The 115343-nt window shown below is 61.8% G+C and carries 96 protein-coding genes and 1 pseudogene (2 of these 97 running past the window's edge); 54 read left to right on the top strand and 43 right to left on the bottom strand.

What is annotated here, in order from left to right; translation table 11 throughout:
* The 18 genes from ACIOMR_RS01050 to ACIOMR_RS00965 all read left to right on the top strand — a co-directional run.
* Nucleotides 1-1749, top strand: the 3' portion of a protein-coding gene (locus ACIOMR_RS01050) for a methyl-accepting chemotaxis protein (protein ID WP_401191714.1). 246 nt of this gene lie to the left of the window's left edge; the window shows 1749 of its 1995 coding nt (coding positions 247-1995); its start codon lies off the left edge, out of view; the stop codon is at nt 1747-1749.
* 81 nt (nt 1750-1830) lie between these two features.
* Complete coding sequence (locus ACIOMR_RS01045) at nt 1831-2286, top strand: SRPBCC family protein (RefSeq protein WP_003207553.1); 456 nt, start codon at nt 1831-1833, stop codon at nt 2284-2286.
* 154 nt (nt 2287-2440) lie between these two features.
* A complete protein-coding gene (locus tag ACIOMR_RS01040; protein WP_003207550.1) occupies nt 2441-2887 on the top strand; it encodes a DUF411 domain-containing protein in 447 nt (148 codons plus the stop codon).
* 3 nt (nt 2888-2890) lie between these two features.
* A complete protein-coding gene (locus tag ACIOMR_RS01035) occupies nt 2891-3322 on the top strand; it encodes a YqaA family protein (protein ID WP_401191710.1) in 432 nt (143 codons plus the stop codon).
* 55 nt (nt 3323-3377) lie between these two features.
* Nucleotides 3378-4391, top strand: a complete 1014-nt coding sequence (locus tag ACIOMR_RS01030) for an alpha/beta fold hydrolase (RefSeq protein WP_087692370.1) — start codon at nt 3378-3380, stop codon at nt 4389-4391.
* A gap of 26 nt (nt 4392-4417) precedes the next feature.
* Nucleotides 4418-5371: a D-2-hydroxyacid dehydrogenase family protein gene (locus tag ACIOMR_RS01025; protein WP_401191707.1), complete on the top strand. Its 954-nt coding sequence runs from the start codon at nt 4418-4420 to the stop codon at nt 5369-5371.
* A 438-nt stretch (nt 5372-5809) separates the two neighbouring features.
* Nucleotides 5810-7369 (top strand): glycogen synthase GlgA, encoded by a 1560-nt coding sequence (gene glgA, locus ACIOMR_RS01020; protein ID WP_087692372.1) that lies wholly within the window; start codon nt 5810-5812, stop codon nt 7367-7369.
* Nucleotides 7370-7385: 16 nt separating this feature from the next.
* On the top strand, nt 7386-9137 hold the full coding sequence (gene treZ / locus ACIOMR_RS01015) for a malto-oligosyltrehalose trehalohydrolase (protein ID WP_401191704.1): 1752 nt from the start codon (nt 7386-7388) through the stop codon (nt 9135-9137).
* Entirely contained in the window at nt 9134-11218 is a 2085-nt protein-coding gene (gene malQ / locus ACIOMR_RS01010; RefSeq protein WP_401191701.1) for a 4-alpha-glucanotransferase, read from the top strand. Before treZ ends, malQ begins: the two co-directional genes overlap by 4 nt.
* Entirely contained in the window at nt 11215-13971 is a 2757-nt protein-coding gene (locus ACIOMR_RS01005) for a malto-oligosyltrehalose synthase (protein ID WP_401191698.1), read from the top strand. Before malQ ends, ACIOMR_RS01005 begins: the two co-directional genes overlap by 4 nt.
* Nucleotides 13972-13994: 23 nt before the next feature.
* Nucleotides 13995-14261: a DUF2934 domain-containing protein gene (locus ACIOMR_RS01000; protein ID WP_003207537.1), complete on the top strand. Its 267-nt coding sequence runs from the start codon at nt 13995-13997 to the stop codon at nt 14259-14261.
* A 123-nt stretch (nt 14262-14384) separates the two neighbouring features.
* Nucleotides 14385-16544, top strand: a complete 2160-nt coding sequence (gene glgX / locus ACIOMR_RS00995; RefSeq protein WP_003207536.1) for a glycogen debranching protein GlgX — start codon at nt 14385-14387, stop codon at nt 16542-16544.
* A gap of 1 nt (nt 16545) precedes the next feature.
* Nucleotides 16546-17544 (top strand): acyl-CoA dehydrogenase family protein, encoded by a 999-nt coding sequence (locus tag ACIOMR_RS00990; RefSeq protein WP_134326429.1) that lies wholly within the window; start codon nt 16546-16548, stop codon nt 17542-17544.
* On the top strand, nt 17541-18299 hold the full coding sequence (locus ACIOMR_RS00985; RefSeq protein ID WP_177028191.1) for a PIG-L deacetylase family protein: 759 nt from the start codon (nt 17541-17543) through the stop codon (nt 18297-18299). The genes ACIOMR_RS00990 and ACIOMR_RS00985 overlap by 4 nt, the downstream gene beginning before the upstream one ends.
* Nucleotides 18296-18895 carry an SAM-dependent methyltransferase gene (locus ACIOMR_RS00980; protein ID WP_003207530.1) on the top strand — a complete coding sequence of 200 codons (600 nt, stop codon included), beginning with the start codon at nt 18296-18298 and terminating at the stop codon, nt 18893-18895. Before ACIOMR_RS00985 ends, ACIOMR_RS00980 begins: the two co-directional genes overlap by 4 nt.
* Entirely contained in the window at nt 18892-19551 is a 660-nt protein-coding gene (locus ACIOMR_RS00975) for a glycosyltransferase family 2 protein (protein WP_003207526.1), read from the top strand. Before ACIOMR_RS00980 ends, ACIOMR_RS00975 begins: the two co-directional genes overlap by 4 nt.
* A 187-nt stretch (nt 19552-19738) precedes the next feature.
* Nucleotides 19739-20500 carry a PIG-L deacetylase family protein gene (locus tag ACIOMR_RS00970; RefSeq protein ID WP_087692380.1) on the top strand — a complete coding sequence of 254 codons (762 nt, stop codon included), beginning with the start codon at nt 19739-19741 and terminating at the stop codon, nt 20498-20500.
* 95 nt (nt 20501-20595) lie between these two features.
* Nucleotides 20596-23181, top strand: a complete 2586-nt coding sequence (locus tag ACIOMR_RS00965; protein ID WP_401191691.1) for an autotransporter outer membrane beta-barrel domain-containing protein — start codon at nt 20596-20598, stop codon at nt 23179-23181.
* 129 nt (nt 23182-23310) lie between these two features.
* Here ACIOMR_RS00965 and glgB read toward each other — a convergent pair whose 3' ends face one another.
* The 3 genes from glgB to ACIOMR_RS00950 all read right to left on the bottom strand — a co-directional run bounded on the left by glgB (nt 23311) and on the right by ACIOMR_RS00950 (nt 31027).
* Nucleotides 23311-25545: a 1,4-alpha-glucan branching protein GlgB gene (gene glgB / locus ACIOMR_RS00960; protein WP_003207521.1), complete on the bottom strand. Its 2235-nt coding sequence runs from the start codon at nt 25543-25545 to the stop codon at nt 23311-23313.
* Entirely contained in the window at nt 25542-28889 is a 3348-nt protein-coding gene (gene treS, locus ACIOMR_RS00955; RefSeq protein WP_008435160.1) for a maltose alpha-D-glucosyltransferase, read from the bottom strand. Before treS ends, glgB begins: the two co-directional genes overlap by 4 nt.
* Nucleotides 28890-29029: 140 nt before the next feature.
* Entirely contained in the window at nt 29030-31027 is a 1998-nt protein-coding gene (locus ACIOMR_RS00950) for an alpha-1,4-glucan--maltose-1-phosphate maltosyltransferase (RefSeq protein ID WP_401191687.1), read from the bottom strand.
* A gap of 559 nt (nt 31028-31586) precedes the next feature.
* On the opposite strand from ACIOMR_RS00950, the gene ACIOMR_RS00945 reads away from it, so the two are divergent.
* Nucleotides 31587-32423 (top strand): hypothetical protein, encoded by an 837-nt coding sequence (locus ACIOMR_RS00945; protein ID WP_102368884.1) that lies wholly within the window; start codon nt 31587-31589, stop codon nt 32421-32423.
* Between the two features lie 86 nt (nt 32424-32509).
* Here ACIOMR_RS00945 and ACIOMR_RS00940 read toward each other — a convergent pair whose 3' ends face one another.
* Nucleotides 32510-33004: an MgtC/SapB family protein gene (locus ACIOMR_RS00940; protein ID WP_087692384.1), complete on the bottom strand. Its 495-nt coding sequence runs from the start codon at nt 33002-33004 to the stop codon at nt 32510-32512.
* A gap of 120 nt (nt 33005-33124) precedes the next feature.
* Between ACIOMR_RS00940 and ACIOMR_RS00935 the strand changes: the two genes are divergently transcribed.
* The 4 genes from ACIOMR_RS00935 to ACIOMR_RS00920 all read left to right on the top strand — a co-directional run bounded on the left by ACIOMR_RS00935 (nt 33125) and on the right by ACIOMR_RS00920 (nt 37104).
* The gene (locus ACIOMR_RS00935) at nt 33125-33364 is read left to right on the top strand and encodes a DUF3203 family protein (RefSeq protein ID WP_003207514.1); all 240 of its coding nucleotides are present in this window, start codon (nt 33125-33127) and stop codon (nt 33362-33364) included.
* Between the two features lie 184 nt (nt 33365-33548).
* Entirely contained in the window at nt 33549-34964 is a 1416-nt protein-coding gene (gene ccoG, locus ACIOMR_RS00930; protein ID WP_177021961.1) for a cytochrome c oxidase accessory protein CcoG, read from the top strand.
* A gap of 170 nt (nt 34965-35134) precedes the next feature.
* Nucleotides 35135-36544 (top strand): GntR family transcriptional regulator MpaR, encoded by a 1410-nt coding sequence (mapR, locus tag ACIOMR_RS00925; protein WP_003207510.1) that lies wholly within the window; start codon nt 35135-35137, stop codon nt 36542-36544.
* Nucleotides 36545-36732: 188 nt separating this feature from the next.
* Nucleotides 36733-37104, top strand: coding sequence for a hypothetical protein (locus tag ACIOMR_RS00920; RefSeq protein ID WP_043224475.1), 372 nt, complete (start codon nt 36733-36735; stop codon nt 37102-37104).
* Nucleotides 37105-37153: 49 nt separating this feature from the next.
* Here the strand turns inward: ACIOMR_RS00920 and ACIOMR_RS00915 are convergent, their stop codons facing one another.
* From ACIOMR_RS00915 to ACIOMR_RS00835, 17 genes are all read right to left on the bottom strand, one after another.
* The gene (locus ACIOMR_RS00915) at nt 37154-37900 is read right to left on the bottom strand and encodes an SDR family oxidoreductase (RefSeq protein ID WP_003207506.1); all 747 of its coding nucleotides are present in this window, start codon (nt 37898-37900) and stop codon (nt 37154-37156) included.
* A 72-nt stretch (nt 37901-37972) separates the two neighbouring features.
* The gene (locus ACIOMR_RS00910) at nt 37973-40066 is read right to left on the bottom strand and encodes a bifunctional diguanylate cyclase/phosphodiesterase (RefSeq protein WP_003207505.1); all 2094 of its coding nucleotides are present in this window, start codon (nt 40064-40066) and stop codon (nt 37973-37975) included.
* 274 nt (nt 40067-40340) lie between these two features.
* Nucleotides 40341-41819 (bottom strand): efflux transporter outer membrane subunit, encoded by a 1479-nt coding sequence (locus ACIOMR_RS00905; protein WP_003207503.1) that lies wholly within the window; start codon nt 41817-41819, stop codon nt 40341-40343.
* On the bottom strand, nt 41816-44923 hold the full coding sequence (locus tag ACIOMR_RS00900; protein ID WP_102605669.1) for an efflux RND transporter permease subunit: 3108 nt from the start codon (nt 44921-44923) through the stop codon (nt 41816-41818). Before ACIOMR_RS00900 ends, ACIOMR_RS00905 begins: the two co-directional genes overlap by 4 nt.
* The gene (locus ACIOMR_RS00895) at nt 44920-48021 is read right to left on the bottom strand and encodes an MdtB/MuxB family multidrug efflux RND transporter permease subunit (protein ID WP_087692387.1); all 3102 of its coding nucleotides are present in this window, start codon (nt 48019-48021) and stop codon (nt 44920-44922) included. The genes ACIOMR_RS00900 and ACIOMR_RS00895 overlap by 4 nt, the downstream gene beginning before the upstream one ends.
* Complete coding sequence (locus ACIOMR_RS00890) at nt 48018-49328, bottom strand: MdtA/MuxA family multidrug efflux RND transporter periplasmic adaptor subunit (protein ID WP_178911521.1); 1311 nt, start codon at nt 49326-49328, stop codon at nt 48018-48020. The genes ACIOMR_RS00895 and ACIOMR_RS00890 overlap by 4 nt, the downstream gene beginning before the upstream one ends.
* Nucleotides 49329-49558: 230 nt before the next feature.
* Nucleotides 49559-50059, bottom strand: coding sequence for a thiol peroxidase (tpx, locus tag ACIOMR_RS00885; RefSeq protein ID WP_003207496.1), 501 nt, complete (start codon nt 50057-50059; stop codon nt 49559-49561).
* A 108-nt stretch (nt 50060-50167) separates the two neighbouring features.
* On the bottom strand, nt 50168-52882 hold the full coding sequence (gene metC / locus ACIOMR_RS00880; protein WP_401191680.1) for a cystathionine beta-lyase: 2715 nt from the start codon (nt 52880-52882) through the stop codon (nt 50168-50170).
* A gap of 25 nt (nt 52883-52907) precedes the next feature.
* A complete protein-coding gene (locus ACIOMR_RS00875) occupies nt 52908-53555 on the bottom strand; it encodes a glutathione S-transferase family protein (protein ID WP_177122924.1) in 648 nt (215 codons plus the stop codon).
* A gap of 135 nt (nt 53556-53690) precedes the next feature.
* Nucleotides 53691-54287 (bottom strand): cysteine dioxygenase, encoded by a 597-nt coding sequence (locus tag ACIOMR_RS00870; RefSeq protein WP_008435185.1) that lies wholly within the window; start codon nt 54285-54287, stop codon nt 53691-53693.
* Between the two features lie 16 nt (nt 54288-54303).
* Nucleotides 54304-55128 carry an amino acid ABC transporter ATP-binding protein gene (locus tag ACIOMR_RS00865; protein ID WP_401191676.1) on the bottom strand — a complete coding sequence of 275 codons (825 nt, stop codon included), beginning with the start codon at nt 55126-55128 and terminating at the stop codon, nt 54304-54306.
* A complete protein-coding gene (locus ACIOMR_RS00860; protein WP_003207487.1) occupies nt 55115-55807 on the bottom strand; it encodes an amino acid ABC transporter permease in 693 nt (230 codons plus the stop codon). The genes ACIOMR_RS00865 and ACIOMR_RS00860 overlap by 14 nt, the downstream gene beginning before the upstream one ends.
* Nucleotides 55797-56531 (bottom strand): amino acid ABC transporter permease, encoded by a 735-nt coding sequence (locus tag ACIOMR_RS00855; RefSeq protein ID WP_178902782.1) that lies wholly within the window; start codon nt 56529-56531, stop codon nt 55797-55799. Before ACIOMR_RS00855 ends, ACIOMR_RS00860 begins: the two co-directional genes overlap by 11 nt.
* Complete coding sequence (locus ACIOMR_RS00850) at nt 56528-57739, bottom strand: aminotransferase class I/II-fold pyridoxal phosphate-dependent enzyme (protein WP_003207484.1); 1212 nt, start codon at nt 57737-57739, stop codon at nt 56528-56530. The genes ACIOMR_RS00855 and ACIOMR_RS00850 overlap by 4 nt, the downstream gene beginning before the upstream one ends.
* The gene (locus tag ACIOMR_RS00845; RefSeq protein WP_401191672.1) at nt 57736-59157 is read right to left on the bottom strand and encodes an FAD-binding oxidoreductase; all 1422 of its coding nucleotides are present in this window, start codon (nt 59155-59157) and stop codon (nt 57736-57738) included. The genes ACIOMR_RS00850 and ACIOMR_RS00845 overlap by 4 nt, the downstream gene beginning before the upstream one ends.
* Complete coding sequence (locus ACIOMR_RS00840; RefSeq protein WP_178902780.1) at nt 59150-59956, bottom strand: transporter substrate-binding domain-containing protein; 807 nt, start codon at nt 59954-59956, stop codon at nt 59150-59152. The genes ACIOMR_RS00845 and ACIOMR_RS00840 overlap by 8 nt, the downstream gene beginning before the upstream one ends.
* Nucleotides 59957-59959: 3 nt before the next feature.
* Entirely contained in the window at nt 59960-60796 is an 837-nt protein-coding gene (locus ACIOMR_RS00835; protein ID WP_401191669.1) for a transporter substrate-binding domain-containing protein, read from the bottom strand.
* Between the two features lie 239 nt (nt 60797-61035).
* On the opposite strand from ACIOMR_RS00835, the gene ACIOMR_RS00830 reads away from it, so the two are divergent.
* Nucleotides 61036-61896, top strand: a complete 861-nt coding sequence (locus ACIOMR_RS00830) for a LysR substrate-binding domain-containing protein (RefSeq protein ID WP_003207477.1) — start codon at nt 61036-61038, stop codon at nt 61894-61896.
* A gap of 3 nt (nt 61897-61899) precedes the next feature.
* On the opposite strand, the gene dnaQ is transcribed toward ACIOMR_RS00830, so the two are convergent.
* The 3 genes from dnaQ to ACIOMR_RS00815 form a co-directional block, all read right to left on the bottom strand.
* Nucleotides 61900-62640, bottom strand: coding sequence for a DNA polymerase III subunit epsilon (dnaQ, locus tag ACIOMR_RS00825; protein WP_162835175.1), 741 nt, complete (start codon nt 62638-62640; stop codon nt 61900-61902).
* Nucleotides 62641-62710: 70 nt separating this feature from the next.
* The gene (gene rnhA, locus ACIOMR_RS00820) at nt 62711-63163 is read right to left on the bottom strand and encodes a ribonuclease HI (RefSeq protein WP_003207474.1); all 453 of its coding nucleotides are present in this window, start codon (nt 63161-63163) and stop codon (nt 62711-62713) included.
* A gap of 101 nt (nt 63164-63264) precedes the next feature.
* Nucleotides 63265-64023, bottom strand: a complete 759-nt coding sequence (locus tag ACIOMR_RS00815) for a class I SAM-dependent methyltransferase (protein WP_003207473.1) — start codon at nt 64021-64023, stop codon at nt 63265-63267.
* Between the two features lie 65 nt (nt 64024-64088).
* Here ACIOMR_RS00815 and gloB point away from each other — a divergent pair, with 65 nt between their 5' ends.
* The 7 genes from gloB (at nt 64089) to ACIOMR_RS00780 (ending at nt 73902) form a co-directional block, all read left to right on the top strand.
* Nucleotides 64089-64856, top strand: a complete 768-nt coding sequence (gloB, locus tag ACIOMR_RS00810; RefSeq protein ID WP_003207471.1) for a hydroxyacylglutathione hydrolase — start codon at nt 64089-64091, stop codon at nt 64854-64856.
* 98 nt (nt 64857-64954) lie between these two features.
* Nucleotides 64955-66367 (top strand): lytic transglycosylase domain-containing protein, encoded by a 1413-nt coding sequence (locus ACIOMR_RS00805; RefSeq protein ID WP_008435202.1) that lies wholly within the window; start codon nt 64955-64957, stop codon nt 66365-66367.
* Between the two features lie 168 nt (nt 66368-66535).
* Nucleotides 66536-68365, top strand: a complete 1830-nt coding sequence (locus ACIOMR_RS00800; RefSeq protein WP_008435204.1) for an extracellular solute-binding protein — start codon at nt 66536-66538, stop codon at nt 68363-68365.
* Nucleotides 68362-70200 carry an extracellular solute-binding protein gene (locus tag ACIOMR_RS00795; RefSeq protein ID WP_102605660.1) on the top strand — a complete coding sequence of 613 codons (1839 nt, stop codon included), beginning with the start codon at nt 68362-68364 and terminating at the stop codon, nt 70198-70200. Before ACIOMR_RS00800 ends, ACIOMR_RS00795 begins: the two co-directional genes overlap by 4 nt.
* A gap of 1 nt (nt 70201) precedes the next feature.
* Nucleotides 70202-71275: a microcin C ABC transporter permease YejB gene (locus tag ACIOMR_RS00790; RefSeq protein ID WP_003207463.1), complete on the top strand. Its 1074-nt coding sequence runs from the start codon at nt 70202-70204 to the stop codon at nt 71273-71275.
* Nucleotide 71276: 1 nt separating this feature from the next.
* Nucleotides 71277-72296, top strand: coding sequence for an ABC transporter permease (locus tag ACIOMR_RS00785; protein WP_008435209.1), 1020 nt, complete (start codon nt 71277-71279; stop codon nt 72294-72296).
* Nucleotide 72297: 1 nt separating this feature from the next.
* A complete protein-coding gene (locus ACIOMR_RS00780) occupies nt 72298-73902 on the top strand; it encodes an ABC transporter ATP-binding protein (protein WP_003207458.1) in 1605 nt (534 codons plus the stop codon).
* Nucleotides 73903-73973: 71 nt separating this feature from the next.
* Here ACIOMR_RS00780 and ACIOMR_RS00775 read toward each other — a convergent pair whose 3' ends face one another.
* Nucleotides 73974-74819: an oxidoreductase gene (locus ACIOMR_RS00775; RefSeq protein WP_008435212.1), complete on the bottom strand. Its 846-nt coding sequence runs from the start codon at nt 74817-74819 to the stop codon at nt 73974-73976.
* A 110-nt stretch (nt 74820-74929) separates the two neighbouring features.
* Here ACIOMR_RS00775 and ACIOMR_RS00770 point away from each other — a divergent pair, with 110 nt between their 5' ends.
* From ACIOMR_RS00770 to ACIOMR_RS00745, 6 genes are all read left to right on the top strand, one after another.
* Nucleotides 74930-75841 carry a LysR family transcriptional regulator gene (locus tag ACIOMR_RS00770; protein ID WP_134326410.1) on the top strand — a complete coding sequence of 304 codons (912 nt, stop codon included), beginning with the start codon at nt 74930-74932 and terminating at the stop codon, nt 75839-75841.
* A gap of 96 nt (nt 75842-75937) precedes the next feature.
* Nucleotides 75938-76468, top strand: coding sequence for a sigma-70 family RNA polymerase sigma factor (locus ACIOMR_RS00765; RefSeq protein WP_177019984.1), 531 nt, complete (start codon nt 75938-75940; stop codon nt 76466-76468).
* Entirely contained in the window at nt 76465-77424 is a 960-nt protein-coding gene (locus tag ACIOMR_RS00760; protein WP_401191659.1) for a FecR domain-containing protein, read from the top strand. Before ACIOMR_RS00765 ends, ACIOMR_RS00760 begins: the two co-directional genes overlap by 4 nt.
* A 96-nt stretch (nt 77425-77520) precedes the next feature.
* Nucleotides 77521-79989: a TonB-dependent siderophore receptor gene (locus tag ACIOMR_RS00755; protein WP_401191656.1), complete on the top strand. Its 2469-nt coding sequence runs from the start codon at nt 77521-77523 to the stop codon at nt 79987-79989.
* Nucleotides 79990-80145: 156 nt separating this feature from the next.
* A complete protein-coding gene (locus ACIOMR_RS00750) occupies nt 80146-83589 on the top strand; it encodes a hypothetical protein (protein WP_214498876.1) in 3444 nt (1147 codons plus the stop codon).
* 63 nt (nt 83590-83652) lie between these two features.
* Nucleotides 83653-84477 carry an AraC family transcriptional regulator gene (locus ACIOMR_RS00745; RefSeq protein WP_003207444.1) on the top strand — a complete coding sequence of 275 codons (825 nt, stop codon included), beginning with the start codon at nt 83653-83655 and terminating at the stop codon, nt 84475-84477.
* A 1-nt stretch (nt 84478) separates the two neighbouring features.
* On the opposite strand, the gene ACIOMR_RS00740 is transcribed toward ACIOMR_RS00745, so the two are convergent.
* Nucleotides 84479-85066 carry a LysE family translocator gene (locus tag ACIOMR_RS00740; protein ID WP_003207442.1) on the bottom strand — a complete coding sequence of 196 codons (588 nt, stop codon included), beginning with the start codon at nt 85064-85066 and terminating at the stop codon, nt 84479-84481.
* A 288-nt stretch (nt 85067-85354) separates the two neighbouring features.
* Here ACIOMR_RS00740 and ACIOMR_RS00735 point away from each other — a divergent pair, with 288 nt between their 5' ends.
* The gene (locus ACIOMR_RS00735; protein WP_134326405.1) at nt 85355-86197 is read left to right on the top strand and encodes an alpha/beta fold hydrolase; all 843 of its coding nucleotides are present in this window, start codon (nt 85355-85357) and stop codon (nt 86195-86197) included.
* Between the two features lie 6 nt (nt 86198-86203).
* Here ACIOMR_RS00735 and ACIOMR_RS00730 read toward each other — a convergent pair whose 3' ends face one another.
* On the bottom strand, nt 86204-86914 hold the full coding sequence (locus ACIOMR_RS00730) for a FadR/GntR family transcriptional regulator (RefSeq protein WP_003207438.1): 711 nt from the start codon (nt 86912-86914) through the stop codon (nt 86204-86206).
* Nucleotides 86915-87201: 287 nt separating this feature from the next.
* Here ACIOMR_RS00730 and ACIOMR_RS00725 point away from each other — a divergent pair, with 287 nt between their 5' ends.
* Nucleotides 87202-88551 (top strand): MFS transporter, encoded by a 1350-nt coding sequence (locus ACIOMR_RS00725; protein WP_008435222.1) that lies wholly within the window; start codon nt 87202-87204, stop codon nt 88549-88551.
* A gap of 10 nt (nt 88552-88561) precedes the next feature.
* Nucleotides 88562-89911, top strand: coding sequence for a glucarate dehydratase (gene gudD, locus ACIOMR_RS00720; RefSeq protein ID WP_003207434.1), 1350 nt, complete (start codon nt 88562-88564; stop codon nt 89909-89911).
* Between the two features lie 2 nt (nt 89912-89913).
* Here gudD and ACIOMR_RS00715 read toward each other — a convergent pair whose 3' ends face one another.
* Nucleotides 89914-90801, bottom strand: a complete 888-nt coding sequence (locus ACIOMR_RS00715; protein ID WP_401191649.1) for an NAD(P)/FAD-dependent oxidoreductase — start codon at nt 90799-90801, stop codon at nt 89914-89916.
* Between the two features lie 144 nt (nt 90802-90945).
* On the opposite strand from ACIOMR_RS00715, the gene ACIOMR_RS00710 reads away from it, so the two are divergent.
* Nucleotides 90946-91395, top strand: coding sequence for an Rrf2 family transcriptional regulator (locus ACIOMR_RS00710; RefSeq protein WP_008435227.1), 450 nt, complete (start codon nt 90946-90948; stop codon nt 91393-91395).
* A gap of 13 nt (nt 91396-91408) precedes the next feature.
* On the opposite strand, the gene ACIOMR_RS00705 is transcribed toward ACIOMR_RS00710, so the two are convergent.
* Entirely contained in the window at nt 91409-92026 is a 618-nt protein-coding gene (locus ACIOMR_RS00705; RefSeq protein WP_032899370.1) for a TetR/AcrR family transcriptional regulator, read from the bottom strand.
* 145 nt (nt 92027-92171) lie between these two features.
* On the opposite strand from ACIOMR_RS00705, the gene ACIOMR_RS00700 reads away from it, so the two are divergent.
* A complete protein-coding gene (locus ACIOMR_RS00700; RefSeq protein ID WP_008435232.1) occupies nt 92172-92612 on the top strand; it encodes a hotdog fold domain-containing protein in 441 nt (146 codons plus the stop codon).
* 356 nt (nt 92613-92968) lie between these two features.
* Here the strand turns inward: ACIOMR_RS00700 and ACIOMR_RS00695 are convergent, their stop codons facing one another.
* Both ACIOMR_RS00695 and nudK read right to left on the bottom strand, forming a co-directional pair.
* Entirely contained in the window at nt 92969-94171 is a 1203-nt protein-coding gene (locus tag ACIOMR_RS00695; protein WP_173883053.1) for a lipase family protein, read from the bottom strand.
* Entirely contained in the window at nt 94171-94758 is a 588-nt protein-coding gene (nudK, locus tag ACIOMR_RS00690; RefSeq protein WP_087692406.1) for a GDP-mannose pyrophosphatase NudK, read from the bottom strand. The genes ACIOMR_RS00695 and nudK overlap by 1 nt, the downstream gene beginning before the upstream one ends.
* A gap of 82 nt (nt 94759-94840) precedes the next feature.
* Between nudK and ACIOMR_RS00685 the strand changes: the two genes are divergently transcribed.
* Nucleotides 94841-95596 (top strand): DeoR/GlpR family DNA-binding transcription regulator, encoded by a 756-nt coding sequence (locus tag ACIOMR_RS00685; RefSeq protein ID WP_102606259.1) that lies wholly within the window; start codon nt 94841-94843, stop codon nt 95594-95596.
* Between the two features lie 3 nt (nt 95597-95599).
* Here the strand turns inward: ACIOMR_RS00685 and ACIOMR_RS00680 are convergent, their stop codons facing one another.
* Entirely contained in the window at nt 95600-96445 is an 846-nt protein-coding gene (locus ACIOMR_RS00680; protein ID WP_401191643.1) for an SDR family NAD(P)-dependent oxidoreductase, read from the bottom strand.
* 131 nt (nt 96446-96576) lie between these two features.
* Between ACIOMR_RS00680 and ACIOMR_RS00675 the strand changes: the two genes are divergently transcribed.
* The 3 genes from ACIOMR_RS00675 (at nt 96577) to ACIOMR_RS00665 (ending at nt 99691) form a co-directional block, all read left to right on the top strand.
* Nucleotides 96577-97464 carry a LysR family transcriptional regulator gene (locus ACIOMR_RS00675; protein ID WP_401191640.1) on the top strand — a complete coding sequence of 296 codons (888 nt, stop codon included), beginning with the start codon at nt 96577-96579 and terminating at the stop codon, nt 97462-97464.
* A 98-nt stretch (nt 97465-97562) separates the two neighbouring features.
* Entirely contained in the window at nt 97563-98504 is a 942-nt protein-coding gene (locus tag ACIOMR_RS00670) for an alpha/beta hydrolase (RefSeq protein ID WP_003207412.1), read from the top strand.
* Between the two features lie 398 nt (nt 98505-98902).
* A complete protein-coding gene (locus tag ACIOMR_RS00665) occupies nt 98903-99691 on the top strand; it encodes a DeoR/GlpR family DNA-binding transcription regulator (RefSeq protein WP_003207411.1) in 789 nt (262 codons plus the stop codon).
* On the opposite strand, the gene ACIOMR_RS00660 is transcribed toward ACIOMR_RS00665, so the two are convergent.
* Genes ACIOMR_RS00660 through ACIOMR_RS00650 form a run of 3 tightly spaced genes read right to left on the bottom strand, consistent with a single transcriptional unit; the run spans nt 99649 to nt 101078 of the window.
* The gene (locus ACIOMR_RS00660) at nt 99649-100407 is read right to left on the bottom strand and encodes a DUF72 domain-containing protein (protein ID WP_401191636.1); all 759 of its coding nucleotides are present in this window, start codon (nt 100405-100407) and stop codon (nt 99649-99651) included. The two genes, ACIOMR_RS00665 and ACIOMR_RS00660, sit on opposite strands and share 43 nt — an antisense overlap.
* Nucleotides 100407-100838 carry a hypothetical protein gene (locus ACIOMR_RS00655; RefSeq protein WP_003207407.1) on the bottom strand — a complete coding sequence of 144 codons (432 nt, stop codon included), beginning with the start codon at nt 100836-100838 and terminating at the stop codon, nt 100407-100409. Before ACIOMR_RS00655 ends, ACIOMR_RS00660 begins: the two co-directional genes overlap by 1 nt.
* Nucleotides 100839-100853: 15 nt before the next feature.
* Nucleotides 100854-101078, bottom strand: coding sequence for a hypothetical protein (locus tag ACIOMR_RS00650; protein ID WP_177019971.1), 225 nt, complete (start codon nt 101076-101078; stop codon nt 100854-100856).
* Between the two features lie 197 nt (nt 101079-101275).
* Here ACIOMR_RS00650 and ACIOMR_RS00645 point away from each other — a divergent pair, with 197 nt between their 5' ends.
* Both ACIOMR_RS00645 and ACIOMR_RS00640 read left to right on the top strand, forming a co-directional pair.
* On the top strand, nt 101276-101779 hold the full coding sequence (locus ACIOMR_RS00645) for a DUF4142 domain-containing protein (RefSeq protein WP_003207404.1): 504 nt from the start codon (nt 101276-101278) through the stop codon (nt 101777-101779).
* A gap of 29 nt (nt 101780-101808) precedes the next feature.
* Nucleotides 101809-102369, top strand: a complete 561-nt coding sequence (locus ACIOMR_RS00640; protein WP_003207402.1) for a type 1 glutamine amidotransferase domain-containing protein — start codon at nt 101809-101811, stop codon at nt 102367-102369.
* Nucleotides 102370-102423: 54 nt separating this feature from the next.
* Here the strand turns inward: ACIOMR_RS00640 and ACIOMR_RS00635 are convergent, their stop codons facing one another.
* Nucleotides 102424-102645, bottom strand: a complete 222-nt coding sequence (locus tag ACIOMR_RS00635; RefSeq protein ID WP_003207401.1) for a PLD nuclease N-terminal domain-containing protein — start codon at nt 102643-102645, stop codon at nt 102424-102426.
* Between the two features lie 156 nt (nt 102646-102801).
* Here ACIOMR_RS00635 and ACIOMR_RS00630 point away from each other — a divergent pair, with 156 nt between their 5' ends.
* From ACIOMR_RS00630 to ACIOMR_RS00615, 4 genes and pseudogenes are all read left to right on the top strand, one after another.
* On the top strand, nt 102802-103359 hold the full coding sequence (locus ACIOMR_RS00630; protein ID WP_008435011.1) for an ATP-dependent Clp protease proteolytic subunit: 558 nt from the start codon (nt 102802-102804) through the stop codon (nt 103357-103359).
* A gap of 190 nt (nt 103360-103549) precedes the next feature.
* Nucleotides 103550-104026 (top strand): hemerythrin domain-containing protein, encoded by a 477-nt coding sequence (locus ACIOMR_RS00625; RefSeq protein ID WP_401191629.1) that lies wholly within the window; start codon nt 103550-103552, stop codon nt 104024-104026.
* A gap of 167 nt (nt 104027-104193) precedes the next feature.
* A pseudogene (locus tag ACIOMR_RS00620) lies at nt 104194-104307 on the top strand (general stress protein); the annotation flags it as partial.
* Nucleotides 104308-104373: 66 nt separating this feature from the next.
* On the top strand, nt 104374-104694 hold the full coding sequence (locus ACIOMR_RS00615) for a hypothetical protein (RefSeq protein WP_401191626.1): 321 nt from the start codon (nt 104374-104376) through the stop codon (nt 104692-104694).
* 4 nt (nt 104695-104698) lie between these two features.
* Here the strand turns inward: ACIOMR_RS00615 and ACIOMR_RS00610 are convergent, their stop codons facing one another.
* Both ACIOMR_RS00610 and ACIOMR_RS00605 read right to left on the bottom strand, forming a co-directional pair.
* Nucleotides 104699-105898: a lysozyme inhibitor LprI family protein gene (locus ACIOMR_RS00610; protein WP_401191902.1), complete on the bottom strand. Its 1200-nt coding sequence runs from the start codon at nt 105896-105898 to the stop codon at nt 104699-104701.
* Between the two features lie 78 nt (nt 105899-105976).
* Nucleotides 105977-107035, bottom strand: a complete 1059-nt coding sequence (locus tag ACIOMR_RS00605; RefSeq protein ID WP_087692415.1) for a YhcG family protein — start codon at nt 107033-107035, stop codon at nt 105977-105979.
* 180 nt (nt 107036-107215) lie between these two features.
* Here ACIOMR_RS00605 and ACIOMR_RS00600 point away from each other — a divergent pair, with 180 nt between their 5' ends.
* Nucleotides 107216-107872, top strand: coding sequence for a metalloregulator ArsR/SmtB family transcription factor (locus ACIOMR_RS00600; protein WP_003207391.1), 657 nt, complete (start codon nt 107216-107218; stop codon nt 107870-107872).
* Between the two features lie 261 nt (nt 107873-108133).
* Here the strand turns inward: ACIOMR_RS00600 and ACIOMR_RS00595 are convergent, their stop codons facing one another.
* Complete coding sequence (locus ACIOMR_RS00595) at nt 108134-109150, bottom strand: hypothetical protein (protein WP_087692417.1); 1017 nt, start codon at nt 109148-109150, stop codon at nt 108134-108136.
* Nucleotides 109151-109244: 94 nt separating this feature from the next.
* A complete protein-coding gene (locus ACIOMR_RS00590; protein WP_003207388.1) occupies nt 109245-110150 on the bottom strand; it encodes a LysR family transcriptional regulator in 906 nt (301 codons plus the stop codon).
* Nucleotides 110151-110358: 208 nt separating this feature from the next.
* On the opposite strand from ACIOMR_RS00590, the gene ACIOMR_RS00585 reads away from it, so the two are divergent.
* Complete coding sequence (locus tag ACIOMR_RS00585; protein WP_158213527.1) at nt 110359-111087, top strand: helix-turn-helix transcriptional regulator; 729 nt, start codon at nt 110359-110361, stop codon at nt 111085-111087.
* A gap of 6 nt (nt 111088-111093) precedes the next feature.
* On the opposite strand, the gene ACIOMR_RS00580 is transcribed toward ACIOMR_RS00585, so the two are convergent.
* The 3 genes from ACIOMR_RS00580 to ACIOMR_RS00570 all read right to left on the bottom strand — a co-directional run.
* Nucleotides 111094-112410, bottom strand: a complete 1317-nt coding sequence (locus ACIOMR_RS00580; RefSeq protein ID WP_003207383.1) for an OprD family outer membrane porin — start codon at nt 112408-112410, stop codon at nt 111094-111096.
* A gap of 238 nt (nt 112411-112648) precedes the next feature.
* Complete coding sequence (locus tag ACIOMR_RS00575; RefSeq protein ID WP_003207381.1) at nt 112649-113152, bottom strand: FadR/GntR family transcriptional regulator; 504 nt, start codon at nt 113150-113152, stop codon at nt 112649-112651.
* Nucleotides 113153-113225: 73 nt separating this feature from the next.
* Nucleotides 113226-115343, bottom strand: partial view of an FUSC family protein gene (locus ACIOMR_RS00570; RefSeq protein ID WP_401191900.1) — the 3' portion only. The gene runs 15 nt beyond the window's last position; only the last 2118 of its 2133 coding nucleotides appear in the window; its start codon lies off the right edge, out of view; its stop codon occupies nt 113226-113228.

Below are 115343 nucleotides of genomic sequence, written 5' to 3'. Positions count from 1 at the left end.
ATCGACAAGGTGCTGCCAGGCCTGGTGGACCAGTACGGCGAATTGAAAGTGTTTGGCGGCGGCATCTGGCCCCTGCCCAACCAGCGCACGCCGGGGCGCAACAAGCACAGCACCTTCTGGCACCGCGATGCCTCGGGCAAGCTGGCGGTGAACACCTTCTGGAACAGCGACGCGGCCCCCAACTACTACGACCAGAGCTGGTACAAGGGCGGCCTCGCTTCGCCCCGCGGCCAGTGCGCCTGGGCGGCGGCCTACAAGGATGACGCCAGCCAGGAGCCACGCACCAACTGCGCGATGGCGATCCAGCGTGACGGCGCAGCCTATGGCGTCGCCACCATCGACGTGACCCTGGGCTTCTTCAACGACCTGGTGGCCAGCAAGGAAAAAGACCTCGGCGGGCAAATGCTGATCGTCGAAGGCGACGGCAAGATCATCAGCAACAGCACGCGCATCAGCGGCCCCGTGGTGTTGAAGAACATCAGCGATTTGGCCGGCACCTCGGCCTTTGCCGCCCAGGTCAGCGCCGGCCTGGCTCATCGTGATCAAACCCTGCAACGCAGCGAGTTCGACAACCAGGGCGTGGCCAGCACGTTCTTCATGCGCCCGATCGAGGGCACGCCGTGGTTCCTCGCTACTGCGCTGCCGACCTCGCTGATCACCGCCCAACGTGATGACGTACTGGGCACATTGGCGATGCTGCAAATCCCGATGATCCTGCTGTTGGTGCTGTTGGCGGTGTACGCCATCCGCCAGCTGGTGCACCGGATGACCGCGCTGAAGACCAATATCGACGCACTGTCCAACGGCGATGCCGACCTGACCCGGCGCATCACCATTCGCGCCGAGGATGAACTGGGGGCGATTGGCCATTCGGTGAACCGCTTTATCGTCTACCTGCAAAACATGATTGGAGAAGTGACCCTGGCCACCGGCGCCATGTCGTCGAGCCTGGCGCAATTGCAGCAGACGTCGGCCCAGACCAACCAGATCCTGGTCCGCCATGCCTCGGAAACCGACCAGACCGTCACGGCCATCACCGAGATGAGTTCCACCGCCGACACCGTGGCCGAGAACGCCGCCGAAACGGCTGCGTTCACCCAGCGCGCCAACGAGCACGCCGACCGTTCGCGGGTGGTGGTCGGGGAAGCTTCCCGCAGCGTCAGCGCGTTGATCGGCGAGGTCTCCAGCGCCACCCACACCGTGGAAAACATGCGCCAGGATGCCGCCCGCATCACCGAAACCCTCGGCGTGATCGGCGCCATCGCCGGCCAGACCAACCTGCTGGCACTCAACGCGGCCATCGAAGCCGCCCGGGCCGGCGAACAAGGCCGGGGTTTTGCGGTGGTGGCCGACGAAGTCCGCGCCCTCGCCGCCCGCACCCAGGCCAGCACCTCGCAGATCAATGAGATGCTGGCGCGCCTGACCACGGGCGTGAGTTCCTCGGTGACGGCCATGGAAGCCACCCAGGCCAGCTGCCAGTCTGCGGCTGACGCCACGGCCCGGGTGAACACAGGATTGGACGAGATGGCCGGCTCCGTCAGCCATATCAACAACCTCAGCACTCAGATCGCCACCGCCGCCGAACAGCAAAGCGCGGTGACCGAGGAAATCAACCGCAGCATGGTGCACATTCGCCACATGGTCGAAGAGCTGGTGCAAAGCGGCCACGCCACGGAGCACAACACCCAGAGCCTGCTGGATGCCAATGGCCGGGTTATTGCATTGATGGGTCGCTTCAAGGTGCGTTGAAAAAATAGCCTGAAAGCTCCCGTGCAATGCGCGGGAGCCGGACTATTCTGACAGTTCGCTCCGCCACACAGGAGGTGTGTCATGCACGCAGTTGAGCACCCGATCCGTCTGGAGCGGATCAGTCAGGAACGCTATATACAAGCCTCTATCGACGATGTTTACGACTACGTTACCCAACCGGATCGCTGGCATGAATGGCATCCGACATCCCTGGGCGCCGACACCGGTATCGCCGGCTCATTGCCTGCCGGTCATCGTTTCACTGAAACCATCGACCTGCTGGGTGTGCGGGTTCCCATGAGCTATCGCGTGCAGATTGCGCAGCGACCGCGGGAGTTCAAGACCGCGTTCACCTCATTGGCGGTCGATGGCTGTATTCATTATCTGCTGCAAGTACAGGGCAACGGCACGCTGTTCAAGCGCATCCTGACCTATGAAACCGAACTGCAACTGACCACCCTGCATGAGCGCATGATCGCACTGTCCAACCAGGCCCTTGATCAGCTCAAGCAGCGCCTGGAATCCCCGCCAGCCTGACAAAACCGTCATATCCCTCTCAGTTTTCCGACAGCACCAGGCGGTTATTCTGGTGCTGTCGGTTTTTCGTAAAACCTCGTAACAATCCCGGGAAACCCTTTTCCAAAAAGCAGGGAGAATGCCCCGCTGTTGCCCTTTATCCGATGAGATGACGATGAAAACCACCCTGCGACTGGCCGCACTGTCGGCCCTGCTCATGAGCACCCTGGCCCAGGCTGCCGAGCTGATCCCGATTGACGTGCACCGTGATGCCAACTGCGGTTGCTGCAAAAAGTGGATTGCCCACCTGGAGAGCAACGGGTTCAAGGTCAACGACCATGTGGAAAGCAACATGAGCGAGGTCAAGCAGCGCCTGGGCGTGGCGCCACGCCTGGCGTCTTGCCATACCGGCGTGATCGACGGCAAGTTCGTCGAAGGCCATGTGCCAGCCGACCAGGTCTTGGCCCTGCGCAAGCGCGACGACTTGCTGGGCATTGCGGCGCCAGGCATGCCCATGGGCTCGCCTGGCATGGAGATGGACGGCAGCAGCGATGCCTATCAGGTCATCGGCCTGACTCGCGATGGCAAAGACGTGGTAGTGGCTGACTATCCGGCACGCTGATTGATGCTTGCCGGTTACCTGGGACTGTTTTTCGCCGCCTTCGGCGCCGCCACGCTGTTGCCGATGCAATCGGAGGCGGTGCTGGTGGGACTGTTGATCAGCGGGCATTACAGCCTGTGGCTGCTGCTCGGGGTTGCAACGGCCGGCAACGTATTGGGCTCGGTGGTGAACTGGCTGCTGGGCCGCTCGGTCGAGCGCTTCAAGGATCGACGCTGGTTTCCGGTCAGCCCCAGGCACCTGGAAAAGACCCGTACCCACTACCAGCGCTGGGGCCATTGGTCGTTGCTGCTCAGTTGGGTGCCGATCATTGGTGACCCGCTGACCCTGGTGGCCGGGGTCATGCGCGAACCGTTCTGGCGGTTCCTGGTGCTGGTGACCCTTGCAAAAGGGGCGCGCTACGGGGTACTGGCCATGCTCACCCTGCACTGGATTTAATCTCCCGTTAATCCCCTCGCCACAGCATCCGGGCACTGTTCCCGGAGCTCTAACCATGTCCAAGATCCGCTCTCTGTGCGTCGCCAGCCTGTTGCTCGGCAGCGCCCTGCCCGCCTTCGCCGCCGAAGAAGGTCCGACCTACGGCCCCGAGCTGCAAGGCTTCCAATACCCGTACCCGGTAGAGCACTTCACCTTCCAGTCCCAGGGCAAATCCCTGCAGATGGGCTACATGGACGTGCCGGCCAAGGGCAAGGCCAACGGGCGCAGCATCGTGCTGATGCACGGCAAGAACTTCTGCGGCGCCACCTGGGATGAATCGATCAAGGCCCTGAGCGACGCCGGCTACCGGGTGATCGCTCCCGACCAGATCGGTTTCTGCACCTCCAGCAAACCGGACAATTACCAGTACAGCTTCCAGCAACTGGCGATCAACACCCATCAACTCCTGGAAAAACTCGGTATTCAGAAGGCTACCCTGCTCGGCCACTCCACCGGCGGCATGCTTGCCACACGCTACGCCCTGCTCTATCCGCAGCAAACCGAACAACTTGCACTGGTAAACCCTATTGGCCTGGAAGACTGGAAGGCCATCGGCGTGCCCTACCGCAGCGTTGACCAATGGTACGAGCGCGAGTTGAAACTGACCGCCGAAGGCATCCGCAAATACGAGCTCGACACCTACTACGTCGGCCGCTGGAAGCCTGAATACGACCGCTGGGTCGATATGCTCGCCGGCATGAACAAAGGCCCCGGCCACACCCAGGTGGCGTGGAACTCGGCGCTGATTTACGACATGATCTTCACCCAGCCGGTGTACTACGAGTTCAAGGACCTGCAGATGCCCACCCTGCTGCTGATCGGCACCTCCGACAACACCGCCATTGGCAAGGACCTGGCGCCACCGGCGGTCAAGGCGAAGCTCGGCAACTACGCGGTGCTGGGCAAGCAAGTGGCCAAGCTGATTCCCCACGCCACCCTGGTGGAATTCCCGGGCCTGGGCCATGCACCGCAAATGGAAGAGCCGGCACAGTTTCACAAGGCACTGTTGCAAGGGCTGAACGCCCTTTAATCCAACCTTTTTCGAGGCATGCGTGAATGTCGGTACAGATCGCAGTGATTGATGATTGGCAGAATGTGGCCAGTGGCGTGGTGGACTGGTCAGTCCTGGCGTCGGTCGGCCAGGTGCACTTCCTCCACGATTACCCGGCGGACACCGCCACGTTGATCGAGCGTTTGCAGGGGTTCGAGGTGATCTGCGTGATGCGCGAACGCACCACCTTCGACCAGTCTCTGTTGCAAGGCTTGCCCAGGCTCAAGTTGCTGGTGACCGGCGGCATGCGCAACGCCGCCATCGACATTCCTGCGGCCAAGGCCCTGGGTATCCAGGTAGGCGGCACTGACAGTTACAAGCACGCGGCCCCGGAACTGACCTGGGCACTGATCATGGCGTCTACCCGCAACCTGCTGGCCGAAGCCAATTCCCTGCGCGCCGGGGGTTGGCAAGTGGGCCTGGGCGGCGATTTGTACGGCAAGACCCTGGGGATTCTCGGGCTGGGCAGCATTGGCCAGAAGGTCGCCAAATTTGGCCAGGCCTTCGGCATGCGCGTGATTGCCTGGAGCGAAAACCTTACCCCAGAGCGCGCTGCCGAAAGCGGCGTGACCTGGGTCAGCAAGCGCGAGTTGTTTGAACAGGCGGACGTGTTGTCGATTCACCTGGTGCTCAGCGACCGCAGCCGCGGGCTGGTGGACGCCGAAGCGTTGGGCTGGATGAAACCTACGGCGCATCTGGTGAATACGGCACGCGGGCCGATTGTCGATGAGGCCGCCTTGATTGACGCCCTGGCCAATGGCCGGCTGGCGGGCGCGGCACTGGACGTGTACGCCCAGGAGCCGCTGCCAGCCGGGCATCCATTCCGCCAGTTGCCCAACGTATTGGCCACCCCTCATGTGGGGTACGTCAGCGAGCAGAACTACCGCCAGTTCTACCAGCAAATGATCGAAGACATCCAAGCCTGGGCCAAAGGAGTGCCCCTTCGCGCACTAAGCTAGTGCACACATTTCACCTCCCACTCCCCCCGTAGCAGCTGTCGAGCCCCAGCGAGGCTGCGTCGGGCGCACTGCCGATCCTGAACCGGAGCGCGCTCGACAGCTGCTACCGGGCTCATGAAAAAAATTTGTCCTACAAAAATACCCCACAGACCCCACAGGCTCTGGGATCTGTCCTAGACTCATGACCGATGGGTCCGATCCAAAACAAAAACCCCGCAAAAAATCGAAACTTTCCAACTCTGCCACAGGTCAGGTTTAAGGTAAGGCGAGTGCTGACGGTTCCCACCGAACGCCCGTCCATCCACTCTATTTAAGACTCCAGCACAACTGGCATAAGGCTTGCCAGTCTGTGTAGCGCTTGTGCGCCTGGCCGCAGGACGCGGTCAACCTTCGCTGATTGCCATATGCCATCAGCCGACCAGAACTCGGGAGAGAACTATGATCAGTGCCGCTGTAGATACTCAGGGAGAGCGTTTTAGTCAGCCGGTTGGCGGGCCGACCTCATTGGCCGACCTTCCCAACACGGTGCGGCCGGTCCCACGTGTGAATCCCAATCGCAAAAAAGTGCTGTTTGTCACTTCCGAACTGGCCGACCTGGTGAAAACCGGCGGCCTGGGCGACGTTTCCGCCGCACTGCCCCGCGCCATGGCGCACCTGCACGATGTGCGCGTGCTGATCCCCGGCTACCCGCAGGTGCTGGACAGCGACAACCCGATTCATATCATCGGTGAGCTGGGGGGCCACGCCGCGCTGCCACCGTGCAAGATCGGGCGCATGGACCTCAAGGACGGCCTGGTTATCTACGTGCTGATCTGCCCCGAGCTTTACGAGCGCGAAGGTACGCCCTACGGCGCCAACAACGGCCGCGACTGGCCCGACAACCATATCCGCTTCGCCCGCCTGGGCCTGGCCGCCGCCGATATTGCCGCCAACCTGGCGCAGATCCACTGGTGCCCGGACCTGGTGCACGCCCATGACTGGCCAGCAGGCCTGGCGCCAGCCTATATGCACTGGCGTGGGTCACGCACTCCAACGCTGTTCACCATTCATAACCTCGCCTACCAGGGCGTGGTCAGCCTGGCCTCGTGCCCGGAGCTGGGCATTCCCGAACACGCCTTGCAGCAAGAAGGCATGGAGTTCTACGGCAAGCTGTCATTCCTGAAGGCCGGAATGGCGTATTCCAGCCATATCACCACGGTCAGCGCCACCTACGCCCAGGAAATCACCACCCCCGAATTTGGCTGCGGTCTGGATGGCTTTCTCGCCAGCAAGACCCAGCAAGGCTTGCTCAGCGGCATTCCCAACGGCATTGATGAAAGCTGGGAGTCGTCCACCGACCCGCACCTGACCCACCCTTTCAACATTGGTGACTGGGAAGGCAAGGCACAGAACGCCGCCCATGTGCGCAACCTGTTTGGCTTGCACGACTCCACCGGCCCGCTGTTCGCCGTGGTATCGCGCCTGGTCTACCAGAAAGGCCTGGACCTGACCGAGGCGGTCGCCAGTTTCATCGTCGAAAATGGCGGCCAGATCGCGATCATCGGCCGTGGTGAGCCGGAAGAAGAACAAGCCATGCGTGCCCTGGCCCTGCGCTTTCCCGGCCAGATCGGCGTGCGCATCGGCTTCAACGAGACCGACGCGCGCCGCATGTTCGCCGGCAGCGACTTCCTGCTGATGCCGTCCCGTTATGAACCGTGCGGCCTGAGCCAGATGTATGCCCAGCGCTTCGGCTCGTTGCCGGTTGCACGCAACACCGGCGGCCTGGCCGACACCATCGAGGATGGCGTCACCGGCTTCCTGTTCAACGAATCCACTGTCGAAAGCTACGAAGCGGCCCTGAGCCGCGCATTCAAGGTCTTCGCCTTCCCAGGCTTGCTCAACGCCATGCGTTGCCGGGCTATGGCCGCACCGTTCAACTGGTGCCAGGCAGTGGAACCCTATGCCGAACTTTATGAGCAACTGGTAGCGAAAGCGCTGGGAAGATCGGGGAAACAGTAAAAAGAGGTCTTCATAGATGCCGTCACGGACTCTGGAAACCTGGCCCCACGGCGCGATCATGCTGGATGCGGAACACACCCGCTTCGCGTTATGGGCGCCAGACGCGTTTTATGTCAGCGTTGAATTTGAGGAAGGAAAATCGGTAGCGATGCTGCCCCAGGCCGATGGCTGGTTTGTGGTGCAGCTGCAATGCCCGCCGGGCACCCGCTACCGCTACAACATCGACGGCGAACAGGACGTTCCCGACCCGGCTTCCCGGGCACAGGCCACGGACGTTCACGGCTTCAGCGTGGTGGTCGACCCCCTGGCCTATCAGTGGCGCCAAAGCCACTGGCAAGGCCGGCCGTGGCACGAAGCGGTGATCTACGAGATACACGTGGGCGTACTGGGGGGCTACGCCGAGGTCGAGAAACAACTGCCGCGCCTCGCCGAACTGGGGGTCACCGCCATTGAGCTGATGCCCATCGCGCAATTCCCCGGCGAACGCAACTGGGGTTACGACGGTGTCCTGCCCTACGCTCCCCAATCCTCCTACGGTTCGCCCGAGCAGCTCAAACAGCTGATCGACAGTGCGCACCACTATGGCCTCGCGGTAATCCTCGATGTGGTCTACAACCACTTCGGCCCCGACGGCAACTACCTCGGCATCTACGCCAAGGGTTTCTTTCGCGAAGACGTGCACACGCCCTGGGGCGCGGGCATCGACTTTGATCGCCGGGAGGTCCGGGATTTCTTCATCGACAACGCCCTGATGTGGCTGCTGGAATACCGCTTCGACGGCCTGCGCCTGGACGCCGTGCACGCCATCAACGATCCCGAATTTCTGCAGGAGCTGGCGCAAAAAGTACGCCAGCAAGTCGACACGGGGCGGCATGTGTGGCTGGTGCTGGAAAACGAATTCAACCAGGCCAGCCTGCTGGAAAGCGGTTTCGACGCCCAGTGGAACGATGACGGCCACAACGCCCTGCACGTGCTGCTCACCGGCGAAACCGACGCCTACTACAGCGATTTCGCCCAGGACCCCACGGGAAAACTGGCGCGCTGCCTGAGCGAAGGATTTATCTACCAGGGCCACACCACGCGCCACGGCCACACGCGCGGCGAGCCCAGCGGGCACCTGCCGCCCAGCGCCTTTGTGCTGTTCCTGCAGAACCACGACCAGATCGGTAACCGCGCCCTGGGCGAACGCCTGCATCAACTGTGTTCGCCCCAGGCCCTGAGCGCCGCGACGACCTTGCTGCTGATGTCGCCGATGATCCCGCTGATGTTCATGGGCGATGAAGTCAACGCCGAGGAGCCGTTCCTGTTCTTCACCGACCATCACGGCGAACTGGCCGAGGCGGTACGTGAAGGCCGGCGCAATGAGTTTGCCGACTTCGCCGCGTTCAGCGACCCCGAACGCCGCGAACGCATTCCCGACCCCAACTCCCTGCAGACCTTTCGCCGCTCGGCACCCGCCCTCGCCGACTGCGGCGACTCGCAGCTCTACAGGCACCTGTTGAGCCTGCGCCACCAACATATCGTGCCGCACCTGCCCGGCAGCATGGCCCTGGGTGCGCACGTGCTGGCGGAGGGCGCGGTCACGGCGCGCTGGCGCCTGGGCAATGGCAGCCTGTTGCAGATCGACCTCAACCTGAGCGCCGATTCTCTGAACTACCCGGCTGCCGAGCACCTCCTATTTGTGACGCAGGCCAGCGGGGCCGAACAATTGGCTCCCCTCAGCGCCCGCGTCAGCCTCACCCATTCCCCTGTTGGAGAGCACCCTTGAGCGACGCGCAATTGGAAATACTCGCCAGCCGAGCGGGCCTGGCCGTCGATTGGATCGACGCGAATGGCCGCCCGCAACATGTAAAGCCCGACGCCCTGCGCGCCGTGCTCAAAGGCCTGGGCCACCCGGCCGACAGCGACGCCGAGATCGAAGCCAGCCTGCTGGACCTCGAACGCGTGCAACAAGACAAGCACCTGCCGCCCCTGATGACCGTCGACAGCGGCGCCGGCCTGGACCTGGCGCGCTACTTCGCCCCCGGTACGCCGTGCCAGATTCACCTCGAAGACTCCAGCGTGCTGGACCTGAGCCTGGACGAGAACGCGATATTGCCCGGCTCGATTCCGGTCGGCTACCAACAAGTGCATATTGCCGACCAGCATTTCACCCTGGCCGTGGCACCGACGCATTGCTACACCGTTGCAGAAGCGGTCGACACCCAGACCGCCCGCGCCTGGGGCCTGAGCGCCCAGCTGTATTCCCTGCGCCGCAGCGGCGACGGCGGCTTTGGCGATACCCAGGCCCTGGAACAACTGGCCCGCGCCGCCGCCGAACGCGGCGCCGACGCCCTGGCCATCAGCCCGATGCACGCGATGTTCAGCGCCGACACCGAGCGCTTCAGCCCCTATTCCCCGTCCAGCCGCCTGTTCCTCAACAGCTTGTACGCGTCCCCCGGCTGCATCCTCGGCGAACGTGCGGTGCAAACTGCCATCGAAGCCAGCGGGCTGGCCGACGAATTGTATGACCTTGAGCAACAAAGCCTGATCGACTGGCCGGCCGCGGCCAAAGCCAAGCAGCGCCTGTTGCGCACCCTGTATGACGACTTCCGCCAGGGCGACCACCCGCAACATGCCGACTTCCTGAGCTTCCGCCAGGCTGGCGGTGAAGCCCTGGAAAACCACTGCCGCTTCGAAGCCGTACAAGCCGAACGCGCTGCCAACGGCGAGAGCCTCGACTGGCGCCACTGGCCAGAGGACTGGCACCGCCCGCAAAGCCCGGCCCTGGTGCAGTTTGCCGAAGCCAATCGGGACGAAATCGGCTTTTACGCCTTCAGCCAATGGCTGATTGCCCGGTGCCTGGAACGCGCGCAACAAGCGGCGCGCGGCAGCGGCATGGGTGTCGGCCTGATCGCCGACCTCGCAGTGGGCGCCGACGGCGGCGGCAGCCAGGCCTGGAGCCGCCAGGATGAACTGTTGGCGGAACTGACCGTGGGTGCGCCACCTGACATCCTCAACCGTGCCGGCCAGGGCTGGGGTATTTCCGCGTTTTCCCCCGAAGGCCTCAAGCGCAACGGCTTTCGCGCGTTTATCGAAATGCTGCGGGCCAACTTCGCCCACGCCGGCGGCTTGCGCATCGACCATGTGATGGGCCTGCAACGCCTGTGGGTGATCCCGATGGACGCCTCGCCACGGGACGGCGCCTACCTGTATTACCCGGTGGATGACCTGCTGCGGCTGTTGGCTCTGGAGTCGAGCCGCCACCAGGCGATCGTCCTCGGTGAAGACCTCGGCACCGTACCCGACGGCCTGCGGGAAAAACTCATCGCGCGCTCGATCCTCGGCATGCGCGTGCTGCTGTTCGAACAAGACCACGGCGGCCAGTTCAAGCCGATCCTCGATTGGCCGGACAACGCGCTGGCCACCACCAGCACCCACGACCTGCCGACCCTCAACGGTTGGTGGCACAGCCGCGATATCGACTGGAATGTCCAGCTGGGCCTGATCGATGCACCCACCGTCGAGCAATGGAGCGAACACCGCCTGCGGGAACGCCAGGCGCTGCGCCAGGCCTTGAGCCAGGACCCGCAGAACTTCATCGACGAAGTGCGCAACGAAACCGACCACGTCATCGACGCCAGCGTGCGCTACCTGGGCCACACCCGCGCACCCTTGGTATTGCTGCCGCTGGAGGACGCCCTGGGGGTCGAGGAACAATCCAACCTGCCCGGCACCACCGACACCCACCCGAACTGGCGCCGCCGCCTGCCGGGCGATGCCGCCACCCTGCTCGATGATGACAATGCCGCCCGCCGCCTTGAGCTGCTGGCCGTGGCGCGCATCCAGGCCCAAGAGCGTGACCGATGAAAGCATTGACGCTTCGGGCTACCCAGCGCCTGCAATTTCATAAGGGCTTCACCCTCGACGACGCCGTGCCGCTGGTGCCGTACTTCGCCGAACTGGGCATCAGCCACCTCTACGCCTCGCCATTGCTGAGCGCCCGCGCCGGTTCGATGCACGGCTATGACGTGGTCGATCCCACCACCGTCAATCCCGAGCTGGGCGGCGAACCGGCGCTGCGGCGATTGGTTGCGGCGTTGCGCGAACATGACATGGGGCTGATCCTCGATATCGTGTCCAACCACATGGCGGTCGGCGGTGCCGATAATCTGTGGTGGCTGGACTTGCTGGAATGGGGTCGCCTGAGTCCCTACAGCGAATTCTTCGACATTCAATGGCACTCGCCAGACCCGCTGCTCAAGGGCCAACTGCTGATGCCGTTCCTTGGCAGCGACTACGGCGAAGCCCTGCAATCGGGTGCCCTGCCGCTGCGCTTCGACCCGCAGCACGGCAGCTTCTACGTCGAGCATTACGAACATCGCTTCCCGATCTGCCCGCGGGAATACGGCGAGCTGGTGCCCGTCAAGTCACTGGCCGATCGCTTCAGCAGCCTGGCCTACCAGCCGGACGCCTATCCCCAGGCCGCCGCGCTGAAACAGGAACTGATCGAGGCCGCCCGCGACCCCGAAACCCTGAAGGCCATCGAAGCGAACCTCGACCTCTACGACGCCCGCCATCCCGAAGGTTTCGCCCGCCTGCACCACCTGCTGGAACAACAAAGCTATCGCCTGGCCAGCTGGCGCACGGCAGCGGACGATATCAACTGGCGGCGGTTCTTCGACGTCAACGAGCTGGGCGGCCTGCGGGTTGAACGCAGCGCGGTGTTCGAAGCGACCCACGGCAAGATCTTCCAGCTGATCAGCGAAGGCCTGATCGACGGCCTGCGCATCGACCACATCGACGGCCTCGCCGACCCGCGCGGTTACTGCCGCAAGCTGCGCCGCCGGGTGGACTCGCTGGCGAGTGGGCGGCACTTGCCGATCTTCGTCGAGAAGATCCTCGGCGAAGGCGAAACCTTGCGTGAAGACTGGCGCGTGGACGGCACCACCGGCTACGAATTCATGAACCAGCTGTCATTGCTGCAACATGACCCGAAGGGCTTCGAACCCCTGGCCGAGTTATGGACCCGCCACACCGAACGCCCGTCTTCATTTATCGAAGAAGCCTGGCTGGCCCGGCAGCAGATCCTCAACGGTTCCCTGGCCGGGGATTTTGAAAGTGTGGCCCAGGCCCTGCTGCAAGTGGCTCGGGACGATGTGATGAGCCGCGACCTGACCCTGGGTGCAATTCGCCGCGCGTTGCAGGAATTGATCGTGCATTTCCCGGTGTACCGCACCTACATCAGTGCCCGGGGCCGCAGCGAACTGGATGACGTGTTTTTCCTGCAAGCCCTGGCCGGTGCCCGCAGCACCTTGAGCGAAGGCGACTGGCCGGTGCTCGACTACCTGGAAAAATGGCTCGGCGGCCAACCCTGGCGCGACCGCCCCCTGGGCCGCAAACGCAAGATGCTCAAGCACGCCTGCGTACGCTTCCAGCAACTGACCTCGCCGGCGGCGGCCAAGGCCGTGGAAGACACTGCGTTCTACCGCTCGGGTGTGTTGTTGTCGCGCAATGACGTGGGTTTCAGCACCGAACAATTCAGCGCCCCGCTGGAAGACTTCCACGCGGTCAACCAGCAACGACTGCGCACCTTCCCCGACAACCTGCTGGCCACCGCCACCCACGACCACAAGCGCGGCGAAGATACCCGTGCGCGCCTGGCCGTGCTCAGCGAGGCCGCCGACTGGTATGCCGAGCAGGTGGAGCAATGGCGCCCCCTCGCCGCCCGCCTGCGCAGCGATGCCAACACGCCGTCCGCGGGTGACGAACTGATCCTCTATCAGGTGCTGCTGGGCAGTTGGCCGCTGGACCTGCACCGCGACGATACCGAGGGCCTGGCGGACTATCACCAGCGCCTGTGGCAGTGGCAGCAGAAAGCCCTGCGTGAAGCCAAGCTCAACAGCAGCTGGAGCGCACCCAACGAGTTGTACGAGCAAGGTGTCGAAGCGTTCCTGTCACGGCTGCTGCTGGAGGACGCCGGCAAGACCCTGCGCGATGCCATCGGCGAGGCCGCCCAGGCCATCGCCCCGGCCGGCGCGCTCAACGGGCTGGCGCAATCCTTGCTTCGCCTCACCGTGCCGGGCGTGCCGGACCTGTACCAGGGCGATGAGTTCTGGGACTTCACATTGGTAGACCCTGACAACCGCCGCCCGGTGGACTACCCCGCACGGCAACAGGGGCTGCACACGCCGCCGGACATCGGCGAGCTGATGTTCAACTGGCATGACGGGCGTATAAAACAGGCGTTGATCAACCAGGTCCTGGGGTTGCGCAAGGCGCATCCGCAACTGTTTCGCCAGGGCACGTACGAGCCTCTGGAAGTGGTGGGCGAACACGCCGAGCGGGTGGTCGCTTTCTACCGCGAATACCAGGGCAAACAGCTGCTGGTGGTGGTGCCACGCTGGCCTCACCGGCTGCTTGAAAACGGTGTGTATCCCCTGATCAACGCGCAGATTTGGGGCGATACCCGGGTCCGATTACCGTTCGCCGCTCCAACCCAAAATTGGAAGGGACTTTTCCGAACAGGCGCAGTCACACCAAACAAGGAGCTCATGATCAGCGCTGCCCTGGGGGATTTCCCGGTCAATGTCTTTATCAATCCTGATGATCAAGAAAGCTGAAATTTTCTGTGAGGAGCATTGCGATGAGTACTGAAGACAAACGCATCCGCGAATTGGCACATCAGATCTGGGAATCTGAAGGTAAACCCCATGGCGAGGACGCACGACACTGGGAAATGGCGCGCAAACTGGCGGAAGCCGAAGCGCTGACGCCATCCAAGGCACCGAAGGCCGCCGCCAAGGCCAAGCCAAAAGCCAAGCCCGCAGCGGCAGCGCCCAAACCGGCAGCCAAGCCAAGCGCAGTGCCGGCGGCGAAGAAGCCTGCTGCGAAGAAGCCCAAGGCTCCCTGACCCAAAGATCCTCCTGCAGGTGCGCCCGCACCGCAGGAGGCTATCCAACTACCGATATCTACCCGGCATCACGCCGGAATGGCCCCGTTCGGCCCGGAAAAACCCTTTTGCAGGAGCATCTCAATGAGCAAACCCAACAAGCCCAACTCGACGCCGGAAAACGAGCCGTCGCGGATTCGTGAAGGTTTGCCCTTCCCTCTCGGCGCGACCTGGGACGGTCTGGGGGTCAACTTTGCGCTGTTCTCGGCCAACGCCACCAAAGTCGAACTGTGCATCTTCGACGACAGCGGCGAAGTCGAGCTGGAGCGCATCGAACTGCCGGAATACACCGACGAGACCTTCCACGGCTACCTGCCCGACGCCCACCCCGGGCTGATCTACGGCTACCGCGTGTACGGTCCCTATGACCCGGCCAATGGTCATCGCTTCAACCACAACAAATTGCTGATCGACCCCTACGCCAAACAGCTGGTGGGCGAGCTCAAATGGTCCGAGGCCCTGTTTGGCTACACCATCGGCCATCCGGACGCCGACCTCAGTTTCGACGAACGCGACAGCGCGCCCTTCGTGCCCAAGTGCAAAGTCATCGACCCGGCCCACACCTGGGGCAACGACCAGCCAGTGCGCACGCCGTGGGATCGCACGATCATTTATGAAACCCACCTGCGCGGCATCACCATGCGCCACCCTTCGGTGCCTGAGGAAGTGCGCGGCACCTGCGCCGGGCTGATGGTCGACGATGTGCTCAAGCACATTCGCCAGTTGGGTGTGTCATCGGTCGAGTTGCTGCCGGTGCACGCCTTCGTCAACGACCAGCACCTGCTGCAAAAAGGCATGACCAACTACTGGGGCTACAACAGCATCGCCTTCTTTGCTCCGGACCCGCGCTACCTGGCCAGCGGCAAGATCGCCGAGTTCAAGGAAATGGTCGCGCACCTGCACGAAGCCAAGCTGGAAGTGATCCTGGACGTGGTCTACAACCACACCGCCGAAGGCAACGAGCAAGGCCCGACGCTGTCCATGCGCGGCATCGACAACGCCTCGTACTACCGCCTGATGCCCGATGACAAGCGCTTCTACATCAACGATTCCGGCACCGGCAACACCCTCGACCTGAGCCACCCGTGCGTGCTGCAAATGGTCACCGACTCGTTGCGCTACTGGGCGACCGAGATGCATGTCGACGGTTTCCGCTTTGACCTGGCGACCATCCTTGGCCGCTACCGCGACGGTTTCGACGAGCGCCACAGCTTCCTCGTGGCCTGCCGCCAGGACCCGGTGCTGCGCCAGGTGAAAATGATTGCCGAGCCGTGGGACTGTGGCCCCGGCGGCTATCAGGTCGGCGGTTTCCCGCCGGGCTGGGTGGAATGGAACGACCGTTTCCGCGACACCGTGCGCTCGTTCTGGAAAGGTGACGACGGCCAACTGGCCGACTTCGCCGGACGCATGACCGCCTCGGGCGAGATGTTCAACCAGCGCGGCCGCCGGCCGTACAGCTCGGTGAACTTCATCACCGCCCACGACGGTTTCACCCTGCACGACCTGGTGTCCTACAACGACAAACACAACGAAGCCAACGACGAGAACAACCAGGACGGCAGCAACAACAACCTGTCGTGGAACCACGGTGTCGAAGGCCCTACCGACGACCCGGAAATCAACGCGCTGCGCCTGCGCCAGATGCGCAATTTCTTCGCCACCCTGCTGCTGGCCCAGGGCACGCCAATGCTGGTAGCCGGTGACGAGTTCGCCCGGACCCAGCACGGCAACAACAACGCCTACTGCCAGGACAGCGAGATCGGCTGGATCAATTGGGAACTGGATGAAGACGGCAAGGCCCTGCTCAAGTTCGTCAAGCGCCTGATCAAGTTGCGCCTGGCGTACCCGATCCTGCGTCGCGGGCGCTTCCTGGTGGGCGACTACAACGAAGATATCGGGGTCAAGGACGTCACCTGGCTCGCGCCGAGCGGCGATGAAATGACCATCGAGCAATGGCAGGACAGCCATGGCCGTTGCCTGGGCATGCTGATGGATGGCCGCGCCCAGGAAACCGGGATTCGCCGCCCGGGGGCCGATGCCACGTTGTTGCTGGTGGTCAATGCACACCACGACATGGTCAATTTCCGCCTGCCACCGGTGCCGGATGGCGGCTTCTGGACCTGCATGCTCGACACCAACCAGCCGGCAGTGCGTGGCCAGGAACGCTTCGATTTCGATCACGAATACGCGGTCACCGGGCGTTCGCTGCTGCTGTTTGAATTGCAGCATGAGGACGAGGTGTGACATGGCCTTGCATGAGTTTCTTCGCGGCTACCGGGATTACCCGGACACCCAGGCCCTTGGCGCTGCGCTGAGGGCTTTGGTGGAGGAAGGCCTGGACCAGTTGCCCTTGCCGGGCAGCGGACAAACGTTGGAACGCTTCAGCCGGCTGGCGCAAGTCGCCGGCCATGACCTGCGGTTGTGCAAGTTGTTTGAAGGCCACACGGACGCCCTGGCGATCATCGCTGAACTCGACAGCCCCTTGCCGCCGGTTGGCAGCACGTGGGGCATGTGGGCGGCCGAGCCGCCCACCGCCAAGGTGCGGATCCGGCGTGACGGCCAACGTGTGCGGCTGGAGGGCCGCAAGGCCTGGTGCTCGGGCGCGGCGGTGGTCAGCCACGGGTTGCTCACGGCGTGGGATGAAGAGGATCGCCAGCAACTGGTTGCAGTGCAAATGCACCAGCCCGGCGTAACCGTCACCGATGAGGGCTGGGCCGCCGTGGGCATGGCCGCTACGGGCAGTGTTGAAGTGCTTTTCCAGGACGCCGTTGGCCTGGCCATCGGCAAGCCTGGGGACTATTTGGCGCGCCCGGGCTTCTGGCAAGGCGGCATCGGCATCGCCGCCTGCTGGTACGGCGCGGCACAACGCCTGGCGGAGGCCTTGCGCGAGCAGTGCGCAAAACGCCCGGAGCCTCACGCCCTGGCGCACCTTGGCAGCGTCGACAGTGCCTTGCACAGCGCGGCCTGCGTGCTGCGCGACAGCGCCACCCATATCGACCGGCAGCCCAAGGCAGATGCCCGGCTGTTGGCACAACAGGCACGGGCCTGTATCGAAGAAACCGTCGACCAGGTGATTCACCATGTCGGCCGAGCACTGGGCGCAGGGCCGTATTGCAAGGACCCGCATTTTGCCCAGTTGATGGCCGACTTGCCGGTGTACCTGCGGCAAAGTCACGCCGAGCGCGACCTGGCCGCCCTTGGTCAACAAGTCGCCGATGAGCGCCCAGGGAGATGGGAACTATGAAGATCAATCCAATCGTCGGCCAGGGCACGCCCTTGCATGTGTGGCAAAGCTCGTCGCGACTGGCCGAGCTGCCTTGCGTAGACATTGCCGAACTGGTGCCTGAAGGCAGCCGCGCAGTGATCATCGCGCCACACCCGGATGACGAAGTCCTGGGCTGCGGCGGCCTGTTGCAAGGCCTTGCCGCGCTGGATCGCCCTATCCTGCTGATCTCCGTCACCGACGGCAGCGCCAGTCATCCCGGCTCGCGCCGCTGGCCGGTGGAACGCCTGAGCGTGGTGCGGCCGCAAGAGTCGGCGCAGGCCCTGCACCGGCTGGGATTGCCGTTGCACAGCCTGAAATGGTTGCGGGCCGGGTTCAGCGACAGCCAGGTCGCCGCAGGTGAAGAAGACCTGAGCCGCTTTATCGAGCGTTACCTCAAGCCCGGCGACGTGGTCTTCACCACCTGGCGCGAAGACGGCCATTGCGACCACGAGGCTGTGGGCCGTGCCAGTGCCAAGGCGACCCGGGCGGTGGGCGCAACCTTGCTGGAGTTGCCCGTTTGGACCTGGCATTGGGCAACCCCGGAAGACAGCCAGGTGCCTTGGGATCGCGCTCGTAAAATTCTCCTGACACCTGAAGCCGTGGCCCGTAAACGGCACGCCATCCATGCCTTCGCCAGCCAGTTGGAAGGCGACCCGCAGATCGGCCTGCCGCCGGTGCTCGCGCCCTATGTGCTGGAGCGCCTGCTGCAACCTTTTGAAGTGGTGTTCGTATGAGTGTCGCCACGCCTTATTTCGACGAGCTGTTTGCCGGCAACGACGACCCTTGGGCCTTTCGGCAACGCTGGTATGAACAGCGCAAGCGGGCCCTGACCCTGGCGCTGCTGACCCGGCCGCGCTATGCCTCGATCTTTGAACCCGGCTGCGCCAACGGCGAGCTGAGCTTCGAGCTGGCCCCGCGCTGTGACCGCCTGCTCTGCTGTGACACGGCGCTAGCGGCGGTCAGCCTGGCACAGGCGCGGCTGCGGGGTTTCAGCCATGCCACCGTGCAGCAGAGCCGCCTGCCGCAGCAATGGCCCAGCGAAACCTTCGAGCTGATCGTGCTCAGCGAGCTTTGCTACTACCTGGACCCGAAGGATTTCGATGGGCTGATCGATCGCGCCCTCGCCTCCCTGACGCCTGATGGACAAATCCTCGCCTGCCACTGGCGCCCGATCATCGAAGGCTGCCCGCAGACCGCCGAACAGGTGCATGCGCGCCTCGGCCAGCGCCTGGGCATGCCACATCTGGCGCAGCATCACGAAAGCGATTTTCTACTGGATTTGTGGAGCCGCGACGGCACCACGGTTGCGACCCTGGAGGGACTGCGATGATCGGCATCCTGATACCCGTGCATAACGAAGAAAAACTGCTGCCCGAATGCCTGAAAGCTGCGATGGTCGCCGCCAGTCATCCGGGCCTGCTGGGTGAAGAGGTGCAGATTCTGACAGTGCTCGACAGCTGCAGCGACCGCAGCGCCATGATCGCCCGCGAATACCAGGTGCACAGCCTGGAAGTGCAGGCGCGAAACGTGGGCCACGTGCGCGGCGTGGGTGCGCGGCACCTGCTTAACAACGGCGCGCGCTGGATTTCCTGCACCGACGCCGACAGCCGCGTCGCTCCCGATTGGCTGGTGGCGCAACTGGCCCTGGGCGTGGATGCGGTGTGCGGCACGGTGACGGTGGACGCCTGGAGCGAGGGCTTCGACCCGGCGGCGCAGATCCGCTATCACCAGGCCTACACCGCCCGGGACGGGCATCGGCATATCCACGGCGCCAACCTGGGCGTCAGTGCCGGCGCCTACGTGCGGGCCGGCGGTTTCGAGCCCCTGCCCTGCCATGAAGACGTGGAGCTGGTGCGCCAGTTGGAGCGCTGCGGGGCTTCCATTGCCTGGAGCCACTCGCCCCAGGTGATTACCAGTGCCCGCCTGGATTGTCGCGCCCAGGGCGGCTTCGGTGATTACCTGAAGAGCCTGATGCAGGCCTCCTGAAAAAATTGCGACACCCGGCGGTGTTAAAGCGGCAATTCATAACTATCATCACTGTTCCTTGCACGGCAATCCAGGGTTGGAACGCCGTCGCGCCGCGAGCGTGCAGTACCTGACGCTCGCGTACCACAAGAGCCGTCCCGTCAACGGGGTACGGCCTGCACCACCGATAAACAAGGACGTGACACCCATGAAGCCTGCACTGTTAAGTGACAACCGCCGGGGCCCCGCGCAAATCTGGAACAGCGCCCCGCAACTCGCGCAAATCCCTGCCATCAACCCCGCAACCCTGGTGCCCAAGGGCGCCCGCGTGGTGATCATCGCCCCGCATCCCGGCGATGAAGTGATCGCCTGCGGCGGTCTGCTGCAATTGCTCAGCACCCTTGAATACTCCCTGCAACTGATCTCCATCACCGACGGCAGCGCCAGCCATCCGGGGTCTACCGTGTGGCCGGCCAAACGCTTGAGCGTGGTGCGGCCCCAGGAAAGTGTCGAAGCCCTGCGCCGCCTGGGCGTGCCCCTGCACAGCCTGAAATGGATCCGCGGCGGTTTCGCCGACAACGCCCTGGCCGCGCGGGAACAGCAAATGAGCCAGTTCATTGCGCGCTACCTGCAACCCGGCGACGTGGTGTTCACCACCTGGCGCAACGACGGCAATGACGACCACGACGCCGTCGGCCGTGCCGCTGCCAAAGCCTGCGCAGTCAAGGGCGTGCGCTTGCACGAACTGCCGATCTGGGCGTGGCACTGGCCGCTTCGGGAAACCGCCGCCATCCCCTGGCAGCGCGCGCGCAAGGTGCGGCTCGACACCTGGAGCGTCGCCCGCAAGCTGCACGCCGCCCACGCCTATGCCAGCCAACTGGCAGGCGACCCGGAAATCGGCCTGGCGCCGATCTTGGCGCAGGTGCTGCTGGAGCGCATGCGCGAGCCCTATGAGATTGTATTTTTGTAGGCGCACCCACTCGTCTATACCTGTAACTTCTGACAGTAGCGAACGCTCTTTCTGTGTGGCTAGCTTGGAACACCGGCTTGCAGGGAGGGCGAATCATGAGCACGCGGTTTTCATCAGTGACGTATCTGAGCGTCTGCAGCGTGACGACGCTGTTGCTCAATTGGCCTCTCCCCGCGCAGGCAGCCTGTACGTTGATCATAACCGCAGGTAACGACACCACCCTGTGCAGCGATGGCAGTGCTGGCGCGCTGACGGATTTACAAGGAAGCAACATCCTTGAGTTCCCCGTCGGCGGCACCGGCATCATCGTCGGCAACGTGACTTATGGCGCGGGAGATGATCGGGTCACGATGGATTCCGGCGCGATCAACGGTGCGATCAATCAAGGTGACGGAAGAAATATTTTCCAGCTGTTCAATGGCAATATCTCCGGCACGGTGACGCAAGGCGCGGGCGGTGATATTGCGCAAATCAGCGGCGGCAGCTCCGGTGCAATCTCCCAGGGTGACGGGGTAGACCAGTACTTCCAGAGCGGTGGCACCGTCGCCTCACTGGCTCAGGGCGACGGCCGTGACGAGTTCACCATGAGCAGTGGCAGGATTGTCGGTGCTTTTGAAGATGGAGATGTAGCGCTGATGACCGGTGGCAGCATCGGGCGGGTCGACATGAAGCTCGACAACAACCTGTTTGACCTGCGGGGTGGAGCGATCATCGGCAACCTCGTTACTGGCTTCGGAAACGACACCATCCTGGTTTCCGGAGGAACGGTTGGTGGCAACATCAGCGTCAGCGGCGGCGACGACATCATCAACGTCAGCGGAGGGGAAATAAGTGGGCAGATCCTCGCCAGCTTTGGCAACGATGAGTTCACTTGGGAAGGCGGCGGTCTGATCCATAAGGAAATCCTCATGGGTGATGGCGCTGACAGGGGTTTCCTGCTCAACCTGACCGAAACCACCCTGGCCTCCACACCACTTCTGGATGGTGGTTTGGGTAACGACACCCTGACCTTCGACAACACCCGATCCGCCACGCCAACCCGCTATGTCAACTGGGAAACCGTCAACCTGGACAACAATTCGCGCCTGACCCTGGGCGGCGACTTCAAGCTCGGTGACAGCGCTACAGCCACCGGTACCCTGAATATTTTTGGCAGTGCCGCCCTGCAGGTAACACAGGGCAGCATCAGCCCCTTCGCGGCCGGGCAACCAGCCAACCTGAACAACGGCGGCCTGATCGACATGACCACCGGCAGTTCCAGCGCCACCGACAGCCTGACCGTCAACGGCAACTACACCGGCAATGGTGGCGAACTCGCGCTGCAATCGGTACTCGGCGCCGACGGCTCGGCCAGTGACAAGCTGGTAGTCAGCCAGGGCACGCTGCAAGGCGGCACTACCATCACCGTCACCAACCTTGCCGGCCCCGGCGCCATGACGCTGCAGAACGGCATCCAGGTGGTTGAAGCGCTTAACGGTGCCACGAGCAGCGACCTGGCGTTTACCCTGCGCGGTGGATCCGTTTCCGCAGGCGCCTATGAGTACTACCTGTTCAAAGGAGGCGTAACGCCGGGCACCGGGCAAAACTGGTTCCTGCGGTCCTCGGTGGTGGCGCCGCCGCTGCCCAACCCTGAGGATCCTGACGACCCAGTGGGCATTCTCCCCCCCGTCCCCGCCGATGGCACGCCGGACCTCCCGGGGATTTTCCCGGGAGAAGAACCCATACCCATCTATCGCCCGGAAGTCCCGGTATATGCCGTGTTGTTTCCCGCCGTGCAGCAGATGGTCCAGGGCATGCTGGGCACCTACCACGAACGCACGGGCGATCAAAGCCTGCAACGTCAACCTGGCGCTTTAGCGGCCGGTTGGGGCCGGGTGTATGGCAGCAGCACGCGGCAATCATTCGCCGGCACCGTCAGCCCGTCGCTGGACAGCTCCCTGTCCGGTTTCCAGGTTGGCACTGACCTGTATGCCTGGACCAACGACGCTGGCCTGACTCAACGCTTCGGCTTCTTTGTCGGCCACAGCCGCCTGACCGGCAATGTGGCGGGCTTCAATGGCGGTTTTCAGGGCAAGGACGCCGGCAACACCACCCTGCGCGGCGACAGCCTGGGCGCGTATTGGACGCTCATCGGCGCCAACCGCGCCTATATCGATGTCGTGCTGATGGGTACACGGTTCGATGGCCACAGTGAATCCGACCGAGGCGTCAAACTCCCAACCAAGGGCCACAACGTGCTGGGGTCTGTGGAGGTGGGAATGCCGTTTGCGGTGTCTGAACAGTGGGAGGTTGAGCCGCAGGCCCAGGTGATTGTCGATAGAAGCTATGTGGACAGCCAGAACGACGGAATCTCGGATGTCTCATTCCGCGCCGACACTAACGTCGTCACCCGTCTCGGTGTCCGCCTCAAGGGCAGCTACAGCGTGAGCGGCGTGCCCCTGCAGCCTTACGTGCGTACCAACGTGTGGCACGCCAGCGCCGGGAATAACACCGTCACGTTCAATGACAGCACGGACATCAGCACCGAACAGAAGTCCACCACGCTGGACGTCAGCACCGGGGCAACGCTGCAGGTATCGAGTACGGTCAGTGTGTATGGCGAGGTGGGGTACAACAGCAATCTGGACAGTAATCAGCTGAATGGGCGCAAAGGCACGATTGGCATAAGGGTAGACTTCTAAGCCACAACACATCCCCACTGTGGGAGCGGGCTTGCTCGCGAATGCAGTGTGTCAGCCAAAAAATCTGGCACTGGTACTGCGCATTCGCGAGCAAGCCCGCTCCCACATGGGGTCTTCATCGGCTGGAAGTCAGGCGTCCGGTCGCAGGATCAGCACACCCAGCGGCGGCAGGTTCAACGACAGCGACAACGGCTGCCCATGCCTGGGCTCCTCCTCCGTAAACGCCCCGCCACCGTTGCCGAAGTTGGAACCGGCATAGGTGTCGGCATCGCTGTTGATCACCTCGCTCCAGCGCCCGGCAAACGGCACGCCGACCTTGTAGGCCTCACGCGGCACCGGCGTGAAGTTGGCCACCACCAGCACCGGCCTGCCATCCTTGCTCCAGCGCAACCAGGCGTAGACGCTGTTGATCGCGTCATCCCCAATCAACCACTGGAAGCCCTGTGGCGCGTCGTCCTGGTCATGCAGCGCCGGCTCTTCGCGGTACAGACGGTTGAGGTCGCCCACCAGTTTCTGCACGCCCCGGTGTTCGGGGTATTGCAGCAGGTACCAGTCCAGTTGCTGATCGTGGTTCCACTCGCGCCATTGGCCGAACTCGCAGCCCATGAACAGCAGCTTCTTGCCCGGGTGCATCCACATGAAGCTCAGGTATGCCCGCAGGTTGGCAAATTTCTGCCAGCGGTCGCCGGGCATCTTGTCGATCAACGAGTGTTTGCCGTGCACCACTTCATCGTGGGAAATCGGCAGGATAAAACGCTCGGACCAGGCATACACCAGGCCGAAACTCAGCTCGTTGTGGTGATGGGCACGGTACACCGGGTCCTGCTGGATGTAATGCAGCGAATCGTGCATCCAGCCCATGTTCCACTTGTAGTTGAAGCCCAGGCCGCCCTGTTGGGTCGGCTGGCTTACGCCCGGCCATGCGGTGGACTCCTCGGCGATCACCAGCGCGCCGGGAGCCTCAAGGGCAACGACATCGTTGAGGTGGCGCAGGAAGTCGATGGCCTCGAGGTTTTCCCGCCCGCCGTGACGGTTGGGTACCCATTCACCGGCCTTGCGCGAATAGTCGCGGTACAGCATCGAGGCCACCGCATCCACCCGCAGGCCATCGATATGGAAATGCTTGAGCCAGTGCAACGCCGACGCCAGCATGAAGCCGTGGACTTCGGTGCGGCCGAGGTTGTAGATCAGGGTGTCCCAATCCTGGTGGAAGCCTTCCAGCGGGTTGGCGTATTCGTACAGCGCGGTGCCGTCGAATTGCGCCAGGCCGTGGGTATCGGTGGGGAAATGCGCCGGCACCCAATCCAGGATCACGCCGATGTCGGCCTGATGGCAGGCGTTGACGAAAAATGCGAAATCCTCCGGCGAGCCGAAACGTGCCGTCGGGGCAAATTGCGACAGCGCCTGATAACCCCATGAGCCGCCGAACGGGTGCTCCATGATCGGCATCAGTTCGATATGGGTGAAGCCCAACTGCTGTACATAAGGGATCAACCGCTCGGTCAGCTCGCGCCAACTGTACTGGCGGGACACCTCGCCGACTTCATCCAGCTCGCACTGCCAGGAACCGGCATGCAACTCGTAGATCGACAAGGGTGCGCTGGGTTTCTGCCGCTCGCTGCGCGATTGCATCCAGTCGTGGTCCTGCCAGTCGACCTGCAGCGGCGAAGCGACCTTGGACGCAGTATCCGGCGGCAACTGCGTGGCCAGGGCCATGGGGTCGGCCTTGAGCGGCAGAATGCCGTGGGCACCGAGGATTTCATACTTGTAGGCCGCGCCGGGTTGCAGGCGCGGGATGAAAATCTCCCACACACCGGACGGATGGCGCAGGCGCATCGGATGACGGCGCCCGTCCCAGATATTGAAGTCGCCCACCACCGAGACACGGCGGGCATTCGGTGCCCATACCGCAAAACGCACGCCCTGGACGCCGTCGACGCTGGTCACTTGTGCCCCGAGGCAACTGCTCAGGTCGCGGTGATTGCCTTCGGCAAACAGGTACAGGTCCATCTCCCCCAGCAGCAGTTGCTGGAAGCTGTAAGGGTCTTCGGTGATCTGTTCGCCACCGGCCCACTGGATCTTCAGCAAGTACGCCTGACGGCTGCCGAAATGCCCGACAAACAAGCCCGGCACCTGGGTCGCATCGAGGCTGCCGATGTGCTCGCCGCTGTCGCGGGCCAGGACCTGGACACTCAGTGCTTCCGGCAGGAAGGCGCGAATGAACTGGCCGCCCTGCTCGTCGTCATGGGGACCCAGGATCGAGAATGGATCATGGTGCTCGGCCCGCACCAGGGCTTCGATATCAGCAGGTTTGGGCATCACACTCAACTTTTCCTGCAGCGGTTCTTTGCTTGTAAAACTCATGACGTCTCCCCACCGCGTGCAGTTTTCGATATTGGTTTCAACCCGCTGAGCAGCCCGTGCAAACCTTGCAACGGCACCGGCAACCAGCTCGGGCGATTCTCTGCTTCGTAGGCCACTTCGTACGCGGCCTTCTCCAGGCTGAACAACGCCAGCGCTGCGTCCTGGCCTTTGGCATCCTGCCAGTCATGGGCCAGTGTAGTCGTGGCAGCGTGATAGGCCTGGATAAATGCCTGCCTGGCCTCATGCAAGTAGCGATCCGCCACACGTTGCCGGGACGCATTGGCCTCGGGCGACTGGTCGACGCCCTGCACATTCACCGCCATGGCCGCCGCGTAATCAAACGAGCGCAGCACCCCGCTCACATCCTTGTACGGGCTGTGTTTGCCGCGACGCTCAGGCAACGGCCGCGCCGGTTCGCCCTCGAAGTCGATGAGGTAGGCATCGCCCTTGACCACCAGTACCTGGCCCAGGTGCAGGTCGCCGTGCACGCGAATGCGCAACCCGCCCACCGTGGCTTTCGCCAGGTCCTGAACGTGACTGGCGATGGCCTTTTTCTGCTCCAGTAAAGCACTGACCAACGCCTGATCGGCAGGGTTCAACTTGGTTTGATGCTGTTTGAGCAACTGCAAGGCGTGGTCGATTTGTGCGCCCACGTGCCTGGCCCAGCCCTGGCTGTCCTTGAGGGTTGTGACCTCGGGCTTGAACGCCTTGTTAGTGGTGGGCGCCGCCAGCACCAGGTGCATCTCGCCCAGGCGCTGGCCGAGCAAGCCGGCGAAATCCGCCAGCTCGCCAAGGGCGTTGTAGTGCTGTTCCTGCTCGGACATGGCTTCGGCCAGTTCGTCGCGAATCGCTCGCTCCAGGTTATTCTGGGTCCAGCCCCACGCGTCGCCCTGGTTGCTCAGGTAACCCTGGGCGATCATCAGCAGGTTGTCCTGGCCATCGGCATCGTGGCGGATCACCGAGCCCAACAGCGGCGAGATATGCTCGTAGCCGGCTTCGGTCAGGTAGGCGCCCATTTCCAGTTCCGGGTGAACCCCGGCGCTGACTTTTCGGATCAGCTTGAGCACCAGGCTGCCGCCCACCACCACGGAACTGTTGGACTGCTCCGCCGCGAGGTAGCGCACTTCCGACTCGTCGTTCAATTCCAGTTTGGCCAACTGCGCCGTGGGCTCGAAGCGAATCTCGCCATCGGTGGAGTCGAGGACGGTTTTGGCCTGCAGGCCTTGGATCACGCCGCGGATATAAGTGTCGAGGCTGAAGGCATCGGTCACCAAACCTACCTGACGCACTCGCCGTACACGGGCAAGCGCGAGTTGTTGCGGCAAGGCGCTGGTGAACTGGTCTTCGCCAAGGAAGCCGAACGGCAGCTGATAGCGGCTGACCTGGCCGGCGCTGGTGACTTCGATTTCACTGAGCAACACAGGATGCTGCGGGTCGCCGAAGCGCACGCCATAAGCGATGTGCACGCTGTCGATTGCCGTATCCTTGCTGGCAAACCAGCGGCGCTTGGGCAGCCACGCCGGCAACGCATTCTGTTCCAGGGTGGTGCGGCACGGTGCTTCGAGCAATTCTTCCATGCGTTTCTTCAGCACCAGGGTGGTGAAGTCCGGGATGCTTTGTGCCGGTTCCACGTGCCAGCTTGGCATCTGGTTTTCCGCCGCCAGCACGAACCAGTAGAAGCCATACGGCGCCAGGGTCAGCAGGAAATTCAGCTGGCCAATCGGTGGGAAGGCATTGCCACCGAGCATCTCCACCGGAACCATGCCGGCAAACGCCGAGAGGTCCAGCTCTGCGGCCTGGGCACTGCGGGACACGTTGGCCACGCACAGGATGATTTCATTCTTGCCATCGGCGCCTGCGTATTCGCGGGTATACGCCAGGATGCGGCGGTTGCTGGGCGAGAGCATTTTCAGGCTGCCGCGACCGAACGCCTTGGACTGTTTACGCACCGCGAGCATGCGCCGCGTCCAGTTCAGCAACGAGTGCGGGTCCTGGGTCTGGGTTTCGACGTTGACCGACTGGTAGCCGTATTGCGGGTCCATGATCGGCGGCAATACCAGGCTGGCCGGGTCGGCGCGGGAGAAGCCGCCGTTGCGGTCGATGGACCATTGCATCGGCGTACGCACGCCGTCGCGGTCACCGAGGTAGATGTTGTCGCCCATGCCGATCTCATCGCCGTAGTACAGGGTCGGCGTGCCCGGCATCGACAACAGCAGGCTGTTGAGCAGCTCGATGCGCCGGCGGTCGCGTTCCATCAGCGGCGCCAGGCGGCGGCGAATCCCCAGGTTGATACGTGCACGGCGGTCGGCAGCGTAATAGTTCCAGAGGTAGTCGCGCTCTTTGTCGGTGACCATTTCCAGGGTCAGTTCATCGTGGTTGCGCAGGAAGATTGCCCATTGGCAATTGGCCGGGATCTCCGGGGTCTGGCGCAGGATGTCGGTGATCGGGAAACGGTCTTCCTGGGCCAGCGCCATGTACATGCGCGGCATCAGCGGGAAGTGGAACGCCATGTGGCACTCGTCGCCGTCGTCGCCCTTTTTGTCCCCGAAGTACAGCTGGGTGTCTTCCGGCCATTGGTTGGCTTCGGCCAGGAGCATGCGGTCGGGGTAGTTGGCGTCGATCTCGGCGCGGATCTGCTTGAGCACGTCGTGGGTTTCGGGGAGGTTTTCGTTGTTGGTGCCGTCGCGCTCGATCAGGTACGGAATGGCGTCCAGGCGCAGGCCGTCGATGCCCATGTCGAGCCAGTAGCGCATCACCGACAGGACGGCTTTCATGACCTGCGGGTTGTCGAAGTTGAGGTCCGGCTGGTGGGAGTAAAAGCGGTGCCAGAAGTATTGGCCGGCGACCGGGTCCCAGGTCCAGTTGGACTTTTCGGTGTCGAGGAAAATGATCCGGGTGCCGTCGTATTTCTGGTCGTCATCGGACCATACATAGAAATCCCGCGCCGCCGAGCCGGGCTTGGCCTTGCGGGCGCGCTGGAACCAGGGGTGCTGGTCGGAGGTGTGGTTGATCACCAGCTCGGTGATCACCCGCAGCCCGCGTTTATGGGCTTCGGCGATAAAGCGCTTGGCATCGGCCATGGTCCCGTAGTCGCTGTGCACACCGCGGTATTCGGCGATGTCGTAGCCATCGTCACGGCGTGGCGAGGGGTAGAACGGTAGTAGCCAGATGGTGTTCACACCAAGGTCGGCGATGTAGTCGAGCTTGGCGATCAGCCCGGGAAAATCACCGATGCCGTCGTTGTTGGAGTCGAAATAGGATTTGACGTGAACCTGATAAATCACCGCGTCTTTGTACCAGAGCGGATCTTTGATAAAGGTGGCAGCCTTGGGTTTCTTCGCCATTGGAAACTCCTGGAAAATTCGTGAGGGCCGCTGATCGTTCCCACGCTCTGCGTGGGAATGCCTGTTGCGACGCTCCGCGTCACGCTTGGGGGACGCAGAGCGTCCGGGGCTGCATTCCCACGCGGAGCGTGGGAACGATCTCAACTTACGGTAATGCGCCAGATGCCGAATGGCTGATGCCACGGTTCGATGCGCATCCACTGGGTCTTGCCGTACCAGGTCCAGCGGTGGCCGGTCATCAGGTCTTCGCCCTGGGTCTGGGCATCGTCCGGCAAGCCCAGCTCCCACAGCGGCAACTCGAAATTGGCCTCCTGGGCGTTGAACGGGTCGAGACTCACGGCCACCAGGATAAAGTTGCTGCCATCCTCGCTGCGTTTGCCGAAGTACAGGATGTTGTCGTTCCACGCGTTGTAGAGTTTGAGCCCCAGGTGCGTCTGCAAGGCCGGGTTCTGCCGGCGGATGCGGTTGAGCTGGGCGATCTCGGCAATGATGTTGCCCGGCGCCGTGAAGTCTCGTGGGCGGATCTCGTACTTCTCCGAGTCCAGGTACTCTTCCTTGCCCGGCACCGGTGTCGCTTCGCACAGTTCAAAACCCGAGTACATGCCCCACAGGCCTGAGCCCATGGTGGCCAACGCGGCGCGGATCAAGAAGCCGGCGCGGCCGGATTCATGCAGGAAGCCGGGGTTGATGTCCGGGGTGTTGACGAAGAAGTTCGGCCGGAAGCACTCGCGCCACGGCGACTCGTTCAGTTCGCTCAGGTACTCGCTCAACTCGGCCTTGGTGTTGCGCCAGGTGAAGTAGGTGTAGCTCTGGGAGTAACCAACCTTGCCCAGGCGCGCCATCATCGCCGGGGTGGTGAAGGCTTCGGCGAGGAAGATCACTTCGGGGTATTTAGAACGCACATCGCTGATCAGCCATTGCCAGAACGGCAGCGGCTTGGTGTGGGGGTTGTCGACGCGAAAGGTCTTCACGCCCTCTTCCACCCAACCGACCACGATGTCGCGCAACTCGACCCACAGGCTGGGAATCGCGTCGGCCGCATAGAAGTCGACGTTGACGATGTCCTGGTATTTCTTCGGCGGGTTCTCGGCGTATTTGATCGTGCCGTCGGGCCGCCAGTTGAACCAGCCCGGATGCTGTTTGAGCCACGGGTGGTCCTGGGAGCACTGGATGGCAAAATCCAGCGCGATTTCCAGTCCATGGTCGGCGGCGGCCTTGACCAGGTTGCGGAAATCCTCACGGGTGCCCAACTGCGAATGGATCGCCTCGTGGCCGCCCTCTTCGCTGCCGATGGCATACGGGCTGCCCGGGTCGTCCGGCCCGGCGGTCAGGGAATTGTTCTTGCCCTTGCGGTGGCTGCGACCGATCGGATGGATCGGCGGGAAGTACAGCACGTCAAAGCCCATGTCGTGGATCATCGACAGCCGTGAGTGCACATCGTTGAATGTGCCATGGCGGGCGGGATCGTCGGTGATCGAGCGGGGAAACAACTCGTACCAGCTGGCAAATTGCGCAGCCTCGCGCTCTACATCAATCGGGTACACCGGGCTGATGCTCAAATAGGCGCGGTGATCGGCCTGGGTCATCAGGTGTGCACTGTCTTCGTGCAGGAACAACGCGACCTGCTCGGTTTCCAGCAAACCGGAGAGTTCGTGGTGCAGCAACATCAAGCGGTCACGCAGCTCATTGTCACTGCGCTCGGCGGCTTGCAAGACCTGACCGCGACCTTCCTGCAACTCCAGGCTGACCGGCACCCCGGCCTCGTGTTTCTTGCTCAGTTCGTAGCGAAAGCTGGCAAACGTGTCGATCCAGGCTTCGATGCAATACTCATGCGGGCCCTGGGCGGTCACGGTGAATGCGCCTTCCCAGCCGTTGTTGCCGACATCGGTCATCACCACGCTGTGCCAGCTTTCTTCACTGCGCGGGCGCCAGCGGATCATCACCGCAAGCTTGTCGTGGCCATCAGCGAACACCTTGCTGGCAACCTGCACGCGCTGGCCAACCACAGCCTTGACGGCGAACTCGCCGCCATCGATCACCGGGGTCGTGCTTTCAATCGCGATCCTTGGCAGCAACAGTGCCTGGGACAGCGGTAATGTGGAGGTTGAATCGTCTTGAGTCAGTGTTTCAGCAGTCATCGAGCATCTCCCCTTAACGCCCAGTGGACGCTCTTGTGCTTGATTCAAATTCTGAAACGACGCCACTCTCCCTGAGCAGGGCCGTCTAGGTTCCGAGCATGCCGACGAGTGAAAAGTTCAGGCGGATATCCCGCCATCGGGCGGGGAATCAAATCCACCACGCGATTGTCCACCGATAGAGCAAAGCACAAAGGAGGCCACACCGATGAATATCCCTATTCCGGCTGAAACGCCTGATCCCAATATAGATAAGCCCACATTACCGCCGACCGAACCCGACCCGGTTCCCGAGCAGGAACCGCCAGGCACACAGCCACCACCGGTGGAGGAACCACCGACGACCATGCCTCCGGTGATTGTCTGAAGAGACCGATCACAGGAAGTAAAAAGCGGAAGCTTCAGGCTTCCGCGTTTACTTGAATCTATAAGCTGCAACTTCATTCACAAAAAATTATAAAGAACTGTCAAAACCGACAGTATCAGCCGAGACGAACGCCGCCCATGATCAAAGTGCGCGACGCGCGAACAACAGAACAATAAAACCTCTCGGAGATACCTCATGAAAAGAACAGCCGCCTACCTGCTGCTTTTCCTTTGCACCTTGACCGCCTGCACCACCGAACCCTCCGGCCCGTTCGATACGGAAATCGCAAGCAAATTAAACAACCGCTACCAGGACACCGCTGCTCAGTGTGCCGATGGCCTGGCCCTGTATCACTGCAATGGGGTGCTTATTCGCGTCACTGACAGCCTCATAGCATCGCCCGGCGAGCTTGAGCGCAATGCCGCCGCATTCTCTTACCTGCGAGCCGACCTGGGTATCAGGAAGCTGTTTGCACGGGACGCTGGCGTAATAATGTCGGCATTGCCCTCCACCGCAGCGGGCCCAATCAGCGTGCGCTGCTCTTTTCCCACCAATGGTGCGACAGGTGACCGCCCGGATGGATGCGGCGAAACTTCCAGGGAGCTGCCAGGCTACCAGCGTGAATGGAGCCGGCACTGCGATGACCAAGGCGTGGTGGATGGCCACACCTGGCTGGCCCACTTCAACAAAGTCAAACCGGCTTATTTTTTTATGTGTGCGTTTCGTGGATCGGTGCAGCAGTTTTCTCTAAGCATCACTGTCAGAAAACTGATGCCGGCAAACTATATTGAAGATTGGAATGAAGTCGTCACCTCAGCCTGGACAGTGTCCGAGATTGATAAAGTCCCCTTCCAGGCTTTCTTCTATAACGCTGCCAACTTGCCAGGAAGAGATGCGGCCAAGAAACTTCAGCGCGAGTATTACGGCTATACGCAGCGCCTGCTTCCGGTGGTTCGTGTTGACTTGCTCGCTCAAGACCAACGCATATTCGCGTATCACAAAGAAGATCAAATCACCATTCCGGTACAGTGATCAATACAGCAGGAGCGTGAAGTTGCACACGCCTCGATATCACGCTGTCAGCCCATTCACGCGCGACCTGATGAAACATACGGCGACTAATTCTTTTCCAATAGCCTGACGATTCTTGGCATCACACTGAACACCGCCAAGGCCAACAACGTGCTGAGTACCGCCGTGGATTCCCGCCCCATCCCCGCCGCCACCCCAATGGCGGCGGTCATCCACAAGCCGGCGGCGGTGGTCAGGCCTTTGACGTGCTGACCCTCCTCGTCTTCCTTGCCCTTTAGGATGGTGCCGGCGCCAAGAAAGCCGATACCCGCGATCACGCCCTGCAGCACACGGCTCATGGCGTCTGCCTGGGAGCCGGACATGCTCGGCACCAACACGAACAGCGCGGCGCCCAGGGCCACGAGCATGTGGGTGCGTACCCCGGCGGCCTTGCCTTTCTGTTCGCGCTCGTAACCCAGGATCCCGCCCAATATCGCCGCAATCAGCAGCCGAACGGTGATTTGCGTGAGTTGCCGGGCATCGCCGATATCGGCAAATTCCGCTTGCAGGGTTACCCAGACTTCATGCCACCAGGCGTCCATGGACGTTTCCTTGTTGGGGGTCGATAGAACATGGACAGCATCGACCGTCAGTCAGTTGCGCAGAACCATTGCCTGCGCATCCCACCCTAATCAGTAATAGCCCACAAAAAGGAGATCGATATGCCCGTACGTATCGAAGGTCAGCAATGTTTCTTCACCGTCGATGTGGACGGCCACGAGAAACAACTGGAAGCCACCCATGTCACGGTCGAAACCGACAGCGAGAAATCCATGTCGTTCGTGAAGCTGAACGGTGACCGCACCTATATCACCGAAGCCGAAGCCGACGCATTGACCGTAGCGGGTGCCAAAGACGGCCGTAAGCACTTGAAAGCTACCGACGGTGATTCGGTGATTTGATTGACCTGGATCAGCCCCGCCTCAAAAGCGCTGCACCCCGCGCACCACCGGGTGCAGCACATTGTCGCAGGCATGCGCGGGCGGCCCATCTGATCCGCTTTTTATCGCCATACCTGAGTCTGTTATGCAAACAGAGCGCCGGTCATAGTTCATCTGCCTGATGGAGGCTGATGAGCGAAAGACCATGAGCGATAGAATCCCCGTCCGAACCGTAGAAGTGTTTGAGCCTGCACATCCAAAGAAGATGAAGGCCAAATCCAGCGACAACCTGATTCACACCCGCAGTTTTACCGGCCTGTTCCGTACCTTGCGCGTGGCAGGCGCAGGCTTTCTGTTCCTGGCATTTTTCGGCACCGTGTGGCTGAACTGGGGCGGACGGCAGGCGGTGTTATGGGACCTGGCTGAAAGCAAATTCCACATCTTCGGTGCCACGTTCTGGCCCCAGGATTTCATCCTGCTGTCGGCGCTGTTGATCATCTGCGCGTTCGGCCTGTTCGCCATCACCGTATTCGCAGGGCGTGTGTGGTGTGGCTATACCTGCCCGCAAAGCTCGTTTACCTGGTTGTTCATGTGGTGCGAAAAGGTCACTGAAGGCGAGCGAAACCAACGCATCAAGCTGCAAGCTGCGCCCTGGAGCCTGGACAAGCTGGCGCGGCGCTCGGCCAAGCACACGCTGTGGCTGGGGATCAGCGTGCTGACCGGGCTGACATTTGTCGGCTACTTCACGCCGATCCGGCCGCTGGCCGAGGAGCTGCTGACCTGGCAGATGGGCGGCGTAAGCCTGTTCTGGGTGCTGTTCTTTACCGGCGCCACCTACATCAACGCCGGCTGGCTGCGTGAAGCGGTGTGCATGCACATGTGCCCGTATGCGCGGTTCCAGAGTGTGATGTTCGACAAGGACACCCTGACCATTTCCTACGACGTAGCCCGCGGCGAGAACCGTGGCCCGCGCAAACGAGACGTGCAACCGGCGGACGTCGGCCTGGGTGATTGCATCGACTGCCAGCTGTGCGTGCAGGTATGCCCCACCGGCATCGACATCCGTGACGGCCTGCAAATGGAATGCATCGGCTGCGCCGCGTGTATCGATGCCTGTGATTCGATCATGGATAAAATGGGCTATGCCCGCGGCCTGGTCAGCTACACCTCGGAGCATCAGTTGCAAGGTGGCAAGACCCATCTGCTCAGGCCACGCCTGATCGGCTACAGTGCCGTGCTGCTGGTGATGATCGGCGCGCTGGTGGTGGCGCTGGTGGAACGCCCGATGGTGTCGCTGGACGTGACCAAGGACCGGGGGATGTTCCGCGAGAACAGTGACGGCTTCATCGAGAACATCTACAGCCTCAAGGTCATCAACAAGACCCAGCAGCGCCAGGATTACCGCCTGGAGCTGATGGACGGCGACGGCTTCCAGCTGCAGGGCAAGACCGAGATCAGCCTGGCACCAGGTGAGATTACCGATGTGCCGGTGTCGGTGGCGATGACCGCAGAGAAGCCCGCCAGCAGTTCGCAGACGATCCGCTTCAAGGTCTCGGACGTGGATGAGCCGTGGATTTACAGCGCGGCGGACAGCCGGTTTGTGGCGCCATTGAATCGCTGAGCCCAGCTTTCAGCAACACTGGAGATCAAAATGTGGGAGCGGGCTTGCTCGCGAAAGCGGTGTGCCAGTCAATGGATACATCAACTGAAAGATTGCTTTCGCGAGCAAGCCCGCTCCCACCGTTTGATCTGTGTTCAATCAGCAAAATCTGTTCAAAGCACTGAGCCCCAATGAAACGCTACGAAAAATTCGCCGACGACATCGCAGAACTGATCCGCTCCGGCGTGCTCGGGCCCGGCCAGCGCGTGCCTTCGGTGCGTTATGCCAGCCAGACCTACGGTGTCAGCCCGTCCACGGTGTTCCAGGCGTACTACCTGCTGGAGCGACGCGGGCTGATCCGCGCCCGGCCGCGCTCCGGGTACTTCGTCAACACCCATGCGCCCAGCCCGTTTTCCGAGCCGGTGGTGAGTGCCCATGTGCACGAGTCCACCGAGGTGGACGTCAGCGAATTGGTGTTCTCGGTGCTCGATTCCATCAAGGACCCGCAAACCGTGCCCTTCGGCTCGGCCTTCCCCAGCCCGACGCTGTTCCCGCTGCAACGCCTGGCCCGTTCCCTGGCCAGCGCCAGCCGGGAAATGGACCCGCGCATGGTGGTCACCGACATGTCGCCGGGCAACCCGCAACTGCGCCGGCAAATTGCCTTGCGCTACATGGTGGGCGGGCTGATGCTGCCCATGGAAGAACTGTTGATCACCAACGGCGCCCTTGAAGCACTGAACCTGTGCCTGCAAGCCGTGACCGAGCCGGGCGACCTGGTGGCCATCGAAGCACCGGCGTTCTACGCCAGCCTGCAAATCCTCGAGCGCCTGAAACTCAAGGCGGTGGAAATCCCCGTACACCCACGCGATGGCATCGACCTCAAGGTGCTGGCGCAAAGCCTGGAGCGCTACCCGATCAAGGCCTGCTGGTGCATGACCAGTTTCCAGAACCCGATGGGCGCAACCATGCCCGAGGCCCGGAAACAGGAACTGGTGGAGTTACTGCGCAGCCACCAGGTGCCGCTGATCGAAGACGACGTGTACGCCGAGTTGTACTACGGTCAACAGGCGCCCAAACCGGCGAAGGCGTTCGACACCGAAGGCCTGGTGATGCATTGCGGCTCGTTCGCCAAGAGCCTGGCTCCGGGCTACCGCATCGGCTGGGTCGCCGCCGGACGTTATGCGCAGAAGATCGAGCGGCTGAAATTGATGACGTCGCTGTGTGCCTCGATGCCCGCCCAGGCGGCGATTGCCGATTACCTGCAACACGGCGGGTACGACCGGCATCTGCGTAAATTGCGTTACGCGCTGGAAGAACAGCAAAGCGCCATGCTCGCCGCCATCGCGCGCTATTTCCCGGCGCAGACACGGGTCAGCCAGCCTGCCGGCGGGTACTTCCTGTGGCTGGAATTGCCGGAGCAGACCGACTCGTTGAAGTTGTTCCAGATGGCGCTGGCCCAGGGCATCAGCATCGCACCGGGACCGATCTTCTCGCCGACACAGCGCTTCAGGAACTGCATTCGCTTGAACTACGGCAGCCCGTGGGATGAGTCGTGTGAGAAGGCGATGGAGACGCTGGGGAAGATTGTGCGGTCGTTTTAACCTACGGATGGGAACCGTAGCCGGGCTAAGAACCACACAGGAGTGCGCTATTTCTTACGATAGAAAGAGCGCATTCACTTGGTTCACATCAGAGATGCCTTATGACTATTTCTTCAGCTGCCGGCCTGCGACCCCTTCCCGTTCCTCCCCACTATATGCGTGCCGCAGAGCAGCAACAGGTGCGCGAAATGACAGGCGCTACCGGGCGCCCCGCGGGAGATCATCGATCAAGTAACCAGATTACCGAACAAAGCCCTGTGCTGAAGAACTTCCTGGATAACCGCGACCACTACGAAGTGAGCGATGACCTGAAGCGCCAGGTGGGTGACTGGAGCGCGGCCAACCAAGACCCGGACTCTCGCGCCGACGCCACCTACAACCTGGATAAGGTACTGCGATTTATCGACAACGTGGACGATCTCAAATTAAGCGCCAGCCATAGCCGCAACGGTGTCCTGGACGGTTTTTCGAATCACGGCTACGCCATTCATCCAGACTCGGAGGCCAGCCTGCTCAAGGCGTTTTCCCTCAGGGGCTATGAAGCGCTGCGCGGCGCCTGATACCTGGGCTGTGGCGAGCGGCGTGCCCCTCACCACAGGCGGTACAAAACTAACGACCGCCCGCCAGGTCAAGAAAGGTTCCCGTCGCATAGGACGCCTTGTCCGAGAGCAGCCAGATAATCCCTTCCGCGACTTCCTCTGCACGCCCGCCACGGGCCATGGGGATGCCCGGCTCAAGCTTGCTGACCCGATCCGGGTCGCCGCTCAGGGCGTGGAAGTCGGTGAAAATAAGCCCGGGACGCACGCCATTGACCCGGATCCCCTCGCCCGCCACTTCCTTGGAGAGCCCGAGAGTGAAGGTATCCAGCGCGCCCTTGGACGCGGCGTAATCCACATATTCCCCCGGCGAGCCCAACCGCGCGGCGGCCGATGAAACGTTGACGATGCTGCCGCCCTGCCCGCCATGCTTGGGCGACATGCGCAGCAGCGCATGCTTGGCACACAGGATCGGCCCCAACACATTGGTCCTGAGGGTCTTCAGGATGCGGAACTCGGACATCTCATCGACCCGCGACTTGTGCCCGACGGTACCTGCGTTGTTGACCAGTGCCGTCACCCGGCCCAGTTCGGTATCGACCCGGTGGAACAGGCCAATCACTTCGTCTTCAATGCTGACATCAGCCCGCACGGCAATCGCCTGGGCGCCGAGGGCACGCACTTGCTCAAGTACGCGGTGGGCGGCGTCTTCATCGGCCTGGTAATTGATACAGATGCGATAGCCCTGGGCGGCGGCCAGCAGCGCCGTGGCGGCGCCGATCCCACGACTGCCACCGGTGATGACGACGACTTTGTCCATGTGTAAGGTCTCCTGGTTCAACGTGAGCTGATGGATCCAATACTACCTGCGCCCTGCAGGTTTTGCATGGGCTCACATCACCGAATGCACACTCACCACCTGCTCGGCGCGCTGGATGTCGGCCATGAAACCCTCGGCCGGCAACGGATGCCCCAGCAAATACCCCTGAAGCGAATCGCAGCCCAGCCGGGTGAGGAAGCTCTGCTGTGAGTCTGTCTCTACACCCTCGGCCACAATACGCAGGCCCAGGGCCTGACCGAGGGCAACGATGGCCGAGACGATGGCGGCGTCGTCGCTGTCGTGCTCCAGGTCACGCACAAATCCCCGGTCGATCTTCAGCTCATTGGCCGGCAGGCGCTTGAGGTACATCAGGCTCGAATAGCCGGTACCGAAGTCGTCGATGGACAGGTCGACGCCCATGTCCGAAAGCTTTTGCAACACCGTCATGCTCGCGTCGGCATCGCTCATGGCGGTGGTTTCGGTGATTTCCAGGGTCAGGCTGTTGGCTGGCAAGCGGTGGCGTTCCAGGGCAGCGGCGACACTCTTGACCAGTCCGGCGTGGCAGAACTGCAACGCCGACAGGTTCACGGCAATGCGCCAGTCGTGATAGCCCTGGGCATACCACACCTGCATCTGGCGGCAGGCTTCGTTGAGTACCCATTCGCCGATGGGGATGATCAGCCCGGTCTTTTCCGCCAGCTCGATAAACTTGTCCGGCAACAACAGGCCTTGTTGCGGGTGTTCCCAGCGCAGCAGCGCCTCGGCACCGACCGGGCGGCCGCTGATGGCGTCGAACTTGGGCTGGTAATAAAGCCGGAACTGCTCGTGCTCCACGGCATTGCGCAAGTCCTGCAGCAGTTGCAGTTGCTTGCGCGCATTGGTGTTCATCGACACGTCGAAAAAGCTGTAGCCGTTCTTGCCCATGCCCTTGGCGTGATACATCGCCGCGTCGGCGTTCATCAGCAGTTCCTGGGGCGTGGCGCCGTTGCCGGGGAACAGTGCGATGCCGATGCTGGCGGAGATTTTCAGCTCATGCTCGGCGACGTGGAAGGCCTGGTTGATCATGCCCACCTGGCGCTCGGCCAGGCGCAACGCATCGTCGGGCTGGCCCAATTGCACCAGCAATACAAACTCGTCACCGCCGATGCGGGCCAGGGTGTCCTGGCTGCGCAAGTCTTCGCGCAGGCGCAGGCCGACTTGCTGCAACAGCTGGTCGCCCATGTGGTGACCAAAAGCGTCATTCACCGGCTTGAAGCCGTCCAGGTCGATAAACATCAGCGCGAAGCAGCCGCCCTCTTCGTTCACCCGCTGTATCGCCTGCTGGATCCGGTCGGCGAGCAGGGTGCGATTGGGCAAGCCGGTGAGCATGTCGTGCAGGGCCAGGTGGGTGAGTTCCTGGTTGGCCTGGGTCAGGGAGTCGGCCAACACCGCGGTGCGGGCTTCCAGGCGGGCATCGGCCAGGGAGGTCAGCAGCGCGATGATCAACACTGCCAGGGTGGTAACCAGCACCAGGTTATCCAGGCCCTTGCCACTCAAGCCGTCCAGGGCCGCGCCGCAGAAGCTGCCATCGGCGAAACGCGCGGCGGCCATGCCGGTGTAGTGCATGCCGACAATCGCCACGCCCATCACCATCGCCGCCCCGCCTCGGGCCAACCGCACATACGGCGTGTTGCGCCGCAGGTTGAAGGCAATCCACAACGCCGCCGCCGACGCACCCACGGCAATCAGCAACGAGGCGGTGAACAGCGTGGGGTCGTAGTCGATGCCGGGGGTCATGCGCATGGCGGCCATGCCGGTGTAGTGCATGGCGCTGATGCCGGCGCCCATGATCAATGCGCCAAATGCCAGTTGCCACGCCGGCAAACGCGGCTGGCTCACCAGCCACAAGGCAAAACCGCTGGACAGGATCGCGATCAACAACGACAGCGCCGTGATGCCGACGTCATAGCCGAGGCTGATGGGCAGGCGGAAGGCGAGCATGCCGATAAAGTGCATCGACCAGATGCCCACGCCCATCGCCAGCGCGCCGCCGCCCATCCACAGGTACACCGCGCGGCCCCTGGCAGTGGCGATGCGGCCGGTCAGGTCCAACGCCGTATAGGATGCGAGGATCGCGACGAACAGGGAAATCAGGACCAGGGCGGGGGAATAACTACCGGTGAGCATGGGACTTCTCGTGACCTATGGGCCGAACGGCATCCGTGCCGGGCTGAAAAGTCAGGGATTGTAGCGAGAATAAATCTTGTACACCTGAAATATTGTCGTATAGCCATCATTCAAAATTTGACGCCAATCCGCTGGCTCAAAAACACCGCAGAACCCTTGTGGGAGCGGGCTTGCTCGCGAAAGCGGCGGGTCAGTTGATACACAGTTGACTGCCCCACCGCTTTCGCGAGCAAGCCCGCTCCCACACAAGCCCGTACACCAGCCAGAGCGAGGTTTACTTCTTGTCGCTCAGCTGCATTTGGCCATCCCAGCCACCGCCCAGTGCAGCGATCAGTTGCACACTGGCAACCAGCCGGGTTTGCAGCAGGGTCAGCACCGTACGCTCGTTGCTCAGGGCGGTGGCTTGCACGGTGACCACATCGAGATAGGCGATCAACCCGGCCTTGTACTGGTTCTGGGTCAGGCGCAGGGATTCCCGGGCCGCTTCGAGGGCCTCGTTACTCACGACCGCCTCGTCTTCCAGGACCTTGAGCTGGACCATGTAGTTTTCCACCTCGCGGAAACCGTCGAGTACGGTCTGGCGGTACTTGGCCACGGTTTCATCGTAGGACGCCTCGGCGCGGTCAACTTCGGCCGAACGCTGGCCCCCGTCGAACAGGGTCATGGCAAGTTTCGGCCCCACCGACCAGAAGCGGTTCGGCAGGCTGATCCAGTCGGCGTAGGTGCTGCTGGAGTAGCCGCCGGCCAGGCTCAGGGTCAGGTCCGGGTAGTAGGCGGTCTTGGCCACGCCGATGTTGGCGTTGGCCGCGATCACCGAGCGCTCCGCCTGAGCGATATCCGGGCGGCGCTCCAGCAGTTGCGACGGCAGGCTCACCGGAATCTGCGGCAGCGCCGGAATGTCCTTGCTCACCGCCAGGTTGAAGTTGGCCGGCGGCACACCGATCAGCACGGCAATTGCGTTTTCCAGCTGCGCCCGCTGCCAGATCAGGTCGATCATGCTGGCCTGGGTGCTTTTCAGCTGGGTCTGGGCCTGGGCGATGGCGTCCTTGCCCGAGACACCGGCGCGGTATTGGTTCTGGGTCATCTGCAGGGAGCGCTGGTAGGTGTCCACCGTGGCTTGCAGCAAACGGGTCTGTTCGTCCATGACCCGCAGTTGCAGGTAATCCTGCACCAGTTCCGATTGCTGGCTCAGGCGCATCGCCGCAAGATCCGCCGCGCTGGCTTCGGCGCTGGCTTCATTGGCTTCCAGGCCCCGGCGCAGTTTGCCCCAGATATCGGCTTCCCAGCTCACGCCCAACTGGGTGTTGAGGGTGTCGCGAATACCGCTGCTGGAGCTGCTGAGGCTGGCGTTACTGCTGCCGGTACCCTGGCTGGCCCGGCTTTTCGAGGCACTCAGGTCAACCGTGGGGAAGAACGCCCCACGGGCACTGCGCACCTGCGAGGCGGCCTGGCGATAACGCGCCTCGGCCTGGGCCACGGTCTGGTTGGAGCTGTTGAGTTTTTCTACCAGCTCATTCAGTTGTTTGTCGCCGTACAGCTCCCACCAGGCGCCCCGGGCCAGCGAGTCGCTGGGCGCGGCCTGGCGCCAGCCCTGGGCCTCTTTGTACTGGGCAGGCTCGGTCAATTCGGGGCGTTTGTAGTCCGGGCCGACGGCGCAGGCGCTGAGCATCACGCCGCACAGGGCCAGGCTCAGCAGCTTTGAGCCGCGAGTCATCGCCAGACGTTGCACGGTGGGAAACGTTGAATCGGTCATAGCGCAGTGTCCAGGGCAGCATCGGTACGCACTCCGCGCCAACCGTTGAAACGGTGGCGCAGGCGGTCGAGATAAAGGTAAACCACAGGCGTGGTGTAGAGGGTCAGGATCTGGCTGAACACCAGCCCGCCGATAATCGTCAGGCCCAGGGGCTGGCGCATTTCCGCGCCTTCGGCCGTGCTGAGCAGCAGCGGCACGGCGCCAAGAATCGCCGCCAGCGTGGTCATCAGGATCGGGCGCAGCCGCACCAGGCAGGCGGCGCGGATCGATTCCAGCGGGCTCATGCCGTCCTTGCGTTCCAGTTGCAGCGCAAGGTCGATCATCAGGATCGCGTTTTTCTTCACCACCCCGATCAGCAGGAACAGCCCCAGCAGCGAGATCAGGCTGAACTCGCCCCCCAGCAGGTAAATCGAAAGCAAGGCGCCCACCCCCGCCGACGGCAAGGTCGACAGAATGGTCAGCGGGTGGATATAGCTCTCATACAGAATCCCCAATACCAGGTACACCGCTACCAGTGCACCGAGGATCATGAACGGCTGGCCTTTCTGGGTGGCGGCGAAGGCGTCGGCCGTACCGGCCATCTTCGCGATCACCTCTTCCGGCAGGCCGACCTTGGCAATCGCCCGCTCAATGGCGGCCGTGCCCTGCTCCACCGTGACGCCGGGCGACATATCAAAGGCAATGTTCTCCGAGGCGAACTGGCCTTCATGGCTGACCCGGTCGTCCGCCAGGCTGTTCTCATAGTGAGCGATGGCCGACAGCGGCACGCGCGCACCGGTGGACGTGATCACCTGCATCTGATTGAGGGTGATCGGGTCCTGGGCGTACTTCGGATTGACCTCCATCACCACCTGGTACTGGTTGAGGCTGTCGTAGATGGTGGAAATCTGCCGCTGGCTGTAGGCGTTGTTGAGCACGGCAGTGACCATGTCCATGTCAATGCCCAGGCGCTTGGCCTGGTCGCGGTCGACAATCAACGTCACCTGGGCCGCCCCACGTCCTTCACGGGCATCGATGGCGGTCAGCTCCGGCAGCTCACGCAACGCGGCAACCACTTTCGGGTACCACAGGCGCAAGGCCGCCAGGTCACCGCTTTGCAGGATGTAGGAATACTGCGAGGTGGTCTGGTCGCGGCCGCCGCCGAATTGCAGGTCCTGGTCAGCCATCAGCATCAGGCGCCCGCCGGGCACCAGTGGCACATTCTTGCGCATGCGCTCGATCACCGCCTGGGCAGAAATCTTGCGTTCGCTGATGGGCTTGAGCCGCACCAGCATCACCGCGTTGTTGGTGCCGCTGTTGCCGCCGATAAAGCCTGCCACGCTCAACACCGCCGGGTCCTGCAGGACCGCCTTGCGGAAGATTTCCATCTTCGGCTGCATCACACTGAATGACAGCCCGTCGTCGCCACGCACAAAGCCGATCAGTTGCCCGGTGTCCTGCTGGGGCATGAAGGTTTTCGGCACCACCACATACAGCGCGACGTTGACCCCGATGGTCACCAACAGGCTGAGCAGCGTCAGGCGCTTGTGGCGCAGCACCCAGTCCAGGCTGCGGGCGTAGCCTGCCACCATGCGGTCGTTGATCTTCTGGCTCCAGCGCTGCAAGCCTGTTTCCTGGCCTTTGACATGGGGCTTGAGCCAGCGGGCGCAGAGCATCGGGGTCAGGGTCAGCGACACCACCAGCGAAACGATGATCGCCGCTGCGAGGGTGATGGAAAACTCGCGGAACAGGCTGGTGACGATCCCGCCCATGAACAGGATCGAGAGGAACACCGCCACCAGCGAGACGTTCATCGACAGCAAGGTGAAGCCGACTTCCTGGGCTCCCAGATACGCCGCCCTCATCGGCGGCACACCCTCGTCGATGTGCCGGGAAATGTTCTCCAGCACCACGATGGCATCGTCCACCACCAGGCCGGTGGCGAGGATCAGCGCCATCAGCGACAGGTTGTTCAGGGAAAAGCCGAACAGGTACATCACTGCAAACGTACCCACCAGCGACACCGGCACCGCCAGGGTGGGAATCAGCGAGGCGCGGAAGTTGCCGAGGAACAGGTACACCACCAGGATCACCAGGGCCACGGCAATCAGCAGGGTCATCTCGGCTTCGTGCAAGGTGGCGGTGATCACCGGCGAACGGTCCATGGCCAGGTTCAGCTTGACGCTGGACGGCAACACCGCCTGCAAGGCCGGCAGTTGTGCCTTGATCTGCTTCACCGTCTCGATGATGTTGGCGCCGGACTGGCGGTTGATCACCAGCAGCACCGCCGAGTCATTGTTGAAGAAGCCGCTGTTGTAGCGGTCCTCGACGCCGTCGCTGATCTTCGCCACATCCCCCAGGCGCAAGGCCGCGCCATTCTGGTAGCGGATCAGCAGCGGTTCATAGTCCTTGGCCTTTTCCAGCTGGTCGTTGGCCTGGATCTGCCAGTTGCGCTGGCTGTCCTCCAGCGAACCCTTGGGCCGGCGCACGTTGGCATTGGCGATGGTATTACGCACATCGTCCAGGGCCACGCCGTACTGGTCGAGGGCCTTGGGTTCCAGTTCGATACGCACGGCGGGCAAGGAGCTGCCGCCGATCTGCACTTCACCCACGCCCGGCACCTGGGACAGGCTCTGGGACAGGATGGTCGAGGCCAGGTCGTACAGCTGGCCCTTGGGCAACACGTCCGAAGTCAGGGACAGCACCATGATGGGCGCCTGGGACGGGTTGATCTTCTTGTAGGTGGGCATGCTGCGCATGCCACTGGGCAGCAGGTTACGCGAGGCGTTGATCGCCGCTTGCACTTCCCGCGCCGCGCCGTTGATGTCGCGATTGGAGTCGAACGCCAGGATCACCCGGGTCGAACCCTGGCTCGACGAACTGCTCATGGTGGTAATGCCGGCAATCGCGCCGAAGGAGCGCTCCAGCGGCGTGGCCACCGTCGACGCCATCACCTCGGGGCTGGCCCCCGGCAAGCTGGCCGACACCACGATCACCGGGAAATCGATCTGCGGCAATGGCGACACCGGCAACAGGTTGAAGCTGACGCCGCCCAGCAGCATGATCGCCAGGCTCAGCAGCATGGTGGCTACCGGCCGGCGAATGAATGGTCCGGACAGGTTCATGACTCAACCGGCTCCAGGCGCACCGGCTCTTTGCGCCAGCGACGGCCGAGGCGGTCGAAATACAGGTAGATCACCGGGGTGGTAAACAGGGTCAACACCTGGCTCACCAGCAACCCGCCCACCATCACCAGGCCCAGCGGCTGGCGCAACTCGGCGCCGGAGCCGGTGGCGAGCATCAACGGCACGGCACCGAACAGCGCCGCCAGGGTGGTCATCAGGATCGGCCGGAAGCGCAACAGCGCCGCCTGGTAGATCGCGGTTTGCGGGTCCAGGCCCTGGTTGCGCTCAGCGTCGAGGGCAAAGTCGATCATCATGATCGCGTTCTTCTTCACGATGCCGATCAGCAGGATGATGCCGATGATCGCGATCATCCCCAGGTCGTTGCCACTGAGCAGCAAGGCCAGCAAGGCGCCCACCGCTGCCGACGGCAGGGTGGAGAGGATGGTGATCGGGTGGATGTAGCTCTCGTAGAGCACCCCGAGCACGATGTACATGGTCACCACCGCCGCCAGGATCAGCAGCAAGGTACTCGACAGCGAAGCCTCGAATGCCTGGGCCGCGCCCTGGAACTGGGTCTGCACGCCCACCGGCATGCCGATGTCTTTCTGGGTCTGGTTGATCAGGTCGACGCCCTTGCCCAGCGCCACGCCGGGGGCCAGGTTGAACGACATCATCACCGCCGGGAACTGACCGATATGCGCGATTGCCAACTGGGCCTGGCGCTGTTCCACATGGGCCAGGCTCGACAGCCGCACCTGGCCACCGTCGGTGGTTTTCACATGGATCTGGTTCAGGGCGTCCGGGCCGAGGGTTTCACCGGACTGGGCCTGCAATACCACGCGGTACTGGCTGGCCTGGGTGTAGATGGTGGATATCTGCCGCTGGCCGAACGCGTCGTACAGCGCGTCGGTGATGGTCGACACCGACACACCAAGGCGCGATGCGGCGTCACGGTCGATCACCAGGTACACCTGCAAGCCCTTGTCCTGCAGGTCGCTGGCGACGTCGGAGAGTTCCGGCAACTGGCTGAGGGCGTGTACCAGCTTTTCACTCCACAAGGCCAGCAGCTCGGCGTCCGGCGAGGACATGCTGAACTGGTACTGGGTACGGCTGACGCGGTCTTCGATGGTCAGGTCCTGCACCGGCTGCATGAACAGGCGAATCCCCACCAGCTTGTCCAACTGCGGCTGCAGGCGCGTGATGATCTGTGCCGCGCTCAGGTCCCGTTCGCCGTGGGGCTTGAGGTTGATCAGCAGGCGACCACTGTTGAGGGTGGCGTTATCACCGTCTACCCCGATATAGGACGACAGGCTCTCCACCGCCGGGTCTTCGAGGATGATCTTCGCCAGTTCCTGCTGGCGCTGGCTCATCGCCGCAAAGGAAATCGACTGTGGCGCTTCGGAAATGCCCTGGATCACACCGGTGTCCTGCACCGGGAAGAAGCCCTTGGGCACCACCATGTACAACACCACGGTCAGGCCCAGGGTGGCGATGGCCACCAGCAGGGTCAGCGGCTGATGCCTGAGCACCCACTGCAACTTGCGCCCGTAGGCCTCGATCAGCCAGTCGATCCAGGCGCCGCTGGCCTTGTAGAAACGGCCCTGCTCGTCCTCTTTCGGCTCACGCTTGAGCAACCGCGCGCACATCATCGGCGTCAGGGTCAGGGACACCACCAGGGAAATCAGGATCGCCACCGCCAGGGTGATCGCGAATTCACGGAACAGTCGCCCCACCACGTCCGCCATGAACAGCAGCGGGATCAATACCGCGATCAGCGACAGGGTCAGGGAAATCAGGGTGAAGCCGATCTGCTTGGCGCCCTTGAGCGCCGCATTGAGCGGTGTATCGCCTTCCTCGATGTAGCGGGAAATGTTCTCCAGCATCACGATGGCGTCGTCCACCACGAAACCGGTGGCGATGGTCAGCGCCATCAGCGTCAGGTTGTTGATGGAGAAACCGGCGAGGTACATCACGCCGAAGGTGCCCACCAGGGACAGCGGCACGGCGATGGACGGAATGATGGTCGCGCTGAAGCGGCGCAGGAACAGGAACGTCACCATCACCACCAGGGCAATGGCGATCAGCAATTCGTGTTGTACATCCTTGACCGAGGCCCGGATGGTCTGGGTACGGTCGGTAAGCACCGTCACGTCCAGGCCCGCCGGCAGGTTGTCGGTGATGCTTGGCAACAGCGCCTTGATCCGGTCCACCACCTCGATGACGTTGGCCCCGGGCTGGCGCTGGATGTTCAGCAGGACCGCCTGGTTTTCGTTGGCCCAGGCCGCGAGGCGTTCGTTCTCGGCGCCGTCGACGATCTGCGCCACATCCTTGAGCCGCAACGGCGCGCCGTTGTTGTAGGCGAGGATCAGTTCGGCGTATTCCTTGGGCGAGACCAACTGATCGTTGGCGTCGAGCATCGACACCCGCGTGGGGCCGTCAAAGTTACCCTTGGGCTGGTTGACGTTGGAGGCGGCGATCAGGGTGCGCACATCCGACAGGTTCAGGCCGTTGGCCGCCAGGGCCTCGGGGTTGACCTTGATCCGCACCGCCTGGCGCTGGCCGCCGGCGATGCTGACCATGCCGACGCCGCTGATCTGCGCGATCTTCTGCGCCATGCGCGTGTCGACCAGGTCATTGAGCTTGGGCAGCAACATGGTCTTGGAGGTGATGGCCAGGGTCAGCACCGGGGTATCCGCCGGGTTGACCTTGTTGTACACCGGCGGCGCCGGCAGGTCCTTGGGCAGCAGGTTGGTGGCGGCGTTGATCGCGGCCTGCACCTGTTGCTCGGCGACATCCATGTTGATGTCGAGGTTGAAACGCAGGGTCAGCACCGAGGCGCCGCCGGAGCTGGTGGACGCCATCTGGGTCAGGCCGGGCATCTGCCCGAACTGACGCTCAAGGGGCGCCGTGACCGCGCTGGTCATTACGTCCGGACTGGCACCGGGGTACAGGGTCATCACCCGGATGGTCGGGTAATCCACCTGGGGCAAGGCCGAAACCGGCAGCAGGCGATAAGCGATCACGCCAGCCAGGACAATGGCCAGCATGCTCAGGGTAGTGGCTACCGGGCGAAGGATGAACAGCCGCGAGAGGTTCATGCGCCGCCCTTTTGCGCCTTGGCGGCATCAGCCGGGCCTTGTTGCGTCTTGGCTGCCGGCTGGCCCTGGAGGTGTTCGGTCGGCGTGGTCGGCACTTCAGTGCTGTCGTTGACCACTTCAATGTCGCTGCCGTCCTTCAGGCGGTCGGTGCCTTCCAGCACCACACGGTCGCCGGCGGCCAGGCCTTGCTTGATCACGGTGTTGTCGCCGTCGGAATCACCGATCACCAGCGGACGCACCTTGACCTTCTTGTCGCCATCGAGCACGTAGACGAAGGTGCCGGTATTGCCGAACTGAATCGCCGCCGACGGCGCCAGCACCACGTTGTGCAGGGTGTCGGCCAGCAGGTGCACGTTCACGAACTGGTTCGGGAACAGCGCCTGGTCCTTGTTATCGAACCGCGCCTTGAATTTCAGGGTGCCGGTGGTGACGTCGATCTGGTTATCGAGGCTTTGCAGCACGCCCGTGGCTTTCACCGCGACATCGCCACGGTCCCAGGCTTCCACCGGCAGCTTGTTGCCGGCGTGATAACGCGCCAGCACGGTTTCCAGGGTGTTTTCCGGCAACGTGAAGACCACGCTGATGGGTTGGGTCTGGGTGATCACCGCCAGGAAGGTGGTGTCGTTGGCGGCGACGAGGTTGCCCACGTCCACCTGGCGCAGGCCGACACGCCCGGTGATCGGTGCGCGGATCTTGGTGAATTCGAGGTTGAGCTTGGCGTCATCCACTGCGCCCTGGTTGGTCTTGACCGTGCCCTGGTACTGCAACACCAGCGCTTCGGCGGTGTCCAGGGTCTGCTTGGCGATACTGTCCTGGGCATACAGGTCGCGATAACGCTGCACGTCGACCTGGGCGTTTTTCAGCTGGGCCTGGTTCTGCAGCAACGTGCCCTGGGCCTGGAGCAAGGCATTCTGGTAACTGCGCGGGTCGATTTCCGCCAGCAGGTCACCGGCCTTGACCATCTGCCCCTCTTCAAAGGCGATCTTGACCAGCTCTCCGCCAACCCGGCTGCGCACATTGATGGTGTTGAGTGCCGTCACCGTACCCAGCGCCTTGTAGTACACCGGGAATTCGCCCAGCACCGCCGGCGCCACACGCACCGGCACCGGGCCGGTAGAACCCCCAAAGCCCGGGCGCATCATCCCCGACTTGCCGGCATGCCCGGCGGGCTTCTTCTCGGCGCTGTCCTTGTGGCTGGTGCCAGGCCAGAACTTCCAGCACAGGCCGGCAATGACCAGCAGCACGAGCAGGCCGAACAGCCAGCGGCGGGAGTGACGAGGGGTGGATTGCATGGAGTGATCAACCATTGGGTGCGAGAGCTTCTTCTTCGGGAGGCTGAAAGATAAGCACTGGGGCGCGTTAAGAAAAGCGCCTTTACCGGCTATTTACCTTGGATTACAACTTTTAACTTCTGTGCTTAGTCCATTCGCTATCTGGCTAAGCATCTGAAGCACAAATAAAAACGGCCTGGACTAGGCCAGGCCGTAATACTGCATCACGCGTGTTACTGCAAAACGACAGTAATGCGTGGTAACAGTTACTTCAAAACAGCCAGGGCTGCCTCGTAGTTCGGCTCTTGGCCGATTTCGCTGACCAGTTCGCTGTGCAGCACGTTGTCGTTCTCGTCCAGTACCACGACGGCACGGGCGGTCAGGCCTTTGAGCGGGCCATCAGCAATCGCAACACCGTAGTCGACAGCAAAGGCTGCCTCACGGAAGTCCGACAGGTTCTTCACGTTTTCCAGGCCTTCGGCACCGCAGAAACGCGCCTGGGCAAATGGCAGGTCGGTGGAAATGCACAACACTACGGTGTTGTTCACGTCGTTGACCTGAGCGTTGAACTTGCGAACCGAAGTGGCGCAGGTCGGGGTATCAACGCTTGGGAAAATGTTCAGCACTTTGCGCTTGCCGGCGAAAGTCGCCAGGGTCGCGTCAGACAGGTCGCCGGCAGTCAGGGTGAAGTCTGGCGCCTTGGCGCCGACTTTCGGCAAATCGCCTTCGACCTGGACAGGGTTGCCTCGGAGGGTAACTTGAGCCATGAACGGAATCCTTCTAGTGGTGGTAGTGAAACGAATTTCAGGTGCCGAAGTTAAACACAAAGTTCGATGGGCACCTATGGGCGGACGCAAATTGTCATGGTGCAAGGCTCAACGCCCCGCCGCCACGAACCCGCGCTGCAGGTCCTCGATCAACGCCTCCACATCCTCCAGCCCCACATGCAGGCGCACCACCGGGTTCAATCCACGGTCGGCGGCGTTCTGGCGATCCTGTGTATCGGCCAGGGTCACCAGGCTTTCAAAGCCGCCCCAGGATGCGCCCAGGCCAAACAGCTGCAGGCCGTCGATAAACCGTTCGACGTAGCCGGCATCCGCGCGGTCGAGTTCGAAGGACAGCAAACCGTTGCTCCCGCTGAAGTCACGCTTCCACAGCGCGTGGCCAGGATGCTCCGCCAGTGCCGGATGAAACACCCGCTTGGCCTGCGGCTGCGCCTGCAACCACTGGGCAATCTTCAACGCCTGGCGCTCGTGCACGTCCAGCCGAGAGGCCAGGGTGCGTGCGCCACGCAGGATCAGGTAGGCATCGTCGGCACTCACCGCATTGCCAAAGGTATCGCTCATTTTCGCCAGGGCCGGCCATGCCGCTTCGGTGGTGCAGACGCTGCCCATCACCACGTCACTGTGGCCGCCAAGGTACTTGGTCAAGGCCATGATCGAGATGTCGGCACCCAGCGCCAGCGGTCGGTACAGGTACGCCGAGCCCCAGGTGTTGTCCACCGCCAACAGAATGCCCCGCGGCTTGCACAGTGCGGCTAGCGCGGGCAGGTCACACAGCTCATACAGCAGCGAACCCGGCACTTCGGCGTAGACCATTTTGGTGTTGGCCTGCAGTTGCGCTTCCAGGCCGCTGCCGTCCGGGGCGAAATAGCTGACTTCGATGCCGAATGGCTGGAGGAACTCCCGGGCCAGTTTGCGCACCGGCGAATAGACGGCGTCGGTGATCAACACATGGTCGCTGGGCCGCAGGTAGGCCAGGAACGTCTGCGCCGCGGCGGCGAGCCCGGTGCCATACAGCCGTGTGCGATAGCCACCCTCAAGTTCGGTGACCAGGTCTTCAAGGGCAAAAGCAGTGGGATTGCCGCGTGCGCCGTAACTCAGGACCCGCTCACTGTCGCGTCGGGAGCGGGCGTCACGCATCTGGGCCAGGTTGTCGAACAGCACGGTACTCAGGCGGGTGATCGGTACGTTCACCGCCCGACCACCATTGCCGCCTTCGGTACGCGCCGCGTGAATCAGCCGGGTACGCACCCGTGACGCGGGCAACAACGGCTTGAGACTGGCGATTTCCGCTTCGCTCATCTGTGCCAACAGGCCAATTTCCCAGGCGAGATATTGGCGGGCAGCGTCCTTGTTGCCGCTGTGACGGTCGTGGGTGAAGAACAGGAAGTCGATGCACTGGTTGTCCGGAGGCGTTTGCGCATCCTCGATCACCGGCAAACCGGCCGCAACCCACGCGGCATAGCCGCCGTCGAGCAAACGCACATCGCCGCCCAAGCCCAACGCAGCAAAAGCGGCCAGTGCCGGATCATCAGCCAGCAGCACCAGTGGACGCCCACCAGTGGTCAACCGCGAACGAATCGACCAGCGCGAACCGACAATCCGGCCCTTGCGATGGATCATGCTCGGGCGCAGGTCCACCAGGTCCACAGTGTCGTCCTTCAGCGCATCGGCCAGCGCCTGCACCGAGATCAGCGGCAGCGCGTCAAAGGGCACGGCCTTCTTGACCTCCAGCGCCAATCCACTGTGGACGCCACCCTCCAGCACATACGCCTCATGCCCCAACTGCCGCAGCCAACTGGCGACAATCGGCGCACGCACACCATCACTGTCCAACAGCACCACCCGCGCCTGACGCACGCCGATGTACAGGTCAGTGGACTGGATCAACTGCCCGCCCGGCGTGTGTTGCGCCCCCGGCAAACTGCCGGCGGCAAATTCTTCAGCGGTACGCACATCGCACAGGAACAGGCTACGGGCCGGGTCCGCCGCCCATTGCCGGACCTGCTCCGCCTTGACACTGACCACCCCTGTCCGCTCCGCCAACTGCCGGGCAGCCTCGCGCTGCCGGCCCAGATCCGTCGAGACCTGGTCGGCATAACGCCGGGTGCTGCCGTGCTCCAGCTTGAAATCCGCCAGGTACCAACCCTGGGTACCGTTTTCCAGGGCATAAACCGGGTTCTTCACCCCGAGGTTGATCAACGTCTGGGCGCCGATAATGCTGCGGGTACGCCCGGCGCAGTTGACCACGATCGGCGTGGTTTCATCCGGCACCAGGTCGTGCACGCGGTAACCCAGCTCACCATTGGGGCAGCAGATCGAACCGGGAATGGTCATCTTGCGGTATTCATCGAACGGCCGACCGTCCAGCACCACCAGCGGCTCGCCCGTGGCCTGCCAGTCCGCCAGTTGCTGCGCGGTGACGTGGGGTGTGTGGCTGGCCTCTTCCACCAATTCGCCAAAGGCTTTCGACGGCACATGCACCCCGGCGAACAACTGCAAGCCCGCCGCCTGCCAAGCGTTCGCACCACCTTCCAGTACATGCACATGGCGGTAGCCCAGCGCTTGCAAACGCAGTGCCGTGCGCGCAGCCACATCGCCGCCGTCCTGGTCGTAGATCACCAGGCGCACCCGGGGATTCGGTGCCAGGCGCTGCACCTCCAGTTCCAGGCGGCTATAGGGCAGGTTCACCCCGTGAAACAGGTGGGCCTCGCCGTATTGGCCGTGCTCGCGTACGTCGAACAGGGCGATTTCCTGGCCGTCAAACAGCCATTGTTGCAATTGCCCGGGTGTGATGGTCTGGCTCATGGAAGTCCCGCAAAAAATAGATGGGTTACTGCAAGGCCAGCGAACGCTCGCCGGCGGCCACTTCACGGCCCTTGGCATAGGCCCGCTGGACTGCCGGGCGCGCCTTGATGCGCAGACGCCAGGCCTGGATGTTCGGGTAGTCCGCCAGGTCCTGGCCTTGGCGCAGGGGCTGGATCCACGGGAAAATCGCCATGTCGGCCACCGAATATTCGCCCGCCACATACGGCACCTCGGCCAGGCGCTGCTCCAGCACCCGATACAGGCGCGTGGCTTCGGCGTTCAGCAGGCCCAGGGCAAAGGGAATCGGTTCCGGGGCCTTCTCCTTGAACAGCTGCAACTGGCTCAGGTACGGGGTGATATGCCCTACCTGCCAGAACAGCCATTCCTGGACCTTCTGGCGCTCGGCGGTACCGGCGGGCGGCAGGAAGCGCCCGGCCTGGTCGGCCAGGTAGTTCAGGATCGCCCCGGACTCGAACAGGCTCAGGGGTGCTTCAAGGCGGTGGTCGACAATCGCCGGAATCCGCCCATTCGCACTGATGCGCTGGAAGCTTTCCTGCTTCTGCGCGCCTTCGCGGATGTTGACCGGAATCAGGCGGTACTCCGCCTCCAGCTCTTCCAGCAGGATGCCGACTTTCAGGCCGTTGCCCGTAGGCCAGTAATACAGATCAATCATAAAAAACCCTGGATGAACGCTGATCCAATTGTGGGAGCGGGCTTGCTCGCGAATGGGGTGTGTCAGCCAATGAATGCGTTTCTGACCCACCGCATTCGCGAGCAAGCCCGCTCCCACAGTTGATGTGTGTTGTGCTCAGGAATAGGCCCGGATTGAAGGCGCCATCTGCGAGGCGTTGTAGTTGAGGATCCGGCCGTCTGCTTCAACGCCGTAACGGCCATTGAGGGATTCCAGCGGCAAGCCGTACAGGTGGAAATGCAAGGTCGCCTGCTCACCCTCAACGCGAATCCCGTGCAGGTCTTCACCGAGGAACGAGATAGAGGTGCCCGGCTGCACGACGACTTCTTTCTCAAGGGTCAGGGTGGTGAAGCCTTCCTCACGCCCTTCATCGTTGCGGCCATACACGTAGTTGATTTCCTGGCCTTCAACGGCACTGATGATCGCCCAGGTTTCGTGGTTGTGCGGGAGGGTGCTTTTGCCCGGCAGCAACGAGTTCAGGTACAGGGTGGGCGTGTCGCCGTCGTCGTTCAGGCGATAGCGGAACGCGGTACTGCCCTGCCCCGGCACCGGCGCGGGGAATTCGCTGAAGTTGAACAGGTCCCGGCGCTCGGCCAGGGTTTCCAGCAGCCCGACGATTTCCACCAGGGCCGCGCGGTCTACGCCACGCTGGTTGATGACGCGGATCTGCTGCAGGAAGTCTTCGATAACGGCGGCACGGTTTGCGGTACTCATGACGAGGTTCCTCTTGTTAGACGGACAGGGTGTAGCGGCTCAGGTTGGTCAACAGGTACGGATCATTGGCGATCGGCGGCCGACGGCCGGGATCGCCCAAGGCATGGCGCAGGAATTCCTGGGTCCGTTCACTGGTGGGGCGCTGGAAGATCTGCTCGGCGCTGCCGTGCTCGACGATCACGCCGTTTTCGGTGAAATAGACGATGTCGCTGATCTCTTCGGCAAAGCGCATTTCGTGGGTCACCAGCACGCAGGTCATGCCTTCTTCGGTCAGCTCGCGAATCACCGTCAGTACTTCACCGACGGTTTCCGGGTCCAGGGCCGAGGTCACTTCATCGAACAGGATCAGCTCGGGGCGCATCGCCAACGCCCGGGCAATCGCCACCCGCTGCTGTTGGCCGCCGGACAATTGGCCCGGATAGGCATCGGCCTTGTGCTCCATGCGCACCTTGGCCAACAGCGCCCGGGCATCTTTCTCGGCATTGGCACGGTTGCGACCGAGCACCTTGCGCGGGGCGATCACCAGGTTTTCCAGCACGGACAAATGCGGGAACAGGTTGTATTGCTGGAATACAAAACCCACACGCTTGCGCAACTCGATGCGCTGGGCTTCCTGGGTCAGCGTATCGACCCGGGTTTCGCCCACGCGAATGGTGCCGCGCTGAGGCTGCAACAGGCCGGTGATGCAACGCAGGATGGTCGACTTGCCCGAGCCCGACGGGCCGATGATCGACACCGCCTGGCCGCGATGCACGTCGAGGTCGATGCCCTTGAGCACCCGGTTGTCACCGAACGACAGCTGCAAATCCCGCAGGCTGACCAGGGGTTCAATAGAAGGCATAACGGCGCTCCAGGCGTTGGGTCAAACGGGAAATCGGGTAGCAGTAGGCGAAGAACAGGACCAACAGGCTGAGGTAGATCACCACGGTAAAGCCGGTCATGTTCACGGTGTTGCTGGCGATCTGTGCGGTGTCGATCACGTCGTGCACGCCCACCAGCGACGCCAGGGCGGTGCCCATGGTGACCACCGCGTAGAGGTTCATCCACGGCGGCAACATGCGCTTGAAGCACTGGGGCAGAATGATCGAGCTGAATATCTGGCCGCGGGTGAATGCCAGTGAGCGCGCCGCCTCCCATTGGGTGCTGGGGATCGAGCCGATGGCGCCGCGAAAGATCTCCGCCACGTTGGCGCTGGCCGGCAATGCCAGGCCAATCGTCACCTTGACCCAGTCCGGGAACGACACGTAGCTGCTGCCGATATGGATCTCGAACGGGAACACGTAGGTGGTGAAATAGATCAGCACCAGCCACGGTGCATTGCGGAAAACCTGCACCCAGATCCGCGCGGGCAACCGCAGCAGGCGCAACGGCGACAGGGCCAACGCACCCACCATCAGCCCCAGCAGCGAGCCGAGACCAATCGCCACCAGGCTGATCAGGATGTTCTGGCCGAAACCAGTCACCAGCGCCGGCGACCATTGCAGCAACGCCGACAGCACCGGGAATGAATCAATGGCCATAGCCGGGCATCCTCAGGCGCGCTTCCAGCCAGCGCCCCACACAATTGACGGTAAAACTCAGCAAGCCGAAAAAGCTCAGGATCAGAATCATCAGCTCCAGCACGTTGTCGCTCTGGGTCCAGATCATGATCGAGGCGTAAGTGATGTCGCCCACGGCGATGGCCGAGGCCACGGCGGTCATTTTCACCAGGTCGATCAGGTTGTTGATCAGCGACGGCAGCGCGAAGCGCAGGGCCAACGGCAACTGCACATTCCACAGCAATTGCCGACTGCTGAACGCCAGGGAGCTGGCGGCTTCCAGGGTCACGGCGGGCACCGCCTCGATGCCGGCGCGCAGGGCTTCGGCGTGGAACGCGCCCTTGTGCAGCGAAATCACGATCACCACCCAGGCAAACGGCGTCAGCGGGTTGGCCGCGCCGACGGCCTGGGTCAGCAGCATGTTCAACACCAGGAATGCGCAGTACAGCTGCACCAGGGTCGGCGTGTTGCGGGTGACTTCGATAAACACCCGCGCCGGTTTGGCCAGCCACGGGTTGCCGGAAGTCAGCAGCGCTGCCAGGCTGATCCCGGCCAGCAGGCTGCCGACGACGGTGAACAGGCACAACAGCACGGTGGTCAGCGCGCCCTGCTCCAGGGTGCCGCGCTGATAGGCATCCAGCAGGAAGCTGTAGTTGAGGCCGATACCGGCGGCCCAGTGCACAAAAAGCTCCAGCCAATGACTCATTCGACGCCCCGCAGCTTGCCGCAGGCGACAGCGATACGGCGGCCGGCCTCGGCCACGCTGTCGGTCGCCGTGGCGATGGACAGGCGAAACCACGGCGACAGGCCGTAGGCACTGCCCGCTACTCCGGCGACGCCCTCCTCCAGCAAGTACGCGACGACATCGCCATCATCGTTCAGGCGCTGACCGTCCGGGCGATAGCGGCCAAGCAACCCGGCGCAACGCACGAACACGAAAAAGCCGCCCTGGGGTTCGAGTACTTCCAGGCCCTCGACGGTGCCGAGGGCCATCATCAACAGGTCCCGGCGCAGTTGATAGGCCGCTACCTGCTCGGCCAAAAAGCCCAGCCCGCCGGTGAATGCAGCCAATGCAGCGGCCTGGCCCACGGAGGAAGCACCGGAGGTGGATTGCGACTGAACAACCGCCATTGCATGGGTCAAGGCCTGCGGCCCGGCGCCGAAACCGATGCGCCAGCCGGTCATGGCGTAGGTCTTGGACACGCCGCCCACCAGCAGGCAACGGTCCTGCAAATCCGGCGCGACGTTCAGCAGGCTCTGGGCCGGGCGACCGTCGAAGCGGATGTGTTCGTAGAGTTCATCCAGCAGCACCAGCACCTGGGGATGGCGACGCAGCACCTCGGCCAGCGCGTGCAGTTCAGCCTCGCTATACACCGCACCGCTCGGGTTGCCCGGGCCGTTAAGGATCAGCCAGCGGGTGCGTTGATTGATGTGCTGCTCCAGCTGGGCGGGCAGCAGTTTGCAGCCCTGCTCCAGCCCGCACTCGATAAAAACCGGCTCGCCACCGTTGAAGCGCACGCTGTCGGGGAACGACGGCCAGTAAGGCGTCGGCACCAGCACTTGATCGCCGTCGTCGAGGGTTGCGGCGAAGGCGTTGAAGATGATTTGTTTCGCGCCGTTGGCGATCACGATATTCGGCAGCGAATAGTCCAGGTGGTTTTCTTCGGCCAGTTTTCGCTGCACGGCCACGCGCAAGGCTTTTACCCCGGGTGTCGGCGTGTACTTGGTGGCGCCCGCAGCAATGGCTGCGCAGGCGGCTTGCTTGATGTGCTCCGGGGTATCGAAATCCGGCTCGCCGGTGGTCAGGTCCAGGATGTCGCGGCCGGCGTCACGCAGTTCCGTGGCGCGGGATTTGGCCGCCGCATTGGCCGACAGCGACACGCGCTGCACCCGCTTGGACAAGCGAACGGTCATGGCTGCACCTCAATGACTTTGCCGGGATTGAGCAGGTTTTTCGGGTCGAGGGCCCGCTTGATGCGGCGCATCAGGTCCAGTTCCACCGGGCTTTTGTAGCGGCCCAGCAGGCCGACCTTGCGCTGGCCAATCCCGTGTTCGGCGCTTATGGAGCCGCCGTGGGCATGGGCGCTGTCGTGTACCAGCAAGCTCAATTCGGCGTAGTTGCGCATGTGCGCGTCGACCGTTGAATCCAGCGGATGAGCCACGTTGTAATGCAGGTTGCCGTCCCCCAGGTGCCCGAACGTGAAGTTGCGAACACCGGGGAAATGCGTCTGCAACAGCGCATCGGTATGGGCGACGAAGGCGACGATTTGCGAAATGGGCACCGAGATATCGTGCTTCATATTGCGTCCGGCACGCTTCTGCGCTTCGCTCATGTTCTCCCGCAGCAGCCATAGCGCTTCGCTTTGCGCCAGGCTTTCGGCGATCAGTGCGTCGGCCAGCAGTGCCTGTTCGAAGGCTTCACCGAGGACCGTTTCGAAGGCTTCGCGGGCGTGGGTTTCACCGTGGTTATCCGACAGCTCCAGCAAGGCAAACCAGGGTTGACTGGCGTTGAGAAATGGTTGCGGGCCCTCGGGAAATTGCTCGCGCAACAACGCCAGGCAATCGGCGCTGAGCAATTCGAATGCAGTGAGGTTTGCACCAAAACCGGCGCGGGCATGGGACAGGAACGCCACCGCCTGGGCCAACTCGTCAAACGCCAGCAGCGCTGTCGCCTGGGCCTTGGGCAGCGGGAACAGCTTCAGGGTCGCGGCGGTGATAATCCCGAGGGTACCTTCGCTGCCCACGTACAAATCCCGCAGGTCGTAGCCGGTGTTGTCCTTGCGCAACCCTCGCAGGCCATTCCAGATTTCGCCTTCGGCGGTCACTACTTCCAGGCCCAGGGTCAACTCGCGGGTGTTGCCATAACGCAGCACGGCGGTGCCGCCTGCATTGGTGCCAAGGTTGCCGCCGATGGTGCAACTGCCTTCGGCGCCCAGACTCAATGGAAACAGGCGACCGGCTTCACGGGCCACGTCCTGGATGTTTTGCAGGATGCAGCCGGCTTCGACGGTCAGGGTGTCGTTGTCGGTATCGATCACGCGCACCCGGTTCATGCGGTCGAGCAGCAACAATACCGCGCGGCCGCTGGCATCCGGTGTGGCACCCGCCATCAGGCCGGTGTTGCCGCCCTGGACCACGATGGGCGCTTCCAGGGCGACACACGCACGCACCACGGCGGCCACTTCCTCGGTGTTGGCCGGGTGCACCACGGCGATCACCTGGCCGGTGTAGCGGCCCTGTTTGTCGGTCAGGTACTGGGCGGCATCTTCACTGCGCTGCACATGGGCGGCGCCGAGCAGTTGTTGCAGGGTGGCGAATAGCGCTTCACTCATGGCTGTACTGCTCGTGCAGATCACGCAGGGCTTGGGACGGAGCCATGCCGGTACGTTCGCCGAGGGCGATCAACCAGCCGCTGCGATGCCAGTCGCGCACGATGGCGTCGAGCCTGGCCTGGGTGTCGTGTTCGCCTTTGCGGATCCAGATCACGGATTTGGACGGGATCAAATCCCCCGGCAACGGGATCTCGTAGCCGGACCATTCGGCATCGCCGAGCAGCGCGTGCATGGTCGGGCTGACGTGCACCGCCGCCACACAGCCATTGCCGCGCAACGACAGCAAAGATTCGGACTGGCTGCGGAACGCCTTGATCTGCGCGCCGTAGGTTTCCTGCAACGGCTTGATGAAGTTACTGCCCTGGGACACGCACACCGGCTTGTCCTTGAGGTCGGCCCACTGGGTGATCCCGGCGCCTTTGCGGATCAACGCCGCGCCGCCGACTTCTTCATAGGGCGTTGGCACGTAGTCGAGAATCTCGGCGCGTTCGTCGGTGTACTGCATGTTGGCGATCAGCACGTCGACCTTGCCCTGTTGCAGGAACTGCACGCGGTTGGGCGCCAGTACCGAAACGGTCCTGGTCTCCACACCCAGCGCCTGGCCCAGGCCCTTGGCCAGTTCGACGTTGTAGCCCAGGTGTTCGCCGGTCTTGGGGTCGATGGTGCCAAACGGCGGACCGCTGAGGATCACGCCGACGCTGATGGCGTGGCGTTGCTGGATCTTGTCGAGGGTGGCGTCGGCGTGGGCCAGGCTGGCGCACAGTGCCAGGCCCAAGGCAGTCAGGGTTCTCAATGTCATGTGTCAGGCGCCCTTGAACTGTTTTTGCAACTCCACCAGCGCCGGGGACGCCGGGGTGATGTGGTTGCGGGTCTGGGCTTCGATCAGCCAGCCGCTGCGGTGCAGTTCCTTGACGATCGGGTCGAGTTTGGCCTGGGTGTCGTTCTCGCCACGGCGGGTCCAGATTACCGATGGCGCCGGGTTCAGCTCGGGACTGAGGGTGCGGTAATCCTTCCATTCGGCGCTGTCGTTGATCAGCGGGTTGACCAGGGTGGAGTCATGCACCGCAGCGACGCAGTTGTTGCCGCGCAGGGCCAGCAGGGATTCCGAAGAGCTCTTGAAGGCCTTGATCTGCGCGCCCAGTTCGGTCAGCGGCTTGACGTAGCTGCTGCCCTGGGAGGTGCACACCGGCTGGTCCTTGAGATCTTCCCAGCGAGTGATCTTGCTGTCCTTGAGTACGGCAGCAGTGCCGCCGATCTTGTAGAACGGCGTCGGCACGAACCCGAGGATCTCGCCACGCTCGGCGGTCCATTCCATATTGGCGATCAGCAGGTCGACCTTGCCCTGTTGCAGGAACTGCACACGGTTGGCCGGCAATACCGGCACCAGCTGCACCTCGGCGCCCAACTGACGACCCAGCTCGTTGGCCAGGTCGACGTTCAAGCCCCTGGGCTTCTGGGTGGTGGGGTCGATGCCGCCAAACGGCCCGCCAGACAGCAGCACGCCGACCACCAGCACATGGCGCTGCTGGATCTTGTCCAGGGTCGCATCGGCCTGAGCCACTGCGCTGCCGCCCAGGGCGATCAACGCGCCCAGGACCACAGGCAACCTTCGTTTTACCGCCGCGCGCACAAACCCCATGGAACTCCCCTCATTAGCGATCGGCGTACCCCGACCTGATGTGGGGGCATGCTAGGGAGAGTGCCGGGCTAACGGAAATTCAAATATCTAATATCGTTATAACTTCCCGTATATGGACGCGCTTACTTTTGGCCATATACTCGAATTCATTAGCCCTCGTAAAAACCCGGCGCGACAAAACATAAACATCTGTAATGTTTATCTTCGCACCCTTGATATAAAAACGCCCTGGAATGGCCATGTCGACCCTCGATCTTGAACTGCTCCGCACCTTTATCGCCGTGGTGGACCACCACAGCTTTGCCGAAGCCGGCACTCACCTGGCACGCACACAATCTTCCGTCACCCAGCATATGCAGCGCCTGGAACAACAAGTGGGCGTCAGCCTGTTTGAAAAACGTGGCCGGCAAAAACAACTGACAGAACCCGGGATGCAGCTGTTGCGGCATGCGCGGCAGATGCTCTCGCTGAATGACGATGCACTCAATTCCCTGCGGGAAAGCAGCCTCAGCGGCGTACTGCGTATCGGCTCGCCCCACGACATCGCCGACACCATCCTGCCGCCGATCCTCAGCCACATCGCCCGCTCGGCACCGCGCCTGCGCCTGGAGATCGACGTCGGGCGCAGCCCGTTCCTGATGGATGACCTGCACCGGGGCAAGGTCGACATGGTGATTTCCACCCGCGCCGATGCCAACCTGGAGGGCTTTGCACTGCGCACCTCGCCGGTGTGGTGGATTTGTTCGGCGCAATACATTCACTCGCCAAGCGAGCCGCTGCCATTGATTCTGGTGGATGAGCCGAGCATTTATCGGCGCTACGCCCTTGAGGCGCTGGAACGGGCGAATATCCCGTGGCGCCAGGCGTACCTGGCATCGAACCTGATCGGTATCAAGGCGGCAACCCGCGCAGGGCTCGGCGTGACCCCACGGAGCATGGAGATGCTAGGGCCGGATATGCGAGTATTGGGGGAAAACGATGGATTGCCGAGGATGCCGGAGGTCACGTACTACCTGTGGATCCGCCCGAACACGGCGAACCCGATTGCGCGCAAGGCATATGACCTGATCAGGGCCAGCCAGGGGCTGGCGCTGGGGTGACGGTTATTGCTGGGTCAATTGGGTCCATAGCGCGGGTGCGCCGGCAGACTTGGCGATCGCCTCAAGGCGCGCCGCGTGTTCGGCCATGTCCTGCTCGCTGGCGCGAATAATCGTGGTGGGCTGGCGATCCGCTGGCAGGCGGCGGATTTCCGAAGGACGATTGCCCGAGCCTTCCGCCGAACCATTGCCGTCCGAGGCATTACCGGCCAGGGACAGGCTGGTCTGGCCACCGGTCATGGTCAGGTAGACGTCGGCGAGAATCTCGGAGTCGAGCAACGCGCCGTGGAGTTCACGGCCGGAGTTGTCGACGCCATAGCGTTTGCACAATGCGTCGAGGCTGTTGCGTTGGCCCGGGTGACGCTCACGCGCCATCATCAAGGTGTCGAGGATCGAGCAGTGCCGGGTGATATCGGCCCGATCGGTCTGCCCCATCAGCGCGAATTCGTTGTTGATGAAGCCAACGTCGAACGCCGCGTTATGGATGATCAGTTGCGCGCCGTTGATGAACTCGAAGAACTCATCCGCCACCTCGGCAAACCGTGGCTTGCCCACCAGGAATTCGTTGGTGATGCCGTGGACGCCGATGGCGCCTTCGTCACTCTCCCGATCCGGTTGCAGGTAGACGTGGAAGTGCCGGCCGGTGAGGCGGCGGCCCATCAGTTCGACACAGCCGATTTCAATGATCCGGTGGCCGTCGGTCACCGGCATGCCGGTGGTTTCGGTATCGAGTACAACAGATCGGATGGCCATCAGGGTTCAGCTCTCAACGGTTTGGTACATTTCAAAGGGCGGGATCTTAACACGTCAACCGGCATCAGCTCTGTTTGTAGCCGCGCACTTCATCCACACCGCGGTTGGCCAGTTGGTCGGCCCGCTCGTTGCCGGGATGGCCGATGTGCCCGCGCACCCATTTCCAGGTGATGTTGTGGCGATTGCATTGCTCATCGAGCAATTGCCACAGGTCGGCGTTTTTCACCGGCTCCTTGGCCGCAGTCTTCCAGCCGCGCTTCTTCCAGTTGACCATCCACTCGTTGATGCCCTTCATCACGTACTGGGAATCGGTCACCAGCAATACGTCGCAACGGCGCTTGAGCTCTTCCAGGCCACGGATCGCGCCCATCAGTTCCATGCGGTTGTTGGTGGTGTTGGCTTCACCGCCCCACAGTTCCTTCTCCACGCCCTTGCACACCAGCAAGGCGCCCCATCCGCCGGGGCCGGGGTTGCCCTTGCAGGCGCCATCGGTGAAGAGTTCTACGGTATCGGTCATTTCACTGTCCATTAAAGCGGGATCCATCAAAGCGGGTTGCCGATAATCGACCGACAAGTGCCCGAGGTCGAGAGGCTCGACCTGAAATCAAAAAGGTATGTTTACTGTTCGCTCTGCTTGCGATTGACCTTGGCCATCGGCATCGGCACCAGCTTGCCCATCGGCTCGCGACGCACCTGGCGCACCGGGCGCAGGCCAACGACGATCTTGCGCGCCACCAACAGGTAGAAACCCCCGCCGGACAATTGCCAGGCACCGGCCCTGCGTTCCCAGCCGGCCAGCCGGCCTTGCCACTTGGCAGACGCAAGCGGCGGACGATAGCACCCGAAGCGGCGTTTCTCCAGCGCAAAGCCCAGCAGGTTCAACCAGTCGCCGACTCGCGACGGCGAGATGCAGCGCGCCTGGCGCAGCCCGTCATGGGCGAACACATGGCGCAAGCCCCAACTGCTCCAGGGGTTGATGCCAATGATCAGCAAATGGCCACCAGGGCGCACGCTGCTGGCCGCTTCGCGCAGCAAACCGTGGGGCGACAGGCAGAAATCCAGGCCATGCTGCATCACCACCACATCGGCCGCATGCTCGCTCAACGGCCAGGCCTGCTCCTCGCAGACGATTTCAACCCCCGGCAGCGGCGCCCCCAGGCGCACATTGCGTTGCACCTGGGGTGCCGACGGCGGGGTTTGTGCCGACGGCCCGTAATGCACCAGGTAACCACCAAAGAACCGACCCAGCTCGTCTTCGAGCATGCGCCGTTCTTCATCCAGTAAAAATTGCCCGACAGGCCCGGACAGCCATTCACGGGCGGCACTGATCAGTGCCAGCCACTCGGGATCGGCCTGGGCGAACGCTTTATCAGTCATTGCATTCTCCAACGCGCCAAGAAGCTCTAAGATGCACCAATGTGTTCAGCTTGGCGAATCAAAGAATGATACAGATCAGTGCCCTGCCCGCCTTCACCGATAACTACATCTGGTTGTTACAGGATCAGCCGAACAAGCGCTGCGCGGTGGTCGATCCCGGTGATGCCGCGCCCGTGCTGGCCTGGCTCCAGCAGCATCCCGAGTGGACCCTCAGCGACATCCTGGTGACGCACCATCACCATGATCATGTCGGCGGCGTCGAGCAACTTAAAAGTGTTTCAGGCGCCACGGTCTACGGCCCGGCAAATGAAAAGATCCCGGCGCGGGACGTGGCACTCCAGGATAACGACCGCATCAACGTGCTGGGTTGGGACTTCGAGGTGTTTGCCGTACCCGGCCATACCCTGGGGCACATCGCCTTTTATCACGAGGGCGTGCTGTTCTGTGGCGACACCCTCTTCGCCGCCGGTTGTGGCCGCCTGTTCGAAGGCACCCCGCAGCAAATGCACACCTCACTGGAGCGCCTGGCGGCCTTGCCGGCCAACACGCTGGTGTACTGCACCCACGAATACACACAAAGTAACCTGAAATTCGCCCAGGCCGTGGAACCGCATAACGCGGATATCGCCGAACGGGTGGAGAACGTGCGGCAACTGCGGGCGAACGGCCAGATAACATTGCCTTCGACTTTGGCCCTGGAAAAACGCACCAACCCTTTTCTGCGGACCTCTGAAACATCCGTTAAAGAAAAAGCGGACGAACGGAATGGCCGCGATAACCGGGCCGGGAGTGAGGTGTTTGCTAGCTTGAGGTCGTGGAAAGATACGTTCTAAGCGCGCGGAATTTAGTACGTAATTTCTGAATGGTTGACCGCAACCCACGCGCTTTCTAGAATCGCCCGACATTTTTGCCCGGAACTTACTTCCAGCCAATGTCGTCATCTATTCGTAAAACCAACCATTCAGACGCATTGACCCGCCTGGCTCAAGCCGTGGCGGTGGCTGTGTCCGCTACTCTGGCGGGCTGCCAATCGACCCATTTTGCCGCACAATCCACCGTGCAACCCAAGCCAAACCTTACCGCCAAGATCAAGCAAAAACCCCTTTGGCTATCAGAGAAGCCAAGCCCGGAAGTGCCCCAGGATGTCTGGGAACGCATGCGCCGGGGCTTTCAATTGCAGGACGGGTTAGGCGTCAACCCGCGCATTGAACAGCAACGATTGTGGTTTGCCAGCAACCCATCCTTCCTCGAGAACGCCGGCGAACGCGGCAGCCTCTACATTCATTACATCGTCGAACGCCTTGAAGAACGCAACATGCCGCTGGAGCTGGCGCTGCTGCCAGTGATTGAAAGTGCCTACAACCCAATGGCCTATTCCCGCAGCGATGCGGTCGGCCTGTGGCAGTTCGTTCCCGCCACCGGGCGCTATTTCAACCTGCGCCAGACCCGCGCCTACGACGGCCGCCGCGACATCACCGCCTCCACCACCGCCGCCCTCGACTACCTGACGCGCCTGCATGACATGTTCAACGGCGACTGGTTGCTGGCCCTGGCGGCTTACAACGCCGGTGAGGGCACGGTCAGCCGGGCCATCGAGCGTAACGAGAAGCTCGGTTTGCCGACGGACTACTGGAACCTGCCACTGCCCCAGGAAACCAAGGACTACGTGCCCAAGTTCCTGGCGCTGTCCCAGGTGGTGCTGGCCCCCGAGGCGTATGGCGTCAACTTGAACCCGATCGCCAACACGCCGTACTTCGAAGTGGTAGAAATCAAGACCAGCATGGACCTGTCACGGGTCGCCGCGCTGGCCGAGATTGACGAAGACGAACTGTTCCAGCTCAACCCGGCCTTGAAACAGCGCACCACCCTGGACGGCCCGCAGCATTTGCTGGTGCCGACGTCCAAGGCGCAGCTGCTGGCCAGCAGCCTTTCGGCGATGAAGCCCGAAGAATTGCTGAGCATGCGCCCGAAAAAGCCGGTGTTCGACGACGTTGAGCACAAGGCCATTGCCGGTCGCACCCGCAACTACAAGGTGCGCAGCGGCGACAACCTGACGCTGATCGCCAAGGCCAACAAGGTCGATGTACATGACCTGCAGCGCTGGAACAAGCTCAACGGGCAGGCGCTCAAGGTCGGCCAGACCCTGGTAATGCAGGACACCCGCAAGCTGGTGGCCAAGGCCGACAGCAAGAAGCCGGTGCAGTACAAGGTCAAGAAAGGCGATTCGCTGTACATCGTCGCCAAGCGCTTCAACGTCGAGATGCAACATCTCAAGCGCTGGAACCCACGCACTGGCCAGGCGCTGAAACCTGGGCAGATGCTGGTGGTTTCCGGGCCGCGCTAAGCAGCAAACACGAGGGGGAACTGGCAACAGCTCCCCCTTTGTTCTTCACCCTGCCAACCCCCATCCAAGCCTGTAGTCTCCCTCCTGCGGCGCCAGCCTTTTTCCAATCGGAACAAGCTGTTACTGTACGGTTCATAAAGCCCAAGCCGCCTGGATCGGATCCCTGACTTGAAGCGTCCCCTCCTTCTACTAATAAGTCTGGCCTTGAGCTTTTCCGCGAACGCGACCATTACCGAGAGCCACGGTTATGCGCAGTTCGGCACGCTCAAGTACCCGGCCAAATTCACCCACTTCGACTGGGTAAACCCCGCAGCGCCCAAGGGCGGCACCTTGCGGGTCATGGCGTTTGGCACTTTCGACACCCTCAACCCGTACACCTTCAAGGGTTCCAGCCCGGTTTCCACCGCCAATTTCCTGCAATATGGCGTCAACGAGCTCAATGAGCCGTTGATGGTCGGCACCGGCCAATATGCCCCTTCCGGCGATGAACCCACCTCCAGCTACGGCCTGATTGCCCAATCGGTGGAATACAGCGAGGACCGCAGCTGGGTGGTGTTCAACCTGCGCCCTGAAGCGCGGTTTCACGATGGCAAGCCGATCACCGCCTACGACGTGGCGTTTTCCTATCGCACGCTGCTGACCGAAGGCCACCCGCAGTACCGCACCAACCTGCAGGAAGTGGCCCGGGTCGACATTCTTAACCGGCATCGCATTCGTTTTGTGTTCAAGCGCGCCGGCAACCCGTTGCTGATCCTGCGCCTGGGCGAGCTACCGGTATTGCCCCAGCATTACTGGAAAAACCGCGATTTCAAGGCCACCACCTTCGAGCCGCCGCTGGGCAGTGGGCCTTACCGCATCAGCAAGGTCAGCCCCGGGCGACAACTGGTGTTCGAGCGGGTCAAGGATTACTGGGGCAAGGACCTGGCGGTCAACCGTGGTTTGTATAACTACGACAAGGTCGAGGTGGAGTTCTACCGAGACAGCGACGTGGCCTTCGAAGCGTTCAAGGCCGGCGAGTTCGATATCTATATCGAGCACCAGGCGAAGAACTGGGCCAACGGCTACAACTTCCCGGCGGTCAACCGCGGCGATGTGATCAAGGCGCAGATCGCCCACCAGATACCGACCCAGAGCCAGGGCCTGTTCATGAACAGCCGGCGCCCGGCCTTCAGCCAGGCCAAGGTCCGCGAAGCGTTGGGGCTGATGTTCGATTTCGAGTGGACCAACCGCACCCTGTTCAGCGGCGCCTATAAACGCAGCCTCAGCTATTACCCCAACAGCGAATTCTCCGCCACCGGCGTGCCGACCGGTCATGAGTGGCTGATGCTGTCGCCCTATCGCGACCAACTGCCGGCCAACCTGTTTACCCAGCCCTTCAGCCTGCCCCAGACCGACGGTCGTGGCATTCCTCGCGACACGATGCGCCGCGCCCTCGCATTGTTGGCGGACGCCGGCTGGAAGCTGTCCGGGCAACGCTTGCTCAACAGTGACGGGCAGCCGCTGAGGCTGGAGATTCTGCTGGTGAACCCGAACCTGGAGCGCATCCTGCAGCCCTATGTCGAGAATCTGACAAGCATCGGCGTCGATGCCCGCTTGCGCACGGTAGACCGCGCACAGTACAAACAACGCCTCGATCAGTTCGACTTCGACATGATTCTGATGACCCTCAACCAGACCCTCAGCCCCGGCCTTGAGCAGTGGCAGTATTTCCACTCCAGCCAGGCGGGGATCAAGGGCAGCAAGAATTACGCAGGCATCGCCAACCCGGTGGTCGACCACCTGCTGGACCAACTGCTGGCGGCGCAAACCCGTGAAGAACAGTTGGCCGCCGGCCGGGCGCTGGATCGCGTCCTGCTGTGGCAGCACTACAGTATTCCCAACTGGTACCTCAACTATCATCGCCTGGCGTACCGCAACCGGTTCGCCTTCGTCACCACGCCGCCCTACAGCCTGGGCCTGAGCGCATGGTGGCTGAAAGCTTCGGAGAAAGCCCAATGATACCTTTGCGTACTGCGATCCTTGGCAGCCTGCTGTTTTGCGCCGCGGCCAATGCGGCCCCGCAACATGCCCTGACCCTCTACAACGAACCGCCCAAGTACCCCGCCGATTTCAAACACGTCGACTACGTAAATCCGGATGCCCCCAAGGGTGGTACCTTCCGCGTATCCAGCATGGGCAGCTTCGACAGCCTCAACCCATTCATCAGCAAGGGCGTGCCGGCAGATGATATCGGCCTGATCTACGACACCCTCGCCCAGCAAAGCCTGGACGAACCCATCACCGAATACGGCCTGGTAGCCGGCAAGATCGAAAAGGCCCCGGACAACAGCTGGGTGCGCTTCTACATCCGCCCCGAAGCGCGCTTCCACGACGGCCACCCGATCCGTGCCGAAGACGTGGTGTTCAGCTTCCAGACGCTGATGAAGGATGGCTCGCCGATCTTCAAGACCTACTACGCGGATGTCGACGAAGTGATCGCCGAAGACCCGCTGCGGGTGCTGTTCAAGTTCAAGCGCACCAACAACCGCGAACTGCCGCTGATCCTTGGGCAACTGACAGTGTTGCCCAAGCATTACTGGGAGGGCCGCGACTTCTCCAAGGGCAACCTGGAGATTCCGCTGGGCAGCGGCCCGTACAAGGTGGCCGAGGTCAAGGCCGGGCGCTCGGTCCGCTACGAGCGGGTCAAGGACTACTGGGCCAAGGACCTGCCGATCAACAAGGGTTTCTACAACTTCGATTACCGGGTCACCGATTACTACCGCGACAACACCGTGGCCCTCGAAGCCCTCAAGGCCGGGCAGTTCGATTACTGGCTGGAAATCAGCGCGAAAAACTGGGCCAATGCCTACAACACCCCCGCCGTCACCCAGGGCCGCCTGATCAAGGAAGAAATTCCCAACGGCAACCCCACCGGCATGCAGGGCTTCGTGTTCAACACCCGCAAGCCGATGTTCCAGGACGTGCGAGTGCGCAAGGCCATCAGCCTGTTGCTGGACTTTGAATGGAGCAACAAGCAACTGTTCAACGGCGCCTACACCCGCAGCCGCAGTTATTTCGAAAACTCCGAGATGGCCGCCACCGGCCTGCCCGGCCCGGATGAGCTGGCGATTCTTGAACCGCTGCGGGACAAGATCCCGCCCCAGGTGTTTACCGAAGCCTTCGAGCCATCGAAGACCGACGCCAGCGGCATGATCCGCACCCAGCAGCGCGAGGCCTATCAACTGCTGCAAGAGGCCGGCTGGAAGATCGTCGACGACAAGATGGTCGACACCACCGGCAAGCCAGTGACCATCGAGTTCCTGCTGGCACAGACCGAGTTCGAACGCATCCTGTTGCCGTTCAAGCGCAACCTGGCAGACCTGGGGATCGACCTGGTGATTCGCCGGGTCGACATCTCGCAGTACATCAACCGCATCCGTTCGCGGGATTTCGACATGGTGGTGGGCAGCTTCCCGCAATCCTCATCGCCCGGTAACGAGCAGCGCGAGTACTGGAAGTCATCCAGCGCCGACAAGCCCGGCAGCCGCAACTACATCGGCCTGAAAGACCCGGCCATCGACCAGTTGGTGGAAGAACTCATCGACTCCGACTCGCGCAAGAGCCTGGTGGCCCACGCCAAGGCCCTGGACCGCGTGCTGCAGTTCGGCTACTACGTGATCCCCAACTGGCACATCAAGACCTTCCGCGTGGCGTATTGGGACCACCTCGGCCATCCGAAGGTCTCGCCACGGTATGACGTCGGCACCGCCACCTGGTGGAGCAAACCCGACGTGAAACCTGCGATAACCGTGGACACCAACCAGAGCGCCGATCCGGCGAGCGGGGGCGACTGAGATGCTGGCCTATATTGTTCGTCGACTGCTGCTGATCATCCCGACCCTGTTCGGCATTTTGCTGATCAACTTTGTGATCATCCAGGCCGCCCCGGGTGGCCCGGTGGAGCAGATGATCGCCAAGCTCGAAGGCTTTGAAGGCGCCACCAGCCGGATTGCCGGGGGCGGTGCCGAAGTCTCGGTGGCCGGTTCCAGCTACCGCGGCGCCCAGGGCCTGGACCCGGCGCTGGTGAAGGAAATCGAGAAGATGTACGGCTTTGACAAGTCGGCGCCGGAACGCTTGTGGATCATGGTCAAGAACTACGCCCGGCTGGATTTTGGCGACAGCTTCTTTCGCGATGCGAAGGTCATCGACCTGATCAAGGAAAAGATGCCGGTGTCCATCTCCCTCGGGTTGTGGAGCACCCTGATCATGTACCTGGTGTCGATCCCCCTGGGGATCGCCAAGGCTACGCGGCACGGCAGCCACTTCGACGTGTGGACCAGCTCGGCGATTATCGTCGGCTACGCGATCCCGGCGTTCCTGTTTGCGATCCTGCTGATCGTGGTGTTCGCCGGCGGCAGTTACTTCGACTGGTTTCCGTTACGCGGGCTCACGTCCAACAACTTTGATGAGTTGAGCTGGGGCGGCAAGGTCCTCGATTACTTCTGGCACCTTGCCCTGCCGGTGACAGCGCTGGTGATCGGCAACTTCGCCACCATGACGCTGCTGACCAAAAACAGCTTCCTCGACGAGATCAACAAGCAGTACGTGGTCACCGCCAAGGCCAAGGGCCTGACCAACCACCGCGTGCTGTACGGCCATGTGTTTCGCAACGCGATGCTGCTGGTGATTGCCGGCTTCCCGTCGGCCTTTATCGGCATCTTCTTCACCGGCTCGTTGCTGGTGGAAGTGATCTTCTCCCTCGACGGCCTGGGCCTGATGAGCTTTGAAGCGGCGATCAACCGCGACTACCCGGTGGTGTTCGGCACCCTGTTTATCTTCACCCTGCTGGGATTGGTGGTGAAGCTGATCGGCGACCTCACCTACACCCTGGTCGATCCGCGCATCGACTTCGCCAGCCGGGAGCATTGAGATGAATCTATCCCCCCTCAATCGTCGCCGGTTCGAGCGTTTCAAGGCCAACAAGCGTGGCTGGTGGTCGCTGTGGCTGTTTTTGATCCTGTTCGGCCTGAGCCTGGGCGCCGAGCTGATCGCCAACGACAAGCCGCTGGCGGTGCACTACGACGGCGACTGGTACTTCCCGGCGCTCAAGCGCTACCCCGAGACCACCTTCGGCGGCGAATTCCCGCTGGAAGCCAACTACAAGAGCCCGTATATCCAGGAGCTGCTCAAAGCCAAGGACGCCTGGACGTTGTGGGCGCCGATTCCGTACAGCTACCAGAGCATCAACTACGACCTGAAAGTTCCGGCCCCCGCCCCGCCGTCACGGGACAACCTGCTGGGCACCGATGACCAGGGCCGCGATGTGCTGGCGCGGGTGATCTACGGCTTCAGGATTTCCGTGCTGTTTGCCCTGACGCTGACCGTACTCAGTTCGATCATCGGCGTGATCGCCGGGGCCTTGCAGGGTTTCTACGGCGGTTGGGTCGACCTGGCCGGGCAGCGCTTCCTGGAGATCTGGTCGGGCTTGCCGGTGCTGTATTTGCTGATCATCCTCGCCAGTTTCGTGCAGCCCAATTTCTGGTGGCTGCTGGGGATCATGCTGTTGTTTTCCTGGATGAGCCTGGTGGACGTGGTGCGTGCCGAATTCCTGCGCGGGCGTAACCTGGAATATGTGCGGGCGGCCCGGGCGCTGGGGATGCAGAACGGCGCGATCATGTTCCGCCATATCCTGCCCAACGCCATGGTCTCCACCATGACCTTCATGCCGTTCATCCTGACCGGGGCGATCGGCACCCTCACCGCGCTGGACTTCCTGGGTTTTGGCCTGCCGGCCGGCTCGCCGTCCCTGGGTGAACTGGTGGCCCAGGGCAAATCCAACCTGCAGGCGCCGTGGCTGGGCATGAGTGCGTTTGCCGTGCTGGCGATCATGTTGAGTCTGCTGGTGTTTATCGGCGAGTCCGCTCGCGATGCCTTCGACCCGAGGAAATGAGATGAATCAGGACAATCTGATCGAAGTCCGCGACCTCTCCGTCGAGTTCGTCGTAGGCAACAGCCACCAGCGGGTGGTGAACAACGTCAGCTTCGATATCAAGCGCGGCGAAACCCTGGCACTGGTGGGCGAAAGCGGCTCGGGCAAGTCGGTCACGGCGCACTCGATATTGCGCCTGCTGCCCTACCCGCTGGCGCGTCACCCGTCGGGGACGATCCAGTACGCCAACCACGATTTGCTGACCCTGAAAGAAAAGACTATCCGGCATATCCGCGGCAACCGGATTGCGATGATTTTCCAGGAGCCGATGACTTCGCTGAACCCGCTGCACTCCATCGAGAAGCAGATCAACGAAGTGCTCGGCCTGCACAAGGGGCTTACCGGCAAGGTGGCCACCAAACGCACCCTGGAGCTGCTGGAACTGGTGGGCATCCCCGAGCCCCATAAACGCCTCAAGGCGCTGCCCCACGAGCTGTCCGGCGGCCAGCGCCAGCGGGTGATGATCGCCATGGCCCTGGCCAATGAGCCGGAGTTGCTGATTGCGGACGAGCCGACCACGGCACTCGACGTCACCGTGCAGCTGAAGATCCTGGAGCTGCTCAAGGAACTGCAGGCGCGCCTGGGCATGGCGTTGCTGTTGATCAGCCACGACTTGAACCTGGTAAGGCGCATTGCCCACCGGGTATGCGTGATGCAAAAAGGCTGCATCGTCGAGCAGGCCGAATGCGAAAGCCTGTTCCAGGCGCCGCAGCACCCTTACACCCAGGAGCTGCTGGCAGCGGAACCCAGCGGCGGCCCCGCCACCAATGAAGTCGGCCCACCGTTGCTGGAAGTCGATGACCTGAAGGTCTGGTTCCCGATCAAGAAAGGCTTCCTGCGCAATACCGTCGATTACGTCAAGGCGGTGGATGGCATCAACTTCAGCCTGCCCCAGGGCCAGACGCTGGGCATCGTCGGTGAAAGCGGCTCGGGCAAATCCACCCTGGGCCTGGCAATTTTGCGGCTGATTGCGAGCAAGGGCGGCATCCGCTTCGAAGGCCATCAGATGGACAAGCTCAGCCAGCAACAGGTGCGCCCGCTGCGCCGGGAAATGCAGGTGGTGTTCCAGGACCCGTTCGGCAGCCTGAGCCCGCGCATGTGCGTGAGCGAGATCGTCGGCGAAGGCCTGCGTATCCACAAGATGGGCACTGCCGCCGAGCAGGAAGCGGCGATTATCGCCGCGCTGAAGGAAGTGGGCCTGGACCCGGAAACCCGCAATCGCTACCCCCACGAATTTTCCGGCGGCCAACGCCAGCGCATCGCTATTGCCCGCGCCCTGGTGCTCAAGCCCCGGCTGATTCTGCTGGACGAGCCGACCTCGGCCCTCGACCGTACCGTGCAGCGCCAGGTGGTGGAACTGCTGCGCAACCTGCAGGCCAAGTACAACCTGACCTACCTGTTCATCAGCCACGACCTGGCGGTGGTCAAGGCCTTGAGTCACCAACTGATGGTGGTAAAACACGGGCAGGCGGTTGAACAGGGAGATGCACCCGCGATCTTCGCCAACCCCCAGCATGCCTACACCCGGCAACTGCTGGAGGCGGCGTTTTTGGTGCCCGGCCCCTAGCAGTAGAACCACCGTAGCAGCTGTCGAGCCCCAGCGAGGCTGCGGCTCGACAGCTGCTACGCCATTGGGTGTCAGAAATCGGTTGAGGCCGACAATTCACGCCAGGCGGCGGTCTCTTCCTTGACGTAGGCCAGCTTGTCCTCGATCGCCTGCAACGTGTCGGTACCCAGGGCCAGGCGCATTGGCGGATGCGGCGCTTCCACCAGCTTGATCATGGCCACTGCCAGCAGCTCCGGGTTACCCGGTTGCTGCTGGTTGTAGACCTTGGCCAGCTTGCGCACCTCGCCGGACGTGGCGGCGTAATCGTCGATGATCAAGGGCGACTCCACCAGGGAGTTGCCATCCAGGAAGTCGGTACGGAAATAACCCGGCTCCACCACCGTCACCTTGACGCCCAAGGGTGCCAGCTCTGCGTGCAGCGCCTCGCTCAACCCTTCAACGGCAAACTTGGTCGAGCAGTACGTGCCGAACCCCGCACCCGAACGGAAGCCGCCCACCGACGAAATATTGATCACGTGCCCGCTGCGCGCCTGGCGCATGAACGGCAATACACCGCGGGTGACATTGAGCAGCCCGAACACGTTGGTTTCATACAAGCGGCGAACCTCATCGGCAGACGCCTCCTCCACCGCGCCCAGCAGGCCAAAACCGGCATTGTTGACCAACACATCAATGCGCCCGAAGTGCTCAATGGCGGCACGGGCAACGTCGGCAGCCTGGGATTCGTCGGTCACGTCCAGCTGCACCGCCAGCAGCCCGGGTTGCTCGCCGAAGCGTTCGGTGACGGTATGGGCGTTGCGGGCCGTCGCCACCACCGCATCACCGTGGGCCAGTGCTGCCGCGACGATTTTCGCGCCGATGCCCCGGGAAGCCCCGGTTACCAGCCAAACACGCTTGAAGGAATGTGCCGTTGTCATGATCCGTACCTGATGGAGTGAATGTGGAGCCAAGGTACGCTGAGGCATTAGCCTGAAAAACCGTCTCGTGCTACAAGCACTCTGAAACAGAATTTCATAATGGCTGACCGATGAACCTTGATCCCTTCAATGGCTTGACCGAATTTCTCGCCGTGGCCGAACTGAAGAGCTTCACCCAGGCCGCTGCACGCCTCGGCGTAACACCGACGGCGGTCAGCCATGCGGTGAAGACCCTGGAGAAGCGCACGGGTGTGGTGCTGTTCCAGCGCACCACGCGCCGGGTGGCGCTGACCGAGGCCGGCATGACGCTTTACAGCCGCCTGCGCCCCGCCGCCGGGGAGATTGACGAAGCGCTGGCGGCCCTCAGTGGCTACCGCGACCGGCCCATGGGCACCCTGCGGCTGACGGTGCCAAGGTTGTCGGGCAAGTTGCTGATCGAGCCGTTGATCCCGCGTTTTCGCGAGGCCTTCCCCGATGTGGTGCTGGATATTTCCCTCGACGATGCCACGGTGGACCTGGTGACCGAGGGCTTCGACGCCGGTATTCGCCTGGGGGAATCCATCGACAAAGACATGGTTGCCGTGCGCCTGACCCCGGACCTGAACTGGTCGGTGGTGGGCTCTCCCGCCTACTTTGCCAAGGCCGGCAAGCCGACAACGCCGGAAGCGCTCACGACCCATCAAACCATCGGTTATCGCTTCCTGACCTCGGGCATGGCACACCGCTGGGAATTCGAGCGGGCGGGCCGGGAATTTACGGTCGGCGTTCAAGGCGGGTTGATCGTCAATGACCGCAACCTGATGATCGCCGCCGCGCGGGCCGGCCAGGGCCTGGCGTACGTGAGTGATTTCGAGGTCATGGAGGACCTGGCTTCAGGCGCACTGGAGCCCGTGCTGCAATCTTTCGTACCGCCAAGCAGCGGGCTGTACCTGTATTTCCCCGCCCGAACCCAGAGCCAACCGAAACTGCGGGCCTTTATCGACCTGGCCACCGCATGGATTGCCGAAAAGCGTGGGCGCTGACAACGCCGCAAAAGCAAACCAATATCATTTGCGCAGTGCCCGGCCCTTTGGTTTAATCGCGACCAATTCTTATTTACGCCAAGGCTTCTGCGCCACATGGATACTGTGTCGACCCCGTCCACCTCGTTCAGCGACCTCTACGGCAATCACCATTCCTGGCTGCTGGGGCTGCTGCGCCGGCGCCTGAGCAATCGCTGGGATGCGGCGGACCTGGCCCATGACACCTTCATCCGGGTACTCAAGCGCCCGCCGGCCGGCGCCGATGAGACGCGGGAGCGCTCCTACCTGGCCACCATCGCCCGGGGGTTGTGCATTGATCACTGGCGTCGGCGCCAACTGGAACAAGCGTGGCTGCAAAGCCTCGCGGACCGGCCGCAAGCCCTGCAACCGTCGCCGGAGCAGCGGGCAATCATTGTCGAAACCCTGTACGAAGTGGATGCCATGCTCGCGCGGCTGCCCCACAAAGTCCGCGAGGCATTCCTGCTGGCGCAGTTACACGGCCTGCCCTACAAGCAGATCGGCGAACAGCTCGGGGTAGGCGAACGGATGGTGAAAAAATACCTGGCCCAGGCGCTGCTGCATTGTGCGGTGCTGGAAGCCGAACTGGACGGGATGCTCGTGGAGTGAACAGCCCCGGAAAGCTCAGCCATGCCAGCCTTGAGCAAGCGGCCCAATGGTACGTACGCCTGCAGGATCAGCCAGAGGCTGCCCAGCACTGGCAGGCATGGCTCGGGCAAAGTCCGGAACACCAGGCCGCCTGGGGCTATGTAGAACGGGTCAGCCAACGCTTTGCGCCGTTGGCCGAGCAATCCCACAGCGCCAGCCGTGCGTTGCGCAGCTCTCGGCGCCAGACGCTCAAGACCCTGCTGGTGCTGTGTGCCGGTTCAACGCTGGCCTGGGGCACCTGGCGCAACACCGCCCTGCCCCGGTTGGTGGGAGGCTGGAGTGCGGATTACGCAACCGCCGGCGGTGAAACCCGCGAAGCGCTGCTGGACGATGGCAGTCGCCTGTGGTTGAACGCCTTGAGCGCCCTGGATGTACGTTTTGACCGGGTCCAGCGCTTGCTGCACCTGCGTTTCGGCGAAGTGCTGATCGAGACCGCCAAGGACCCGAACCGCCCGTTCCTGGTGGAGACCCAACAGGGCCGCCTGCGGGCACTCGGCACCCGCTTCAGCGTGTTGCAGGACGGCGACAGCACCGTGCTCAATGTGTTTGAAGGCCGGGTCGAAGTGCGCACCGCCGCCAGCCGGCAACAACGAATCATCGAGGCCGGGCAACAAGTGGCCTTCACCCGCGATGGGTTCAATCTCCATTCACCCGCATCCGCCACCCGTGAGGCCTGGAGCCGTGGCGTACTGCTGGCCGACAACCTGCCGCTTGGCCAACTGGTCGCCGAACTCAATCGTTTTCGCCCCGGCCACCTGGGCTGTGATCCAGCCGTGGCGCAATTGCCGGTAATGGGTTCGTTCCCCCTCAAAGACAGCGACCACGCACTGCGCCTGCTACAGGCCGCGCTGCCGATTCAGGTCGACACGCTCATGCCGTGGTGGGTCACGGTCAGGCCCAAACACCCAGGCGCATAAAAACTTTCAGCCGTCAGTTCCCTTTTCCAAAACTCGTTCGGTAAACCCTGCAGATGCTTTCAATTCGCCGATCGATTTGATCCAAAGGGAATATTCATGTCGCAACCCGTTCGCTTCACTTTGCGCCCGCTGGCGCTGGCCGTTACTGCTACCTTGTTGTGCCTGGGCGCGCTCGACGCGCAAGCCGCCGAGTCGCCGTCGACTCAGGAAACGGCCCGCCACTACACCATCGCCGCGGGTTCGTTGGTCAACGTGCTGAACAGCTTCGCCGAACAGTCCGGGATCTTTTTCGCCGGCCACAACAGCCTGGCCAGCGGCAAAACCAGCCCGGGCCTAAACGGCAGCTACACCCCCGCCAGCGGTTTGCAACGGCTGTTGCAAGGCAGCGGCTTGCAGGCCGTGCCCCAGGGCAACAACGGCTACGTGCTGGAGTTGGTCCCGGCCAACACCGGCGCCCTGGAACTGGGCGCCACCACCATCTCCGGCGAAGGCCTGGGCGCCACCACCGAAGATACGCACTCCTACACCACCGGCGCCATGGCTTCGGCCACCGGCCTGGCGCTGTCGATGCGCGAGACGCCGCAGTCGGTAACAGTGATCACCCGCCAACAAATGGACGACCAAGGTTCCACCAGCATCGCCGACACCCTGCGCCGTGCACCGGGCGTGAGCGTGCAGAATTACGACAGCGAACGCTGGGAGTTTTCCAGCCGCGGCCTGCCGATCACCAACTTCCAGTACGACGGGGTCAACTCCACCTACGACGGCGTGTATGACTACGGCACCACCAGCACCGACATGGCGGTGTATGACCGCCTGGAAATCATCAAGGGCTCAGCCGGCCTGATGTCCGGCTCCGGCGATCCTTCGGCCACGGTCAACCTGATTCGCAAAAAGCCCACCCGGGATTTCAAGGCCTCGGTCACGCAGACCTTCGGCTCGTGGGACAACTACCGCACCGAAGGCGATATTTCCGGGCCTTTGACCGACTCCGGCAACGTGCGCGGGCGCTTCGTCGGCGTGTATCAGGATCGCCAGTCGTACCTGGACCACTACCAGAACACCAAGGATATCGCCTACGGCATCCTCGAAGCCGACCTGACGCCGGACACCCTGCTGACCTTCGGCATCGACCAGCAGGACACCCGCTCCCGTGGCGCCAGCTGGACCGGCTTCCCGATGTACTTCAGCAACGGTTCACGCACCGACTTCTCGCGGTCCTTCAACCCGGCCGCCGACTGGAGCCGTCGCGACTTCCAGAACCAGACCCTGTTTGCCTCGGTGGAACAAAAGCTCGCGAACGACTGGTCGCTGAAAGTCAGCCTTGACCGCAAGCGCAGCCAGCACGATACCCTGCTCGCCTCCGCCAGCGGCGGCAACCCGGACCCGGTCACGGGCGACGGGATGTACATGTTCATGGGCAAATACAAGGGTGACCAGGTGCAAAACACCCTGGACATCAACCTCAATGGCCCCTTCAGCCTGTTCGGGCGCGAGCATGAATTGATCATGGGCTTCATGGCCACCCGCTCGAAGCAGGACGTGCCGGTGTACGGCTCGATCTACCCGCCCGTGGGCGGCAGCATTTACGACTGGCGCGGCGAATACCCGAAGCCTGACATTCCCCGCAGCGGCCAGAACGACATCGTGCAACGCCAGACCGGCGCGTACCTGGCCACGCGCTTGAAACCCACCGATGACCTGTCGGTGATCCTTGGCACCCGCGTCAGCAACTTCAGCGGCACCGACAACACCGACTTCTACGACCCGACCAAGGCCGACAACCGTTTCACCTACCGCCAGACCGGCGTCGTCACGCCCTATGCCGGTATCGTCTACGACCTGAATGACATCTGGTCGGTGTACACCAGCTACACCAAGATCTACAAACCGCAAAACAGCAAGGACGCCGACCGCAAACTGCTCGATCCGATTGAAGGCGACACCTACGAAGCCGGGCTCAAGGCAGCATTTTTCGACGGCCGCCTGAACGCCAGCTTTGCCGCATTCCGCATCGAACAGGACAACGTTGCGCAGTACGTTTCCGGGTTTGAGACCGACTCGGTGTATCGACCGATTGCCGGCGCCACCACCAAGGGCTTTGAAGTCGAACTGGCCGGTGAAGTGCTGGACGGCTGGAACGTATCGGCGGGCTACACCTACCAGCACAGCCGTGACGCCAACGGCGATTACGTCTACGGCTCTGTGCTGCAAACCACCACGCCCCAGCAAGTGGTGCGGTTGTTCAACACCTATCGCCTGCCCGGCGCCCTGGAGAACCTGACCGTGGGTGGCGGCGTGAATTGGCAGAGCGAGTTCTTCGGCAATGTGTTCCAGCCCGATCCCAACGACTCGGTGAATTTCGGCCACAACTCACGCATTACCCAGGACAGCTACTTCCTGGTGGACGTGATGGCGCGCTACCGCTTCAACGAGCACCTGAGCACCACGTTGAACGTGAAGAACCTGTTCGACAAAAAGTACTACACCGGCCTGGGCAACTTCGGTACCGGTTTCTACGGCGAGCCGCGCAGCCTGCAATTGGCGACCCGCTGGGATTTTTGAGCCCAAACGCCAGACTGCCGTAGCGCCCGCAACGGCAGTCGACTCGGGCTACACCCCGTCAGGAAGGTACGTCTTTTGTTCTGGCCCGGCCCATCCGACGATGCAGGCTCCGGTCGCCCATAGCACGTGGGCGACCTTGCACAGAGCCTGAACGCCATGGATGACTTACCCTTTCTGTCCCACCTGTTGAAGAATATTTCTCCCTCCGCCCTGGACCTGATCAAGCACCAGGCATTGCGCCTCAAGGACGATCAAGTGCTGATCGCCGAACTGATCGCCGGTTTGATCAGACTGGTTGCCCAAGGCACCACCCCGGCAACCGACCCCATCTTGATCAGCGTGCCGGAAAATACCATGCTCGGTCGCTGGGTGCGGCTCTTCTGCGACGCCATCGGCCGCCCGGCCTTCCGTGAGTGGGCCTCACGCCATGACCTGGAACTGGCGAGCCTGGTGTTTCGGGGCGGCGATCTGCAGGCCACGATCCTGGAAGGCACGGTCAAAACACCGTACACCTTCACCCTGGACAAAGACTCTGATTGGTGGCGCGTCGCGAATCCGATCCTGGAGGTGGTGCAGATTATCGATACGGTCAACGCCGGCTTGCCATTCATGGAAAACCTCGTCGAACCTCATTCGAGGACACTGCCTCTGAACCTGGTATTGCCCTTCTATGGCTACCCGGTACCGACCAATCATTTGCAGGCTCAGGTGATTCTCGAAGAGATCCATACCCTCGACACGCTGCCCGGTGTCGATGAAAGCGGGCGGCTCAAATCCACCCTGCGCAAGCGCTTGACCGAAGAGCAGCGGGATTACCAACAACTGGCCGATGCGCTGCAGACGCTCCTGGAACAAAGTACAAACGGCAGCCCGCCTTTCGATTGGCTGCAGCTCTACCTGCAACGATGCACGCTGGACTCGGACTCAATGTTGTCGAGCACCTTAAAGTACGCGGCACAGCTGCTTTACGCCGTGACGCAGGGAGAAGAGTTCGCGAGCCTCAACCCTGCCAGTCAAGGCGCTGCCCCCACTTACCGCTATTCCGTCGACCAAAAAGTAGTGATCGCCGTGACCGACGGCCGCGAGGCCAATACCTCACCTCTGGATCGCTCCAACAACTCAGCGCTGAATCAGCAATGGGATGAGCTGGAGCGCCTGGCCAATCTCGCCCATACCGACATATTGCCGGACGCCAGCCTCAGCCTGGCCGCGCTGATGACGGTGTATCGGCTACCCCGTCCTGCCAGTGCAGGGGACGTTCAGGTCCTGGTGGAACAACTGCGCGCCACCAGCGCAGCGACGTTTCCCTATGTCAGCTCGGCCGCCCACTCGTTGGTGGCCGTCAGCAAACACATGCGCCATATCGCAGTCCTCAATGACCGTTACACCATGCAAGCAGCACTCAAGTCGATCACCCTCGATACGCAGCTCACTAGCACCCTGGACATGACGTTCAACCTGGCGGCTGACTCGCCCTTTGCCACTCTGGTGGACAAAGGGGCGCAACTGCTCGCAGGTTTGCGCCAGGAATCGGCCTTTCAACGCGTGAGCGCCACCCGCCAATTCAACCTTGCCCGGGTGTATGTACTGAACGCGGACGGCGAACTCAGTGGTTACGCGCTGGACGATGCGCCCAAGGTACTCACCCGTGCGGACACACCGCTTTCAAGCCTGACCTCGATGGCCGAACCCCTGTTGGAACTGGCCCGCCAATCCGGCGGGCGCATCAGCACCAATGGCCAGGTCAGCTTGCGCCAGTTACTCAACCTCTACCAGATGGCGCTACCGGCTACCCGTGACGAAGCCCATGCCACGGCACGCATCCTGCGCATCCCGACAACCAAACAGCCACGCCACGGCAACTACTGGCGGGCATTGCAGGTGATGCCACTGCTGGCGGCGCAACGCAAACAGGTGCTGCAGACCGTCGCCGCCTTCCTGCCCAACCAGGACGTAAAACTGTTCGACTACCTGAGCGAAACAATCGTCGGCGAAAAAAACCGTGACCAGGTGCGCGCCGAGGCTGATCTGCTGCTGCACCAACTATTGGCATCGCCCCCGGCCCAGGCACTGGCCGCGCGGCTATCGGAAACCGTGGGCTGGTACGGTGAACACGCCAGCGCTGCAAACACCCGTGCCAGCAGAAACGCACTGTTGTTTGCCGCACTGATTCTCAGCCTGGACGCGAATGCTGGTAAGCAGCGGGCCACTGTCGCCGGCTATGACCTGACCGATTCCTACAACTGGGGCCTGACCTTCCATGAAGTCCGTAACGCCGTAGAAGCCATGGTCCAGTTCAAGGTCCTGCGCACCAGCGCCGTACCCATGGCCGCGCACCTGTTGCTGGCGGGCATCGCCCCGGAATTCCTGGTGCGGGACATCCCTGATGAGGTGTCGTACATGAGTTCCCATACCTGGGTACATTTCAAGCAATACGTGGACCTGATCGAAGCTGAAACACCGGGTGCATCACGGGCCATGCGCTTCACCGACTTCATGGCGGTGATCTACTTCATCATGCCCTCCCGCCGGGTTCGCCGAGGCAGTCTGCCGATCGTCGACTGGGCCGTGGCCAACGGAGTACTGGCCAAAAACGTTGATGGGCACAGTACCACGCAGAAGAATCGCGCCATTGCCGCGTTGAACGAGCAGCTCAACCAGTTGCAGATCAGTTCCGAGTTGAAGAAGAACGGGCATACCAGCCTGTATGAAATAGCCTTGCAGGATCTTCAGCGGGTGTTTGCCGGTAGCACCGATCTGGAGCGAATGGTCATACAATGGCAGGCCAGGCCTGGTAACCGCTCGGAGCCGGATATCGCCGCCAATACCGCCGTTTCCCTGGTTCAGTTGCACATGGCAGGCAAGCTGACCAAAGGCACAACGCAATGGCGCTCGACCCTCAAGGACGTTGATTTCGCCAGCATGGCGTCACGGTTCGATGAGTTGGGGTCAATCCATTCCACTTTCGCGGCCGAGTTCGAGAAGCGCTACACGGCGGTGCGCGCCGCGCTGCTACAGTCGATCGTGTATTGGATGTCACAACTGCCCCTGCTTAGCCGTAAAGGCATGGAATATGGCAGCCTGGAATTCCATCGCCTGCAAACGTCACGCACCAGTGCTGGCGGGCAGACATCGGGCATCGGGAGATTCGGGGTGCTGGTGTTGTGCAGGTACGCCGGCGACAAGCGCTTCTACGAATTTCTCCCAAAGCAACTGAAGGTTGCCCCATTACCGGGCCTGACCCTGCAAATATTCGAACAGGCCCTGCGCACCGGCAATACCCAAGGCAGCCCGCTGCCGATCGATTGGTCAGCGTACGCGCGCGGCACCATTCCCAACGGGCAGCAACACGCGACGGTCATTGCCCAACGTTTTGCCGAGCTGCCTGCCGTCTATGGGCCGGGCCCTGTGGTACCCAACACCTTCACCTCGCCACGCAGCCTGGCCATTGCCAGCATCGTGATTGACCAGCACTTGCTGGTAGGCGCCGATGAGGCGCGAGCGGCGGCGAAGCAACCCCTTTCCCTGGCAGACGCCATCAACGGCGTAGATCCGCGGATCGGCTTCCTGCGCAGAATGGAACCCGAAACCATGAAATGAAACGTTGCAGGCCGGTTTCTGTGTAATCATTCACTGCATTGTTTCCCGGTGAGGCTTGTAGTGATGCGATCGCCCCTCGAACCGACTGCCCCGTCCTTCTGGCGCGACGAACGCCTGCCGTTCATTGAGGCTCGCACCATCGCCGACGGGCGGAAGGTCTGCTACACCCGCCACGCCCACGAGCACTTTTCCATCGGCGCGATCACGGCCGGGCAGAGCCTGTACATCCATGGGGCATCGACCTTCAAGATCAGCACCGGCACCGTGGTCTTGATGAATCCCGGGGATGTCCACGCCTGCAACCCCATTGATGATCTGCCCTGGTCCTATCACATGCTGTATATCGATACGGCCTGGCTGACCGACCTGCAGCACCAGTTGGGTTTCAGCAAGGACCAGGATTTTCGACCGTTCACCGCCACCCACACCACGGATGTCGCGCTGTACCGCGGGCTGAACGAGCTGTATGAGGTGCTGGTGGACAACCACGCCGAACACCTGCACAAGCAGAGTGCGGTGGTGAGTTTTTTCACCGAGGTGCAACAACGCCTCAACCCGTCGGAGACCCCGGTGCGCGAGGTCAATCACAAGCTGGAGCGGGCCGCCGACTATATCCGCGAACATTGCACCGAGGCCCTGAAGCTCGAAGACATTTGCCAGGCGGCTGAACTGTCGCCGTCGTACCTGATTCGTGCGTTCAAGCAGTATTACGGCATGACGCCCCACGCATTCCTGGTCAATCGCCGTATTCAGTTTGCCCGCACCCAGTTGCGCAGCGGCCAGTTGATCGCCGACGTCGCACTGGCGGCCGGCTTTTCTGATCAGGCGCATTTCCAGCGCACGTTCAAACAGCACCTGGCGGCGACGCCCGGGCAATATCGCGGCTGAATCAGGCCAGCAGCAGATACCCCACGCTGGCCACCAACAAGGCGGCCATCGAGCGATTGAACAGGCGCATGCCCTGGGGATTGCTCAGGTAGCGGCGCAGGAACGTCCCGGCGTACGCCCAGCACGCCACCGACAAGTAGCAAATTACCAGGTAGATCGTCGCAAACAGCCAGACTTGCTGCGCATCGCCATCGGCGACAAACAGCCCCATGCCTGCCACACACGCCAGCCAGGCCTTGGGGTTGAGCCATTGCATGATCGCCCCATAGAGCATCGACGGCGCCGCGGCCGTGCCTTCAGCGTCCAGGCGCCCATCGTCCACTGCCAGCTTCCAGGCCATGTACAACAGGAACGCCACCCCGCCCCATTGAATCAGTTGGGTCAGCAGCGGCCAGCGCACCAGCACCTCATGCAGCCCCAGGCCAATCAGCACCAGCAGCAAGGTGAATCCCAACGCGGCTCCAGCCACGTGCTTTTGACTGGCGGCAAACCCAAAGCGCGCCCCCGAACTGATGGCCACCACATTCACCGGTCCCGGCGTGATGGAGGTGGCCAAAGCAAAAGCGGCCATGGAAATGATCAAGCTCATTGCAGTTCCTTGTTGTTGTGCAGGTATGAGCTGAACCTTAAGGGGAGGACGGATCGCGGTATTGAAGAAAATGCCCCTGCCGGGAATGACCGAAAAAACCATCAGTTGAAACCCTTAGCCCACCCGCTGCAAAAGACAAATTTATTCCATTGATATAACTGTATTTTTCTCTTTCCAAAGGGCGTTTTTGATAGGAAAAAATGCGTGTTTCCCAAGGTAGGCACGGTGCTAGAGTCGAGCGCACATCTGGCCGGATGACCTCAACCTGCTCACAAAAAAGGAATCGTCATGTCACGTCGCTTATTGGCAGCTGCCTGCCTGTTGCTGTCCCTCTCCGGGGTTCAGGCCGCGGAACGCTGGGAAACCCTTCCGCCCACCCCGGCGCCGATTGCGGGGGCCAAGACCGGCTATGCCGCCGTCAATGGCATCAAGGTCTACTACACCAAGACCGGGCATGGTTCGCCGGTCATCCTGCTGCACGGTGGCCTGTCCAATTCCGATTACTGGGGCAACCAGGTCAAGGCGCTGGCCGCCAAACACACGGTCATCAGCCTCGACAGCCGTGGCCACGGGCGCAGTTCCCGGGACGAGAACCCCTTCGGTTACGACTTGATGGCCGATGACGTGGTCGCCGTACTCGACAGTCTGAAAATCCCCCGCGCCGATATCGTCGGCTGGAGCGACGGCGCAATCATCGGTATAGATCTCGCCCTGCGCCACCCCGACCGTATCGGCAAGGTGTTCGCCTTTGCCGCCAACACCCAGACGTCCGGGGTCAAGGATGGCGTAGAGAAAAACCCGACCTTCGCCGCCTTCATCGAACGCGCCGGCCAGGAGTACGCCAGGCACTCGCCGACGCCAAAAGAGTACGACGCCTTCGTCGAGCAGATCAGCCATATGTGGGCCAGCCAACCCAACTGGACCGACGCGCAACTGGCGTCCATCAAGACTCCGATCCTGATTGTCGACGGCGACCACGATGAGGCGATCAAGCGAGAACACACCGAATACATCGCGGCGACCATTCCGGGAGCGGGCCTGCTGATTCTGCCGAACACCAGCCACTTCGCATTCCTGCAGGACCCGACGCTGTTCAATGCCGCGCTGCTGGACTTCCTGGACAGCAAATAGCCCCGCCTACTCTCCTGTCATCCGCTCCAGGCTGTTGCTCAAGTGCAACAGCATGGCGGCCCGGGCCGCGTCCGGGTCCTGGCGGCGGATGGCTTTCAGGATCGCCTCGTGCTCAAGGTTCGCCAGGCGCCCCAGCGCCATCAGGTCCGCGTCGCCGCGTTCCTCGGCATTGATCCGGGTGCGTGGGATTACCGAGTGGCCCAGGTGATAAATCACGTCGGTGAAATAGGTATTGCCGGTGGCCTGGGCGATCAGGCGATGGAAGCGCACGTCAGGCTCAACGGCACTGTCGTTGTTGGCCAGCGAGTCCTGGTAATCATCCAGTGCCTGGCGCATCTGCTGCAGTTGTTCATCGGTACGGCGCAAGGCTGCCAGGGCGGCTGCCTGGGTTTCCAGGCCCATGCGCAGTTCAAGAATGCCGCGCACGCTGGCGGCGGTGTCGTGGGTCAGGTGCAGGCCGTGGCGCTCGTCGCGCTCCAGCACAAAGGTGCCGACACCGTGGCGGGTTTCCACCAGCCCGGCGGCCTGCAATTTGGAAAGCGCTTCGCGCACCACCGTGCGGCTGACGCCGTACTCGCCCACGATGGCCGACTCCGACGGCAGCTTTTCACCCGGCGCCATCTGCCCCAGGAGAATCTGCTGGGTCAGCGCGGTGACGATGTCGTGGGCAAGGCCCGGGGAGCGCTTGCGATGAGGTGCCGAGCTGGGGTTTTGCATCAGGAATTCCGTTCTGGGGCGCCTGGCAATACTAGCATTCTTAGACGAGCCAACTTGTATGACAACAAACAAATACCTGTAGGAGCGAGCCTGCTCGCGAAAAAACCCGTCGCAGCGCAAACATTGCACCAAACCTCGTAATCGTTGACGATTTTCGCGAGCAAGCTCGCTCCTACAGAGGGTTGCCATCTCTGAAATTGCAGTTGTATGATGTCTATCAAGTTGTCAGACATCTCTGACAACCCAAATACGTCCCCGCACAACAATAATCAGTGGGAGTTTGACCCGTGACCCCTTCCAGCCCTGCGACAGCTGCGCCTGCCACCGACCCGGTCCTGGCCCGCGCGATCAAGAAGGTGAAGAGCCATGTGCTCCCACTGTTCGTGATCATGTTCATCGTCAACTACATCGACCGCGTCAACATCGGCTTTGTGCGTACCCATATGGAGCACGACCTGGGCATTGGTGCGGCCGCCTACGGCTTCGGCGCCGGGTTGTTTTTCATCGGCTACGCGCTGTTCGAAGTGCCGTCCAACATGCTCCTGCAAAAAGTCGGCGCGCGCATCTGGCTGACTCGCATCATGTTCACCTGGGGCATCACCGCCACATTGATGGCCTTTATCCAGAACGAAACCCACTTCTACATCCTGCGCTTTCTGCTGGGCGTGGCCGAAGCGGGCTTCTTTCCCGGGGTGATCTACTACTTCACCCGCTGGTTGCCCGGCGTCGAACGCGGCAAGGCGATTGCAATCTTCCTCAGCGGCTCGGCCCTCGCCTCGCTGATCTCCGGCCCCTTGTCCGGCGTGCTGCTGCAAATCACCGGGCTGGGCCTGCATGGCTGGCAGTGGATGTACATCATCGAAGGCATGGCGTCGGTGCTGCTGTGCTTTTTCGTGTGGTTCTGGCTGGACTCCAAACCCCACGACGCCAAGTGGCTCAGCCTTGAAGAAAAGGATGCGCTGGTGGGCGAGATCGACCGCGAACAGCGCGAGCGTGACGCCGCCACCACGGTCAAGCCGACCCTGGGCAAGCTGCTCAAGGACCGTCAGATCATGCTGTTCTGCGCCCTGTATTTCTGCATCCAGCTGACGATCTATGCCGCCACTTTCTGGTTGCCGAGCATCATCAAAAAGATGGGCGACCTGAGCGACATCCAGGTGGGTTTCTACAACTCCATCCCGTGGTTGATCTCGATCATCGCGATGTACGCCTTCGCGGCACTGGCAGGCAAATTCAAGTTCCAACAAGCATGGGTCGCTGCGGCACTGTTGATCGCCGCCGTCGGCATGTTCCTCTCCACGACCGGCGGGCCGATCTTTGCCTTTATCGCCATCTGCTTCGCGGCGATCGGCTTCAAGTCGGCGTCCTCGCTGTTCTGGCCGATTCCCCAGGGTTACCTGGATGCACGCATCGCCGCAGCGGTGATCGCATTGATCAACTCCATCGGCAACCTCGGCGGGTTTGTCGCGCCCACCACCTTTGGTTTCCTGGAACAGACCACCGGCTCGATCCAGGGCGGTTTGTATGGCCTGGCGGGCACTTCGATCCTTGCGGCCATCCTGGTGTTTTTCGCCAGGACACTGCCCGGCCCGACCACCAGCAGCGTGCTGCAACCCGCACCCGTCTTGAGCAAATAAGGACTACACGATGAACACAGAACACCAGCACCACGCCAACAGCGCCCCGGTCGTTACCGGCCTGCAAGTCATCCCGGTGGCCGGCCACGACAGCATGCTGCTCAACCTCAGCGGCGCCCACGGGCCGTTTTTCACGCGCAATATCGTGATCCTTACCGACAGCGCCGGCCGTACCGGCGTCGGTGAGGTACCCGGCGGGGAACGCATCCGCGAGACCCTGGAAGACGCCCGCAGCCTGGTGATCGGCAAGCCCATCGGCCAGTACCAGAGCATCCTCAATGCCATGCGCCAGACCTTCGCTGCGCGGGATTCGGCGGGCCGGGGTTTGCAGACGTTTGACCTGCGCATCACCATCCATGCCGTCACGGCGATGGAAGCGGCACTCCTGGATTTGCTCGGCCAATTCCTCGAAGTCCCGGTGGCGGCCCTTCTCGGCGAAGGCCAGCAGCGCGACGCGGTGAAGATGCTCGGCTACCTGTTCTACATCGGTGATCGCCAGCAGACCGACCTGGCCTATCGCAGTGAAGACGATGCCGAAGACTGGTTCCGCCTGCGTCATGAACAGGCCATGACGCCCGAAGCCATCGTGCGTCTGGCAGAGGCGGCCAAGGCGCAGTACGGCTTCAATGACTTCAAGCTCAAAGGCGGCGTACTGCGCGGCGGCGACGAAATCGAGGCGGTGACTGCACTGGCCGAACGCTTCCCCGATGCGCGCATTACCCTGGACCCCAACGGCGCCTGGTCACTCAAAGAAGCCATCGCCCTGTGCCGCGACCAGCATCATGTGCTGGCCTATGCCGAAGACCCTTGCGGCGCGGAAAACGGTTACTCCGGGCGCGAAGTCATGGCCGAATTCCGCCGTGCCACCGGGCTGCCCACCGCCACCAACATGATCGCCACCGACTGGCGGGAAATGGGGCATGCGATCCAGTTGCAGTCCGTGGATATTCCCCTGGCCGACCCGCACTTCTGGACCATGCAGGGCTCGGTGCGCGTGGCGCAGATGTGCCACGAATGGGGCCTGACCTGGGGCTCGCACTCCAATAATCACTTCGACATTTCCCTGGCGATGTTCACCCAGGTGGCCGCCGCCGCGCCGGGGGAAATCACGGCCATCGACACCCACTGGATCTGGCAGGACGGCCAGCGGCTGACCAAGGCTCCGCTGAAGATTGTCGACGGCCATATCAAGGTGCCGGCCAAACCGGGCCTGGGCGTGGACATCGACATGGACGCCGTGGCCCACGCCCATGAACTGTACAAAGGCATGGGCCTGGGTGCGCGCAATGACAGCGTGGCGATGCAGTTCATGATTCCGGGCTGGACGTTCGATAACAAGCGGCCGTGCCTGGTGCGCTGACCTCAGCTGAAGATCATCGAAAAGTGCGCGCCCACCCCGGCGCGCACACCCTCGCCGACCGCCAGCGCCACCGAGCCGCCGGCCAGGTTGGCATCGCCGCAGGCAAACACACCGGGCACGGTGGTCTGGCGCGTCTCGTTGGTCAGCAGGTAGGGCCCGGTCGGCCCTTCGACAAACTCACAGCCCAACTGCTCAGCCAATGGGCTGGCCATGCGCGTACGGGACAGGGTGAAAATACCGTCCAGCGCGATCATCCGCCCGTCTGTCAATTCCACATCCGCCCGCTCACCGACAATCCGCCGCACCGCAGAGCTTTCGACGCTGACCCCACGCCGATCCAGTTGCGCCTGCTGCTCGGCATCCGGCACAAATGCGCCGTTGGTAAACAGCGTGGTGGTGCCCCAGTCCGGCAGCAGCATCGCGTGATGCATGGCCAGCGGCGACGTCGCCAGCACGCCGATGCGGCCTTGATCCAGTTCATAGCCGTGGCAATACGGGCAATGGAACACATGCTTGCCCCAGCGCTCCTTCAACCCCTCGACCTCGGGTAACTCATCCACCACGCCGGTAGCGAGAATCAAGCGCTTAGCGTTGAACTCACCCTTGCAACGGGTTCGCACCACGAAGCCATCCTGGTTTCGAGTCGCTTCAACGGCGGTGTCCTGCACCCAGGTCACCGTCGGATATTCCATCAACTGCCCTCGCCCTTCGGCAGCGATCAGCTCCGGCGGCTGGCCATCCTGGCTGAGGAAACCGTGGGACGTGGCCGCAAACCGGTTGCGCCGCTGCCCGGCGTCAACCACCAGCACCTTGCGCCGAGCCCGCGCCAGTTGCAGCCCGGCAGACATTCCGGCGTAGCTGCCGCCGACGATAATAACGTCGTAAACCATGAAGATGACCTCTCTGGTGGCCCTTGCATCGGTTGCCGGGCACTCACGACACACCATAAGTTACATAAAAATACCTCGTCAAGCGTCTCGCAACTCCAATCGTTACGAACGATACTTTCGGGCAGGAACTCCAGAGGCTTGCAGATGAGAAACGACACCCGGCTTTCGCGCATGCTCCATGTGCTGATCCACATGGGCCGCCACGAGGAACGCGCCACCTCGGAGACCATCGCGCAGATGCTTGGTACCAACGCGGTGGTGGTACGCCGCACCCTGGGCCTGCTCAAGGAGAAAGGTTATGTGCGTTCGGAAAAAGGCCATCAGGGCGGCTGGATGCTGGGCAAGCCGCTGAGTGAAATCACCCTGCTGGACATCCACAATGCCCTTGGCACGTCGTCGATCTTTGCCGTCGGCCTGTCCACCGATCATCCGCAATGCCTGGTGGAACAGGCCGTCAATGCGGCGCTGAACCAGGCGTTTGACGATGCCCAGGCGTTGCTGCTGCAGCGTTTGGGAGAGGTGACGCTGGCACAGTTGGCGGATGATTTTGACGAGCGCTATCGGGTGGCGATAACGCCCGCACCCTGTGCGTGATGCACGCGACGCCCTAAGCGCCACCCACCGAGCGCCACGCTGCCTCGGCCAGGGTTTCCCGGTACACCCGAGGGCTGCTGGCCGAGCGCCCGGCCAGCCAGGCACGGCAGTAGCTGTCGGCCTGGCCGATGATCAGTGATGGCAAGAGTTCGGCGGGCACCTGGCTGAGCTGATCACCCCGTCCAGGCAGCACCATCCACTCCTTCAGCAACGCGTTGCGCGCCTGGTTGCGGCTTTCCAGTTCAGCGGCGAACGGGCCCTTGGTCACCGCGAAATGCGCGTGGTACTGGAAGCGCGCCCACTGCGGTTCGCTGTCCACCCAATCGACATAGCTGTGGACCAGTGCGTACACCCCCTCCTTCGCCGTTTTGGCCGATTCAAGGTAGCGCCCACGCAATTCGGCCTGATCCTCCAGCGCGGTAAAAAACAGCGCGGCGACCAGGCCTTCCTTGTTGCCGAAGTGATGATAAATGGCGCCGACGCTGGTATCGCAGCGCGCGCGGATCATCTCGATAGTGGTGGCTTCAAGGCCCTGCTCGTTGAACAGGTCCAGGGCTGCCTTGAAGATATCGCGTTTCAATTCGGCCCTTCGGCCAGGGAAGCAACGCTGAAGCAGATCCGGGGTTTGCATGCTGAACAGGAACTCAGTCAGTGAAGAAGAACAAGCCCGGGCAGCTTGACAGATTTCCCATGGGCAGAATACTGTTCCGTTACAGAACATTATTCTGTAACGGAACAATATTCCGTAAAATTCATTTAATCAGCGAGGCAGCACCATGAGTCAGGCCCTGAGCATGTTCAACAGCGTTGGCCCCGAAGCGTTCAGCAAACTGGCGTGCCAGATGGCGCCCTACTTCAGCACCATCAATCCGTTGATGACCCAGTTGCGTCCGGGGTTTGCCTCGGTGGAAGTGCCGTTCAGCAAGGCCATCACCAACCACCTGGGCACCGTGCATGCCATTGCCATGTGCAACGCTGCGGAGTTGGCGGCGGGTACCATGACGGACGTTTCCGTGCCGGCGGGTGCGCGGTGGATTCCCAAGGGGATGACGGTGGAGTATCTGGCCAAGGCCAAGAGCAGCGTGACGGCGACGGCCAATGGCGAAGGTATCGACTGGCAAACGGCGGGTGACAAGGTGGTGCCGGTGGAGATGCTGGATGCGGAGGGGAAATTGGTGTTTACCGCGCGGATTATTATGAATGTGAAATTGGGGTGATGGGGTTGGGGGCATATCCGTTGCTGCGGTTATGGCCGCTATCGGGTTGCGCTCTCACAGCGGCCTACCAGCCGACTTGAGTGGGGTGAAGCAACCGCAAAATCAAAGGCGGACACGGTCCAAATGTGGGAGCGGGCTTGCTCGCGAAGGTCGTTAACGATGACGTGGGTATCCTGATTCAACGTGGCGCTCTCAGGTTTTTCGCGAGCAAGCCCGCTCCCACATAAAGCGGCGGAGGCAGCTCCCTTTACTTACTTTGGGTTGGGCCGGCATTCCGGCTTTTCCAAAGTGACTCGCTGTAAGAGCGAAACCATAAGTCGCCGTTACCCAAATAACGGATATACCCCCCAAAAAAGCTACCCCCCACAATTCCCACCAATCACCTCCCCCGCAAACGCCTTACGCACAAACGGCGTCGAGTCCACGAGCGAACCATTGACCGTAGCGGAGTGATCCAGCTCAGGATAAAAATGCCATTCAATCCGGTCCCCGACCTTGCACGCATCCCTGACCAGCGCCTTTTGCCCCGGCACAAACACATCCTGATCCCGCCCCCCCGTACCGACAAAAACCGGAATATCCGTCTTCAATGTCGGATACGCCGACTCACGATAAACCTTGTCGAGCGCCTCTTTCGGCGACCGCTTGAAACTGTCATTGAAGCTGAGCCCATCAGCCATCACCCGCTGCTCAATGGCATGCAAACAATCCCGCCGGCTGCTCTCAAACGCAGGCACTGCACGCTCGCTCAAGTAATCCGCAGCCACAAACCCAGGATCAAACAACGTGACAGTACTCAGCCGCAGCAAGTTATAGGCAAAGGTCGGCACCACCGAACTGCGGGCCTTTTCCAACTCGGCACTGTCTCCCGTTTTATGGGTGGCCGCGTAAGGCGTACCGGTCGCCACCACCCCCACGATATCCAACTCGGGCGCATAGTCTTTCGCATAGACCGCCGTGGCAAACGCAGCACGGCCACCCTGTGACTGCCCAAACACCACCACACGTTTGGAGAGTTCGAAACCACCCGCCCCTACCGCGCGAATGCTGTCGAGCACCCCATAGGCCAGCGGACTGGTCAGCCCATACGGATGCAGGCCAGGCGTCCCAAGCCCCTGGTAATCGGTAGCGACAATCGCGTAGCCCTGAGCCAGCCAATAATTGAGATAGCGCGTATCCCGCGGGCTGCGACCGGCGAACGACGGCGCGCAGATATCGGCACTCCCCACCGTGCCGTGGGCCCACGCCATCAGGGGCCAGCCACCCGGCGGCGGTGTGCCCTTGGGCAGGAACAGCGCACCGGAAACGACAATCCGTTTATGGGTATCGAGACCGTCGGTGGACGTGTACAGGATGCGAATATTCTGCCCCGCCTCGGCCAGGCTTTGCTTTTCGGTCAACGGCTCGCTGCGCAGCATCCGCCCGGGTGACGCGGGCACCTTGTCCGCCCAGGTATAGAACGCGGGAACACCACCATCACCGACGGGTGTTTGCGCAGCGCTCACACCACTGCATCCCGCCAGCAACACCGCCAGCGCAAGCGATAACCGACGCGACATCACCAGCCCTCTTTCAACATCCGCAATTCAAGGTACTGCAACAACATGATGGTCTTGCCGTCGACGATCTCGGCACTGTCCACCATGGCCAGGGCCTCCTCGAATCCCAACTCCAGCACTTCGATATCCTCACCTTCATCCTCCAGCCCGCCGCCATCACTGACTCGGTCGCCAGGCTGATATTCGCCGATGAAAAAGTGAATGCGCTCGGTCACCGAGCCCGGGCTCATGAAGGCCGAATAGATCTTTTCTACATGGCCCACACGGTAGCCCGTCTCTTCTTCCGCCTCCAGGCGAATGCGTTCCTCGGGGCTGGCGTTGTCCAGCAGGCCGGCGGCAGACTCGATCAGGTAACCGTGGTAGCCGTTAACGTAGGTAGGCATGCGGAACTGGCGAATCAGCAACACCGTGCGCCGCTCGCGGTTGTACAGCAGGATCGTCGCGCCATTGCCCCGGTCATAGATCTCCCGGGTCTGGGACTGCCAACTGCCGTCGCGGCGGCGCAGGTCAAAGGTGTACTTTTTCAGCACATACCAATTATCCGAGAGCAGTTCTTCGGCGTGGATGCGGACGGGACTGTTTTCCATGGCAGGACCTTTTTGTCTTGTGTTATTCAGCATGTCGTGCAAAATCGTGCACAGTCAAGAAAAAACGTGCAGGAAGCTTCCGATGCTGACCCAACAACGTAAACAACACCTGCTGGATACGCTGCACCGCGACGGCCGGCTGATTGCCAAGGAGTTGAGCCAGGCACTGGAGGTTTCCGAGGACACGATACGGCGTGACCTGCGGGAAATGGCCAAGGAAGGTTTGCTGCTGCGGGTGCACGGCGGCGCCTTGCCGGCATCCCCCGCGATGGCTGATTTTTCGGTACGGGAACACTTGGTACCCGAGGAAAAAATCGCCATTGGCCGGACGGCTGCGCAACTTGTGCAGCCCGGCCAGGTGGTGTTTATCGATGGCGGTACCACGTGCCTGCAACTGGCCCATCACTTGCCGGCGGACCTGAATGCCACCGTGGTCACCCACAGCCCGTCGATTGCCATGGCCCTGGTGGATCATCCGCAGATTGAAGTGATCATGCTCGGCGGGCGGCTGTTTCGCCACTCACTGGTGGGGGTGGGGGCGGCCACGCTGGAGGCCATCGGCCGGGTCAATGCCGACCTGTATTTCATGGGGGTGTGCAGCGTGCACCCGAATGCCGGCCTGTCTACCGGCGATTATGAAGAGGCAGTGGTCAAGCGCGCGTTGTGTCACGCGGCCGCAGAAACCATCGTGCTGGCCACCTCGGAAAAGCTCAACACCGCGTCGCCCTACCAGGTGGTGGAGCTGGCACACGTCAGCGCGATCGTCGCATTGGCCAGTACGCCGCGTGCCCTGCTGCAACCCTATGAAGCTCAGGGCCTGACGCTTTACCTGGCGTGACCGTCAACAGTCCTTGATGGCTTGCCATAACGCGGCGACTTGCGCAGCGTCCGAGGCGTTGACCCGCGCCAGGTCAACCGGATACTCGACCCCCGGATTTTCAGCGAACCGCGTGGCGGTGAACTGACCGTTGCTGGCACGCAGGATATAGCCGCTGTCCTGGCACGCAGCCGAAGCCAGGAAGATCACCCCAGGCGTGACCCATTCCGGCTTGAGGTTGTGCGGCTCGCCGGTCACGCCCCACATGCGGGTCTTGGCCACGGGTGAGATGGCATTGACCAGGATCCCGGCCTCCGCCCCTTCCCCGCTCAAGGCATTCATGATCCCCAGTTGCGCCATCTTACCCGCGCTGTAGGCCGCAAGGCCCGGCTGGACGTAGCGCGTATACATCGCACGGTCGGAGGTGGTCAGCACAATGCGGGGTGCGGCAGATCGCGTGAGGTGCTGCCACGCGTGTTTGCACAGCCAGATCGGTGCATAGACATTGACGTCCATGGCCCGCCGGATGAAAGCCTCGTCGGCGGCCTCGATGGGCTGATAGCCGACCCAGCCAGCATTGTGGATCAGGATATCGAGCTGCCCGAAATGCGTGATGGCGCACTCGATCAGCGCTCCACACCCCGCTTCGCCGGACAGGTCACCCGCGTGGCCAACCACCCGCAGGCCTTCACCCTGCAGCGCCAGCGCGGCCGCCTGTACCACCTGGGGATCAGCCCCATCGCCGAGGGTGTCGGCACCGATATCACTGATTACCACCTGCGCGCCGAGTCGCGCCAACTCGCGCGCATAGCTGAACCCCAAGCCACGGGCGGCACCGGTCACGATTGCGGTTTTACCTGTAAAGTCCATCGTCGCGTTCTCCTGATAGGCACTCCACCCTAACAACCCGTGGCCGTCCTGTTTAATACTGAAAAACAGCGATATTGATACCTGCGCCGTATCAAGCCCCACACCGCCATCTACCTGAAGGAACAGCCCAGATGATCGAAACCCGCCTGTTGCGCCAGTTCGTTGCCGTTGCCGAAGCGCTGCACTTTCACCAGGCCGCGGAGCGCCTGCATATGGCGCAGCCAGCGTTGAGCCAGGCGATCAATCGCCTGGAGGCAAAGTTGGGGTTTGCCCTGCTGCAGCGTGACCGTCGTGGCGTGAAGCTGCTGCCAGCCGGGGCGGCGTTTCTTCAGACGGCCTACACCGTCCTCGGGCAATTGCAGCAAGGCATTGAGCAAGCCCGGCAGGTGTCCCAGGGAACCGCCGGCACACTCACCATCACCTCGGTGTCGATCACCGGCTATCCGTGGTTGCTGGATACCCTCAGGCAGTTTCGCCTGGCGTTCCCCAGGGTTCAGTTGGTGATCAAGGAAATGCCCTCTGCCAACCAGGCCAAGGCCTTGTTGAGTGGTGATACCGATATCGCTTTTTTGCGCTACCTGCCAGGCCAGGCAGATAACATCGAATCCCGGCTGCTGCTGGATGAACCGATCCTGCTGGCGCTGCCCGCAGACCATCCGAATGCGGATGACGCCGCTATCGAGCTGAAGGACTTTGCCGGCGCCGATTTTGTGTTCACGCCCCAGGCATTGGGCAGTGGCTATCACCACCAGTTGATCGCTTTATGCGAGGCCGCGGGCTTCTCTCCAAGGGTGGTCCAGGAAGCCGATCAATTACCCACCCTGATTGGCCTGGTGGCGTGCGGGTTTGGTGTGGCGCTGGTGCCGCAGTCCATTGCCCGTTCGATGCCCCGTGACAAAGTGGCGTTTGTGCCCCTCACCGCCGCGTCCTCCAGCATCGGGCTCTACCTCAACTGGAACACCGACAATCCTTCGCCCTTGGCCGGGCACTTCTTTTCTCTGCTGGATGAGGCGATGTAATACTTTGCAAGCAATGTCCGGTGACGACCGTCTGAATATTTCCTGCGCGGCCAGGGCATCTGTTAAAACCCGTGCTTCGCCTGTGTCCTGGAACCTTCATGTCTTCACGTTTTCTGTCCCGTCTCGGCCTGCGCTGGTTTCCCCTGCTGTGCATGGCCGCCCTGATCATCGGCCTGCCCGTGGGTTGCGCCGTGCTGCAACACAAGGAGCGCGAGTTGCTGTTTCGCGTGGAGCCAGGCACTGCCAGCTGGTACAGCGGGTTGCCGCGTGATGTGCAGGAATTCGACCTGAAACCCGCGAGTTTCAAGGCAGGGCAGAATATTCATGGCTGGTGGTGGCCAGCGGCACAGAAGGACGCGCCGGCAATTCTCTACCTGCACGGCGTGCGCTGGAACCTCACTGGCCAACTGTTTCGCATCGAACAGCTGCGGGCCCTGGGCTTTTCCGTACTGGCCATCGACTACCGCGGCTTCGGCCAGAGTCGAGGCGACCTGCCGTCGGAAACCAGCGTGTACGAAGACGCGCGCATTGCCTGGGAACGCTTCCAGGTGCTGCAACCCGATCCTGCCAAGCGCCTCATCTACGGGCACTCCCTGGGTGGCGCGGTGGCCATCGACCTCGCGGTGGAACTGGGCAAGCAGGCAGCGAACAATCAGGTGCCGCCGCCAGTGCGCGGACTGGTCATCGAGTCCACCTTTACCTCCCTGGCAGATGTGGCCACAGCAGTAGCCAATACGTCATTGCCGGTGCGCTGGCTGCTGTCGCAGAAGTTCGATTCCATTGACAAGATCGCTGATATCCACATGCCGCTGCTGGTGGTTCACGGGCTCGCCGATGCCTTCGTGCCACCGCGCTTCAGCCAGCAACTGTTTGACGCCGCCCAACAGCCGAAACACCTGTTGCTGGTACCCGGTGCCACTCATAACGACAGCATGCGACTGGCCGGCAGCAGTTATCGCCAGGCGTTGGACAGCCTGATGCAATCGAAGCGCGCCACTCAGGTTGCCGGGCCCTCCACCGGGCGCCCAAACGACTCGTAAATCTGCATTTCGGCACCGGTTTCGCCGGTGCCTGTCAAGGCGCAAAGCCTGCCCATACTGGCCATAAACAGTGACTGATCAAATATTAACCGCAGGTTAAATCGCCATACCCGCCGGGCTCAAGCGAAGTTATCCACAGAGATACCCACGGTTTTCGTGGACAACTCTTTTTACTTTTTTACGATTATTTTGCTCGGTAATGCCCTTCTGGAAAGCTTGGCGGCAGCAAAATCTCCTGCATCACTTCGCGAATCGAAACATGGGGTTCGGTACCGGACCGGGTGTGGTTTTTCCATGGTGCTCAGCTCACTCGGCAGGGCATCACCGACACCCCAACCCATTGCGTTTGCGCCTAATGCTGATTAATCTCGCATAAACACGCATCAACGAGCAAAAACATGCATAACACCCATGCTGCCATCGACCTGCCCTCCCTGCGCAAACAGAAAATCCTGTTGCTGCTGGAGCGCGACGGTAAAGTCACTGCCTCGGAGTTGGTGGAGCATTTCGCCGTTTCCCAGGACACCATTCGCCGCGACCTTGGCGAACTGGCCTCCGCCGGTCTGCTGCAACGCGTGCATGGAGGTGCGCTGCCACGGCCCAAGGACACCGGCAAGGATTTCTTCACCCGGTTTGGCGAAACCACCGCGACCAAACGCCACCTGGCGCAACTCGCCGCCGATCGCGTGGAGGACGGCCAGATCGTGCTGTTCGACTCCGGTACCACCACCCTGCAAATCGCCCAGTCACTACCGCATTCCATCAAGCTGACCGCCGTCACGCACTCACCGATGATTGCGATCGCGTTGTCCGAACATCCCAATGTGACGGTGATCCTTGCCGGTGGCCAACTCAACCCGGTGACCATGGCCGCCAGCGGGCATGAAGCATTGCGGCTGATCCAGGGCATCAAGGCCGACCTGCTGTTCACGGGTGTGTGCGCACTGCATCCACAGGTCGGTATCAGCTCGTTGCACTTCGAGGAAGTGGCGGTGAAACAGGCTATGCTCGACAGCGCCTCCCACGTGGTGGCAGTCACCCTGGCCGACAAGCTGGGCGCCGTGGAGCCATTTGTGGTGGCGCCGTGCAGCCGCATTCATACCCTGATTACCGAGTGGCACGTGCCGCCGGGCAGCGTCGAGGCTTATGAATGCCTGGGGCTGGAGGTGATGCAAGTGGATGCCTGAGGGGCAAGCATCGCTTGAAGGGCAAGCGCATCGACCAGCGCATGACCGCTGGCCGTATTATCGAAAATACACCAGCTCGGAATGCCCTCCTCCAGGGAGGCTCTCAATACCTCGGCCAGCGCGCACAAACGCTCGGTTTCGTAAGCGCTGTGATAAATACGCGGCGAACCATGCAGGCGCCAATAACGCACACCTTGCCAGCCTTTCGGTGCATCCCCATCAGCGATCACCGGCGGGTCGGCGGCGACCCGTCCTATCTGGTAATCCCGCAAAAGCCCGTCGGCCTGCACCCAGCTGGCGTGCCGTGGCTCAAGCACCACAGGCCCAGGGAAGCGTTGACGCAAGGCTGTGAAAAAGCCGCCGGCAATGATCGGGTCGTAGCTTAAAGAAGGCGGCAATTGCACCAGCAGGCAGCCCAGGCGGTCGCCCAATTGCAGGCACTGTGCAAGGAACTCATCCAATGCCGTATCGCAGTCACGCAGACGTAATTCATGGGTGATGTGCCGTGGCACCTTGACCGAAAAACCAAAGCCCGACGGCACTGACTGCGCCCATCGTGCGTAGGTCTGCGGGCGATGGGGGCGGTAGAAGGAGCTGTTGATTTCAACCGCATTCAAGCACGCGGCATAACGTTGCAGATGAGTGCCCTGCCGGGGAAATCTTGGCCATTGCTCACGAGGCAGGCTCCAACCTGCACAACCGAGAAAAATCGGCATCAGAACAACACCGACGCCGCATCCCTCATGAAAATCTCCACCGTCTTCGGCCCGACGCCCTCGAACGCATTCAAGCGTTTTTCAAACTCCCCACGGTCGGCACTGGCATCGTGGATATGGCTGATCCTGCCCGCGTACTCCGCATTCAACTTGCTGCTGAGGTCGAGCAGGCGTTGCGCGGTGCTTTCGTCGTAACGCACGTAATGCGCCTCACCGAGCATGGCCACCAGTTCGCGAGAGGTGCAGTGTTGCAGTTTGCGCGGGGTGTCCCGGCCATGCTTCACCACAATCACCTGATAGGCCTGCGCCGCGATCTGCGCCTGAATGCGCTTGCCCATCAGGAAGCTGGCGACAAACCACTTGAACAGTGCGTTGTCATCACCGGGCTTGAGCTCAATACCCAGTTCCCCGGCGCTGATGGATCGCCCCATGACTGCCTCCGTTCTTCACTGACCCAGCTTGCGCTCGGCCTTGGCGGCTTGCTCGTTGATCTGGTCGGTTTGCCGTTGTGTGTCCTTGATGGAGGTCGGCGTGATCACCTTATCAACGGTTTCAGTCTTGGGGTTTGGGCGCTGCAAGGAACTGTCCTTCTCGTCAAGCTGGCGACCTTTCTGCGCCTGTTCGGAGCTGATTGCATTGGGGGTTTTGTCAGTGGTTTTTTCAGTGCCCATGGTGATTCTCCTGCTGTTAAAAGATCAGGCTCCAGCGCGGAGCCGTTATGCAGCAGAGCCCATGATTTTTTGATAGTTCAAGGAAATTGCGTGGGCTGCGGCCCGGAGAAATAAGCGCAAATTAATTTAAACCTTTTGCTCAGGCACCCGCTCAACAGTCAGGTAACGGCATCGCGCCACTCTTCAGGAGAAGCATCATGAAGCACTTGCTGATGAAACAAATGGGACTGACCTTCGCGCTGGCCGCAGGCTCGATGGGTGTGGCCATGGCCGCCACTTCCAATGACTTCGTTGACGCCGCAGCCCAGGGCGGCATCACCGAAGTAGAAGCCGGCAAACTGGCGCTGGAAAAGAGCGGTGCCGCTGATATCAAGGCGTTTGCCCAGCACATGATCACAGACCACACCAAGGCCAACCAGGAGCTGACCGCCCTGGCGACGAAGCTCGACATCAAGGTGCCGGACGACGCCAGCCTGACCGACAAGGCCAAGAAAATGATCCTGGAAATCCGTGAAGAGTCCTTTGACAAGGCTTACGCCGACAACCAGGTAAAGGCCCACGAAGACACCGTGGCCCTGTTCAAAAAAGAAGCCGCCTCCTCGGATAACGCCGAACTGAAGGCTTTTGCCGAGAAGACCCTGCCGACTCTCGAAACCCATCTGAAGATGGCCAAGGAGTTGCAGTCCCAGCACGCCAATTAACCATTGACCCACTCAGGAGACACTCGACCATGAGTTCGCAACTGCACGGCAAGAAGATTCTGATCATCACCTCCAACACCGGTATCGAGCGCGACGAGTTGCTCAAGCCGCTGGAAGCCCTGCGTGGTTTCGGCGCCACGGTGACCCACGGTTCCAGCAAAGGTGGCAGCACCCAGACCTTTCTCAAGGACACCGAGAAAGACAGGACGGTAGAGTCCGACGCCAAGCTCTCGGACCTGCACGGCAGTGACTTCGATGCACTGGTCATCCCCGGGGGCACCGTCAATGCCGACACCTTGCGCCAGGACGCCGATGCACTGCGGCTGATCAACGACTTCGTCAAGGCCGGGAAAACCGTAGCCGCCATCTGCCATGGCCCTTGGGCCCTGATTGATGCCGGCGTGATCGGCGGCAAGACCCTCACCTCCTACAAAAGCGTGCGCACTGACCTGGTCAATGCCGGCGCAGCAAACTGGGTGGATACGCAGGTGAAGGAATGCCCGGCCAATGGCTGGACCCTGATAACCTCGCGCACGCCCGACGATTTGCCGGCGTTCAACGAGGCCATTGCCAAGACACTGGCGGCCTGACGCCCGCCAATGCAAACAGGCGCCCTCGGGCGCCTGTTTTTTTTCGATTCTGTCTTAGCCTTTGCCATGCTCAGTGGCATGTGTCGCCCGGTTCACACCCTTGGGTCCAAACAGCGCCCAGAGGATCAGCCCCAACAGCGGCATGAAGATCAGTACCACCAGCCATAAACCCTTGGTCTCCCAGCCACTGCCACTGCGCAGAACGCTGTTGATCGCCCACAGTTCCAGCAGCACCAGAATCACCGCCAAGCCAATCCAGACATATTCGATTTGCATGATTCATCCTCCTGAGGTCGTATGCGTTAGGTCAAGCAACGCGCCCGAGGGTTCATTAAAATTGCAACGGATGGCTCTCGCCCAACGGTTGCGGCACACGGGCCGTAACCTTCTAGACTCAAACGGACACTACCTTTTACCCCTTGGAGGCCCGGGATGACCGAGCACATCATCCACTTTCACTGCCAGATCGATCAGGGCACCACCGAGCGCTTTCGTGATTGCTGCCTGGACGCGATCGATCAAGGCGCCAGTTCGTTGCTGTTGAACCTGTCGACCACCGGCGGCAGCACCAATTTCGGTTTTACCCTCTACACCTTCCTCAAGTCCCTGCCGGTGCCGCTGTGTGCGATCAATGCGGGCAATATCGAGTCCATGGGCATCATCATGTTCCTGGCGGCAAACCGCCGGATCACCACGCCACACTCGCGCTTCCTGATCCATCCGATGAACTGGTATTTCAACCAGAACTCGGTAGACCACCAGCGCCTGCGGGAATACCTGTCGAGCCTGGACAACGACCTGGCGCGCTACGTGAAAATCTACGAACTGGAAACCGCCAGCGCCGAAACCCACCTGGATATTTTCAAGTGCCTCTCGGCCGAGGAAAAAGTCATCGCCGCCCACGAGTCACTGGCCTACGGGATTGCCCATGAGGTCGAGCAGATCGTGTTTGCCGACGACATCAAGCACTGGAAAGTCAGCGGCGGCTAGGCATTGTTTAATGCATGCAAGCCACCACTCGACCGTGCAACCTGCACGACCAGAGCCGCTTTTTATCACACATAACCTATTGTTTTATAAGCAGATAAATATTTTGTTCAACTTGGTACAACTCATGCTGTAGAGGTCTGCACAGGCGGGCAATTCGACCCGCCCTTTCGCTACCCGTGAGGTGTCACCCATGAATGCCATTGATCTTCTCAAGGCCGACCACGAACGCGTCAAAGCCATCCTGAACCAGCTCAGTGAATCGACCGAGCGCGGCGTAAAGAAGCGCACTGAGCTCCTGGCCAAGCTGGAAATGGAAATCAGCCTCCACACCCGCCTTGAGGAAGAAATCCTCTACCCGGCTTTTCGCAAGGCCGGCGGCAAGGATCAGGAAATCATGTACCACGAGGCCAAGGAAGAACATCGCACTGTCGACTCCCTCGTCCTTCCGGACCTGAAGCAGACTTCGCCCTCCACCACCGAGTTTTCCGGCCGGGTGAAAGTCGTCAAGGAACTGTTGGAGCACCATATCGAGGAAGAGGAAAGCGAGATGTTCCCACAGGCCAGGAAGCTGTTGGGCAAGGCCTTGCTGGAACAGCTGGGCGCGGAGATGGAAGCGATGAAAGCCGCGCACAAGAAAGCACCCGGCGCGAAGCCAATGGCGGCTTGATGTCCATTCGTCGCATGCCTGGAAACTATTTCAAACTTTGAATTGGCTGGAGGATTCCCAATTAGGCAACACCATTGATTCGCTCATCATTGAGGGTTTTCAAAATGGCTAATAGTGGAAAAACTACCCCAGGTGCTGGTCACAAAGACCAGAAAGACACAAACCGTAAAAGCGGCGGCCAGGGTTCAGGCGGCAACTTCGCCAATGACCGCGAGAAGGCTTCTGAAGCGGGCAAAAAAGGCGGGGCTCATAGCCACGCCCCAGGCTCCAAGAAGTCTTGATTGAGGCGTCGCCGAAGCCTGGATGTGCTCCGGGCTTCGGTCCCCATCGCCAAGAGGGATTGAGTCATGAAGACCAGCATTTCCCAAAGGATCGTACTTGTCGCCAGCCTGGCGCTCGTTCTGTATGCCCCCGCCTACGCAGCCTTCGGCGACAACACTGCCCCCGAGGCGCCCGCCCTGAGCGGCAACAGCGCTCCTGGCTCGGCACTGCCGCCCGGCACCTATCCCAGCAGCCCATCTGGGGCCGACAGCAGTGGCAGCAAGGACACTGAGAGCAAAGCGCCCGCGCCGTCAAAAAGCGTGAAGAGCACGCGCAACAAAGGCTCCTCGACCCAGCACCCGTCCAGCAAGAGCGGCAAGAAACCCGCGCCTGCATCGGGAAGTTGAGAAACTAGAGCTCGCTTGGGCCACCGATAAAGTCCAGGCGCAAGTTCAACCACTGCCGAACGATTTCCCGGGATGCTTGCCGGGCATCAGCAGCAGAGAAGCCCCGCTCGCGCTGCAACCATTCGCTCGTGACTTGGCGCGCCGGTTCAATGGCCGCCAGCGCCTGCTGGCGTTGCTTGGCGGGCCATTGTTTATCAGCGCCCCAGTTGCGCAGCGTTAATTCAGGATCCTGGGTCTTGCCTGCGGCGCCTGGCTGGAGAAACAGCCGAGGCGACGCAGTGGCCTTGAGCGAAAGAGCGTTCCAGTCGGCATAGCTGGCAAAGCGGATCGTGCCCTCGTTCTGCGAGGCCGTGGACAAAGGCTCGGTCAAACTGTCGTCCAACCGCTTCCACGCCGGCTGTGAAAACAGATCACCCTGAGGGGCACAGATCGGCGCGAAGCTGTCGCGGGTGGAGCCGTACAATGACCCGAACGACTCATACGCGACCTCGCCCTGCCGGCTGAAGACAAAGCAGTGCACATACGGGCGCTCGTCGGCGAACAACTGATACTGCTGACGCTCAATCATCATGCGCAACAAGGTCAACATCACCCGGTCACGGCTGACAGCAGGATCATTCTGCAGGTCCTGCCAGATCGACCAGGGAAAACTGTCTTCCTTGAGTGCTATGAGCACCTGCTTGCGATTCTCCTCTGCCTCATTCTCCGTAACGCCACTGTCAGGTTCAAAACGCTGCAGGTAGACCAACCAGGCGGCGGCCAGATCGTTCATCGGGTAGCGCCGAAGCCCTTCTGCTGCCTGGGCTGGATGGTACGGAATACTGGCGATGATTGCGTCAACGGCTGCCGTGTCCTTGTGGGTGATCGTACCCACCTCGACCACTCTCTGGCTCAGTTGGGATTGCAGGCAGCCGGGCAATTGTTCGGGGGTACCGGCACATGCGTTGCGAGTCTGCAACCACGTGCGCTGGCCACGGCGCAATTCGTCGCGCTGGTCGGGTGCCAGTTTGGCCATTGCCTGGCTGTAGTACAGGCCCAGCGTAGTGTCGAGTTCGCTTAATTCAGGGCTGGCGCAAATAGCCTTTTCCACCGTGGTGGAGGCCTTTTTACAATCAAAGGACGCGCCACTGGCAGGCATCCCCGCGCCCATCAGCACGCCAGTGAGCAACAACATTGGGTAGGCAGAATGAATACGGCGGGCCATGGCTTTCCTTGGGTGAGTTCCTTTCAAGGCGCTCATTGTGCCGACGCGATTGCCAATGTCCAGTCTGTCGGCACTGTCCTACGAAGCACTCGCCATGGAAGGGCGATCACTTGCCAGCTCACGCTCAATCTGTTCGATGCTCGGCAAGCTGGTTTGCAGCTCTGCAGGCAGTGATTCCACCAGCTGATACTCGGCAACCCCAATAGGACGGGAGCTGTCACGCAGAGCGTATTCGGCCACTACTTCGTTCTTGCTCTTGCACAGCAGCAGGCCGATGGTGGGGCTGTCCTGCGGGTGCTTGAGCTGGGCGTCTACCGCAGCGAGGTAAAAGCCCAACTGCCCCAGATGATCGGGTTTGAATTTACCGGCCTTGAGTTCGATCACCACGTAGCACCTCAGCTTGAGGTGATAAAACAGCAGGTCGACGAAAAACTCCTCGCCCCCTACGTCCAGCAATACTTGCCGTCCCACGAAGGCAAAACCGGCGCCCAGCTCCAGCAGAAAATCGGTGACATGTTTGACCAGGGCGTTTTCGATTTCACGCTCCTGCGCGTCAAGGGACAGGCCCAGGAAGTCGAAACGGTAAGGATCTTTAAGTGATTCGCGAGCCAGGTCGGATTGCGCCTTGGGCAGCAGTCCGTCAAAGTTGCTGACCGCGTTGCCGCTGCGTTCCAGCAGGCGACCTTCGATTTGCATCACCAGGATGTTGCGCGACCAGTTGTGTTCGATGGCCTGTGCAATGTACCAGCGACGGGTTTCGGGGCCGGGCAACCTGTCCAGCAACACCAGATTATGGCCCCAAGGCAATTGTGCAGCAGCCTGTTGCACAAATTCGGAATCCGGCCACGCCTCCGCAAATGCACGCATGTACTTCAGGTTACGCGGCGAAAAACCTTTCATCTCCGGAAACGCTGAACGCAAATCCTGCGCCAGCCGCTCAATCACCTTGGTCCCCCAGCCCTGCCGTGCCTGCCGGGTCAGAATATCCTGGCCGATTTGCCAATACAGCAACACCAACTCGCGGTTTACCGCCAGGGTGGCACGTTGCTGGGCGCAGTGGATTCGACTCTTGAGATCAGTCAGCCAGTCGCTGTATCCCTCGGGTGGTGTGTTCAGGCTATCGGGGGTCTCACTCATTCCTTTTCCCTCGTGGGTTGGGCAGGCGGCCGATAGTAGCGAGGGAAAAATGCGTAATGGGCCAGCAGAATGCTTTCGATACAAATCAACTGGAACCGTACCTTCAGGCGCATCAAGGGGTGCCTCAACATGCGTGCTGTGGTCAAATGAGCCGGTCACTTCCATGGTTATTCCCGATCTATGAACGCCACACCCACCGACGACAGCCAGGCATCCACCGGGGACCGCATTCTGTTCCTGCTCAAGACCCGTGGCCCGCTGAAAACCACGGACCTGGCTGCACTGCTGGAAATCACCTCCGAAGCCGCCCGCCAGCAAATCCAGAAGTTGCAGGTCGCGCAGTTGATCGTCGGTGTATCGGCCCCCATCTCGGGTGCCGGCCGGCCCTCGTTGAAGTGGACATTGACCGAAACCGCCCAAAGCAAATTCCCCGATTCCCACAGCGTACTGACGTTGCACCTGATCGAGTCCATTGAAGGAATTTTTGGCAGCGAAGGCGTGGAAAAAGTCATCGCCAGCATGGAAGCGACGGCCAGGCACGAATACACCCAGGCCTGCTCCGCCGCGTCGACCTTGCGGGAGAAAGTCGAGATCCTGGTACAGATTCGCGAACGCGCCGGGTACATGGCGCAGATGGAGCCGCTGGACGATGGCTGGCTGCTGGTGGAGAACCACTGCCCGATCTGCGTCGCCGCCCGTAAATGCCAGGGGTTCTGCCGCTCGGAACTGCAGATCTTCCAGGCAGCCCTGGGCGATGAGAATGTGGTGGAGCGGCGCGAGCATTTGATTTCCGGGGACCGGCGCTGCGCCTACAGCATCCAGCCCCGCCGCCTGTAAGAAAGAGGCTGCGATGGGCTGCGCAGCAACCGCAATTCCAGCGCCGCAGTGTCCCGGATACACCAACGGTTCAGGATTCACGAGCGCTGCGCAGTCCATCGCAGCCTAAGCCTCACGCCGTACTCAAGCCCATTGCAGGAAGGACAGATTCCGGTGTAGTGGCGCAATGCCCACCAATCATATAACCAAGAGAGATCTTGGATAATACGTTGAGCGCTTTGAATTACACAAGCCAATACTTTTTACGGTGCCGTAAACAGCCTAAACCCTGACCCCCAGCATGCCGCTGGTAATGATGATCGTGACTATGGCGCCCATGCCGATCACCAGCCAGGTCAACAGCGAACTGCGTGACTCGCTGACATTGTGATTACGCAATACACCTCGCAAACCACAACCCAGATGCCCAATCAGCAGGAACACCGCCAGCGAGTAATGCGGCAGCAGCCGAATGCTCCATGGATCCGCCAATAACCCCACGGGCTCGGCCACGGCCCAGGCGTAATCGGTGTCGGTGCCGAAGTAACGCGCCAGGGTAAACACCGAGTTGATATGGGACGCGATAAACAGCGAGAGATAGGTGCCGGAGGCGGTCTGTAACGCGTCCAGCAGGTCGGCACGCGTGACGGTCTTCGGGCGAATCAACACCAGCCCGCTGAGAATCTGAAAGAAAAACGTGACAATGATCACCGGCTCCAGCCAGCCATTGCGATACACCCGTCGCAGCACGTCCATCACCGACTTATGCACATCGGTACCCAGTACACCCAGGAGGTGGTTGAACAGGTGCGGCGCGAGAAACACCAACAGGATCGCCACCGAGGCGATGCCGTGGGCGACACGCAGCTTGATATAGGTCTTGTCCAAGGTCACCAGGCTGGTGCTCGGGCCCGTTGACGACACCATCGCAAAAAAGCCCGCCAGCGCCAGCCACAGCCCGCTCCATACCGCGATGTCGTGGCCCTCGATTTTCATCAGGTACAGCAAGACGCCCATAAGCGTGTACGCAGGAGGCGCAGCCACCGCCAGGCACGACAAGCGTCGCGCCAGGACCAGGCGTGCGCTCATGACCGGTTGAACACCGGTGACATACACACAGGCAAACGCCAACAGCGGCACCGCATAGGCACTCAGGATCAGCGCCAGGACGACCGGGGTGCCGGCGCCTGCCACATGCGCCTGGTTACTCCACGCCAGCGCCCACGGATAATACAGCGCCGCGGCGAACGGCAGCAGCCACAGCCATTCCAGCCAGGGTTTGATAGCTTTGCTTAACATATTGATTTCCCGGTGATAAATATCACCCGGATAGTGCCCAGCCATCGCCACCCGCGACAATTAGGCACCCAGGCAAAAGCCTTTTACCCAATGGTCATGCCTGGAAGGCTTGCACCATGTAGTCGACGAACAGCTTGACTCGCAGCGGTATCTTGTCGCGCTGCCGATAGCAGATGTAATGCCCCCTGCCCCGCGCCTGCGCCGCATAACCCGGCAGCAATACGATCAAACGCTGTTGCGCGATCCAGTGCTGCGCCTGATAGCCGGCCAGCTGTGCCACACCACCGCCGGCTACGGCCGCGAGCGCCACTAGCTCCGGGTCATTGAACAACTGGCTGTAAGGCAACGGCAGCCGTATGAACTGCCCGTCGACTTCAAACTCCCACACATGCGGCTTGCCCGACTGCGCCAGGCGAAAGGCGATAGTCTTGTGCGCCGCAAGGTCTTCCAGGGTCTGCGGGTAGCCGGCTGAGTGCAGGTACTCAGGCGCGGCGCAGGTGACGAAACTCATCGGCGCCAGTTGCCTGGCGATCACATCGGCGTCCTCCAGCCGCCCGTTGCGAATCGCGACATCCACGCGACCTTCGGCGAAATCCACATGGCGATCATTCAGATCAAATTCGAGGGTGATGTCCGGGTGGGACTTACAGAACCCAGGCAACAGCGGCGCAATGCACTTGCGCCCAAAACCCACGGTAGAGCTTACGCGCACTACGCCGGACGGCGACTGGGTAGCGTGTTTCAGCGCTTCGGTCGTGCGCAACAGATGCTCGACACTGGGCAGGCACTCTTGAAAAAACCGGCGCCCTTCCTGCGTGACCGCTACGCTGTGGGTCGTGCGTTCCAGCAGCTTGATCGCCAGTTGGGTTTCCAGGCGGGTAATGCTGCGACTCACCGAAGGCACTGAAATGCCCAGGTCGCGTGCTGCCTCGCTGAAGCTTTCGCTGGCCGCGACTTTCATGAAGGCGATGACGCCGGCGAAGTTTTTTCCGATGGACATCGGTGAGGTTTCCTTGAAGGGCGCACGCCAAAAGCATCGACAGTACCCAACCGCAAACCCAAGCGCCCTAGCCAATCCGACGGTTTTTCGGTAGGCCAAACTGCGGCTTTACAGCCCTTTTGATCTGGCACAAAATCCCTCCTTATCTAGAAAATATCGGGATCGCGCCATGCTTGAACACCCATCGATTAAGTTTGGCGCGGCCCCCGTGCAAGGTTTGGTCCGGGAGTATTTGCCCGGCTTGCGTGAACCTCACGTTCACCCGGAACACGCGCAAATCATGTACGCCATCAAAGGTTCGATGACGGTACTGACGGCCGAAGGCATCTGGGTTCTGCCACCGCAGCGGGCGCTCTGGATTCCGCCAGGTGTCAGCCACACCTTCAAGCATTCGCGTCAGGTGTCGATGCGTACCGTATATGTGCGTCAGGGCGCGGCCAGCATTCCACCGTGGGCCCGCTGCGCAGTGTTAAATGTCGGGACGCTGGTGCGCGAGCTGATCCTGGCCTGCGCGCAACTGCCAGGCGAGTACCCCGAGCACAGCCGCGAAAGCCGCCTGGGCACCGTGCTGCTGGACCACCTGGCATTGCTTGAGCAAGACGCCTTTTACCTGCCTGAGCCCTCGGATAAACGCGCGGTGCGCGCCGCCAACCTGATCAAGCAAAACCCCAACGACACTCGGCCGCTCAAAGAAATCGCCTTCGAGGTAGGCGCCAGTGCACGCACCCTGGAGCGGCTGTTTGCTGCCCAGACCCGCATGGGCTTCGGCGCCTGGCGCCAACGCTTGCGGATGATGGTGGCCCTGGAAAACCTCGCGGCGGGGGAAAGCGTCAGCAGCACCGCCGCCGCGATTGGCTACGAAAGCTCCAGCAGCTTTATCGCCGTGTTCCGCTCGGTGTTCGGTTGCAGCCCGGCCAGGTATTTCGCCCAGCGTTGAGCCGGCCTACAGCAAGGGAATGCTGTAGCTGACCATCAACCGGGCTTCGTCTTTGTCAGCGCTGTCATTACCCCGCAGCACCGCACCACGCCACATGAACCCAATCCCCTTGAAGGTGCCGGCAGGAATCACATAGTCAACCCGCACGTCCCGCTCCCACTCGGTATTGTCACGACCTGCCGTGCGGATGTGGCTGCCATGTATGTAGGTGACGCTGGTCTTCAGCCCCGCCACGCCCAGGTTCGCAAAATCATAGGCATAGCTGGCCACCGTGGCCTGTTCCCCGGCGTTGACGAACTTCAACGACTGGGAGTTGGTGATCAAATACACCGAGCGGCCCTGCCCCTGGTTGATATGGGGGAAGTCACTTTCGCCCGTGGTTTTCTGATACCCCAGGCTCACCGAATGGCCTTGCAGCGAATAAGTAAACAAGGCACTCCACAGGTTATTGTCGACCTTGCCATTGTTGACGCCCGGCCCGTAGTAACCCGAGCTGACGTAGCCCTCGGCACGCCCCGCCGCACTTGAGTTCTTACCGTCCGAGGTACTGTGGAAGTAGCGCAGGTCACTCTTGAACTGGCCCACCGGCAACTGCCAGTTGTGCACCAGGCCGAAGAAGTGTTGCTGGTAAAAGTTTTCAAGATTCGCGTAGTAATACTGCAACTGCATCTGCTTGCTTACGGCGTAATCCACACCACCGTAGTAAAACTGATTGCTGGACGTGCCCTTGACCGGATCGTTTGCGCCAGCGATGGACAAGCCCTGGCCGTTGCTGGAGTTACGGTCAAGCACCTGCTCGATTTTGCCGGCGACGAGGTTGAAGTCTTTCAGGTCCTTGGAGTCCACCTGGTAGCCACGAAAAGTCTGGGGCAACAACCGGCCGTCTTCATACATCAGTACCGGCACCCGGGGCATCAGCGTGCCCACTTTCAGTTGGGTCTGGGAGATGCGCACTTTGCCGGTGACCCCGGTCTTGCTGAAATCATTGGCAGCCTTGCCATCAGACAGCGGGAAGACGCTACCGGGTGTGTTGTCCTCCCCCACCTTGCCGGCACGCCCTGACGCATCCAGCCGTACGCCGTACAGCTCTTGCAGATCCAACCCCAGGCCCACCACCCCCTCGGTGAAACCGGACTGATAATTGAACATGAAGGCCTGGCCCCATTCCCGGTCCGAGGCCCCCTTGGCATTGCGCGTGTCCTGGTTGAGATAGAAGTTGCGCAGGTCCAGGGTCGCTTTACTGTCGTCGATAAAACCCGATGCAGCCGCCTGCTGTACAACGCCGAAAGAAACGGCCAGGGCCAGGTAAGTCTTGTGGTTCATGAAGGCTCCGAACAGTGAACACGACTGTCCCGTCGACCCAGTGATGGCAGCCGTTTTTTATTGTGTGTTGCAGTGTTTTCATTCGACGGGAGGCGCGCACGATATAGGCCTGGCGGTTGTGAAAACAGCCGCCAAAACGGGCATTCACTTTTCCAGTTTTTGTAACAATGAGGACGACGCGCAGGCGTCTGGAACGGGCTTTCCTCGAGGGTCTTAAGTCAACTGCGAGTACAACGACTCACGCTGCAGTGCCGTCTCGCTCCGACAGCCAGCGGAGCTTTTCCAGCATGGGATCGAACATCGCGCGTACCGCCTCGACTGCCGCGTCTTCATCGCCAAAGATAATCGCCTGGACGACTTGCGCATGGGCTTCAAGCCCCGGCTCATACAACTCGTTGTCGGCAAAAATCGCCAGATACTGGCTGTGGAACGAAGAGCTGAATGCGCGGTACATCGACTGCAAGACCACGTTGTGGGAAGCCACGGCCACCGCACCGTGCAAGGCCTGGTCGCGGTCGACGAAATCGTCGAGTTGATCCCCGAGGTTATATTCGCCACGCCGCGCCAGGGCGTGCCACAACCGGCGGATATCCTCCAGGGTGCGACGGCGCGCAGCGAGTCGGGCGGTTTCGACTTCCAGCAGGTACTGGGCCTCCAGGTGGTCGCGGATCGCGCTACGTTGTTCACGAATGCCATCGATGATCGAGGCGACCCAGGCGTGATTGCAAAGACCGGCGTACATGGGCCACTCCTGAAAGATCATGCCCCTCGAGTATGGAGATTGATGCTCACCCAGACTCCTTCCGGCCCGCCAACTAGTCGCTCGATTGCGCCACTTTTTCTCCCGGCTGGTTGTAGTGGACCAGCGGCGATTGCGGGTCGAGCAGCGAGGTGCGGATGAAGTGCAGGTAGCTTTCCACCCGTCTCAGGGCTGAAGTCTCAAAGTTCCCGGCGAATGGCTCATCGGTCTGTTGCACGCACTCAATGGCGTGCTCGACAGCCTCCAGCGCGCGCTGCAAATAACCGGGCCCAGGCTTGACGAACAACCGCACCAGTGCGCGACCCATTGCCCGGATGGCGAGGCGCCAGGGCATGCTCTCGGCGTAACAGGCCTGCGCCGGCAACCGGGCCTGCTCGCGGCGCAACTCGATGATCGCGTGCCCCACGTCCAGTACCACGAACGTCCAGCGCAGCAGGCGATGCTGCACCGATGCCCTGCCCGCCGCAAAGTTGTAGGCCTGGTTGAGCAGGTCGCGGGTGCCGCTTTCGAAACCGGAGCCCAGCGCCGGCAACGGCGCGCTGATGGCAACCACCACCTGGCGGCGCAGATCCTGTTCCAGCCGGCGCCACAGCCAAGGGCTGTTGGGTGGCAGGATAATCGCCCCCGCCGCGGCGCACACCAACATGCCAAACACCATGGCGAGATAGTCATTGATCAGCCCGTAGGGGTTGTACAGCGTCAGGTTGGCAGGCACTGAGCTGGTGCCGAAAAACACCAGCATGCCCAGGCCATAGCCGGCCAATTGCGGCCTCGCCAGCCAGAACGAACCCAGTACGATCACCGGCGCCATGACCACGCACAGCAACGGAAAACCGTCGATCATCGGGTACACGAAAAACACTTCGAAAATGCCAATCACCGCTGCCAGTAGCGTACCGCAGGCGATTTGAAACGACATGCGCCTGGGGTTGGCAGAGAACGCCGACAGGCCTACGGTCAGCGCCGACACCAGGGTCATGGCCGCGCCGCTGGGCCAACTGGTGGCAATCCACAACGTACTGAGCACCAGTAACACCACCGCGGCGCGCAACCCGGCCGCAAGGGTCGCCAGCCAGTTGGTCCGAGGTTGAAACGGTGCGTTCCATTGCTCTCGCACATGGTTGTGATCGGCGAGGGACGCATGCGTCTGGGCGTAGCTGTGCAGCTCGTCGACAAAGCGGTAGAGCAGTTCATACGCGGTGTGAAAGTCCAGCAGGTCATCGGCTACGGGAGCGGTATGTTGCAACGCCGCACGCAGGCGCCGGACCCGGTCTGGCAAGCCGGCTTTGTAGACTTTCAGTTCGGTGGACAGCACGGCCGCGTCACGGTCCGTCAATGGGTGCCCGGCGAAGGGTTTGAGCAGCTCGGCCAACGCGATCAACCCCGGATCGACGGCCTGGACCACCTCCACGCCACCGCGCAGGCGAACCCGTTCAAGCAGTTGATGCAGCGCGTTGAAACGCGTGGTGATCGCCATGAACTCGCTGTTGAGGCGGTTGATTCGCCCATTGCGCTGGCGCATGTAAGGGTCTTCGAACACGCTGACGCTGCGCATTACTTCCAGGCCAACGGCCTCGGCGATAAACCCCAGGTTGGCGCTCTCGAAGGCCGCCTGGTCACCGGTATCACGCAGGCGCTGCCGCACAAATCCGGCAAAGCGGCCAAAGCGTTGGTACAACGTGTTGCGCATCGCCACGCTGGAGGTTTTAGGCAATACGGTGGCGCTGATCAGCGTCGCGCAGACGATCCCCAAGGTGATCTCCAGCACTCGCCAGACGGCCGCCATGAATACCTGCTGCGGATGGCCCACCACGGGAAGCCCGACCATCACCGCCGTGTAGCCGGCGAGCACAAATCCATAGGCGCGGAAGTTGCGATTGCGCGCGGCACCACCGGAACACAACCCCACCCACAATGCCAGGCCCGCGAGAAACAGCTCGGTGCTCTGGGCAAACAGGGCCATCAACAGCACCATGAACGATGAGCCCACCAACGTGCCGATGAAGCGATAGATACTCTTGGCGAGGACGTGCCCGCTGTGGGGCTGCATCACGATAAACACAGTGGTGATCGCGGTGCTCGGTTGTGGCAGTTCCAGGCGCATCGCCAGCCACAGGGTCAGGTACGAGGCGATCAATACCTTGCCCAGGTAGATCCACATCACCCCATCGCT

The sequence above is a fragment of the Pseudomonas sp. NPDC087814 genome, assembly GCF_044742865.1.
GTDB lineage: Bacteria > Pseudomonadota > Gammaproteobacteria > Pseudomonadales > Pseudomonadaceae > Aquipseudomonas.
Note: the sequence above shows the minus strand (reverse complement) of the source record. Positions and strands in the feature narration are given on the sequence as shown.

Coding starts and splice junctions, on each gene's coding strand:
- ACIOMR_RS01045 (WP_003207553.1), top strand. CDS start 1,831: ATGCACGCAGTTGAGCACCCGATCCGTCTGGAGCGGATCAGTCAGGAA.
- ACIOMR_RS01040 (WP_003207550.1), top strand. CDS start 2,441: ATGAAAACCACCCTGCGACTGGCCGCACTGTCGGCCCTGCTCATGAGC.
- ACIOMR_RS01035 (WP_401191710.1), top strand. CDS start 2,891: ATGCTTGCCGGTTACCTGGGACTGTTTTTCGCCGCCTTCGGCGCCGCC.
- ACIOMR_RS01030 (WP_087692370.1), top strand. CDS start 3,378: ATGTCCAAGATCCGCTCTCTGTGCGTCGCCAGCCTGTTGCTCGGCAGC.
- ACIOMR_RS01025 (WP_401191707.1), top strand. CDS start 4,418: ATGTCGGTACAGATCGCAGTGATTGATGATTGGCAGAATGTGGCCAGT.
- glgA (WP_087692372.1), top strand. CDS start 5,810: ATGATCAGTGCCGCTGTAGATACTCAGGGAGAGCGTTTTAGTCAGCCG.
- treZ (WP_401191704.1), top strand. CDS start 7,386: ATGCCGTCACGGACTCTGGAAACCTGGCCCCACGGCGCGATCATGCTG.
- ACIOMR_RS01005 (WP_401191698.1), top strand. CDS start 11,215: ATGAAAGCATTGACGCTTCGGGCTACCCAGCGCCTGCAATTTCATAAG.
- ACIOMR_RS01000 (WP_003207537.1), top strand. CDS start 13,995: ATGAGTACTGAAGACAAACGCATCCGCGAATTGGCACATCAGATCTGG.
- glgX (WP_003207536.1), top strand. CDS start 14,385: ATGAGCAAACCCAACAAGCCCAACTCGACGCCGGAAAACGAGCCGTCG.
- ACIOMR_RS00990 (WP_134326429.1), top strand. CDS start 16,546: ATGGCCTTGCATGAGTTTCTTCGCGGCTACCGGGATTACCCGGACACC.
- ACIOMR_RS00985 (WP_177028191.1), top strand. CDS start 17,541: ATGAAGATCAATCCAATCGTCGGCCAGGGCACGCCCTTGCATGTGTGG.
- ACIOMR_RS00980 (WP_003207530.1), top strand. CDS start 18,296: ATGAGTGTCGCCACGCCTTATTTCGACGAGCTGTTTGCCGGCAACGAC.
- ACIOMR_RS00975 (WP_003207526.1), top strand. CDS start 18,892: ATGATCGGCATCCTGATACCCGTGCATAACGAAGAAAAACTGCTGCCC.
- ACIOMR_RS00970 (WP_087692380.1), top strand. CDS start 19,739: ATGAAGCCTGCACTGTTAAGTGACAACCGCCGGGGCCCCGCGCAAATC.
- ACIOMR_RS00965 (WP_401191691.1), top strand. CDS start 20,596: ATGAGCACGCGGTTTTCATCAGTGACGTATCTGAGCGTCTGCAGCGTG.
- glgB (WP_003207521.1), bottom strand. CDS start 25,545: ATGAGTTTTACAAGCAAAGAACCGCTGCAGGAAAAGTTGAGTGTGATG.
- treS (WP_008435160.1), bottom strand. CDS start 28,889: ATGGCGAAGAAACCCAAGGCTGCCACCTTTATCAAAGATCCGCTCTGG.
- ACIOMR_RS00950 (WP_401191687.1), bottom strand. CDS start 31,027: ATGACTGCTGAAACACTGACTCAAGACGATTCAACCTCCACATTACCG.
- ACIOMR_RS00945 (WP_102368884.1), top strand. CDS start 31,587: ATGAAAAGAACAGCCGCCTACCTGCTGCTTTTCCTTTGCACCTTGACC.
- ACIOMR_RS00940 (WP_087692384.1), bottom strand. CDS start 33,004: ATGGACGCCTGGTGGCATGAAGTCTGGGTAACCCTGCAAGCGGAATTT.
- ACIOMR_RS00935 (WP_003207514.1), top strand. CDS start 33,125: ATGCCCGTACGTATCGAAGGTCAGCAATGTTTCTTCACCGTCGATGTG.
- ccoG (WP_177021961.1), top strand. CDS start 33,549: ATGAGCGATAGAATCCCCGTCCGAACCGTAGAAGTGTTTGAGCCTGCA.
- mapR (WP_003207510.1), top strand. CDS start 35,135: ATGAAACGCTACGAAAAATTCGCCGACGACATCGCAGAACTGATCCGC.
- ACIOMR_RS00920 (WP_043224475.1), top strand. CDS start 36,733: ATGACAGGCGCTACCGGGCGCCCCGCGGGAGATCATCGATCAAGTAAC.
- ACIOMR_RS00915 (WP_003207506.1), bottom strand. CDS start 37,900: ATGGACAAAGTCGTCGTCATCACCGGTGGCAGTCGTGGGATCGGCGCC.
- ACIOMR_RS00910 (WP_003207505.1), bottom strand. CDS start 40,066: ATGCTCACCGGTAGTTATTCCCCCGCCCTGGTCCTGATTTCCCTGTTC.
- ACIOMR_RS00905 (WP_003207503.1), bottom strand. CDS start 41,819: ATGACCGATTCAACGTTTCCCACCGTGCAACGTCTGGCGATGACTCGC.
- ACIOMR_RS00900 (WP_102605669.1), bottom strand. CDS start 44,923: ATGAACCTGTCCGGACCATTCATTCGCCGGCCGGTAGCCACCATGCTG.
- ACIOMR_RS00895 (WP_087692387.1), bottom strand. CDS start 48,021: ATGAACCTCTCGCGGCTGTTCATCCTTCGCCCGGTAGCCACTACCCTG.
- ACIOMR_RS00890 (WP_178911521.1), bottom strand. CDS start 49,328: ATGGTTGATCACTCCATGCAATCCACCCCTCGTCACTCCCGCCGCTGG.
- tpx (WP_003207496.1), bottom strand. CDS start 50,059: ATGGCTCAAGTTACCCTCCGAGGCAACCCTGTCCAGGTCGAAGGCGAT.
- metC (WP_401191680.1), bottom strand. CDS start 52,882: ATGAGCCAGACCATCACACCCGGGCAATTGCAACAATGGCTGTTTGAC.
- ACIOMR_RS00875 (WP_177122924.1), bottom strand. CDS start 53,555: ATGATTGATCTGTATTACTGGCCTACGGGCAACGGCCTGAAAGTCGGC.
- ACIOMR_RS00870 (WP_008435185.1), bottom strand. CDS start 54,287: ATGAGTACCGCAAACCGTGCCGCCGTTATCGAAGACTTCCTGCAGCAG.
- ACIOMR_RS00865 (WP_401191676.1), bottom strand. CDS start 55,128: ATGCCTTCTATTGAACCCCTGGTCAGCCTGCGGGATTTGCAGCTGTCG.
- ACIOMR_RS00860 (WP_003207487.1), bottom strand. CDS start 55,807: ATGGCCATTGATTCATTCCCGGTGCTGTCGGCGTTGCTGCAATGGTCG.
- ACIOMR_RS00855 (WP_178902782.1), bottom strand. CDS start 56,531: ATGAGTCATTGGCTGGAGCTTTTTGTGCACTGGGCCGCCGGTATCGGC.
- ACIOMR_RS00850 (WP_003207484.1), bottom strand. CDS start 57,739: ATGACCGTTCGCTTGTCCAAGCGGGTGCAGCGCGTGTCGCTGTCGGCC.
- ACIOMR_RS00845 (WP_401191672.1), bottom strand. CDS start 59,157: ATGAGTGAAGCGCTATTCGCCACCCTGCAACAACTGCTCGGCGCCGCC.
- ACIOMR_RS00840 (WP_178902780.1), bottom strand. CDS start 59,956: ATGACATTGAGAACCCTGACTGCCTTGGGCCTGGCACTGTGCGCCAGC.
- ACIOMR_RS00835 (WP_401191669.1), bottom strand. CDS start 60,796: ATGGGGTTTGTGCGCGCGGCGGTAAAACGAAGGTTGCCTGTGGTCCTG.
- ACIOMR_RS00830 (WP_003207477.1), top strand. CDS start 61,036: ATGTCGACCCTCGATCTTGAACTGCTCCGCACCTTTATCGCCGTGGTG.
- rnhA (WP_003207474.1), bottom strand. CDS start 63,163: ATGACCGATACCGTAGAACTCTTCACCGATGGCGCCTGCAAGGGCAAC.
- ACIOMR_RS00815 (WP_003207473.1), bottom strand. CDS start 64,023: ATGACTGATAAAGCGTTCGCCCAGGCCGATCCCGAGTGGCTGGCACTG.
- gloB (WP_003207471.1), top strand. CDS start 64,089: ATGATACAGATCAGTGCCCTGCCCGCCTTCACCGATAACTACATCTGG.
- ACIOMR_RS00805 (WP_008435202.1), top strand. CDS start 64,955: ATGTCGTCATCTATTCGTAAAACCAACCATTCAGACGCATTGACCCGC.
- ACIOMR_RS00795 (WP_102605660.1), top strand. CDS start 68,362: ATGATACCTTTGCGTACTGCGATCCTTGGCAGCCTGCTGTTTTGCGCC.
- ACIOMR_RS00790 (WP_003207463.1), top strand. CDS start 70,202: ATGCTGGCCTATATTGTTCGTCGACTGCTGCTGATCATCCCGACCCTG.
- ACIOMR_RS00785 (WP_008435209.1), top strand. CDS start 71,277: ATGAATCTATCCCCCCTCAATCGTCGCCGGTTCGAGCGTTTCAAGGCC.
- ACIOMR_RS00780 (WP_003207458.1), top strand. CDS start 72,298: ATGAATCAGGACAATCTGATCGAAGTCCGCGACCTCTCCGTCGAGTTC.
- ACIOMR_RS00775 (WP_008435212.1), bottom strand. CDS start 74,819: ATGACAACGGCACATTCCTTCAAGCGTGTTTGGCTGGTAACCGGGGCT.
- ACIOMR_RS00770 (WP_134326410.1), top strand. CDS start 74,930: ATGAACCTTGATCCCTTCAATGGCTTGACCGAATTTCTCGCCGTGGCC.
- ACIOMR_RS00765 (WP_177019984.1), top strand. CDS start 75,938: ATGGATACTGTGTCGACCCCGTCCACCTCGTTCAGCGACCTCTACGGC.
- ACIOMR_RS00755 (WP_401191656.1), top strand. CDS start 77,521: ATGTCGCAACCCGTTCGCTTCACTTTGCGCCCGCTGGCGCTGGCCGTT.
- ACIOMR_RS00750 (WP_214498876.1), top strand. CDS start 80,146: ATGGATGACTTACCCTTTCTGTCCCACCTGTTGAAGAATATTTCTCCC.
- ACIOMR_RS00745 (WP_003207444.1), top strand. CDS start 83,653: ATGCGATCGCCCCTCGAACCGACTGCCCCGTCCTTCTGGCGCGACGAA.
- ACIOMR_RS00740 (WP_003207442.1), bottom strand. CDS start 85,066: ATGAGCTTGATCATTTCCATGGCCGCTTTTGCTTTGGCCACCTCCATC.
- ACIOMR_RS00735 (WP_134326405.1), top strand. CDS start 85,355: ATGTCACGTCGCTTATTGGCAGCTGCCTGCCTGTTGCTGTCCCTCTCC.
- ACIOMR_RS00730 (WP_003207438.1), bottom strand. CDS start 86,914: ATGCAAAACCCCAGCTCGGCACCTCATCGCAAGCGCTCCCCGGGCCTT.
- gudD (WP_003207434.1), top strand. CDS start 88,562: ATGAACACAGAACACCAGCACCACGCCAACAGCGCCCCGGTCGTTACC.
- ACIOMR_RS00715 (WP_401191649.1), bottom strand. CDS start 90,801: ATGGTTTACGACGTTATTATCGTCGGCGGCAGCTACGCCGGAATGTCT.
- ACIOMR_RS00710 (WP_008435227.1), top strand. CDS start 90,946: ATGAGAAACGACACCCGGCTTTCGCGCATGCTCCATGTGCTGATCCAC.
- ACIOMR_RS00705 (WP_032899370.1), bottom strand. CDS start 92,026: ATGCAAACCCCGGATCTGCTTCAGCGTTGCTTCCCTGGCCGAAGGGCC.
- ACIOMR_RS00700 (WP_008435232.1), top strand. CDS start 92,172: ATGAGTCAGGCCCTGAGCATGTTCAACAGCGTTGGCCCCGAAGCGTTC.
- ACIOMR_RS00695 (WP_173883053.1), bottom strand. CDS start 94,171: ATGTCGCGTCGGTTATCGCTTGCGCTGGCGGTGTTGCTGGCGGGATGC.
- nudK (WP_087692406.1), bottom strand. CDS start 94,758: ATGGAAAACAGTCCCGTCCGCATCCACGCCGAAGAACTGCTCTCGGAT.
- ACIOMR_RS00685 (WP_102606259.1), top strand. CDS start 94,841: ATGCTGACCCAACAACGTAAACAACACCTGCTGGATACGCTGCACCGC.
- ACIOMR_RS00680 (WP_401191643.1), bottom strand. CDS start 96,445: ATGGACTTTACAGGTAAAACCGCAATCGTGACCGGTGCCGCCCGTGGC.
- ACIOMR_RS00675 (WP_401191640.1), top strand. CDS start 96,577: ATGATCGAAACCCGCCTGTTGCGCCAGTTCGTTGCCGTTGCCGAAGCG.
- ACIOMR_RS00670 (WP_003207412.1), top strand. CDS start 97,563: ATGTCTTCACGTTTTCTGTCCCGTCTCGGCCTGCGCTGGTTTCCCCTG.
- ACIOMR_RS00665 (WP_003207411.1), top strand. CDS start 98,903: ATGCATAACACCCATGCTGCCATCGACCTGCCCTCCCTGCGCAAACAG.
- ACIOMR_RS00660 (WP_401191636.1), bottom strand. CDS start 100,407: ATGCCGATTTTTCTCGGTTGTGCAGGTTGGAGCCTGCCTCGTGAGCAA.
- ACIOMR_RS00655 (WP_003207407.1), bottom strand. CDS start 100,838: ATGGGGCGATCCATCAGCGCCGGGGAACTGGGTATTGAGCTCAAGCCC.
- ACIOMR_RS00650 (WP_177019971.1), bottom strand. CDS start 101,078: ATGGGCACTGAAAAAACCACTGACAAAACCCCCAATGCAATCAGCTCC.
- ACIOMR_RS00645 (WP_003207404.1), top strand. CDS start 101,276: ATGAAGCACTTGCTGATGAAACAAATGGGACTGACCTTCGCGCTGGCC.
- ACIOMR_RS00640 (WP_003207402.1), top strand. CDS start 101,809: ATGAGTTCGCAACTGCACGGCAAGAAGATTCTGATCATCACCTCCAAC.
- ACIOMR_RS00635 (WP_003207401.1), bottom strand. CDS start 102,645: ATGCAAATCGAATATGTCTGGATTGGCTTGGCGGTGATTCTGGTGCTG.
- ACIOMR_RS00630 (WP_008435011.1), top strand. CDS start 102,802: ATGACCGAGCACATCATCCACTTTCACTGCCAGATCGATCAGGGCACC.
- ACIOMR_RS00625 (WP_401191629.1), top strand. CDS start 103,550: ATGAATGCCATTGATCTTCTCAAGGCCGACCACGAACGCGTCAAAGCC.
- ACIOMR_RS00615 (WP_401191626.1), top strand. CDS start 104,374: ATGAAGACCAGCATTTCCCAAAGGATCGTACTTGTCGCCAGCCTGGCG.
- ACIOMR_RS00610 (WP_401191902.1), bottom strand. CDS start 105,898: ATGGCCCGCCGTATTCATTCTGCCTACCCAATGTTGTTGCTCACTGGC.
- ACIOMR_RS00605 (WP_087692415.1), bottom strand. CDS start 107,035: ATGAGTGAGACCCCCGATAGCCTGAACACACCACCCGAGGGATACAGC.
- ACIOMR_RS00600 (WP_003207391.1), top strand. CDS start 107,216: ATGAACGCCACACCCACCGACGACAGCCAGGCATCCACCGGGGACCGC.
- ACIOMR_RS00595 (WP_087692417.1), bottom strand. CDS start 109,150: ATGTTAAGCAAAGCTATCAAACCCTGGCTGGAATGGCTGTGGCTGCTG.
- ACIOMR_RS00590 (WP_003207388.1), bottom strand. CDS start 110,150: ATGTCCATCGGAAAAAACTTCGCCGGCGTCATCGCCTTCATGAAAGTC.
- ACIOMR_RS00580 (WP_003207383.1), bottom strand. CDS start 112,410: ATGAACCACAAGACTTACCTGGCCCTGGCCGTTTCTTTCGGCGTTGTA.
- ACIOMR_RS00575 (WP_003207381.1), bottom strand. CDS start 113,152: ATGTACGCCGGTCTTTGCAATCACGCCTGGGTCGCCTCGATCATCGAT.